Source organism: Pseudomonas extremorientalis (assembly GCF_001870465.1).
GTDB classification, from domain to species: Bacteria; Pseudomonadota; Gammaproteobacteria; order Pseudomonadales; family Pseudomonadaceae; genus Aquipseudomonas; species Aquipseudomonas extremorientalis.
The window spans coordinates 1-103,503 of the sequence record NZ_MDGK01000013.1; the positions used below are offsets into that span (position 1 = coordinate 1).

The 103,503-nt window shown below is 60.4% G+C and carries 106 protein-coding genes and 2 pseudogenes; 52 read left to right on the top strand and 56 right to left on the bottom strand.

Translation table 11 applies throughout. The features are described 5' to 3' along the window. Nucleotides 1-52: 52 nt before the first annotated feature. Nucleotides 53-1,201, bottom strand: a complete 1,149-nt coding sequence (locus BFN10_RS03330; protein ID WP_071488463.1) for an integrase core domain-containing protein — start codon at nt 1,199-1,201, stop codon at nt 53-55. A 121-nt stretch (nt 1,202-1,322) separates the two neighbouring features. Beyond that, complete coding sequence (locus tag BFN10_RS03335; RefSeq protein WP_025857941.1) at nt 1,323-2,174, bottom strand: glycine betaine ABC transporter substrate-binding protein; 852 nt, start codon at nt 2,172-2,174, stop codon at nt 1,323-1,325. A gap of 331 nt (nt 2,175-2,505) precedes the next feature. On the opposite strand from BFN10_RS03335, the gene BFN10_RS03340 reads away from it, so the two are divergent. Continuing rightward, a complete protein-coding gene (locus tag BFN10_RS03340) occupies nt 2,506-4,059 on the top strand; it encodes a glycoside hydrolase family 17 protein (protein ID WP_071488464.1) in 1,554 nt (517 codons plus the stop codon). Nucleotides 4,060-4,140: 81 nt separating this feature from the next. Here BFN10_RS03340 and BFN10_RS03345 read toward each other — a convergent pair whose 3' ends face one another. Then, nucleotides 4,141-4,509, bottom strand: a complete 369-nt coding sequence (locus BFN10_RS03345) for a hypothetical protein (protein ID WP_071488465.1) — start codon at nt 4,507-4,509, stop codon at nt 4,141-4,143. Between the two features lie 236 nt (nt 4,510-4,745). On the opposite strand from BFN10_RS03345, the gene BFN10_RS03350 reads away from it, so the two are divergent. The 3 genes from BFN10_RS03350 to BFN10_RS29160 all read left to right on the top strand — a co-directional run bounded on the left by BFN10_RS03350 (nt 4,746) and on the right by BFN10_RS29160 (nt 7,544). Further along, nucleotides 4,746-6,044: a serine/threonine protein kinase gene (locus tag BFN10_RS03350; protein ID WP_071488466.1), complete on the top strand. Its 1,299-nt coding sequence runs from the start codon at nt 4,746-4,748 to the stop codon at nt 6,042-6,044. Then, complete coding sequence (locus tag BFN10_RS03355; RefSeq protein WP_071488467.1) at nt 6,037-6,825, top strand: MlaA family lipoprotein; 789 nt, start codon at nt 6,037-6,039, stop codon at nt 6,823-6,825. Before BFN10_RS03350 ends, BFN10_RS03355 begins: the two co-directional genes overlap by 8 nt. Before the next feature lie 215 nt (nt 6,826-7,040). Next, on the top strand, nt 7,041-7,544 hold the full coding sequence (locus BFN10_RS29160) for a hypothetical protein (RefSeq protein WP_130898163.1): 504 nt from the start codon (nt 7,041-7,043) through the stop codon (nt 7,542-7,544). 86 nt (nt 7,545-7,630) lie between these two features. On the opposite strand, the gene BFN10_RS03360 is transcribed toward BFN10_RS29160, so the two are convergent. After that, nucleotides 7,631-8,551, bottom strand: coding sequence for a DUF808 domain-containing protein (locus tag BFN10_RS03360; RefSeq protein ID WP_071488468.1), 921 nt, complete (start codon nt 8,549-8,551; stop codon nt 7,631-7,633). A 134-nt stretch (nt 8,552-8,685) separates the two neighbouring features. On the opposite strand from BFN10_RS03360, the gene BFN10_RS03365 reads away from it, so the two are divergent. After that, nucleotides 8,686-9,291: a TetR/AcrR family transcriptional regulator gene (locus BFN10_RS03365; protein ID WP_058427897.1), complete on the top strand. Its 606-nt coding sequence runs from the start codon at nt 8,686-8,688 to the stop codon at nt 9,289-9,291. 44 nt (nt 9,292-9,335) lie between these two features. Here the strand turns inward: BFN10_RS03365 and BFN10_RS03370 are convergent, their stop codons facing one another. After that, complete coding sequence (locus tag BFN10_RS03370; protein ID WP_071488469.1) at nt 9,336-9,776, bottom strand: GlcG/HbpS family heme-binding protein; 441 nt, start codon at nt 9,774-9,776, stop codon at nt 9,336-9,338. Nucleotides 9,777-10,032: 256 nt separating this feature from the next. Here BFN10_RS03370 and gcl point away from each other — a divergent pair, with 256 nt between their 5' ends. The 8 genes from gcl to BFN10_RS03410 all read left to right on the top strand — a co-directional run bounded on the left by gcl (nt 10,033) and on the right by BFN10_RS03410 (nt 19,364). Beyond that, entirely contained in the window at nt 10,033-11,808 is a 1,776-nt protein-coding gene (gene gcl, locus BFN10_RS03375; RefSeq protein ID WP_071488470.1) for a glyoxylate carboligase, read from the top strand. 10 nt (nt 11,809-11,818) lie between these two features. Next, nucleotides 11,819-12,601, top strand: a complete 783-nt coding sequence (hyi, locus tag BFN10_RS03380; RefSeq protein WP_071488471.1) for a hydroxypyruvate isomerase — start codon at nt 11,819-11,821, stop codon at nt 12,599-12,601. 18 nt (nt 12,602-12,619) lie between these two features. After that, complete coding sequence (locus tag BFN10_RS03385) at nt 12,620-13,510, top strand: 2-hydroxy-3-oxopropionate reductase (RefSeq protein ID WP_071488472.1); 891 nt, start codon at nt 12,620-12,622, stop codon at nt 13,508-13,510. Nucleotides 13,511-13,718: 208 nt separating this feature from the next. Further along, nucleotides 13,719-14,999 (top strand): glycerate kinase type-2 family protein, encoded by a 1,281-nt coding sequence (locus BFN10_RS03390; protein ID WP_071488473.1) that lies wholly within the window; start codon nt 13,719-13,721, stop codon nt 14,997-14,999. Continuing rightward, nucleotides 14,989-16,404, top strand: coding sequence for a pyruvate kinase (pyk, locus tag BFN10_RS03395; RefSeq protein WP_071488474.1), 1,416 nt, complete (start codon nt 14,989-14,991; stop codon nt 16,402-16,404). Before BFN10_RS03390 ends, pyk begins: the two co-directional genes overlap by 11 nt. A 118-nt stretch (nt 16,405-16,522) precedes the next feature. Then, nucleotides 16,523-17,398 (top strand): urea transporter, encoded by an 876-nt coding sequence (locus BFN10_RS03400; protein WP_071488475.1) that lies wholly within the window; start codon nt 16,523-16,525, stop codon nt 17,396-17,398. Nucleotides 17,399-17,429: 31 nt separating this feature from the next. Beyond that, a complete protein-coding gene (locus tag BFN10_RS03405; protein WP_071488476.1) occupies nt 17,430-18,254 on the top strand; it encodes an ion transporter in 825 nt (274 codons plus the stop codon). Between the two features lie 105 nt (nt 18,255-18,359). Next, entirely contained in the window at nt 18,360-19,364 is a 1,005-nt protein-coding gene (locus BFN10_RS03410) for a sulfate ABC transporter substrate-binding protein (protein ID WP_071488477.1), read from the top strand. A 55-nt stretch (nt 19,365-19,419) separates the two neighbouring features. Here BFN10_RS03410 and BFN10_RS03415 read toward each other — a convergent pair whose 3' ends face one another. Then, nucleotides 19,420-20,034, bottom strand: a complete 615-nt coding sequence (locus tag BFN10_RS03415; protein ID WP_071488478.1) for a DUF5666 domain-containing protein — start codon at nt 20,032-20,034, stop codon at nt 19,420-19,422. A 175-nt stretch (nt 20,035-20,209) separates the two neighbouring features. Between BFN10_RS03415 and BFN10_RS03420 the strand changes: the two genes are divergently transcribed. Continuing rightward, nucleotides 20,210-21,406, top strand: coding sequence for an MFS transporter (locus BFN10_RS03420; protein WP_083351562.1), 1,197 nt, complete (start codon nt 20,210-20,212; stop codon nt 21,404-21,406). Nucleotides 21,407-21,502: 96 nt separating this feature from the next. Here the strand turns inward: BFN10_RS03420 and BFN10_RS03425 are convergent, their stop codons facing one another. The 4 genes from BFN10_RS03425 to BFN10_RS03440 all read right to left on the bottom strand — a co-directional run bounded on the left by BFN10_RS03425 (nt 21,503) and on the right by BFN10_RS03440 (nt 25,952). Continuing rightward, the gene (locus BFN10_RS03425; RefSeq protein ID WP_083351561.1) at nt 21,503-23,212 is read right to left on the bottom strand and encodes a M10 family metallopeptidase C-terminal domain-containing protein; all 1,710 of its coding nucleotides are present in this window, start codon (nt 23,210-23,212) and stop codon (nt 21,503-21,505) included. Nucleotides 23,213-23,443: 231 nt separating this feature from the next. Next, the gene (locus tag BFN10_RS03430) at nt 23,444-24,973 is read right to left on the bottom strand and encodes a M57 family metalloprotease (RefSeq protein WP_231999485.1); all 1,530 of its coding nucleotides are present in this window, start codon (nt 24,971-24,973) and stop codon (nt 23,444-23,446) included. 374 nt (nt 24,974-25,347) lie between these two features. After that, the gene (locus BFN10_RS03435) at nt 25,348-25,752 is read right to left on the bottom strand and encodes a type II toxin-antitoxin system HicB family antitoxin (RefSeq protein WP_071488481.1); all 405 of its coding nucleotides are present in this window, start codon (nt 25,750-25,752) and stop codon (nt 25,348-25,350) included. An 11-nt stretch (nt 25,753-25,763) separates the two neighbouring features. Next, a complete protein-coding gene (locus BFN10_RS03440; protein WP_071488482.1) occupies nt 25,764-25,952 on the bottom strand; it encodes a type II toxin-antitoxin system HicA family toxin in 189 nt (62 codons plus the stop codon). A 190-nt stretch (nt 25,953-26,142) separates the two neighbouring features. Here BFN10_RS03440 and BFN10_RS03445 point away from each other — a divergent pair, with 190 nt between their 5' ends. Next, on the top strand, nt 26,143-27,021 hold the full coding sequence (locus tag BFN10_RS03445; RefSeq protein ID WP_071488483.1) for a LysR family transcriptional regulator: 879 nt from the start codon (nt 26,143-26,145) through the stop codon (nt 27,019-27,021). Nucleotides 27,022-27,050: 29 nt separating this feature from the next. Here the strand turns inward: BFN10_RS03445 and phnN are convergent, their stop codons facing one another. From phnN to ccmA, 12 genes and pseudogenes are all read right to left on the bottom strand, one after another. Continuing rightward, complete coding sequence (gene phnN / locus BFN10_RS03450; RefSeq protein ID WP_071488484.1) at nt 27,051-27,623, bottom strand: phosphonate metabolism protein/1,5-bisphosphokinase (PRPP-forming) PhnN; 573 nt, start codon at nt 27,621-27,623, stop codon at nt 27,051-27,053. Between the two features lie 123 nt (nt 27,624-27,746). Continuing rightward, nucleotides 27,747-27,836, bottom strand: a pseudogene (locus tag BFN10_RS30000) (hypothetical protein); the annotation flags it as partial. A gap of 167 nt (nt 27,837-28,003) precedes the next feature. Beyond that, nucleotides 28,004-28,396: a hypothetical protein gene (locus BFN10_RS03455; protein WP_071488485.1), complete on the bottom strand. Its 393-nt coding sequence runs from the start codon at nt 28,394-28,396 to the stop codon at nt 28,004-28,006. Between the two features lie 15 nt (nt 28,397-28,411). Further along, a complete protein-coding gene (gene ccmI / locus BFN10_RS03460; RefSeq protein WP_071488486.1) occupies nt 28,412-29,596 on the bottom strand; it encodes a c-type cytochrome biogenesis protein CcmI in 1,185 nt (394 codons plus the stop codon). Beyond that, nucleotides 29,589-30,062 carry a cytochrome c-type biogenesis protein gene (locus BFN10_RS03465; protein ID WP_071488487.1) on the bottom strand — a complete coding sequence of 158 codons (474 nt, stop codon included), beginning with the start codon at nt 30,060-30,062 and terminating at the stop codon, nt 29,589-29,591. The genes ccmI and BFN10_RS03465 overlap by 8 nt, the downstream gene beginning before the upstream one ends. Then, nucleotides 30,059-30,595 (bottom strand): DsbE family thiol:disulfide interchange protein, encoded by a 537-nt coding sequence (locus BFN10_RS03470; RefSeq protein WP_071488488.1) that lies wholly within the window; start codon nt 30,593-30,595, stop codon nt 30,059-30,061. Before BFN10_RS03470 ends, BFN10_RS03465 begins: the two co-directional genes overlap by 4 nt. Continuing rightward, on the bottom strand, nt 30,592-32,580 hold the full coding sequence (locus BFN10_RS03475) for a heme lyase CcmF/NrfE family subunit (protein ID WP_071488489.1): 1,989 nt from the start codon (nt 32,578-32,580) through the stop codon (nt 30,592-30,594). Before BFN10_RS03475 ends, BFN10_RS03470 begins: the two co-directional genes overlap by 4 nt. A gap of 3 nt (nt 32,581-32,583) precedes the next feature. Beyond that, nucleotides 32,584-33,039, bottom strand: a complete 456-nt coding sequence (gene ccmE, locus BFN10_RS03480; RefSeq protein ID WP_071488490.1) for a cytochrome c maturation protein CcmE — start codon at nt 33,037-33,039, stop codon at nt 32,584-32,586. After that, the gene (gene ccmD / locus BFN10_RS03485; RefSeq protein ID WP_061435869.1) at nt 33,036-33,212 is read right to left on the bottom strand and encodes a heme exporter protein CcmD; all 177 of its coding nucleotides are present in this window, start codon (nt 33,210-33,212) and stop codon (nt 33,036-33,038) included. Before ccmD ends, ccmE begins: the two co-directional genes overlap by 4 nt. After that, nucleotides 33,209-33,964, bottom strand: coding sequence for a heme ABC transporter permease (locus tag BFN10_RS03490; protein ID WP_071488491.1), 756 nt, complete (start codon nt 33,962-33,964; stop codon nt 33,209-33,211). The genes ccmD and BFN10_RS03490 overlap by 4 nt, the downstream gene beginning before the upstream one ends. A gap of 83 nt (nt 33,965-34,047) precedes the next feature. Continuing rightward, nucleotides 34,048-34,716 (bottom strand): heme exporter protein CcmB, encoded by a 669-nt coding sequence (gene ccmB, locus BFN10_RS03495; RefSeq protein ID WP_071488492.1) that lies wholly within the window; start codon nt 34,714-34,716, stop codon nt 34,048-34,050. Continuing rightward, the gene (gene ccmA / locus BFN10_RS03500) at nt 34,713-35,348 is read right to left on the bottom strand and encodes a cytochrome c biogenesis heme-transporting ATPase CcmA (RefSeq protein ID WP_071488493.1); all 636 of its coding nucleotides are present in this window, start codon (nt 35,346-35,348) and stop codon (nt 34,713-34,715) included. The genes ccmB and ccmA overlap by 4 nt, the downstream gene beginning before the upstream one ends. Nucleotides 35,349-35,548: 200 nt before the next feature. Between ccmA and fliK the strand changes: the two genes are divergently transcribed. Both fliK and BFN10_RS03510 read left to right on the top strand, forming a co-directional pair. Then, nucleotides 35,549-37,126, top strand: coding sequence for a flagellar hook-length control protein FliK (gene fliK / locus BFN10_RS03505; protein WP_071488494.1), 1,578 nt, complete (start codon nt 35,549-35,551; stop codon nt 37,124-37,126). After that, entirely contained in the window at nt 37,123-37,452 is a 330-nt protein-coding gene (locus BFN10_RS03510) for an EscU/YscU/HrcU family type III secretion system export apparatus switch protein (RefSeq protein ID WP_071488495.1), read from the top strand. The genes fliK and BFN10_RS03510 overlap by 4 nt, the downstream gene beginning before the upstream one ends. A 1-nt stretch (nt 37,453) precedes the next feature. Here BFN10_RS03510 and BFN10_RS03515 read toward each other — a convergent pair whose 3' ends face one another. The 3 genes from BFN10_RS03515 to moaB form a co-directional block, all read right to left on the bottom strand. Beyond that, nucleotides 37,454-38,710 carry a hypothetical protein gene (locus BFN10_RS03515; RefSeq protein ID WP_130898162.1) on the bottom strand — a complete coding sequence of 419 codons (1,257 nt, stop codon included), beginning with the start codon at nt 38,708-38,710 and terminating at the stop codon, nt 37,454-37,456. A 102-nt stretch (nt 38,711-38,812) separates the two neighbouring features. Beyond that, entirely contained in the window at nt 38,813-40,039 is a 1,227-nt protein-coding gene (locus BFN10_RS03520; RefSeq protein ID WP_071488497.1) for a molybdopterin molybdotransferase MoeA, read from the bottom strand. Next, nucleotides 40,023-40,562: a molybdenum cofactor biosynthesis protein B gene (moaB, locus tag BFN10_RS03525; RefSeq protein ID WP_056857153.1), complete on the bottom strand. Its 540-nt coding sequence runs from the start codon at nt 40,560-40,562 to the stop codon at nt 40,023-40,025. The genes BFN10_RS03520 and moaB overlap by 17 nt, the downstream gene beginning before the upstream one ends. Nucleotides 40,563-40,638: 76 nt before the next feature. Between moaB and mobA the strand changes: the two genes are divergently transcribed. Together mobA and BFN10_RS03535 are read left to right on the top strand one after the other, a co-directional pair. Next, complete coding sequence (gene mobA / locus BFN10_RS03530; RefSeq protein WP_071488498.1) at nt 40,639-41,241, top strand: molybdenum cofactor guanylyltransferase MobA; 603 nt, start codon at nt 40,639-40,641, stop codon at nt 41,239-41,241. 79 nt (nt 41,242-41,320) lie between these two features. Then, nucleotides 41,321-41,542 (top strand): YgdI/YgdR family lipoprotein, encoded by a 222-nt coding sequence (locus tag BFN10_RS03535; RefSeq protein ID WP_010211805.1) that lies wholly within the window; start codon nt 41,321-41,323, stop codon nt 41,540-41,542. Between the two features lie 55 nt (nt 41,543-41,597). On the opposite strand, the gene BFN10_RS03540 is transcribed toward BFN10_RS03535, so the two are convergent. The 3 genes from BFN10_RS03540 to BFN10_RS03550 all read right to left on the bottom strand — a co-directional run bounded on the left by BFN10_RS03540 (nt 41,598) and on the right by BFN10_RS03550 (nt 43,205). Next, entirely contained in the window at nt 41,598-42,488 is an 891-nt protein-coding gene (locus tag BFN10_RS03540; RefSeq protein WP_071488499.1) for a pseudouridine synthase, read from the bottom strand. A 71-nt stretch (nt 42,489-42,559) separates the two neighbouring features. After that, the gene (locus BFN10_RS03545) at nt 42,560-42,895 is read right to left on the bottom strand and encodes a hypothetical protein (protein ID WP_010565034.1); all 336 of its coding nucleotides are present in this window, start codon (nt 42,893-42,895) and stop codon (nt 42,560-42,562) included. Nucleotides 42,896-42,968: 73 nt separating this feature from the next. After that, nucleotides 42,969-43,205 (bottom strand): glutaredoxin family protein, encoded by a 237-nt coding sequence (locus BFN10_RS03550; protein WP_071488500.1) that lies wholly within the window; start codon nt 43,203-43,205, stop codon nt 42,969-42,971. A 155-nt stretch (nt 43,206-43,360) separates the two neighbouring features. Here BFN10_RS03550 and BFN10_RS03555 point away from each other — a divergent pair, with 155 nt between their 5' ends. Beyond that, nucleotides 43,361-45,085, top strand: coding sequence for a cation:proton antiporter (locus BFN10_RS03555; RefSeq protein WP_083351560.1), 1,725 nt, complete (start codon nt 43,361-43,363; stop codon nt 45,083-45,085). Here BFN10_RS03555 and BFN10_RS03560 read toward each other — a convergent pair. Further along, entirely contained in the window at nt 45,072-46,280 is a 1,209-nt protein-coding gene (locus BFN10_RS03560) for an ammonium transporter (RefSeq protein ID WP_071488501.1), read from the bottom strand. The genes BFN10_RS03555 and BFN10_RS03560 overlap by 14 nt on opposite strands. 346 nt (nt 46,281-46,626) lie before the next feature. Here BFN10_RS03560 and BFN10_RS03565 point away from each other — a divergent pair, with 346 nt between their 5' ends. The 8 genes from BFN10_RS03565 to BFN10_RS03600 all read left to right on the top strand — a co-directional run bounded on the left by BFN10_RS03565 (nt 46,627) and on the right by BFN10_RS03600 (nt 55,420). Beyond that, nucleotides 46,627-46,941: an ElaB/YgaM/YqjD family protein gene (locus BFN10_RS03565; RefSeq protein ID WP_012723021.1), complete on the top strand. Its 315-nt coding sequence runs from the start codon at nt 46,627-46,629 to the stop codon at nt 46,939-46,941. Nucleotides 46,942-46,943: 2 nt separating this feature from the next. Further along, on the top strand, nt 46,944-47,327 hold the full coding sequence (locus BFN10_RS03570) for a phage holin family protein (RefSeq protein WP_012723020.1): 384 nt from the start codon (nt 46,944-46,946) through the stop codon (nt 47,325-47,327). Further along, the gene (locus BFN10_RS03575; RefSeq protein WP_058427942.1) at nt 47,324-47,665 is read left to right on the top strand and encodes a hypothetical protein; all 342 of its coding nucleotides are present in this window, start codon (nt 47,324-47,326) and stop codon (nt 47,663-47,665) included. Before BFN10_RS03570 ends, BFN10_RS03575 begins: the two co-directional genes overlap by 4 nt. Before the next feature lie 93 nt (nt 47,666-47,758). Next, complete coding sequence (locus tag BFN10_RS03580; protein ID WP_071488502.1) at nt 47,759-48,922, top strand: EAL domain-containing protein; 1,164 nt, start codon at nt 47,759-47,761, stop codon at nt 48,920-48,922. A gap of 71 nt (nt 48,923-48,993) precedes the next feature. After that, nucleotides 48,994-50,325: a deoxyguanosinetriphosphate triphosphohydrolase gene (locus BFN10_RS03585; RefSeq protein WP_058427944.1), complete on the top strand. Its 1,332-nt coding sequence runs from the start codon at nt 48,994-48,996 to the stop codon at nt 50,323-50,325. Between the two features lie 173 nt (nt 50,326-50,498). Then, complete coding sequence (locus tag BFN10_RS03590; RefSeq protein WP_071488503.1) at nt 50,499-50,900, top strand: response regulator; 402 nt, start codon at nt 50,499-50,501, stop codon at nt 50,898-50,900. A gap of 249 nt (nt 50,901-51,149) precedes the next feature. Next, nucleotides 51,150-51,776 carry a response regulator transcription factor gene (locus BFN10_RS03595; protein ID WP_071488504.1) on the top strand — a complete coding sequence of 209 codons (627 nt, stop codon included), beginning with the start codon at nt 51,150-51,152 and terminating at the stop codon, nt 51,774-51,776. 8 nt (nt 51,777-51,784) lie between these two features. Beyond that, nucleotides 51,785-55,420, top strand: coding sequence for a transporter substrate-binding domain-containing protein (locus BFN10_RS03600; RefSeq protein ID WP_071488505.1), 3,636 nt, complete (start codon nt 51,785-51,787; stop codon nt 55,418-55,420). Nucleotides 55,421-55,444: 24 nt separating this feature from the next. On the opposite strand, the gene BFN10_RS03605 is transcribed toward BFN10_RS03600, so the two are convergent. Continuing rightward, entirely contained in the window at nt 55,445-55,927 is a 483-nt protein-coding gene (locus tag BFN10_RS03605; protein WP_071488506.1) for a GAF domain-containing protein, read from the bottom strand. Further along, nucleotides 55,924-56,814, bottom strand: coding sequence for an ATP-binding protein (locus tag BFN10_RS03610; RefSeq protein ID WP_071488507.1), 891 nt, complete (start codon nt 56,812-56,814; stop codon nt 55,924-55,926). Before BFN10_RS03610 ends, BFN10_RS03605 begins: the two co-directional genes overlap by 4 nt. Before the next feature lie 163 nt (nt 56,815-56,977). Here BFN10_RS03610 and BFN10_RS03615 point away from each other — a divergent pair, with 163 nt between their 5' ends. Then, entirely contained in the window at nt 56,978-59,287 is a 2,310-nt protein-coding gene (locus BFN10_RS03615) for a hybrid sensor histidine kinase/response regulator (RefSeq protein ID WP_071488508.1), read from the top strand. Here the strand turns inward: BFN10_RS03615 and BFN10_RS03620 are convergent. The 3 genes from BFN10_RS03620 to msrB form a co-directional block, all read right to left on the bottom strand. Next, entirely contained in the window at nt 59,241-59,720 is a 480-nt protein-coding gene (locus BFN10_RS03620; RefSeq protein WP_071488509.1) for a MarR family winged helix-turn-helix transcriptional regulator, read from the bottom strand. The genes BFN10_RS03615 and BFN10_RS03620 overlap by 47 nt on opposite strands. Continuing rightward, entirely contained in the window at nt 59,717-60,202 is a 486-nt protein-coding gene (locus BFN10_RS03625; RefSeq protein ID WP_071488510.1) for a glutathione peroxidase, read from the bottom strand. Before BFN10_RS03625 ends, BFN10_RS03620 begins: the two co-directional genes overlap by 4 nt. A gap of 151 nt (nt 60,203-60,353) precedes the next feature. After that, entirely contained in the window at nt 60,354-60,746 is a 393-nt protein-coding gene (msrB, locus tag BFN10_RS03630; RefSeq protein ID WP_071488511.1) for a peptide-methionine (R)-S-oxide reductase MsrB, read from the bottom strand. A 202-nt stretch (nt 60,747-60,948) separates the two neighbouring features. On the opposite strand from msrB, the gene BFN10_RS03635 reads away from it, so the two are divergent. Both BFN10_RS03635 and htpX read left to right on the top strand, forming a co-directional pair. Continuing rightward, nucleotides 60,949-62,160, top strand: coding sequence for a pyridoxal phosphate-dependent aminotransferase (locus tag BFN10_RS03635; protein ID WP_016978462.1), 1,212 nt, complete (start codon nt 60,949-60,951; stop codon nt 62,158-62,160). 303 nt (nt 62,161-62,463) lie between these two features. After that, nucleotides 62,464-63,351 (top strand): protease HtpX, encoded by an 888-nt coding sequence (gene htpX / locus BFN10_RS03640; RefSeq protein WP_058427954.1) that lies wholly within the window; start codon nt 62,464-62,466, stop codon nt 63,349-63,351. 141 nt (nt 63,352-63,492) lie between these two features. Here htpX and BFN10_RS03645 read toward each other — a convergent pair whose 3' ends face one another. Further along, the gene (locus tag BFN10_RS03645; RefSeq protein ID WP_071488512.1) at nt 63,493-64,149 is read right to left on the bottom strand and encodes a thiopurine S-methyltransferase; all 657 of its coding nucleotides are present in this window, start codon (nt 64,147-64,149) and stop codon (nt 63,493-63,495) included. A 103-nt stretch (nt 64,150-64,252) separates the two neighbouring features. On the opposite strand from BFN10_RS03645, the gene BFN10_RS03650 reads away from it, so the two are divergent. After that, nucleotides 64,253-65,020, top strand: a complete 768-nt coding sequence (locus BFN10_RS03650; RefSeq protein WP_071488513.1) for a DODA-type extradiol aromatic ring-opening family dioxygenase — start codon at nt 64,253-64,255, stop codon at nt 65,018-65,020. A 75-nt stretch (nt 65,021-65,095) separates the two neighbouring features. On the opposite strand, the gene BFN10_RS03655 is transcribed toward BFN10_RS03650, so the two are convergent. Continuing rightward, entirely contained in the window at nt 65,096-66,769 is a 1,674-nt protein-coding gene (locus BFN10_RS03655) for a DEAD/DEAH box helicase (RefSeq protein WP_058427958.1), read from the bottom strand. 423 nt (nt 66,770-67,192) lie between these two features. Between BFN10_RS03655 and BFN10_RS03660 the strand changes: the two genes are divergently transcribed. Then, nucleotides 67,193-67,984, top strand: a complete 792-nt coding sequence (locus BFN10_RS03660; protein WP_071488514.1) for a crotonase/enoyl-CoA hydratase family protein — start codon at nt 67,193-67,195, stop codon at nt 67,982-67,984. 120 nt (nt 67,985-68,104) lie between these two features. Here BFN10_RS03660 and BFN10_RS03665 read toward each other — a convergent pair whose 3' ends face one another. After that, the gene (locus BFN10_RS03665) at nt 68,105-68,860 is read right to left on the bottom strand and encodes a spermidine synthase (protein ID WP_071488515.1); all 756 of its coding nucleotides are present in this window, start codon (nt 68,858-68,860) and stop codon (nt 68,105-68,107) included. Nucleotides 68,861-68,984: 124 nt separating this feature from the next. On the opposite strand from BFN10_RS03665, the gene BFN10_RS03670 reads away from it, so the two are divergent. After that, nucleotides 68,985-70,331 (top strand): class II 3-deoxy-7-phosphoheptulonate synthase, encoded by a 1,347-nt coding sequence (locus BFN10_RS03670; protein ID WP_071488516.1) that lies wholly within the window; start codon nt 68,985-68,987, stop codon nt 70,329-70,331. Between the two features lie 102 nt (nt 70,332-70,433). On the opposite strand, the gene BFN10_RS03675 is transcribed toward BFN10_RS03670, so the two are convergent. After that, complete coding sequence (locus tag BFN10_RS03675; RefSeq protein ID WP_071488517.1) at nt 70,434-71,663, bottom strand: winged helix-turn-helix domain-containing protein; 1,230 nt, start codon at nt 71,661-71,663, stop codon at nt 70,434-70,436. Nucleotides 71,664-71,708: 45 nt separating this feature from the next. Beyond that, complete coding sequence (locus BFN10_RS03680) at nt 71,709-71,915, bottom strand: DUF1127 domain-containing protein (RefSeq protein ID WP_071488518.1); 207 nt, start codon at nt 71,913-71,915, stop codon at nt 71,709-71,711. A 70-nt stretch (nt 71,916-71,985) separates the two neighbouring features. On the opposite strand from BFN10_RS03680, the gene BFN10_RS03685 reads away from it, so the two are divergent. Continuing rightward, a complete protein-coding gene (locus BFN10_RS03685) occupies nt 71,986-72,867 on the top strand; it encodes a LysR substrate-binding domain-containing protein (RefSeq protein WP_071488519.1) in 882 nt (293 codons plus the stop codon). Here BFN10_RS03685 and BFN10_RS03690 read toward each other — a convergent pair. Continuing rightward, nucleotides 72,857-73,606: a sulfite exporter TauE/SafE family protein gene (locus BFN10_RS03690; protein ID WP_071488520.1), complete on the bottom strand. Its 750-nt coding sequence runs from the start codon at nt 73,604-73,606 to the stop codon at nt 72,857-72,859. The genes BFN10_RS03685 and BFN10_RS03690 overlap by 11 nt on opposite strands. 109 nt (nt 73,607-73,715) lie before the next feature. On the opposite strand from BFN10_RS03690, the gene BFN10_RS03695 reads away from it, so the two are divergent. The 4 genes from BFN10_RS03695 (at nt 73,716) to BFN10_RS03710 (ending at nt 76,805) form a co-directional block, all read left to right on the top strand. Next, nucleotides 73,716-74,666, top strand: a complete 951-nt coding sequence (locus BFN10_RS03695) for a LysR family transcriptional regulator (RefSeq protein ID WP_071488521.1) — start codon at nt 73,716-73,718, stop codon at nt 74,664-74,666. Between the two features lie 80 nt (nt 74,667-74,746). Continuing rightward, nucleotides 74,747-75,199, top strand: a complete 453-nt coding sequence (locus BFN10_RS03700; RefSeq protein ID WP_071488522.1) for a MarR family winged helix-turn-helix transcriptional regulator — start codon at nt 74,747-74,749, stop codon at nt 75,197-75,199. A 141-nt stretch (nt 75,200-75,340) separates the two neighbouring features. After that, complete coding sequence (locus BFN10_RS03705; RefSeq protein ID WP_071488523.1) at nt 75,341-75,760, top strand: organic hydroperoxide resistance protein; 420 nt, start codon at nt 75,341-75,343, stop codon at nt 75,758-75,760. A 28-nt stretch (nt 75,761-75,788) separates the two neighbouring features. After that, nucleotides 75,789-76,805 carry an alpha/beta hydrolase gene (locus BFN10_RS03710; RefSeq protein WP_071488524.1) on the top strand — a complete coding sequence of 339 codons (1,017 nt, stop codon included), beginning with the start codon at nt 75,789-75,791 and terminating at the stop codon, nt 76,803-76,805. Between the two features lie 65 nt (nt 76,806-76,870). Here BFN10_RS03710 and BFN10_RS03715 read toward each other — a convergent pair whose 3' ends face one another. Together BFN10_RS03715 and earP are read right to left on the bottom strand one after the other, a co-directional pair. After that, nucleotides 76,871-77,443 (bottom strand): elongation factor P, encoded by a 573-nt coding sequence (locus BFN10_RS03715; RefSeq protein ID WP_003172723.1) that lies wholly within the window; start codon nt 77,441-77,443, stop codon nt 76,871-76,873. Between the two features lie 49 nt (nt 77,444-77,492). Next, a complete protein-coding gene (gene earP / locus BFN10_RS03720; protein ID WP_071488525.1) occupies nt 77,493-78,626 on the bottom strand; it encodes an elongation factor P maturation arginine rhamnosyltransferase EarP in 1,134 nt (377 codons plus the stop codon). Nucleotides 78,627-78,758: 132 nt separating this feature from the next. Here earP and BFN10_RS03725 point away from each other — a divergent pair, with 132 nt between their 5' ends. Continuing rightward, nucleotides 78,759-79,127 carry a hypothetical protein gene (locus BFN10_RS03725; RefSeq protein ID WP_071488526.1) on the top strand — a complete coding sequence of 123 codons (369 nt, stop codon included), beginning with the start codon at nt 78,759-78,761 and terminating at the stop codon, nt 79,125-79,127. 5 nt (nt 79,128-79,132) lie between these two features. Further along, entirely contained in the window at nt 79,133-79,615 is a 483-nt protein-coding gene (locus BFN10_RS03730; protein WP_071488544.1) for a GreA/GreB family elongation factor, read from the top strand. A gap of 9 nt (nt 79,616-79,624) precedes the next feature. On the opposite strand, the gene cysB is transcribed toward BFN10_RS03730, so the two are convergent. From cysB to BFN10_RS03755, 5 genes are all read right to left on the bottom strand, one after another. Next, nucleotides 79,625-80,599: an HTH-type transcriptional regulator CysB gene (gene cysB, locus BFN10_RS03735; protein WP_012722988.1), complete on the bottom strand. Its 975-nt coding sequence runs from the start codon at nt 80,597-80,599 to the stop codon at nt 79,625-79,627. A 103-nt stretch (nt 80,600-80,702) separates the two neighbouring features. Next, nucleotides 80,703-81,203: a universal stress protein gene (locus BFN10_RS03740; RefSeq protein WP_071488527.1), complete on the bottom strand. Its 501-nt coding sequence runs from the start codon at nt 81,201-81,203 to the stop codon at nt 80,703-80,705. A gap of 52 nt (nt 81,204-81,255) precedes the next feature. Next, nucleotides 81,256-82,161 (bottom strand): 5'-nucleotidase, encoded by a 906-nt coding sequence (locus tag BFN10_RS03745; RefSeq protein WP_071488528.1) that lies wholly within the window; start codon nt 82,159-82,161, stop codon nt 81,256-81,258. Between the two features lie 15 nt (nt 82,162-82,176). Beyond that, on the bottom strand, nt 82,177-83,139 hold the full coding sequence (locus tag BFN10_RS03750; RefSeq protein WP_071488529.1) for a putative 2-dehydropantoate 2-reductase: 963 nt from the start codon (nt 83,137-83,139) through the stop codon (nt 82,177-82,179). Then, nucleotides 83,136-83,522, bottom strand: a complete 387-nt coding sequence (locus BFN10_RS03755) for a YbbN family protein (RefSeq protein ID WP_071488530.1) — start codon at nt 83,520-83,522, stop codon at nt 83,136-83,138. Before BFN10_RS03755 ends, BFN10_RS03750 begins: the two co-directional genes overlap by 4 nt. Here BFN10_RS03755 and BFN10_RS03760 point away from each other — a divergent pair. Further along, the gene (locus tag BFN10_RS03760; RefSeq protein WP_071488531.1) at nt 83,521-83,955 is read left to right on the top strand and encodes a PilZ domain-containing protein; all 435 of its coding nucleotides are present in this window, start codon (nt 83,521-83,523) and stop codon (nt 83,953-83,955) included. The genes BFN10_RS03755 and BFN10_RS03760 overlap by 2 nt on opposite strands. A gap of 131 nt (nt 83,956-84,086) precedes the next feature. Then, on the top strand, nt 84,087-85,163 hold the full coding sequence (locus tag BFN10_RS03765) for a 3-deoxy-7-phosphoheptulonate synthase (RefSeq protein ID WP_058427976.1): 1,077 nt from the start codon (nt 84,087-84,089) through the stop codon (nt 85,161-85,163). Nucleotides 85,164-85,232: 69 nt separating this feature from the next. On the opposite strand, the gene BFN10_RS03770 is transcribed toward BFN10_RS03765, so the two are convergent. After that, nucleotides 85,233-85,514 carry a GNAT family N-acetyltransferase gene (locus tag BFN10_RS03770; RefSeq protein WP_003189869.1) on the bottom strand — a complete coding sequence of 94 codons (282 nt, stop codon included), beginning with the start codon at nt 85,512-85,514 and terminating at the stop codon, nt 85,233-85,235. A 609-nt stretch (nt 85,515-86,123) separates the two neighbouring features. On the opposite strand from BFN10_RS03770, the gene oprI reads away from it, so the two are divergent. Further along, complete coding sequence (oprI, locus tag BFN10_RS03775; protein ID WP_003172710.1) at nt 86,124-86,375, top strand: outer membrane lipoprotei OprI; 252 nt, start codon at nt 86,124-86,126, stop codon at nt 86,373-86,375. A gap of 134 nt (nt 86,376-86,509) precedes the next feature. Here the strand turns inward: oprI and BFN10_RS03780 are convergent, their stop codons facing one another. The 3 genes from BFN10_RS03780 to BFN10_RS03790 form a co-directional block, all read right to left on the bottom strand. Further along, a complete protein-coding gene (locus BFN10_RS03780; protein ID WP_071488532.1) occupies nt 86,510-87,478 on the bottom strand; it encodes a L,D-transpeptidase family protein in 969 nt (322 codons plus the stop codon). A 72-nt stretch (nt 87,479-87,550) separates the two neighbouring features. Continuing rightward, a complete protein-coding gene (locus BFN10_RS03785; RefSeq protein WP_010211879.1) occupies nt 87,551-87,844 on the bottom strand; it encodes a hypothetical protein in 294 nt (97 codons plus the stop codon). A 58-nt stretch (nt 87,845-87,902) separates the two neighbouring features. After that, nucleotides 87,903-88,508 (bottom strand): arylesterase, encoded by a 606-nt coding sequence (locus BFN10_RS03790; protein WP_071488533.1) that lies wholly within the window; start codon nt 88,506-88,508, stop codon nt 87,903-87,905. Nucleotides 88,509-88,518: 10 nt separating this feature from the next. On the opposite strand from BFN10_RS03790, the gene BFN10_RS03795 reads away from it, so the two are divergent. Both BFN10_RS03795 and BFN10_RS03800 read left to right on the top strand, forming a co-directional pair. After that, on the top strand, nt 88,519-89,202 hold the full coding sequence (locus BFN10_RS03795) for an ABC transporter ATP-binding protein (RefSeq protein WP_005786391.1): 684 nt from the start codon (nt 88,519-88,521) through the stop codon (nt 89,200-89,202). Then, complete coding sequence (locus BFN10_RS03800; RefSeq protein ID WP_071488534.1) at nt 89,202-91,712, top strand: ABC transporter permease; 2,511 nt, start codon at nt 89,202-89,204, stop codon at nt 91,710-91,712. Before BFN10_RS03795 ends, BFN10_RS03800 begins: the two co-directional genes overlap by 1 nt. Nucleotides 91,713-91,757: 45 nt before the next feature. On the opposite strand, the gene greB is transcribed toward BFN10_RS03800, so the two are convergent. Next, a complete protein-coding gene (gene greB, locus BFN10_RS03805; protein ID WP_071488545.1) occupies nt 91,758-92,231 on the bottom strand; it encodes a transcription elongation factor GreB in 474 nt (157 codons plus the stop codon). A 113-nt stretch (nt 92,232-92,344) separates the two neighbouring features. Further along, nucleotides 92,345-93,331 carry a hypothetical protein gene (locus BFN10_RS03810; RefSeq protein WP_071488535.1) on the bottom strand — a complete coding sequence of 329 codons (987 nt, stop codon included), beginning with the start codon at nt 93,329-93,331 and terminating at the stop codon, nt 92,345-92,347. 217 nt (nt 93,332-93,548) lie between these two features. On the opposite strand from BFN10_RS03810, the gene BFN10_RS03815 reads away from it, so the two are divergent. From BFN10_RS03815 to BFN10_RS03825, 3 genes are read left to right on the top strand one after another with little or no spacing between them, the layout of a single operon-like run. Continuing rightward, on the top strand, nt 93,549-94,475 hold the full coding sequence (locus tag BFN10_RS03815; protein ID WP_071488536.1) for an ATP-binding cassette domain-containing protein: 927 nt from the start codon (nt 93,549-93,551) through the stop codon (nt 94,473-94,475). After that, nucleotides 94,472-95,197 carry an ABC transporter permease gene (locus BFN10_RS03820; RefSeq protein WP_071488537.1) on the top strand — a complete coding sequence of 242 codons (726 nt, stop codon included), beginning with the start codon at nt 94,472-94,474 and terminating at the stop codon, nt 95,195-95,197. Before BFN10_RS03815 ends, BFN10_RS03820 begins: the two co-directional genes overlap by 4 nt. Before the next feature lie 15 nt (nt 95,198-95,212). Next, nucleotides 95,213-96,940, top strand: coding sequence for a Gldg family protein (locus tag BFN10_RS03825; RefSeq protein WP_071488538.1), 1,728 nt, complete (start codon nt 95,213-95,215; stop codon nt 96,938-96,940). A gap of 4 nt (nt 96,941-96,944) precedes the next feature. On the opposite strand, the gene BFN10_RS03830 is transcribed toward BFN10_RS03825, so the two are convergent. From BFN10_RS03830 to BFN10_RS03840, 3 genes are all read right to left on the bottom strand, one after another. After that, nucleotides 96,945-97,253 carry a hypothetical protein gene (locus tag BFN10_RS03830; RefSeq protein ID WP_071488539.1) on the bottom strand — a complete coding sequence of 103 codons (309 nt, stop codon included), beginning with the start codon at nt 97,251-97,253 and terminating at the stop codon, nt 96,945-96,947. Nucleotides 97,254-97,503: 250 nt separating this feature from the next. Then, the gene (locus tag BFN10_RS03835; protein ID WP_071488540.1) at nt 97,504-97,938 is read right to left on the bottom strand and encodes a DoxX family protein; all 435 of its coding nucleotides are present in this window, start codon (nt 97,936-97,938) and stop codon (nt 97,504-97,506) included. A gap of 102 nt (nt 97,939-98,040) precedes the next feature. Further along, the gene (locus BFN10_RS03840) at nt 98,041-99,462 is read right to left on the bottom strand and encodes an MltF family protein (protein WP_058427986.1); all 1,422 of its coding nucleotides are present in this window, start codon (nt 99,460-99,462) and stop codon (nt 98,041-98,043) included. 236 nt (nt 99,463-99,698) lie between these two features. Between BFN10_RS03840 and BFN10_RS03845 the strand changes: the two genes are divergently transcribed. From BFN10_RS03845 to BFN10_RS03855, 3 genes and pseudogenes are all read left to right on the top strand, one after another. Further along, nucleotides 99,699-100,505, top strand: a complete 807-nt coding sequence (locus BFN10_RS03845) for a TatD family hydrolase (protein WP_071488541.1) — start codon at nt 99,699-99,701, stop codon at nt 100,503-100,505. Nucleotides 100,506-100,601: 96 nt separating this feature from the next. Beyond that, on the top strand, nt 100,602-102,083 hold the full coding sequence (locus BFN10_RS03850; protein WP_058427988.1) for a methyl-accepting chemotaxis protein: 1,482 nt from the start codon (nt 100,602-100,604) through the stop codon (nt 102,081-102,083). 198 nt (nt 102,084-102,281) lie between these two features. Beyond that, nucleotides 102,282-103,503, top strand: a pseudogene (locus tag BFN10_RS03855) (type IV secretion protein Rhs); the annotation flags it as partial.

The following is a 103,503-nucleotide window of genomic DNA, read 5'->3' on the forward strand; positions in this document are numbered from 1 at the left end:
ATCGGGGTGTAGAACCGTAGACATCGTTTACATCTGAAACCGGGGACATCGTTTACACATTTGAGGCTTGGACGCGGGTCATACCTCGTCCAAGCCTCCCCAAGGGATAATCACACAGGTACAAATCCCAGACATCATCCTCAGCTTCTTTAAGACCTATCCTTTCTCCGGATAGGGCCTCGCTGACAAATACCAACTTGCCGTTCCACTTGATCGATCCATCCTGCCTGACGCTTCGCACCCGCATTTCTGCCGGATACTCCACATCGGGCAAGCACCCTGGGTACCGTCGGGTAGATGGCACGTACACATCTCCCGGACGTTTCATACCAAGCGCTTCATGAGGGCGTACGTAATTGAACTCATGCCGGAAATGCTCCAGCAAAAGCTGCTGCTCGACCAAGTTGCTCCCTAGCGGTAGCTCAAGTTTCAGGCTGCGATGCATTCGTTCGTGTCGACCATTCTGGGCAGGTCTTCCCGGCATGGTTCGCTCGGGATAGATACCTAAACGGATCCACCAAACGGCCAGTGTGGATATCCTCGCCAGGCCAGGAGAGGCGAAAGGGACTCCGTTGTCTGAGCGAATGACTTCCGGCATGCCGTAATCCTGAAAAAGCCGCTCAAAGGTTTGTTTTACAGGCTGGGTCATGATTTTAGGATGAGCCCTGCACGCCAGAATCAAACGGGATGCATGGTCTGTAACCGTCAGCGGGAAGCAAAGCTGGGCGTTGAGCATCTTGAATTGCCCTTTGTAGTCCACGCACCAGGTTTTGTTGGGGTCATTGGCCTCTCGCATTTCAATATGCGAGGTACCGTGCCGACGCTTGAACCGCCGTTTGCTGACCAGCCCAAGTCGGTCAAGCCATTGGCCGGCTGTACTGGGAGACGGCCAATCGATAGAGGGATCTTCAATTCGCAATAGCTCAATGAGCTTCTTTGGCCCCCATTTATCGTGGGCTTCCTTCATGGCCACTACGCGAGCCAGGATCTTATCGTCGGTCTTGTTGGGGCTGTTATGAGGTCGCCGAGAAACCTCGGCTAACGACTTCAAATCGCCGTTATGCCGAGAAATCCATTTGTCTACGGTAGGTCGACTGACACCGAAGCGGCGGGCCAGCTGGCTTTTCGTGAAGTTACCCGAAAGCCAGTCAGCAACCAGCTTGATTCGTTGGTTCATGGGGGACTCTTGGTTCCAGGGCATGATCAGTTACCTCCTGATCATGCGTATTAACCTGTAAACCATGTCCCCGGTTAGAAATGTAAACGATGTCCCCGGTTTGTACCGGGGCAAGCCCCCTCCCACAAGGGTATATCAGGGGCCGTTACTTACCGGTCCACTCGGCTACGCGCTCAGGGTGCTTGGCGACCCAATCCTTGGCCGCTGCATCAGGCTTGGCGCCTTCCTGGATAGCCAGCATGACTTCGCCGATTTCGTCCTTGGAGGCCCACTGGAATTTCTTCAGGAAGGCCGCGACTTCCGGCGCTTTCTTTTCCAGGCCCTTGCTGCCGATGCTGTTGACGGTTTCAGCAGCACCATAAATCCCTTTTGGATCGTCCAGGAAACGCAGTTTCCACTTGGCGAACATCCAGTGTGGCACCCAACCGGTGACCGCAATGGATTCCTGTTTGTCTTCGGCGCGGGTCAGCTCGGCGATCATCGCCGCACCCGAGCTGGCTTGCAGTTTGTAGTCGAGGCCGTACTGCTTGATCGCTTCGTCGGTCTTGAGCATCACGCCCGAGCCGGCGTCGATACCGACGATCTTGTTCTTGAAGGTGGTGTCGGTCTTGAGGTCTTCGATGGACTTGGCCTTGACGTACTCCGGCACGATCAGGCCGATCTTCGCATCCTTGAAGTTGGGGCCGTAGTCGACCACCTTGTCCTTGTTCTTGGCCCAATACTCACCGTGGGTCACCGGCAACCAGGCGGACAGCATGGCGTCGAGCTTGCCGGTGGCCACGCCCTGCCACATGATCCCGGTGGCTACCGCTTGCAGTTTCACGTCATAACCGAGCTTGGCCTTGATCACCTCTGCCGCCACGTGCGTGGTGGCAACGCTGTCGGACCAGCCGTCCACATAGCCGATGCTCAGGGTTTTGCTGTCGGCGCTGGCCAGTGTGGAGCTCATCGCAACTACCAGAGTGGCAGCTGCGCCCAAGAGTCGTCGCATCTTCATCGTACTTCCCCGAAAGTGCTGCGCCCGACGGATGCCGAGCGACGTCAACCTGTTGTTATGTGGTGCACCGCGCCCCCGTCACGCGCATCGATCCGGTGTCTGCGGCATCAGTGGAGTGCTGACAGTTCGATCATCAACCTGCCGCGCCCTTCGACCTGCTCTGTCAGCGACCTCATACAAGCAAGAAACGACATCACATAGCCAGCAGGGCGTTTTGTAGGACTTGACGCCAAAATCCCGCCCGAACTTTGCATGTCAAAATTATGCGGCCCCACTGGGACGGCCTAAATCCGGGTAAGATGCGCGCCTTTGCTCTCCAGATAAGCCGACCATGCCTGCGACTGCCCGCTTCCCTGCCCTGCCCTATTTCTGCGCCCTGCTCCTCGGCCTGCTGGCCCTGATCGGCTATTGGTATGGCCTCGGCCGCTCCGTAGTGCTGCCCGATGTCGCCAGCGCCACACACAAGATGCAGTGCGCGTCCTACACGCCGTTCGATAAAGACCAATCTCCGTTTGATCAGCCGTTCAAACTGCGGCCGGACCGCATGGACGCCGACCTGGCCCTGCTGGCCACCCGCTTTGAGTGCGTGCGCACCTACACAATGGTCGGCCTGGAAGCGTTGCCAAGCATGGCACGCGAACATGGGCTGAAGGTAATGGCAGGCGCCTGGGTCAGCAGCGACCCAGTGGCGACCGAGAAAGAAATCGAAACATTGATCACGGCAGCAAACGCCAACCCTGACGTAGTGACCTCGGTGATCGTCGGCAACGAAGCGCTGCTGCGTAAAGAAGTCACCGCCAAACAGTTGGTGACGCTGATCCAGACCGTCAAAAGCCGGATCAAGCAGCCGGTGACCTATGCGGATGTGTGGGAATTCTGGCTGCAACACCCGGAAATCGCGCCGGCGGTGGACTTCCTGACGATACACCTGCTGCCCTACTGGGAAGATGACCCTTCCGGCATCGACCAGGCGCTCAAGCACGTGGGCGATGTGCGCCAGACCTTCGGCAACAAATTCGCGCCCAAGGACATCCTGATCGGTGAAACCGGCTGGCCCAGCGAAGGTCGCCAGCGCGAAACCGCCGTGCCGAGCCGGGTCAACGAAGCCAGGTTCATGCGGGGTTTCGTGGCCATGGCCGAGGCGAATGGCTGGCGCTACAACCTGATCGAGGCCTTTGACCAGCCGTGGAAGCGTGGGAGTGAAGGTGCCGTCGGTGGTTATTGGGGCCTGTTCGATGCCAATCGGCAGGACAAGGGTATCCTCGCCGGGCCGGTTACCAATGTGCCGTACTGGCCGCTATGGCTCGGCGTGGGCGGGATCATCCTGCTGGGCACCCTGGTTCTGGGTGGCCGTGTGCGCAGCACGCGCACCGCGATCGCCCTGCCGTTGCTGGGCGCCGTGGCAGCCTGCTCCATCGGCACCTGGGCCGAGCTGACCCGCGTCACCGCGCGGTTCAACGATGAATGGGTGTGGGCAGGCTTGCTGGTGGTGATGAACCTGCTGGTGCTGGCCCATGCCGCCCTGGCCTTGAGCGCACGGCAAGATTGGCGCGCACGCGCATTCAACTGGCTGGAGCAGCGCGCGGGCTGGCTGGTGGCGACTGCCGGTTTTGCGGGGGCGGTGATGATGCTGGCGTTGGTGTTTGACCCGCGCTACCGCAGCTTCCCGAGCGCAGCGCTGGTGTTGCCAGCCCTGGTGTACCTGGTGCGTCCGGTGACCGGACCGCGCCGGGAGATTGCCTTGCTGGCCTTCATCATCGGTGCGGGTATTGCGCCGCAGTTGTACCGTGAAGGGTTGTTGAACCAGCAGGCTTGGGGTTGGGCGGTAGTGAGCCTGCTCATGACGGCAGCCTTGTGGCGCTGCTTGCGGGTGCGCAAGGTCTAAAACCGTTATCGGGGGCAAGCCCCCTGCCACAGGTCAATACACTACCAATGTGGGAGGGGGCTTGCCCCCGATGAGGCCCTATCAGGCAACGCGGGGCTTCCTGACCAACCGCAACCCCGCAATCACCACCGCAAACACCGCAAACGTGGTGTTGTACAACGCCAATGCCGGCAACCCGAACGCCACCCCCAGCACCGCTAACCCCCAACCCACGCGGCCAGGCACAAAAAACGCCAGCACCGACGTGATCAACGCGGTCCAGCCCAGCACCTTGAAGTGGATCATCAGGCCCAGGTTCGAACGCAATTGGCATTCCCAGCGGCTGGCTTCATCCGCGCAGATGCCCACCCACTGGCCGTCCTCCATAAAGCCATAGCGCGCACCGTAACTGGCAGCCAACCATAGCGGCAGGGCAATAAGCAGCAAAATCAACGGTAAACGACGGGACATGGGCCACTCCGATAGGCAAAAACGGCGCTCAGCTTAATGCTCCGACAGCCGTTAGCAAGGCGCATACACACAATTAGTATTCATCAAAGCGCGGCAAAGTGTATCTTCTCGCTACTATTACCCCGATTCCGACGTTATTTACCGACTTTTCGTGCCGAGTGCTGGCACTTCGGCGACGACGCGGTGGTCATAGCCTGCGAACTTCATTAAGCACGTTTCCTCCTAGGGATTAAGTCATGCTCCGTTCCTTGCGCTGTGCTGCCCTGCTGGGCAGCCTATTTCTGAGTGCGTCAGCACTGGCCGTCGATATTGACCAGGCCAGCTATGGCTACCCTTTGACCAACCCGTTTGAAGCGACCATCGCCACCACGCCGCCCGATCTTCGGCCAAAGTTGCCGAGCGATGACGAGATCAACCAATCCGACTACACCCTGAACATGCGCCCCGAGCGCGAGTTCAGCCTGCCGGACAACTTCTGGGCGGTGAAGAAACTCACCTACCGCATCGCCAAGCAGGACCGAGCGGCGCCGCTGATCTTCCTGATCGCCGGCACCGGCGCGCGGTTTGACAGCAGCCTCAACGAATACCTGAAAAAACTGTATTACCAGGCCGGCTACCATGTGGTGCAACTGTCGTCGCCCACCAGCTTCGACTTCATCAGCGCCGCCTCGCGCTTCGCCACCCCGGGGATCACCCAGGAAGACGCGGAAGATATGTACCGCGTGATGCAAGCCGTGCGCGCGCAGAACGCCTCATTGCCGGTCACCGACTTCTACCTCACCGGCTACAGCCTGGGCGGCCTGGATGCGGCGTTTGTGGCCAAGCTCGACGAGACCCGTCGCAGCTTCAACTTCAAGAAAGTCTTGCTGTTGAACCCGCCGGTCAACCTCTACACCTCGATCACCAACCTCGACAAGCTGGTACAGACCGAGGTCAAGGGCATCAACAACACCACCACCTTCTATGAGCTGGTGCTGAACAAGCTGACCCGTTACTTTCAGCAAAAGGGCTACATCGACCTTAACGACGCCCTGCTGTACGACTTCCAGCAGTCCAAGCAGCACTTGACCAACGAACAGATGGCCATGCTGATCGGCACCTCGTTCCGTTTTTCAGCGGCCGACATCGCCTTTACTTCGGACCTGATCAACCGCCGTGGCCTGATCATCCCGCCGAAGTACCCGATCACCGAAGGCACCAGCCTTACGCCGTTTCTCAAGCGTGCGTTGCAATGCGACTTCGATTGCTACCTCACCGAACAAGTGATCCCGATGTGGCGCGCGCGCTCCGATGGCGGCAGCCTGTTGCAACTGGTCGACCAGGTCAGCCTGTACGCCCTCAAGGACTACCTGCACAACAGCCCGAAAATCGCCGTCATGCATAACGCGGACGATGTGATCCTCGGCCCTGGCGACCTCGGTTTCCTGCGTAAAACCTTCGGCGATCGCTTGACCGTCTACCCGCTGGGCGGCCACTGCGGCAACCTCAATTACCGCGTCAACGCCGACGCCATGCTGGAGTTCTTCCGTGGCTAAATATCTTCTGCTGCTTGCCGCCTTGATGTGCGCAGGCGTGGCCAATGCCGACAACAGCAAGGCCCATGAGCCGGTCAATATGGATGCCGACGGCTTCAAGGAACCGCTGAGCAAGCTCAAGTTCAACCCAGGCCTGGACCAGAGGGAGTTCGAGCGCTCGTCGCTCACCGCACTCAACGTGTATGACCCGCTGGAGTCGTGGAACCGCCGCGTGTACCACTTCAACTACCGCTTCGACCAATGGGTGTTCCTGCCGGTGGTCAACGGCTACACCTATGTGACCCCCAGCTTCCTGCGCACCGGCGTGAGTAACTTCTTCAATAACCTGGGCGACGTGCCCAACCTGTTGAACAGCCTGTTGCAACTCAAAGGCCACCGCTCCCTGGAAACCACCGGGCGCCTGCTGGTCAACACCACCCTCGGTATCGCCGGCCTGTGGGACCCGGCCACCGCCATGGGCCTGCCGCGCCAGAGCGAAGACTTCGGCCAGACCCTGGGCTTCTACGGCGTGCCTGGCGGTGCGTACCTGGTGCTGCCGATCTTCGGTCCATCCAACCTGCGCGACACCACTGGCCTGATTGTCGACTACGGCGCGGAAACCCAGATCAACTTCCTCAACGTGTCGGAAGTCAGCTCCAATCACCCGGAAATCTGGGCGTTGCGTGCGGTGGACAAGCGCTATCAGACCAGCTTCCGGTACGGGCAGATGAACTCGCCGTTTGAATATGAGAAAGTGCGGTATATCTATACTGAGTCTCGAAAGTTACAAATAGCCGAATAATATAAATTCAGCAAATACAGGGCTACCCGGTTATTCGGGCAGCCCTTTTTTATTGCCAAAGATTTTCAACATAACCAGTAAAAACCTCGCCTCGCGCCGTACCGTTTTCATGGAACCGCCCAGCCATACGACGCACTAAGACTGCGCAACCGATACATTTTCCTGCCTCGCCAGAAAAACAGAAACTATACTTAATCAAATGGAGTTGTTTACTTATGATCCCTATTAAAAATGGCTACAGTACACCCTATTTCACCTCCCTGCCTGCAGCAACGCCTTCAACAACCTCAGTTCATCCCGCCCCTGTTTCCGGTCATGACCGAGACATACGTTATTCTCGCATCCTTAAACAGGTCCTTGAAGACCCTCTCTTTTCAACTCTAGACAAAAGGGGAAAACCAGACGGGGCTCAATTCCTGGACCTTAATAAATTTTATAAACAACTGGGTGGCCATTGGAACGACAAATCTTTAAGTCCGCTTCAGCAACTAAACTTTGCGATCAAGGCATTGAACGTGCTTGAACGTATCGACAGGCTGGGCGGCGCTTACTCGCCGGAAAACAACAATACAATCGATGGCGTTATGCGCGATCGCCCAACGTTAGAAGCTCGTCACATTTCCAACACCGTACACGCAGATTCGGAATTCATGCGTTTATTGGATTATTGCGAAAGGGGAGAAGAAGCATTGTCGGGCGATATCGTTAACCGGCGATAACACTTCGCGAAGCATAACTTACAGACGGTAGAGCAAACACTTCTTAGAAGGCCATTCGATTGAATGGCCTTTTTATTGCCAACGGATCAAGCCCTCGCGGCGTTCCAGAGCTTGCCCACTGCGCTGACCACCGCCAGCACCACCGCCCCCGCAACAATCCCCACAATGCCGTTCAGCACCACCGGCACCAACCACGCCACCCCGCCCACGCCCACGCCCTGGCTGAACGTTTCGATCCAGTGATGCACCACCGGCACGCCATGGGTAAGGATTCCACCGCCGACCAGGAACATCGCCGCCGTACCGATCACCGACAGGCTCTTCATCATGTACGGTGCTGCCCGCAGGATGCCGCCGCCGATACTGCGCGCCACCTGGCCGGGCTTCTGGGTGAGCCACAGGCCCAGGTCATCCAGCTTGACGATACCGGCCACCAGTCCGTAGACGCCCACCGTCATGACAATGGCGATGCCGGACAGCACGATGACCTGCTGCATCAGTGGCGCATCGGCCACAGTGCCGAGGGTGATGGCGATGATTTCGGCGGAAAGGATGAAGTCGGTACGAATGGCGCCCTTGATCTTGTCCTTTTCGAAGGCCACCAGGTCGGTTGCCGGATCGACCACAGCCTCGACCAACTGCGCATGTTCAGCCTGGTCCTGGTCCTTGCTGTGGAGAAACTTGTGCGCGAGTTTCTCGAAACCTTCGAAACACAGGTAGGCACCGCCGAGCATCAATAAGGGCGTCACCGCCCACGGCGCGAACGCACTGATCAACAGCGCTGCGGGCACCAGGATCAACTTGTTGACGAAGGAGCCCTTGGCCACCGCCCACACCACGGGAATTTCCCGTTCGGCGCGCACGCCGGAGACCTGTTGGGCATTGAGCGCGAGGTCATCGCCCAGCACCCCGGCGGTCTTCTTCGCCGCCATCTTGGTCATCAGGGCAACGTCATCGAGTACCGCGGCGATATCGTCGATCAACACCAACAAGCTGCTTCCTGCCATGAATCGGGCTTCCGTAAGAGTGAGATGGCGCGAGCATAACGCGGCAAAAGGCCCAACGGGCAGATTGTTGAGGCGCGCGGATAGCCGGTGCTACCATGCGCAACCGCCAGTCTTGGCAAGGAAACTCCAGGTTTATGAGCACCATTCGCGAGCGCAACAAAGAAAAGATCCTGCGGGCGGCGAGCGAGGAGTTCGCCGACAAGGGCTTCGCCGCGACCAAAACCAGCGACATCGCCGCCAAGGCCGGGCTGCCCAAGCCCAACGTCTACTACTACTTCAAGTCCAAGGACAACCTCTACCGCGAGGTGCTCGAAAGCATCATCGAGCCGATCCTGGCCGCCTCCACGCCGTTCAATCCGCAGGGCGACCCCAAGGAAGTCTTGAGCAACTACATCCGCTCGAAAATCCGCATTTCCCGTGACCTGCCGTTTGCCTCCAAGGTGTTCGCCAGCGAAATCATGCACGGCGCGCCGCACCTGAGCGCTGATCAGGTCGAGCAGTTGAACGCCCAGGCCAAGCACAACATTACATGCATCCAGGATTGGGTGGATCGTGGCCTGATCGCGGCGATTGACCCCAATCACTTGATGTTCAGCATCTGGGCGGCCACACAGACCTACGCGGATTTCGACTGGCAGATCTCGGCAGTGACCGGCAAGGCCAAGTTGGATGAAGCGGATTACGAGGCGGCGGCGCAGACCATTATCCGGTTGGTGCTCAAGGGCTGTGAGCCGGACTGACACACCGTGGTGTGTGTGCCAATCGGGGGCAAGTCAACACAAAATCAAGCTGACACCCCGGCATCCGCCATCAACCCCACCCCCTCGATCGCCGTGATCGCACACTGCTCATCAATATCCGACGTATCCCCGCTGATCCCGATCGCGCCCAGCACCACACCTTCCTGACTTCGAATCAACACCCCACCCGGCGCTGGCACCACACTGCCCTGCCCCAGGCTGTTCAATGCGGCGATAAAGGCCGGGCGTTGCTGCGCGTCCAGTGCCAGCAGGCGTGACCCCTTGCCCAGGGCAATCGCACCCCAGGCCTTGCCAATGGCGATCTGCGGGCGCAGCAAGCTCGCGCCGTCCTCCCGTTGCAGCACGACCAGATGACCGCCGCTGTCGAGCACCGCGATGGTCAGCGGCGCAGCAGAAATCGTGCGCCCTGCGGTGAGGGCCTGACTGGCCAGCTGGGTGGCAATTTTCAAGGTTAAAGCGCTCATGGTGCCGTCCTTCTTTTGTTATTGGGAAAGCGGTGCAGGTCTGAATGATCAGATGCTCCATTCAACAAATAGAACACAATGACTTTTATTTTTGTATACAATATTTTCACAAAAAGGCTCCATACGTCGAAAAAAGCCGTTCAGATGAGCGCAAAGGCCAGTTTATAAAATGCATTGACCTGCGCAGCTCGCCGTGAATACACTTTGTACAGAAACCACTTGTATACAATTACAAAACGCAAGAGGCACCAAAATCATGAGCAAAATGAGAGCAATCGAAGCCGCCGTCCTTGTCATGCGCCGTGAAGGCGTAGACACCGCCTTCGGTATCCCAGGCGCCGCGATCAACCCGCTGTATTCGGCCTTGCAGAAGGTGGGTGGCATCGATCACGTCCTTGCTCGCCACGTTGAAGGCGCCTCCCACATGGCCGAGGGCTACACCCGCACCAAGGCCGGCAACATCGGCGTGTGCATCGGCACGTCGGGCCCGGCGGGCACCGACATGGTCACTGGTCTTTACAGCGCCTCGGCCGATTCCATCCCGATCCTGTGCATCACCGGGCAAGCGCCCCGCGCCCGCATGCATAAGGAAGATTTCCAGGCCGTGGACATCACCAGCATCGTCAAGCCGGTGACCAAGTGGGCAACCACTGTCCTGGAGCCCGGCCAAGTGCCGTATGCCTTCCAGAAAGCCTTCTATGAAATGCGCTCTGGCCGCCCCGGCCCGGTGCTGATCGACCTGCCCTTCGACGTGCAGATGGCCGAGATCGAATTCGACATCGACGCCTACCAGCCGCTGCCCCTGGCCAAGCCTTTGGCCACCCGCGTGCAGGTGGAAAAAGCCCTGGCCCTGCTGGACCAGGCCGAGCGCCCGCTGCTGGTGAGTGGTGGTGGCGTGATCAACGCCGACGCCAGCGAGCTGCTGGTGGAATTCGCTGAGTTGACCGGCATCCCAGTGATCCCGACCCTGATGGGCTGGGGCACCATCCCTGACGATCATCCGCAGATGGTCGGCATGGTCGGCCTGCAAACCTCCCACCGCTATGGCAACGCGACGATGCTCAAGTCAGACGTGGTGCTGGGCATCGGTAACCGCTGGGCCAACCGTCACACCGGTTCGGTCGAGGTGTACACCGAGGGCCGCACCTTCATTCACGTCGACATCGAGCCCACGCAGATTGGCCGCGTCTTCACCCCGGACCTGGGCATCGTCTCCGACGCGGGCTCCGCCCTGACGATGTTCATTGAAGTGGCCCGCGAGTGGAAAGCTGCCGGCAAACTCAAGGATCGCAGTGCCTGGCTGCACGACTGCCAGCAGCGCAAGGCCACCCTGCACCGCAAGACGCACTTCGACAACGTACCGGTCAAGCCACAGCGTGTGTATGAAGAAATGAACCAGGTGTTCGGCAAAGACACTTGCTACGTCAGCACCATCGGCCTGTCGCAGATTGCCGGCGCGCAGTTCCTGCACGTGTACAAGCCACGCCACTGGATCAACTGCGGCCAGGCCGGCCCACTGGGCTGGACCATCCCCGCCGCCCTCGGTGTGGTCAAGGCCGACCCGAGCCGCAAGGTGGTGGCGCTGTCCGGCGACTACGACTTCCAGTTCATGATCGAAGAACTGGCCGTGGGCGCGCAGTTCAAGCTGCCGTATATCCACGTGGTGGTGAACAACTCCTACCTGGGCTTGATCCGCCAGGCCCAGCGCGGGTTTGAAATGGACTACTGCGTGCAGCTGTCCTTCGACAACCTCAACGCCCCGGAACTCAACGGTTATGGCGTAGACCACGTGGCCGTCGCCGAAGGCCTGGGTTGCAAGGCCCTGCGCGTGTTCGAGCCAGGCCAGATCGCGCCGGCACTGCGCCGCGCCGAGGCAATGATCGAAGAATTCAAGGTGCCGGTGATCGTTGAGATTATTCTGGAGCGCGTGACCAATATTTCCATGGGCACCGAGATCAACGCCGTCAATGAATTCGAAGATCTGGCGCTGGTCGGCAATGATGCGCCGACTGCCATTTCCCTGCTCGATTAAGGAGAACCCTATGCCGCGTTTCGCCGCCAACCTGTCCATGCTGTTTACCGAACAGGACTTCCTTGCCCGCTTCAAAGCGGCTGCCGATGCCGGTTTCCAAGGGGTCGAATACCTGTTCCCGTATGAATTCAGTTCCGCTGAAATCAAGGCGCAGCTCGACGCCAACGGCCTGACCCAGGTGCTGTTCAACCTGCCGGCCGGTGACTGGGCCAAGGGTGAACGCGGCCTGGCGTGTCACCCGGACCGCGTCGAAGAGTTCCGCGCCGGGGTCAAGCTGGCCATCGCCTACGCCCAGGTGCTGGGCAACACCCAGATCAACTGCCTGGCGGGCATCCGCCCACACGGCGTTGATGACGAAACCCTGGAAAAAACCTTCGTCGCCAACCTCAAGTACGCCGCTGAAAAACTGCAAGCGGTGGGCATCAAGCTGGTGATGGAAGCGATCAATACCCGCGACATCCCTGGCTTCTACCTGAACAACACGGCGCAGGCCCTGTCGATTCGCGAACAGGTCGGCAGCGACAACCTGTTCCTGCAGTACGACATCTACCACATGCAAATCATGGAAGGCGACCTGGCCCGCACCATGGCCGCGCACCTGGGCGAGATCAACCATATCCAGTTGGCGGACAACCCGGGGCGTAACGAGCCGGGCACCGGTGAGATCAACTACCGCTTCCTGTTCGAGCATCTGGACCGCATCGGCTACACGGGTTGGGTCGGCTGTGAATACAAGCCGTTGACCACCACCGAAGCGGGTTTGGGTTGGTTGAAGACCCATAACGCCATCTAATAAAAAGAGGATTCTTTCATGGCTAAAATCGGATTCATCGGCACCGGCATCATGGGCCAACCCATGGCCGCGAACCTGCAGAAAGCAGGCCACCAACTGTTCCTCTCCGAGCACCACGGCAAGGCCCCGCAAGCGCTGATCGACGCTGGCGCCGTGGCCCTGGCCAACCCGCAGCAGGTGGCGCAGGAAGCCGAGTTCATCATCGTGATGGTGCCGGATACACCCCAGGTGGATGACGTGCTGTTCCGCAAGGACGGCGTCGCCGCAGGCCTGTCGCCGAACAAGGTGGTGATCGACATGAGTTCGATCTCCCCCACTGCCACCAAGGCATTCGCCGCGAAGATCAACGAGACCGGCGCGCAGTACCTGGACGCGCCCGTGTCCGGTGGCGAAGTCGGCGCCAAGGCCGGCACCCTGAGCATCATGATCGGTGGCGAGCCGCAGACCTTCGAACGCGCACTGCCGCTGTTCCAGGCCATGGGCAAGAACATCACGTTGGTGGGCGGCAATGGCGATGGCCAGACCGCCAAGGTCGCCAACCAGATCATCGTGGCGCTGAATATCCAGGCGGTGGCCGAAGCATTGTTATTCGCGTCCAGGAACGGTGCCGACCCGGCCAAGGTGCGTGAAGCCCTGATGGGCGGCTTTGCCTCGTCGAAAATCCTCGAAGTGCATGGCGAACGCATGATCAAGGGCACCTTTGATCCGGGCTTCCGTATCAACCTGCACCAGAAAGACCTCAACCTGGCACTGGCCGGGGCCAAGGAGCTGGGCATCAACCTGCCGAACACCGCCGGTACGCAACAGGTGTTCAGCACTTGCGCCGCGATTGGCGGCGGCAACTGGGACCATTCGGCGCTGATCAAGGGCCTGGAGCATATGGCGAACTTCTCGATTCGCGATAAATAACCCCTGATGAGCTGCAGTCAAATGTGGGAGGGGCGGTGCGACGATTCGACTTGCCCCCGATAGCGGTGTATCAACCGACAAAAATGTTGAATGAAAGCATGCCATCGGGGGCAAGTCGAATCGTCGCACCGCCCCTCCCACCATTTGACCCCATTCCAAGCCTGAAATTGACGCACCTCTAATAACAAAAATCCCCGGGAGCCCGCTTATGTCGGTCGATCCGCAACACCTGCTTCGCGCGCTGTTTGCCACAGCCATCGACGCCGCCCACCCCCGGCAAGTCCTTGAACCCTGCCTGCCCGCCGACCGCAGCGGCCGTGTGATCGTGATCGGCGCCGGCAAGGCGGCCGCCGCCATGGCGCTGGTCGTGGAGAACTGCTGGCAGGGCGACGTCAGCGGCCTGGTGGTCACCCGTTACGGCCACGGCGCACCCTGCAAAAAAATCGAAGTGGTCGAAGCCGCGCACCCGGTGCCCGATGCGGCGGGCCTCGCGGTGGCCAAGCGCGTTCTGGCATTGATCGGTAACCTCGGTGAAGACGACCGCGTGATCTTCCTGCTGTCCGGTGGCGGTTCCGCCTTGCTGGCACTGCCCGCCGAAGGCATCACCCTGGCCGACAAACAGGCCATCAACAAAGCCCTGCTCAAATCCGGCGCGACCATCGGCGAGATGAATTGCGTGCGCAAGCACCTCTCCGCAATCAAGGGCGGCCGCCTGGCGAAAGCCGCATGGCCGGCGACGGTCTACACCTATGCGATTTCCGACGTACCCGGTGATCAGGCCACGGTGATTGCCTCCGGGCCCACGGTGGGCGACCCGAGCACCTCGCAACAGGCCCTGGCGATCCTCAAGCGCTACCACATCGACGTTCCCGCCTCGGTGCGCAATTGGTTGCAAGATCCGGCCTCGGAAACCGTCAAGCCCGGCGACCCGGTGCTCTCGCGCAGCCACTTCCAATTGGTCGCCCGCCCGCAGCAATCTCTCGAAGCCGTGGCGGTGAAAGTGCGCCAGGCCGGGTTCAGCCCATTGATCCTCGGCGACCTGGAAGGCGAAGCGCGGGACGTGGCCAAGGTACACGCCGGCATTGCCCGGCAAATCGTGCAACACGGCCAGCCGCTGGCGGCGCCATGCGTGATCCTCTCCGGTGGCGAAACCACCGTCACCGTGCGCGGCACTGGCCGTGGCGGGCGCAACGCAGAGTTCCTGCTGAGCCTCACCGATAGCCTCAAGGGCCTGCCCGGCGTATACGCCCTGGCCGGTGACACCGACGGTATCGACGGCTCGGAAGACAACGCCGGCGCCATCATGACCCCCTGCAGTTACCGCCGCGCCGAAGCACTCGGCCTGTCGGCCAGCGACGAGTTGGACAACAACAACGGCTACGGCTATTTCGCCGCCCTCGACGGGTTGATCGTCACCGAGCCGACGCGCACCAACGTCAACGACTTCCGCGCCATCCTGATCCTTGAGGCTGCCCAACATGACGCCTGACAAGAAGGTCAAAATCCTCGCCACCCTGGGCCCGGCCACCGACGGTATCGATGACATCCGCGAACTGGTGGAAGCCGGGGTGAATATCTTCCGGCTCAATTTCAGCCACGGCGATCATGCCGACCACGCCCAGCGCTACCAATGGATCCGCCAGGTCGAGCGCCAGCTGAATTACCCGTTGGGCATCCTCATGGATTTACAGGGGCCGAAGCTGCGCGTCGGGCGTTTTGCCGAGGGCAAAGTGCAACTGGTGCGCGGCCAGGCCCTGCGCCTTGACCTGGATCCGACGCCGGGCGACCAGCGCCGGGTCAACCTGCCCCACCCGGAAATCATCGCGGCGCTGGAGCCGGGCATGGACCTGCTGCTGGATGACGGCAAGCTGCGTCTGCGGGTCATCACCAAACAGACTGACGCCATCGACACCACCGTGCTCAATGGCGGCGAACTGTCGGACCGCAAAGGCGTGAACGTCCCACAAGCCCTGTTGGAACTCAGCCCTCTGACCGCCAAGGATCGGCGCGACCTGAGCTTCGGCCTGGAACTGGGCGTGGACTGGGTGGCGCTGTCGTTTGTGCAGCGCCCGGAGGATATCCGCGAAGCCCGCGAGCTGATCGGCGACAAGGCCTTCCTGATGGCCAAGATCGAAAAGCCCTCGGCCGTGCTGCGCCTGCGGGAAATCGCCGAACTGAGCGACGCCATCATGGTGGCCCGGGGCGACCTGGGCGTGGAAGTGCCGGCCGAGAGCGTGCCGCAGATCCAGAAAGACATCATCCGTACCTGCCGCCAACTGGGCAAACCGGTGGTGGTGGCCACGCAGATGCTGGAGTCGATGCGCTTCTCGCCGGCGCCGACCCGTGCCGAAGTCACCGATGTCGCCAACGCCGTGGCCGAAGGCGCGGACGCGGTGATGCTGTCGGCGGAAACGGCGTCCGGCGAGTACCCGCGGGAAGCCGTGCAGATGATGAGCAAGATCATCCGTCAGGTGGAAAACGGACCGGACTACCAGACCCAGCTCGACGTCAACCGGCCCAAGGCGGATGCCACGGTGTCGGACGCCATCAGCTGTGCGATCCGCCGCATCAGCAGCATCCTGCCGGTGGCGGTGCTGGTGAACTACAGCGAGTCGGGCAGTTCCAGCCTGCGCGCGGCCAGGGAGCGGCCAGTGGCGCCGATCCTCAACCTTACGCCGAACCTGTCCACGGCGCGGCGCTTGAGCGTGGCGTGGGGCGTGCACTCGGTGGTCAATGACCGCCTGCGCCAAGTGGATGAGGTGTGCTCCACAGCACTGGAGATAGCCCAGGCACAGGGCATGGCGGAGCGTGGGGATACGTTGGTGATTACGGCGGGGGTGCCGTTCGGGCAGCCGGGGTCGACCAATTCGCTGCGTATCGAGACGTTGATTTAGCGTCTGTAAGGGCCTCATCGGGGGCAAGCCCCTCCCACATTTGAATCTGTGAACCCAATCAAGTGTGGGAGGGAGCTTGCCCCCGATGGGAACAACTCGGTCCCACTGATTAATCACCATGCACAACCCATCCTGCCCCGACTGGGCCGAAGCGCTGCTCAACGGCTTCAGCCAGATTTTCCTGCAGCGCCAGCCGCTGTGCGGCCTGCTGTGCCTGCTGGCGATCCTGATCGGCGCCCCGGCCTTGTTCGGCGGGGCGCTGCTGGGTGGCGTGGCGGGGTTGCTCACGGCCCAGCGTCGCGGTTATCCCAAGGCCGAACGCCAGGCCGGCCTTTACAGCTACAACGGCGTGCTGCTGGGTTTATTGATCAGCCAGCACTTTGCCTGGTCGGCGTTGTTGCCGCCGCTGATCCTGGCATGCGGCGGACTGGCGGCGATGTTGACACGGCAATGGTTGAAACATGCCGACCAGCCCAATGACTTGCCCGCTTACACGGCGCCTTTTGTCGGCCTGGGCTGGTTGTTGCTGGGCACGGTGCCGCAGAACACGTTTGCCCTGGGCGAACCCGACACCTTGGCTATCCTCACGGCGCCTTTTACCGGGCTTGCGCAGATCATGCTGCTGGACCAGCCGATGGCGGGCGCGCTGATTGCACTGGGTCTGTGGCTGGCCAACCGCCGCGCCGCTGGATGGGCGCTGATCGGTGCCAGCGTCGGTGTGCTGCTTGCGCTGTGGCTGGACGAACCTGCGGGCGCCCTCCTCGGCCTGCACAGCTACAACCCGGCATTGGCGGCCATGGCATTGAGCCAGATGCGTCGCCAACCCTGGTTGCCGCTGCTCGGCATCCTGCTGGCGATCCTCCTCACACCGGGCTTTGCGGCCCTGCACCTGCCCGCGTTGACCGCGCCATTCATACTCGCCTGCTGGCTGGTACGCGCAGGTGTTCGAGTGCTTCAGAAACCCCGCATGGACAGCCCCTTCGAATCCCCCTAGGCTTGCTCGATATTCGATTCAGGCGGGCTTTATGGACAGCAACAACGACTGGCGCCAACGGCTCTACGTCATGGTTTTTCAAAGTGACACGGTCGCCGGGCGGCGCTTCGATGGCATCCTGCTGCTGATCATCCTCGCCAGCCTGGTGATCGTGATGCTCGACAGCATCGACCAGATCCACCAGAACTACGCCGACGTGCTGGCGTACATCGAGTGGGGGTTCACCCTCATTTTCCTGATCGAGTACGGGCTGCGGCTGTACTGTTCGCCCAAACCCTTGCGCTACGCCTTCAGCTTTTATGGGTTGGTGGATTTGCTGGCCATCGTGCCCGGTATCCTTGCGTTGTATTACAGCGACGCGCAGTACCTGCTGATCGTCCGCATCATCCGCATGTTGCGGATCTTCCGCGTGCTCAAGCTCAGCCCCTACCTCAAGCAGGCCAACTACCTGATGGCGGCGCTGCGCGGCAGCAAGCAGAAGATCGTGGTGTTCCTGGTCAGCGTGTGCACCCTGGTGACGGTGTTCGGCACCCTGATGTACGTGATCGAAGGCCCGGAGCACGGGTTTACCAGTATTCCCAAGGGCATCTACTGGGCCATCGTGACCCTGACCACCGTAGGCTTTGGCGACATCGTGCCCAAGACGCCGCTGGGCCAGGTGATTTCGTCCCTGGTGATGATTACCGGTTACTCGATCATCGCCGTGCCCACCGGGATTTTCACCGCCGAACTGGCCACTGCCATGCGCGGTGAACAATTGCAGCATGACTGCCCGGTGTGCAAGAAAGACAGCCATGAGCCAAACGCAGCGTTCTGCTCACGCTGTGGCAATCATCTTTTCAAGAAAGTGGAATAAGCAAAGTTCGTTTTAATCTTTAAACGTCTATGCGACGCCAGCTATAGTCGCTGGCAAATTGCCCCTACTCAATCAGCAACCTTCTCGAACAACAAGGAATGAGCAGTGAAAAAACTCCTTAGCGCCTCCCTTCTGGCCGCCGGCCTTGCCCTGGCGGGCGCCGTCCAGGCTGCCCCGGTCACACTGCTCAACGTCTCCTACGACGTGATGCGCGACTTCTACAAGGACTACAACGCTGCCTTCCAGAAGCACTGGGAAGCCGAGCACCCGAACGACAAGCTGACGCTGCAGATGTCCTTCGGTGGCTCCAGCAAGCAAGCACGCTCGGTCATCGACGGCCTGCCGGCCGATGTGATCACCATGAACATGGCCACCGACATCAACGCCCTGGTGGACAACGGCAAATTGGTGCCGGACAACTGGGTCACCCGCCTGCCGAACAACAGCGCGCCGTTCACCTCGGCCACCGTTTTCATCGTGCGCAAAGGCAACCCCAAAGCCCTGAAAGACTGGCCGGACCTGTTGAAAGATGGCGTTCAAGTGATCGTGCCCAACCCGAAAACCTCGGGTAACGGCCGCTACACCTACCTGTCGGCCTGGGGTTATGTGCTGAAGAACGGCGGTGACGAAAACAAGGCCAAGGCCTTTGTCGGCAAGCTGTTCAAGCAAGCCCCGGTACTGGACACCGGTGGCCGTGCCGCCACCACCACCTTCATGACCAACCAGATCGGCGACGTGCTGGTGACCTTCGAGAACGAAGCGGAAATGATCGCCCGCGAATTCGGCCGTGATCAGTTCGAAGTGATTTACCCAAGCGTCTCCGCCGAAGCCGAGCCGCCGGTGTCGGTGGTCGACAAAGTGGTCGAGAAGAAAGGCACCCGCGTGGCGGCCGAAGACTACCTGAAGTACCTGTGGTCGCCGGAAGGCCAGGAAATCGCGGCCAACAACTACCTGCGTCCGCGTGATCCGAAGGTACTGGCCAAGTACACCGACCGGTTCCCGAAAGTCGACTTCCTGTCGGTGGAGAAGACCTTTGGTGACTGGCGCACGGTGCAGAAGACCCACTTCAATGATGGTGGAGTGTTCGACCAGATCTACAGCGGCCAGTAATTGATAAATGTGGGAGGGGCAAGCCCCCTCCCACATTTGGCTCTGTGTCTGGCCGTTACATCGGTGGTGTCACGCCATCCTTACCGGCGGAGATCGCCTGGGCCGTGATCGTCCCATCCGCGCCCTGCGCGGCAAACAGCACCACCTTCACGCCCGGCTTGAGCAGGCTGCGGTCACCCGGTTCCAGGTTGACGATCGGCACATCTTCCGGCACCACGATCTTCTGCTCGCCGCCTTTGTATTTCACCGTCAGCGTGCGCCCGTTGCTCACTACCAGGTCGCCGACGGTGCCGTTGGTCATGCTGCTGCCTTCCTTCAAATCAAATGCGCGATGCCCGTCGCCGGTGCCGGCCATGGCTGGCGGGAACACGTGCACTTCCAGCGCGGTAAGGCTGCCATCGTCGTTGGGCATCGCGGCCGAGCCGATGTAGCTGCCCGGCTTGATCTCATCGATTTTGGCCAGGGTGACCGCGCGCACCTGGGTGTCTTTGGTCAAGTGCACGACCACCTCTTCGCCGCTGTTGACCTTGACGTGCATCGCATCGCCGTCCATCGCCGTAATGGCGCCGCGTACGCCCACGCGAGGCGTCTCGGCAGCATGGGCCAGGCCCACGGCCATGGCGGCGGCCAGCGTGGAAGCCAGGAGCATCTTGTTCAACGTGATCTTCATTGCAATGGATTTCCTGTTTCAGCAGTGGTGCCTGAATGTATCATCAGCCTTCGCGCAGAAAGTTAACGATTCACTCATCATTACCGGGCATGAGTGTTATCACTGCCAGCGGCCTACCCGGGCTACGGTGTTGTCTTTAGGCTCGCCCCACTTCCTTCGCTTTTATGAGAACACCATGAACGCTACTTCCCACGCTACAAGCACCATGACCCGGAGCATGGTGATGCTGTTTGCGTTTTGCTGCGGCGCCATCGTTGCCAACATCTACTACGCGCAACCCATCATCGAGCTGATCGCGCCGGACATCGGCCTTACGCCGGCCATGGCCAGCCTGATCGTTTCACTGACGCAAATCGGCTACGCCCTGGGGCTGTTTTTCCTGGTGCCCCTGGGCGACCTGCTGGAAAACCGCAAGCTGATGATCGCCACTACCGTGATCGCTATCGCCAGCCTGCTGGGCGCAGCGGTCACCGAGCAGCCGAACCTGTTCCTGCTGGTGTCGCTGCTGATCGGCTTCAGTTCGGTGTCGGTGCAGATCCTGATTCCGCTGGCCGCGCACCTGGCGCCCGCCGAATCCCGGGGCCGTGTGGTCGGCAGCATCATGGGTGGCCTGTTGCTGGGCATCCTGCTGGCGCGGCCGGTGTCCAGCGTGGTCGCGGACCACTTCGGCTGGCGGGCGATGTTCATGGCGGCGGCGGCGCTGATGGCGTTTATCAGTGTGGTGTTGATGCTGACCATTCCCAAGCGTCAGCCGGATCACTCTGCCAGCTATGGTCAACTGCTGCGCTCCCTCGGCACCTTGCTGCGTGAGCAACCGGTGCTGCGTCAACGGGCGTTCTACCAGGGCTGCATGTTTGCTACCTTCAGCCTGTTCTGGACCGCCGCCCCACTGGAACTGGCGCGTAACCATGGCCTGAGCCAGAGCGAGATCGCCCTGTTCGCCCTGGTCGGCGCACTGGGTGCCATAGCCGCACCCATCGCTGGTCGCCTGGCCGATGCCGGTCACACACATCGCGCTTCGCTGCTGGCCATGTTGTTCGCCGCGTTGAGCTTCCTGCCGGCCTTCGTGCACCCGCTGTACAGCGTGATCGGCCTGGCCGTGACTGGCGTGGTCCTGGACTTCTGCGTGCAGATGAACATGGTGCTCGGCCAACGTGCCATCTACGCCCTCGACGCCAACAGCCGCAGCCGCCTGAACGCGCTGTACATGACCAGCATCTTCATCGGCGGCGCGTTCGGTTCGGCGATTGCCAGCGGCGTGTATGAACACGGCGGCTGGTTGGGCGTGATGCTGGTGGGCAGTGCGTTCCCCTTGATCGCATTATTACGGTTCCTGAGCGTTTCCCGTGAGGCCTCGGTGGCCACTGCCTGAGGCGCTTGTCTCGCTATGCCAAAGCCGTCCGCCAGCAATGACGGACGGCTTTGACTGGATGCCGTTTCAAACGGCGACGCGCCTTTTGCAACACCATCAGTTACGTCGGGATAACTGCCGATCGTAGGCCTGGTTCACCTTCATACCTACCACGTCTGCGGCGCTTATCACGTTAGGGCTATTGACGACAAAATCACTGCATCTGTCCCCGTCCAGGTCAACGGCTACCCAGTACAGACCATCACTGTCTGATTTCATGATGAATGCCTCACCGGCCCTTCCCGTGAACCTGTCTACCTGTGTCAGCGAAACACCCGCCTTTTCAAGCATCCTGGATAAATCAATTTTATCCTTACCACTGGTGAAATCCTTCAAAGTGTCGACCTTGCGACAGTTCGATTCGGAAGCCGAACCGTACGTGTACGTTTTACCGCCCCTCTGCTCGTTTGCTGTGTTCGCTCTTTTAGTCCTCGGCGGGGTGGGCTCTGGTTCCGGAGCTGTCGTCAAATCGGGCTCTGGTTCAATTGAGGTGGGAGGTTCAGGGTTGACCATCAAATCCTTGTAGTGGATTTTCCCGTTACAGTTCACCAGAAAATCAGGCTTCCCATTACCTGTCAGGTCAAGCGCCAGGCGTCCCTGCCCGTTGCTGGCGTTGTGGCTCAATACCGCCTCGCCCGCACGCCCACTGAATCGGTCAACAATGTAGAGGACCTTCACAGCAGCGCGCTTCAATAGCGTGGAGATGTCGACTCTGTCAGTACCGCTGGCAAAATCCACGATCAAATCAGGGGACTCAGGCGTGGAGTCTGCGATGCTGTCATAGACAAACGTATCCGCACCGCCGCCGCCCTCGAGCTTGTCCGCCCCGCCACCGCCCTTGAGGCGGTTGCCGACCTGATTACCGATCAGGCTGTCATCACTGGAACCACCCACCGCATTTTCCAGCGTGACGCCCTTGGCAATGGAGACGTTGTTTTTCAGGCCGCCAACATCCGAAAAGGACTCAGCATTAAGATTGATTTTCTGTTTCTGGCGAAAACCGGAAAAGTCCAGGGTATCCGTTCCACCTGCGTCCCAGACGCAAAAAACAGGTTTGTCCTCGGCGGTCTTCAGGCTGTAGAAATCTCGACCGGTGTTGGAATTGAAGCCGTAGACCGTGTTGGTTTTTCGGGTTTGGGTGTTCGCCCCGTACAACCTCTGCGCCGCAGCGATATCGTGCATCATGGGGGCCGCGATTTTTTTGCCGTTGTAAGGATCATCGCCAAAGGATGAATCGTGGTAGCTCATGGCGGTGTAGGCGGTTGAGTCCTCCCGGTACCCCGGGCCTTCTCCGTGGGGATGCCGAAGACCGATGGAATGGCCAAGTTCATGGACTGCTACCTTATCAAACAAAGTCCCGTGTTCCAGCTTTCCATCAGCCCCCTCAATGCCGATGTCGACCGTACCGATCGACCAGTCATTGGGCAGGCTCGCTACTCCGCCGGCATATCCCGGTATGGCTGAGATACGGAGGGAGGCATCAGTCCCCTTGGCATTTTCCTTGAACAAGAGGTTGGTCACCTCCGCCCAAGACCGAAGCGCCTCCCTGATGCGCAATTTCTGGTGAGGGGTGAATCGAGAGTCCAAGGTATACGACAGGTCTATTTTTTTGTCGTCATTACGATCTCGCCATTTGAAATCTCCTCGCACGAGATGTTTCGCAGCTTGATCGGTCGTGTATGAATTGGGGTGGCCACCTGTTGTTAAAGTGTCACCATTAACAATCCTGCCACTGTGCGCAACAGGCGGAACGCTTGATAGTTTCATGAGCAACTCGCTAGGCTTTTAAAAAATGAAACAACAATTAATATCCACATAAATTATTTGCAAACAAGCAAACCATGAATACACGAATAAATTCGCATAGGAAAATACGCCAAACAAGCACTTGAACCATACCAATTGAAACACCGAACATTCGTTATAAACAAACTGATAAAAACTCACACATCACCTGACGTTCGAAAATACTTGCAACTGACAACGGCCCCCAAGCGTTCACCTGAACCATCCAAATATCCAGTTCGCGACGTGAGAGATCCCTGAAACTATCTGTTTGCCCACCCGCGATCCAAACCAGGGTGCAGGCCTAGGCGTTGGCAGCGGATCAGGCTCTGAAGTTGAGTCAGACACGGGATCCGAGTCCGGTTCCGGCGTGGGGTCAGCCGTTTGATCGGGCGTAACGGGTGCGGCCTCCCCCTTTCCGCTCCAGATCACATCCTCCTGTTTGATTTGGCCATGGCCGCTGATCAACAGGTCTGCCGTGCCATCCCCCTGGGTATCCACGGCCAGTGTGGAGCGCCCGGTTGTGGTGTCGTGACTGAGCACCGCGTCGCCGGCACGCCCGCTGAAGCTATCCGTGAAGTTCAGCGACGTGAGCCCCGCCTCGCGCAGAACACCGGCGACGTCGATTTTGTCGCTGCCGCTGGTGAAATCCTGAATAACATCGGGGGCCTGCGGTGTTGAGTCGCTGGCGCGGTCGTATACAAACGTGTCGGCGCCCGCGCCACCACGGAGCGTGTCGCTGCCGCCAGCCCCCTTCAAGCGGTTATTGGCGCTGTTACCCGTCAACACATCACTGTTGGAGCCCCCAATAGCGTTCTCAACGACTACCCCCTTGGCGATCGACACATTCCCCCGCAGCCCTCCCACATCGGAAAACGCCTCGGCATTGAGGTTGATGTTTTGTTTATTGGCAAAGCCGGAAAAATCCAGGGTGTCCTCGCCTCCGCCATCCCAGACGCAGAAGACGGGTTTGTCGCGGTCGCGACTGAGGCTGTAGTGCGCACGATTGGCATTGGAGTTGAACCCATACACGGTGTCGGTGGCACGGGTGCGCTTATTCGCCCCGTACGAGCGCTGGAGCGCCGCGATATCGTCCATCATGGGTGCTGCGGGTTGTCGTTCGTTGAAGTCATGCCCCGGCTGTTTGCGCTCCGACCAATAGCTCATGACACTGCGGGCCTTCGTATCCTGCGCATAATCGGCATTGGCCTCGTAAGTGCCACCGCCGTCGTAAGCGCCCGGATGTTGCAGGCCCAAGGTGTGCCCCAACTCATGGGCCAACAAGGACAGAAAATGACTGCCCACTTCAGGATTGGCGCCCGCGCCTGCCGTTCCCACATTCGCCGTTACGCTCGATTGGTATTGGTTGGGAAAACCTGCGCTGCCCGACCAGGAGCCTGGCACGCCTCGGATGACAATAGAGCCATCTACCTGGGCACTGTTTTCAACAAAGGAAATGTTGGCGACATCGGCATAAGCCTTCAATGCCCGCCTGGCGTGCTCTTTCTGGGCCGCAGTAAAGGCGCCGGAAAAACTAAAGCCCACCACGACTTTATTGTCTCGATCTCGATCATGAAACTTGAAGTTACCTCGAGTGATATGTTTGGCCGCCTGCGCGGTGCTAAACGATCTCTTGTTGCTTGTCCAGTGCAAGGCGTCGTTATCAAACACTGACAAAAGGGAATGCGACGGGTGAACAGGGGGTTGCAGTGAAGTTTGTCGGACAGGAAAGTGCATAACCATGAATACTCTGAACAGTGAACAGCCATTCGTCCATGCATGAGAAATACCAACGCTGACCAGTCCATTGGCAGGCGATTAAATTCTCAAATTAACGACACCTTCACCAGCGCGAGTTATTTTCAACGATACTTAATAAACACCCCTGCAAAGAAAACACAAAAAATCACTTAACAACCGATCTTCTCCGAAATACCAACAACACTATGAAGTTGATTTTTCAAGGAAAAAATCTTGTAAAACACCCCCTTAACTTAATCAAAATCTTAATTTCAAACATGAGGAAACTCACTCAAACATGCCTGAAAAAAGGCGGGCAGAAAAACCGTGCTCATCCGACAACGCACGCGCCCCCTCCCTGACACCGCCTGATCGCCCTAGGATCGCACCAATTTTTCCAACGCTGCGTCCGCCAGGAATGACGAGCGGCTTTTGACCTTGTGCTCCCGCACATAGCGGTCGATGCGCTGGATGACATAACCGGGCAGGGTCACATTGACCTTCTCGGTCTTACCCAGGTAGGGCGTGACGTCCAACTCCAACATGCCCCAGCCCATCCCGGCGTAGTCCTCATGGGCATGATAACGGGCGACCGACGTTGGCATCGGAATCGTCCCACCTTCTGCGGCGATCTCTTGCAGCATGATGTGCGCAACTTCCACGGCCGCGTTGTAGGCCTCTTCAAAACTGTCCCCGGCGGTGACTGCACCGGGGATATCGGGGATCTGGATACCGGTGGCGGTGAAGTCATCGCCCCATTCGATACAGATTGGGTATTGCATGAATGCTCTCCTTAAAAATCAAACAGCCCGGCGCGTTTCCTGATGCTTCTGAGGGTGCCCAGTGGCAGGTCCTTCTTGGGGTGGGGTACCAGGATTGTGTACAGGCTATAACGATGGATAAAAATGTGATGACTGCCCGTTACCCGATCCAATACCCAACCCGCGTCTTGCAGTTCCTTGATCAATAGCCTGCTTTGCACCCCAGCCTCCTTGGCTTGGCCCGAATAAAAGTAACTCTAGAGTTATCTTTACTCAAGCACAAAATGCGCATGTCTGACTGACGGCTGTTTTACCGAATATTGAAAACTCAACGGCTCACCACGGGAAACGCATGACACCGCTAGCCCAGCGCCTTAGGCTTGAGCGCCGCCCAGTCAACAGGAACATCCGATGGACCGTCTCACTGCCATGGAAACCTTCGTTCACGTCGTCGAGACCGGCTCCTTCTCGGCCGCCGCCAAACGACTGGGCGTAGGCCAGCCCGCCGTCTCCAAAAGCATCGCGCAGTTGGAGGGCCGCCTGGCCGTGCGGTTGTTACTGCGCTCGACCAGGGGCCTGACCCCTACCGAGGCAGGCCTGGCATTTTTCGAGAAAGCCAAGAGCGCCATTTTCGAAGCCGACGAAGCTGACGAGGCCGCCCGTGGCGCAGGCGCTGGCTTGACGGGCAACCTGCGGGTCAGCGCCGGCGTGACGTTCTCCCGTATGCGGATCATTCCTAACCTGGGACCGTTCCTGGACCAACACCCCGGCCTGAACATCGACGTGTTGCTTGACGACCGCCTCCTCAACCTGGTTGAAGACGGCATCGACGTTGCCCTGCGTATCGGCAACCTGAGCGATTCCGGCCTCACTGCTCGCCGGCTTGGCCAAAGCCCGAGCCGGGTGTTCGGTACACCGGCCTACTTCGAACGTTTCGGCGAGCCACAAAGCCCGGCGGATATCCTCAACCACCAGGCCGTGATCTACAGCCTCGGAGAAAGCCCGCTCTGGTCGTTCAAACAAGGCCCGCACGAACAGGCGATAGCCGCCCGTGGGCGCTTGCGCGTCACTTCGTCGGAAGGCTTGCGCGCAGGCGTACTCGCCCACCACGGCCTGGCGATGACGTCTGAATGGATGTTCTCGCCGGAATTGGCCAGGGGGGAGGTGAAAGCTGTGTTGACCGATTGGGAACTGCCTCCCAAGGATCTCTGGGCGGTATTGCCGACGGGTCGGATGCCGAGTGCCAAGGCCAAGGCGTTTATCAACTATGTTGAAGGGTTAATGACCTAGCGCCATCCGTGGGCCGGTGCCGCGCGAGGTCAAGCGCATGCCGAATGCCCGTGGTCGAGGCAACACAGCAGGCGCTCGACCGTGTGGTCCAGCGGCCCGGAGTTATCCAGCACGAACAACCCCGCGCCATTACCGGCGATCAGCTCGGCGGTGAACCGCGCATTGCGTGCCAGGCGCGCTTCGATATCCGCCAACGCCTCACGGCCCCGTGCGATCAAGCGTTGGCGCAACACGGCCTGGTCCACCGTCAACAGCAACACCAGCGACGTCGGATAGCGCTCGCGGGTCTGCGCCAGGTGTGCACGGGAGCCGTTGACCAGTACGTCGTCCCCCGCTGCCAGCCAGTCGTCAATCACCCTGGGAATGCCGTAGGACAAGCCATTCGCCTGCCAACTGAGGGCAAACGCACCCTCGGCCTGCATCTGCGCAAACCGCTCCGGGCTCACCCCTTGCGCCGCTTCGCCCACCGACTCCGGCGAGCGAGTGATCACGCGGCGTACAATGCGGCAGCCGCGCTCGGCCAAACGTGGGCGTGCGGCATCCAGCAGGCTGTCCTTGCCCGAGCCCGAAGGCCCGATGAGATAGATCAACCTGCCTGCCATCAGAACCCCCTCTTCGCTTGTCGTCATACGTATTGCGCTACAGGCGCCCCTTCGCGGCGGCGGGCCTGGACCCGGTCTTCGCGCGGGCCGAGGGCAGTCTCGCCACGGTCCTCCAGCCCTGCCGCTAAGTATATCCAGCAAGCCCCCGGCCGCCAGGCCGGCGGCGGTCACATTACCGGAGTGCGACGCGTCGCGCACCACGTTCGGCGCCCCCCCTCGACACTTTCATGTTCAGCGTCTGGCAGCCCTTCGCCGCCTGAATCTGAAAGCACACTCCCATCGGGGGCAAGCCCCTCCCACCTTTCTTTGATCTCCAGTGTTTGAAAGAGCGGATTTCAAAGCGCAAAAAAAAGGCGACCTGTGTAATAGGTCGCCTTTTGTCATTGCGCGTACTGCTTGCTCAACCCCGGCGGCACACCCTGCACGTCGGTGTCTTCCCACGGCCCGTTCGGGCTGATCGAGCGGCTCCAGCCGTTGCTCCAGCGGTAATACGTGCGCTGGCGATAGAAGGTGTCGGGCTGGTCGTCCAGTACATACACCTGCATCTTGCCGTCCCAGTGGCTGGCGGCGCCCGGAGGTGGCGCAAACGTCGGCGACTTGGTCGGCACGGGCTTCGGCGGCGGGGTCACCGGGCCGGACGGTTTGGTGCTCGGTTGGGTCGACGGGGACGGTGGAATGGTCGGGCCGGTAGGTGCCGGAGGTGGGCGGTGGACCGCACAAGCGCTCAGGCCCAATACCAGGCTGAGCAGGGTGATGCGTGCAAATGCGGTCATGGGCGTTTCCTCGGTTTACTGGTCCGGACTGTCGATGGTCAGCTGCTGCAAGGCAGTGGTACTGCTGGCCAAGGGTTGGCTGCGGCCGATCCACTCGCCAGTGGTCGGCTGACCGGCCCGGGATATGCGCGCAACCAGTTGGACTTCGGGGAAGTTGGACAGTTTCAATTGCGGCATCATCGCGTCGGCATCGCCCAGTTCAACGGTGATCGGCAGTTCGGCGACAGTGACGCGCTTGGCCGCCAAGGGAGCCGGCGGGCCACTGACGGCGCGGGCGAAGATGAACACGCTGTCGGTGGGCAGGGCTTTGGCCTTCGCCTCGGCGGACAGGTCCACGCGGACTTTCATCACGGCCTTCTGCGCAACCGTGCCGCCGCTTTCCTTGAGCTTCTCGGCCGCGCGGTCGATACCGCCTTGCAGGGCGGCGCGGGAGTTGTCTTGCGGTGGCAGTTGGGCCAGCAATCGATTCCAGTAGTCGATCGCCTCTTGATAACGCTGACCTTCAAAGGCAGCGATACCCAGCAGGCCGAGGCTGGTGACTTCCTTCGGATCGAGCTTCAAGGCTTCGTCGGTCAGGGCCTGGACCTTGGGCGACCATTGTTTGTTGTCGGCAAAGTACTGCGCCTGGGCCCACTGGCCGAGCAACTCCGGTTGACGCCCGGCCAGGGCCACGGTGCGCTCGAAGACTTTCGCGGCATCGGCGGAGCGGTCCTGGGCCATGTAGGCGCGACCGAGGAAGTACAGGCCTTCCGCCGAATCCGGCTGGGCAGCGGCGGCCCGTTCCAGGCGCTGGGTCATGTCCTCCATGGACACCGGCGGCTGGGAGAATTCGCGGGTCAGTTCGACCTTGTCGCTGGCCCCATAGTGCAAGTACAGGGCAACGCCGAGGACCGGCACCAGAAACGCCGCCAACAAGGGCAGCGGCTTGCCCAGGCGCGACTCACGGGGCTTTTCCACGCCTTCGGTATCGGCCAGCAATTCGCGGGCAGCTTCGGCGCGGCCGGTGTCGAGTTGCGCAGGATTCAACACGCCTTCCTCCTGCTGCACTTGCAGCTCGGCGACGCGTTCCTGGTACAGCGCCACGTTCAGCGCGGTGCGGTCCTCTTCACGCTGGGCACGGCGGCCGCGCAGGACAGGGATCAACAGGAAACTCAGGGCAATCAGAAGCAGCAGGCCGGCTGCGAGCCAGAAATCAATCATCAGTCTTGGTGTCCAGCAATTGGTCGAGGCGTTTACGCTCATCCAGGGACAGCGCGTCGGAACCATCGGTCGGCGCGGCGCGGCGGCGGCGCACGATCACCGCCATTACCACAACGCCGGCCAGCAACAGCCCGGCAGGGCCGAACCAGAGCAGCGCGGTCTTGCCGGTGAGGGCCGGTTTGTAGCGCACGAAATCACCGTAGCGGTCGACCATGAAATCGATGATCTGCTGGTTGTCCTTGCCCTCCCCCAGCATGCGGAAAATCTCTTTGCGCAGGTCGGCGGCAATCGGCGCGTTGGAGTCGGCGATGTCCTGGTTCTGGCACTTGGGGCAGCGCAGTTCCTTGGTCAGGTCGCGGAAACGCTCGCGCTCGGCGTCGTTGGCGAATTCGTAGGTGTCGATGGCGGCGTGGGCCACACCGGCCAATCCGAGCGCCAGGACCGCAGCAGCTAACAGACGCTTCATGGCTTGGCCTCATCGACCAGGGCCTGGTACTTGGCGGCCAGTTGCTCGCGCCAGACCACCTCGTCGATCACGCCGACGTACTTGTCGCGGATCACGCCCTTGGCATCGATAAAGAAGGTTTCCGGAGCGCCGTAAACACCGAGGTTCAGACCGAGGTTGCCGTCTTCATCGCGGATATCCAACTGGTACGGGTTATGGAACTCCGCCAGCCATTTCAAGGCGGCGGCATTGTCGTCCTTGTAGTTGATGCCGTAGATCACCACGCCCTTCTCGGCCAGCTTGTTCAGCACCGGGTGTTCGACGCGGCAGGAGATGCACCAGGTGCCCCACACGTTGACCAGCGCCGGCTTGCCCAACAGGTCGGCCTGGGTCAGGGTCTTGTCGCCCTGCACGGTCGGCAGGCTGAACGCCGGGAACTGTTTGCCGATCATCGCCGAAGGCAGCTCGGCAGGGTCCAGGTACAGCCCGCGATACAGGAATACCGCCACCACCAGAAACATCGCCAGCGGTACCACCATCAACCAACGCTTCATGCCGCCGCTCCTTGCAGGCCGAGGGCTTCACGCACCCGGCTTTTCACTTTGACCCGATAACGCCGGTCCAGCGCGGCGAGCAAACCACCAAAGCCCGTGAGCAAGCCGCCGAACCAGATCCAGCGCACAAACGGCTTCACATGCACCCGCACGGCCCAGGCGCCGTCGCCCAGCGGCTCACCCAATGCGACGTAGAGGTCACGGGTGAAACCGGCGTCGATCCCGGCTTCGGTCATCATCGAGCTCTGCACGGTGTACAGGCGTTTTTCCGGGTGCAGCACCGCCACCTCCTTGCCGTTGCGCACGACGCGCACGGTGCCTTTGTCGGAGGTGAAGTTCGGCCCTTCGAAGTGCCTGGCGCCTTCGAAGATGAAGTGGTAACCGGCCAGGTCCATGGACTCGCCCGGCGCCAGGCGCAGGTCGCGTTCAGCACTGTTCTGGCTGGACAGCACCACACCGAGGGCGCACACGGCGATGCCGATGTGGGCGACCTGCATGCCCCAGTAGCTGCGGGTCAGGGTTGGCAGGCCCTGGATCAGGCCTTTGTGGCGGGTTTTGTCGAAGATATCGCGCACGCCGGCCAGCAACACCCAGGCGGCGAGCAGGAAGGTGGCGAGCACCGCCCAGTTGAAGTCGCCGTAGGCAAACCCGGCGATCACCGCCAGGGCCACACTGCCCAGCAGCACCGGCATCAGCATGCCGGCCAGCCATTTGACCGGGGTGTCTTTCCAGCGCACCAGCACGCCGACCGCCATTACCACCATCAACAGGCCCATCAACGGGATGAACAATGCGTTGAAGTACGGCGGGCCGACCGACAATTTGGCGCCACTCAGGGCATCCAGCACCAGCGGATACAAGGTGCCGAGCAGGATCATCGACGCGGCCACCACCAGCACCAGGTTATTGCCCAGCAGCAGGGTTTCCCGCGACCACAGGTTGAAGCCGACCTGGCTCTTGACCACCGGGGCACGCAGGGCGAACAGGGTCAGGGAGCCGCCGACCACAAACAGCAGGAAGATCAGGATGAACACGCCGCGCTCCGGGTCGGACGCAAACGCATGCACCGACGTCAGCACCCCCGAACGCACGAGGAAGGTGCCGAGCAGGCTGAGGGAAAACGCGGCGATGGCCAACAACACGGTCCAGCTCTTGAACACGCCACGCTTCTCGGTGACGGCCAGCGAGTGAATCAGCGCCGTACCCACCAGCCAGGGCATGAAGGAGGCGTTTTCCACCGGGTCCCAGAACCACCAACCGCCCCAGCCGAGTTCGTAGTAAGCCCACCACGAACCCAGGGTGATGCCGATCCCGAGGAACGCCCAGGCGACGATGGTCCAGGGCCGAGACCAGCGCGCCCAGGCCGCATCGAGGCGCCCACCCAGCAACGCGGCAATGGCGAAGGCAAAAGCCACGGAGAAACCCACGTAGCCCATGTAGAGCATCGGCGGGTGCACGATCAGGCCGATGTCTTGCAGCAAGGGGTTGAGGTCATGCCCGTCCGCCGGGATCTGCGGCAGGATGCGGCTGAACGGGTTGGAGGTCATGATCAGGAACAACAGGAAGCCGATGCTGATCATGCCCATCACCGCCAGCACCCGGGCCAGCATCACTTGCGGCAGTTGGCGCGAGAACACCGACACGGCAAAGGTCCAGCCGCCGAGGATCAGCGCCCACAGCAGCAGCGAGCCTTCGTGGGCACCCCACACGGCGCTGAACTTGAAGTACCAGGGCAACGCGCTGTTGGAGTTGTTGGCCACATAGGCGACGGAAAAGTCGTCGGTCATGAAGGCATAGGTCAGGCAGCCAAACGCGAACAGCAGGAAAGCAAACTGGCCCCAGGCCGCCGGTTGCGCCAGGCTCATCCACAAACGGTCGCCACGCCAGGCACCGAGCAACGGCACCACGGCCTGGACGATGGCAAAGCACAGGGCGAGGATCATCGCCAACTGGCCCAGCTCCGGAATAAACAGTGCGGACGTCATGGCTTAGCCCTCCTTGGCAGGTGTTGGAGCCGACTGGCCGCTGTCTTTCAACGCCTTGGTGACTTCCGGCGGCATGTATTTCTCATCGTGCTTGGCCAGCACTTCATCGGCCACGACCACGCCGTCAGCGTTGAGTTTGCCCAGGGCGACAATGCCCTGGCCTTCACGGAACAGGTCCGGGAGGATGCCGCGGTAGGTGATGGTCACGGCTTTGTTGAAGTCGGTGACCACGAAGGTGACGTAGAGGGAGTCGGCAGAGCGTTTCAGCGAGCCCTTCTCCACCATGCCGCCGGCGCGAATCCGCGTGTCCACCGGCGCTTCGCCGTTGGCGATCTGAGTCGGGGTGTAGAACAGGTTGATGTTCTGTTGCAAGGCGCTCAAGGCAAGGCCCACGGCAATGCCGACGCCCACCAGGATGGCAAGGATGATCAACAGACGCTTTCTACGCAGCGGATTCACTTTTCGGTCTCCCGGCGCAAACGACGCGCCTCTTGTTGCAGGTAACGCTTGCGGGCCAGGATCGGCGCGGCGACGTTGAGGGCCAGCACCGCCAGGCAGATGCCATAGGCGGTCCAGACGTACAGGCCGTGATGGCCCATGGCGAGAAACTCGCTGAAAGAAGCAAAACTCATCCACGCGCTCCCAGGCTGCTTTGCACTTCGGCCTTGACCCAACTGGTACGGGCTTCACGCTTGAGCACTTCGAGGCGCATGCGCAGCAGCAGCACGGCGCCGAAGAAGCAGTAGAACCCCAGCACCATCAGCAGCAGCGGCGCCCACATTTCCACGGGCATCGCCGGTTTTTCGGTGAGGGTGAAGGTGGCGCCCTGGTGCAGGGTGTTCCACCACTCCACCGAGTATTTGATGATCGGGATGTTGATCACGCCGACAATCGCCAGCACCGCGCAAGCCTTGGCGGCGCTGTCACGATTGCTGATCGCGTTGCCCAGGGCAATCAGACCGAAGTACAGGAACAGCAGGATCAACATGGACGTTAGTCGCGCATCCCACACCCACCACGAGCCCCAGGTGGGCTTGCCCCAGATCGCGCCGGTGACCAGCGCCACGGCGGTCATCCAGGCGCCGATGGGCGCGGCGCATTGCAGGGCCACATCCGCCAGTTTCATCTTCCACACCAGGCCGACAATGCCGCACACCGCCAGCATCACGTAGCAGGACTGGGCCAGCATCGCGGCAGGTACGTGGATATAAATGATGCGAAAGCTGTTGCCTTGCTGGTAGTCCGGCGGCGCGAAGGCCAGACCCCAGACCAGGCCGATGCCGATCAGCAACACGGCAGCTACGCTCAACCACGGCAACAGCTTGCCGCTGATGCCATAGAACCATTTGGGCGAGCCGAGCTTGTGAAACCAGGTCCAGTTCATTGCTGTTTCCATCACGGTTGCTTTTCGTCGTTGCGAAAAGCTTAGGGTCTTTACTGGTTAAGACAACGCTTAACCAGACCTCATTATTCGCCGACGCTGATCTTCAGGCCGGCCGCTATAGCAAAGGGTGTCAGGGTGACCGCCAGGGCGGTCAGGCTACCCAGCCACAACAGGTAACCGGTCGCTGGGATGCCCATGAGCGCGGCTTGCAAGGCACCGCTGCCCAGGATCAATACCGGGATGTACAAAGGCAGAATCAACAGGGCCAGCAGCAGGCCGCCCCGCTTCAAACCCACGGTCAATGCCGCGCCTACCGCGCCCAACAGGCTGAGCACCGGCGTACCGAGCAACAGGCTCAGCAGCAGGATCGGCAGGCATTCGGTGGGCAACCCGAGCATCATCGCCAGCAGCGGCGAGAGCAAGACTAGCGCGAGGCCGGAAAAAGCCCAGTGTGCCAGTACCTTGGCCAGAACCAGAAGTGGCAGGGGGTGCGACGAAAGGACCCACTGTTCCAGGGAACCGTCTTCGAAATCACTGCGAAACAGCCCGTCCAGCGAGAGCAGGACCGATAAAAGCGCGGCCACCCACACCAGTCCTGGGGACAAGGTTTGCAACAGTTTAGTCTCGGGGCCAACCGCCAGCGGGAACAGCGCGATGACAATCGCAAAGAACACCAGCGGGTTGGCCAGTTCGGCCGGGCGACGGCAGAGCAAGCGTGCTTCGCGGGCAACCAACAGGCCGAATACGCTCATAGCGACCACCGCCCCAGGTCCAAGTCACGATAACCGGCGGGCACGCGATTGAGCGTGTGATGAGTGGTGAGAACGACCAGACCGCCCTGCTCGCAATGCCGGGCCAGGTGCTCTTCCAACTGGGCGACGCCCTGTTTATCGAGGGCGGTGAAGGGTTCGTCGAGAATCCACAGCGGCGGGCCGGGCAGATACAAACGCGCCAGGGCCACGCGGCGCTGCTGGCCGGCGGACAAGGTGTGACAGGGAATGTCCTCGAAACCCTTCAGGCCGACAGCGGCCAGGGCCTGCCAGATGGCATCGCGGGAAGCGGGATGATGCAGGGCGCTGAGCCAACTGAGGTTTTCCTCGGCGGTCAGTACGTCCTTGATGCCGGCGGCGTGGCCGATCCACACCAGGTTGCGGGCAAGTTCGCTGCGTTGTTCGCTGAGGGGCTTGCCGTTGAGTCGAACCTCACCGGCGGTCGGCTGCATCAGCCCGGCCAGCAGGCGCAGCAAACTGGTCTTGCCGCTGCCGTTGGGGCCGCTGATCTGCACCATGTCGCCGCCCTTGAGCCGCAGTTCGAGGTGCTCGAACAGCAGGCGCAGGTCGCGTTCACAGGCAAGCGCTACGGCTTCAAGAAGAGGGCTGGTCAAAAGATCGCGGGCCTTTACGGTTCAAGTCGGCGGTGCAGCGGCCGTTAAAGAGAAATGCACAATAACGGCTTTGGCGACCGATTTTAGAGAGCTGGATCAAATAGTTGTGAGGTTTTTACCGCTCTCGTTGCAGACGGGCGGCATTATACATGTGATGCCCTACTCTAAAGAGGGCAATTTCCCCAGAGACGACGCGCGCGATGACCGGTGAGATCAACCTTCCTACGCTTGCACCCGCCCCGACAGCCGGGCCTGGCCCCGCACCCGCGGCCGGCGAGTTGCTGAAACTGCTGGAGCCGCAGATCGGCCTGATCGACCCTGGCAAAACCGCGAACGCTGAAGTCATCGCCCTGAAACAAGGCGGGGAAGTCTTCCAGTTGCTGCTCAAATTGACCCTGGAAGGCGGCCGCCAGACCCTGGTACAGGCCAGCAGTCCCCAACCACTGCCGCTGGGCAGCAATGTGGCAGTGAGCCAGACGACTGCGGGCAACCTGACCCTCAGCCTGCAGCAGGCCTTGAGCGCCAATGTCGCCGCCCTCACCCGCATTGACACAAACCAGATGCCGGTAGGCACGCTGTTGCAGGCCAAGGTGCTGACCACCCAGATGCTGCCCCAGGGCACGGCGCAGCCGGCGATCTACCGCTCGCTGGTCACTGTGCTCAACAACGCCCTGGCGGGCGCGACCCTGACCGTGGAAAGCCCTCAGCCCCTGCGCGTCGGCAGCCTGCTCAGCGCCGTGGTGCAGAACGCGCAGGCCCTGAGCTTTGTGCCGCTGAGCGGGCTCAAGGATCAACTGGCCGTCAGCCAGCAACTGTCGACCCAACAGAGTCGCCAGGGCTCGCTGGATGCAGTCCTCACCGCCCTGCAAAACCTGCCACGCGGCGACAGTACTTCCGCCGACCTGCGCGCCGCCGCCGACCGCCTGCTGGCCGCACTGCCGGACCTGGCGCAGGTCAGTAACCCCAAGGTACTGGCGCAAGTCATCCAGAACAGCGGCGCCTTCCTTGAAGCCAAGCTGCTCGCCGGGCAGAACCCGCAAATTCCGCCGTTGGACATGAAGGGAGCGTTGCTGCGCCTGGTCGCGGACCTGTTGCCCGCCCTGCCCGCCAGCACCAACATGACAGCGATCCTCGCCGCCAACACCCTGGCCCAGGCACTGCCCAACTTCGTGCGCAGCCCTTTGAATACCCTCGGCCAAGTCAGCGCCCGCCAGATACCTGCCAGCTTCCCGCTGCCCGAACGGTTGATGGCGAAACTGGAAGGCGAAGGCGACCTGGAAAACCTGCTGCGCCTGGCCGCCGGAGCCATCTCACGCCTGCAAAGCCATCAGCTGTCGAGCCTGGAACAGACCGGCACGACTGCCGACGGCCGCTTGCAAACCACCTGGCAACTGGAAATCCCCATGCGCACGTTGCAGGACATCGTGCCGTTGCAGGTCAAGTTCCAGCGCGAAGAACCGGCACCGGACAAGGACCAGCCCGAACGCAAGGAGAAGAAGGACGCCAAGCAGATGCTCTGGCGCGTCGAACTGGCTTTCGACATGGAGCCGCTCGGGCCATTGCAGGTCCAGGCACAATTGAGCCAGGGCAAACTCTCCAGCCAGCTGTGGGCCTCCCGCCCCTTCACCGCCAGCCTGATCGAAAGCCACCTGGGTACCCTGCGCGAACGCCTGGTGACCTCGGGCATCAACGTCGGCGACCTCGACTGCCACCTCGGCACCCCACCGCGCGGGCCGAAAACCGGACTGGAACAACGCTGGGTGGATGAAACCGCATGAAGAACCCAACACCGCCGCGCCAGGCGATTGCCCTCAAATACGACGGCCAGCAGGCACCTACGCTGACGGCCAAGGGCGATGACGCCCTGGCCGAAGCCATCCTGAAGCTGGCGCGGGAAAATGAAGTACCGATCTACGAAAACGCCGAACTGGTCAAGCTGCTGGCACGGATGGAGCTGGGCGACAGTATTCCCGAGGAGCTGTACCGCACGATTGCCGAGATCATTGCGTTTGCCTGGACGTTGAAGGGCAAGTTCCCGATGGGGTATGACCCGCACACCGCACCGGTAGAGCGCGACGTGACCGAACGCGGGGATGACTACTGAATCAGCCCGGCACCACACCGGCCAACATGCGGGCCGCTACCGAGGTGGCAACCGGCTTGCGCTGAGCGTGTTGTTTCAACGCCTGCTCAAACGTCAGCCCCTCATACCGCCGCAATGCCGCACCAAACGCACTCGCCTGCGCAGGCGGAAGTGGCGCGGTGAAGGCCTCGATGAACGGCGCGTCAATCACGGTGTTGCGAACACTCTCTACCTCTGCCTGTATGGAACGGCTATCCCGGGCAGTGACCTTATCGAACAGGGCTTGATCCTTGATCACAAAATCCTTGGCACCGGGTGCGCGTTGAGCAACGAGCACATTCTGCTGACCGTTCCAGGCCGACAGTGAATACTCCTTAAGCCTGTCCTGACTGTTCTTGACCGACTCGATACTCGGGCCACGATGCTCCAGACCCGCACTGAAAAACTGGCTCAGGACATTGAAGTCCATCACCGCCTCATCGGTGCCGCGCTTGAGAATCCGACAGCACAAAGTCGCGAGGTCCACCTGGATATCGTGGAAATGCAACTTGGATTCCTGGCTCAAGCGTGCGATATCGGCTATTTTCTGGTTGAAATCGTTTGGCCACAGGTACAACGCATCCCGCGTCAGTGGCTGCCCCAGGCGCTTTTCCATGGAGCTAATGAACTGCTGAACCAACGCCGCGCCCTGGTCATGCACCTGCAACATGCTCGTGCCGGGCATACGGTTTTGGATCATGTTCTTGACAATATCGGTGTTGAGCGCGAACTGGCCGGTGAGAAAGGTGGTTTTACCCGCTGATGGCGCACCCCGAACTATCGAGACATCCTGCGACAAGGCAGGTGCCGGGTCTTGAAGAATGGACTGGAATTGCGTCAGGTATTTTTCTGCCACCTGTGCGGTCAGGTTCTTAAGGATGTTGGCATTGAGGCTGTCCACCTCAGGCAGCCAGACATTTTTCTTGCCCAGAGCCTGTGCCAGTGTCGGCAAGGTTTCGTCAGCCGCAGCCGGGTCGGCCCACCGCAGCCGTTCATTGTCCTGCAATCGTTGCAACTGCCCAGGATCACGCGTCAGCGCCTGCCAGGAGGTAATACTCGGATCGGCGATCATGCAGGCAAGCCGCTCCCGATAAGTATTTTCGGAAAGCGGCCTGCCGATCAGTTGATTCAAAACCCCACGTGCAGTGCTTGAATTGATTGACGCTGCAGCGGGCAAGCCGGGTTCGGCGCGAGCAGGTGCCGCCACGCCAGGAACGGAAGTAGCAGGTTGAATAGTCATCGTCAGGCCTCCAGTAACCAAGACTCAGAAAATTAACCTGCCCGTTCTGGATGGCTCATAGGACTTATCTTGAGTGTGCCCCCGCCACCGGTGAATTGTGTGTCAGCCAAATACCTCACTCAACGGAATGAAGTTGGCCCGATCGCCGATAGCCAGCGTCGTGCCTTCCAACACCTCGACAAACCCCTCCGCCCACGCCGCGCTGCGCAGTACACCGGAGCTCTGGTTGCGGTAGATGATCGCCTTGCCCTGTTCGATGCGACCACGCAGGTACTCGCGGCGGTTGCCAGGTTTAGGCCAGGTGAAGCCCACCGGCACTTCGAAACGCAACGGTTCGACATCCTGCACACCTTGGCGGCGCAGCAGATAAGGCCGGGCCAACAGCGCAAAGGTCACCAGCGTCGACGCCGGATTGCCTGGCAGGCCGATCACCGGCACGCCACGAAAATGCCCGAACGTCAGCGGCTTGCCCGGCTTGATCGCCAGTTTCCACAGGGCCAGTTCGCCCTCTTCGCGCAGGGCAATGCCGAGGAAATCCGCCTCGCCCACCGACACGCCGCCGGTCGACAGGATCAGGTCGACACTGCCCAGGTCGCCCAGGCGCGTACGGGTTTGCTCAAGGTCGTCGGGCAGGATGCCGGCGTCGATCACTTCACAGCCAATACGAGTCAACCACGAGCACAGCACCCGCCGATTGCTGTTGTAGATCTGGCCCGGCCCCAGTGGCAAGCCCGGCTCGATCAGCTCATCACCGGTGGACAGCACCGCCACACGCGGGCGGCACACCAGGTCCAGGCGGTCACGACCCAGGGAGGCGGCAAGTCCGAGTTCAATCGGACCCAGGCGCGTACCTGCCGACAAAACCAGCTCGCCTGCAGTGGTTTCCTGGCCTTGTGGACGGATGTTCTGGTCGAGGTGCAGGGGTTCGGTGAAGCTCACGCGCTCGTCGGCATGGACCACGGCGTTTTCCTGCATCTCCACGCAGTCGGCGCCTTCGGGTACCGGGGCGCCGGTAAAGATGCGCGCGCAGGTGCCCGCAGCCAAGGGTTGCGGCGCCTGGCCTGCGAAGATGCGCTGACTGACCACCAGGGGCTCGCCAGTCCAGTCCGACAGACGCACGGCATAGCCGTCCATGGCGCTGTTCGGCCAGGGTGGCAGGTCGAGAGTGGAGACCAGGTCCAGGGCCAATACACGCCCGTCGCAGTGCGCAAGGGGCAAGGTTTCCTGCTCGCGGATCGGTGCGGCTTCGGCCATGGCCAGCAGTTGCGCCAAGGCGTCTTCCACCGGCATCAGGGCGCCGGTCTTGCCCGGCTTACCCACGGGATTCACAAGGCTCGGCCTGTTTCAGGTGCGGGACGAAGTTGCACGGACGGTGACGGTTGTCCAATTGCTCGGCGAGGATACCGTCCCAGCCGGTGCGCACCGCATTGGTGGAACCTGGCAGGCAGCACACCAGGGTGCCATTGGCCAGCCCCGCCAGGGCGCGGGACTGCACCGTAGAGGTGCCGATGTCCGCCACGGAGATCTGGCGGAACAGTTCGCCAAAACCATCGACCTGCTTGTCCAGCAGGCAGCTCACGGCTTCGGGGGTGCTGTCACGGCCGGTAAAGCCGGTGCCGCCGGTGATCAGCACGACTTGCACCACGTCTTCGGCGATCCAGTGGGCAACCTGGGCGCGGATCTTGTAGAGGTCGTCCTTGAGCAGCACGCGTTCGGCCAGGTTATGCCCGGCAGCGGTGAGGCGGTCGACAAAGACTTGGCCGGAGGTATCGGTGTCGAGGGTGCGGGTGTCGCTGACGGTCAATACAGCGATATTCAGGGGTACGAAGGGCGCATCTGCCTTGGCTTTCATGGCACGGTCCGGTTGTCGAAGGAACAGCCCGATGTTATATCACAGCCCCCCCTTTTACTGCCGCTGCGGAACCGCCATGCCTATCGATTCATCATCACTGCCCTGTTCGGTCTTGCTGCTGTCCGGTGGGCGTGGCCAGCGCATGGGCGGCCAGGACAAAGGCTTGCTGGAATGGCATGGCCAACCCTTGATCGCCCATCTGCAGCGCCTGGTGCGGCCGCTGACGGATGACCTGATCATCTCGTGCAACCGCAACCTGGAGCACTACGCCGCGTACGCCGACCAACTGGTGAACGACGACAGCCCGGACTTTCCCGGCCCGCTTGCCGGTATCCGCGCGGGACTCGCCGCCGCGCGCCACACACACCTGTTAATACTGCCGTGCGATGTGCCGCACGTCGACGCAGGGTTGCTCGCCGGCCTGTGTGACACTGCACGGCGCAACCCGCGGCTGCCGGTGATGGTACGCCATGGTGAGTTCTGGGAGCCGCTGATCTGCATCCTCCCCACCGCCCTGCTGGACGCGGTGGAGAGCGCCTGGCAAGCCGGTGAGCGCAGCCCGCGCAAGCTCTTCCTGCAACTGGGCGGCGTGGGCCTGGAGTGCCCGGCGGATGACCCGCGCCTGGCCAACCTTAATACGCCGGAGCTGTTACAGACGCGCCCGGGCGTGTCAGAATGAACCTCGCACCCGGAACTTTGTCGACGCCGTGAGCGTCACAAGGTCAGCTATTCAAAAGAATTATCTCGGAGACAAACTCATGACTCAACGGACCATCGCCGCTCTCATGCTTGCACTGGGCCTCGCCACCCTCGCCGGTTGTGCCTCGCCGACAGTGATCACCCTGAATGACGGCCGCGAAATCCAGGCCGTCGACACCCCTAAATACAACGAAGATTCGGGTTTCTACGAATTCGAACAACTTGACGGCAAGCGTACCCGCATCAACAAAGATCAGGTTCGCACCGTCAAAGACTTGTAAGCCTTAGCGTTTGCCATCAAGGCCCGCCTCGCGCGGGCCTTGTCGTTTCTGGCGGTTACCAGTCGAGGGTGATCTGGCTGCGGAAATTGCGCTCGACACCTGTGACCGGGTCGCTAAACCGCACACCCTGGGCCAGCAGTTTAAGCGGGTTGGCGTAGTCGTCTACGGCGTCCTTGATCACGTTCGGGTAGAACGGATCGTTGCAGATACTCGCGCCGAGTGCGGTCATGTGTACGCGTAGCTGGTGCTTCTTGCCGGTTACGGGAAACAGGCCATAGCGCCATAGATCGCCGTTTTTTTCGCGCACTTCCACCGCCGTTTCGGTGTTAATCGCGCCAGGCCCTTCCTGCATGCGAAAGAACGGCTCGCCATCGACCAGGCGGCTTTTATGCACCAGGGGGAACGTCAGGTTCGGCAGGGCCGGAGCGATGGCTTCGTAGAACTTGTCGATCTGGCGTGTGGGAAACAGTTGCTGATACGCCGAGCGGCTGGCCGGGTTGGCCGAGAACAGCACCAGCCCCGCCGTATGCCGGTCGATGCGGTGCAGGGGCACCAGCGATGGGTTATCCAACTGGCGAATCAAGCGCCGCAGCAGCGTTTGCTCGACGTATTCACCGGCGGGGGTCACGGGCAGGAAGTGCGGTTTGTCGGCGACCACCAGGTGTTCGTCGGCGTACAGGATGGTTTCCTGCACCGGGATGACTTTCTCGTTGGGCACTTCGCGAAAGTAATAGATGCACAGGCCTTCCTTGTAGGCCAGGGCCAGGCTGATGGGGCTGCCGTTGATGTCCAGCACTCGGCCCCGGGCAATGCGGTCGATCCAGTGTTCACGGCCGATCGCCGGGAAGTGCTCGCACAGGCACTCGAGCACTGTCGCCCAAGGCCCGGGCGGCAAATACAGGGTACTGGCTTGGTGCTCGGATGGGATAAAAACGGAAGTGGACATGAAATGCTCGAAGCCTGGGAAAACCGGCGGGCATTATCCCGCATGGAGCGGGACTGAGCCTAGGGCGGATCTCAAGCCTTGGCCAACTCCGCCCGCAGAATCGGCGAGGCACTGGCGGCCTCGGTGAATTCCTTTAGCCAGCGCAGCACGTCCACGGCTTCCCAGCGACCCGGATCATACAACGCGTATAACAAGCCCTGGTAACCCACCACATCCAGCTGCTTGTGGTAACCGGCGCGCTGGAACAGCGCCTCGATCTCGGCAAAGCAGGTATTGAAATGCACTTTGTTGAACGGCGTCTTGCCTTCCGTGACCAGGCCATCGAGGCGCAGCTCGTTCACCGCGTCGCGCACGACATCGGCGGACATGCGATTGACGCTGCTTTTCAGTTGTTCGACATTCACCACGGGCGTTCCCTCTATTCAATCGCTGTACAAACATACAGTAACGTAATATTTGGAAACCTGCCATCGCATAAACTCAACGAAGGAAGGTCACGACCTGTTGTGAGTCAAATGGCCAATCCAGTTCCGCCCCGGTGTCCACCCTGCGAAGTACCGGAATCCGCAGGCCGTAGGCTTCGGTCAGGTCGTCGGGGTCGGCGATATCCACCAGTTCCACCAACAACCCGTGTTCGACGAGCGGCATGATTTCGGCTTCGGCGATTTCACACAGATGGCAACCCAGGGTGCCGAATAGCTGGCATTCAGGAAGCATGACGAATGGACCTGATCAGAAAGTAGGCCAACATTCTAAGCCTGACGAAAATCTGTGGCGAGAAACCAGCCCCCAAAAACCCTGACCCAGGTCACCATGGCCTATAACTGTTTCAGCGATTCTCGCGGCTTTTTGCCTGCCCCCTTGCAACGGAGATGCGTGTGTTTGCCAACCTGCTGATCATTCTGGCCTCATCCCTGGTGGTGATTGCGCTGTTTCGCCGGCTACAATTGCCGCCGGTGCTGGGCTACCTCTGCGTCGGCCTGGCCGTAGGACCCACCGCGCTGGACTGGGTGAATGACAGCGAAGAGCTGCCCGACCTCGCCGAACTGGGCGTGGTGTTCCTGCTGTTCTCCCTGGGCCTGGAGTTCTCCCTGACCAAGATGCTCGCCCTGCGCCGCGTGGTGTTTGGCCTGGGCAGTTTGCAGGTATTGGGCTGCGGGGCGCTGCTGGGCATCTTGTTGATGATCCTGGGTGTGGCGCCAGGCGTCGCGTTGTTACTGGGCGCAGGGCTGGCGCTGTCATCCACGGCCATCGTCAGCAAGGAGTTGACCAGCCTCGGTGAAATCTTCAGCAGCCATGGCCAGAACGCGATTGGCGTGTTGCTGTTCCAGGATGTGGTAGCGGTGCTGTTACTGACCCTGGTGCCGGTGTTTGCTGGCACCGGTGAACAAGCCTGGTACTGGGCGCTGCCACTGACCCTGGGCAAGACCGTGGTGTTGTTTGTCGGCTTGCTGCTCGCCAGTCGCTGGTTGTTGCCGCGCTTGTTTCATGAAGTCGCCGCCTCCCATTCGGCCGAGTTGTTTGTACTGCTAGCGCTGGTGATTGTGTTGCTGACCGCCTGGCTCACCCACCTGCTGGGGCTCTCCCCTGCCCTCGGCGCGTTCCTGGCCGGCATGCTGCTGGGAGAAAGCCACTACCGCCATCAGATCGAGGCAGATATCCGTCCGTTTCGCGATATCCTGCTGGGGCTGTTTTTCGTCAGCATCGGCATGCTGATCGACCTGCAACTGTTCGTCAGCCACAGCCTGTTGATCCTCGCCCTGACCCTCACCTTGATGCTGGTCAAAGGCTGTGTGGTCGCCGCGCTGGTCAAGCTGCGCGGCAGCGACAGCGAAACCGCCTGGCGCAGCGGCCTGGCGCTGGCCCAAGGCGGCGAGTTCTGCTTTGCGTTGATGGCACAGATGCAACAGAGCCGGTTGATCCCGGATGAATTCAACGGCTTGCTGCTCGCCGCCACCTTCTGCTCGATGCTACTGACGCCGCTGCTGCTGCGTGCCGCGCCGGGCATTGCCCTGCGCCTGCACCGCAAGCCCAACCAGCAAGTACAACTGGAAGCCATCACCGCGCTCAACGCCGAGCTGCACGGTCACGCGGTGATCTGCGGCTATGGTCGCGTCGGCCAATCCATCGGGCGCTTTCTACGCCAGGAACAACAGGCATTCATCGCTCTGGATGACGACCCGGAACGGGTACAGGAAGCCGCCACCGAAGACAGCAGCGTGCACTACGGTGATTGCCGGCGTGGCGCCTTGCTCAGTGCGGTCGGCCTGGAACGCGCGCGGTTGGTGGTGATTGCGGTGGACAACACCGACGTCGCGCTGGTGGTGTTGAAAGAAGCACGCCGGATCAACACCGAAGTGCCGATCCTGGTGCGCACCCGCGATGACAGCCAACTGGCTGAACTGAAGGCCGCAGGCGCCAGCGAAGTGGTGCCCGAACTGCTGGAGTCAAGCCTGATGCTCGCCTCCCACGCCCTGATCCTGCTGGGCCTGCCGGACCAACAGGTGCAGGCGCGGGTTGACGATGTGCGACACAACCGCTACCGCCTGCTGCACGGTTTTTATCGCCAGGCAGACGAGCCGATCAATCCTGACTGACCGCGCCGATCTTGTGGATCGACAGGTCCGCGCCGTAATACTCCTCTTCCTGGCTCAGGCGCAGTCCGTGCACGCGCTTGATCACGCCGTACACCAGCAGGCCACCGACCAGCGCGACCAGCACACCAAGGGCAGTGCCGATCAACTGGCTGACCAGGCTGACACCGCCCAGGCCACCCAATGCCGTCTGGCCGAAGATGCCGCAGGCAATGCCACCCCACACGCCGCACAGGCCATGCAGCGGCCACACGCCCAACACGTCGTCGATCTTCCAGCGATCCTGGGCGGCGATAAAGAACCACACGAACAAACCACCAGCGACTGCGCCGGTGACCAGTGCGCCCACCGGATGCATCAGGTCGGAACCCGCACAGATGGCCACCAGCCCGGCCAGCGGACCGTTATGCAGGAAACCCGGATCGTTGCGGCCGATGATCAAAGCCGCGACGGTGCCGCCAACCATGGCCATCAGCGAGTTGACCGCCACCAGGCCACTGACGCCATTCAACGTTTGCGCACTCATCACGTTGAAGCCAAACCAGCCGACAATCAGGATCCACGACCCCAATGCCAGGAACGGAATGCTCGACGGCGCGAACGCCACCAGGCGCCCTTCGCGGTAGCGCCCGTTGCGCGGGCCAAGCAGCAACACCGCCGCCAGCGCCAGCCAGCCGCCCATGGCGTGGACCACCACCGAGCCGGCGAAATCATGGAAGCTGGCGCCGAAGGTCGCGAGCAGCCAGGCCTGCAGACCGAAATTGCCGTTCCACACCACGCCTTCGAAAAACGGGTAGATAAACGCCACGATCAACGCGGTTGCGCAGAGTTGCGGCGCAAACCGTGCACGCTCGGCAATCCCCCCGGAAATGATCGCCGGGATTGCTGCCGCGAAGGTCAGCAAGAAGAAGAACTTCACCAGGCCGTAGCCATGGTCGGCGCTGATCACCGCCGCCGGTTGCATGAAGCTCACCCCGTAGGAGATCCAATAGCCTATAAAGAAATAGGCCAGGGTGGAGATGGCGAAGTCGCTGAGGATCTTCGACAGGGCGTTGACCTGGTTCTTCTGGCGCACCGTGCCGACTTCGAGGAACGCGAAGCCAGCGTGCATGGCCAGGACCATGACCGCACCGATCAGGATAAACAGGGTGTTGGAGCTGTGGACAAGCGTGTCCACTGCACTTTGCACATTTTCCATGGAAGTTGGCAGGCCTGCAGTAAGGCAAAAAGCACCAAAGCGGTTCAAGCCCGGGTTGCGCGCACTAAATTGGCACCGCCGGTCCCGCCCCTCTGCAGAGGGCATGAACCGATTTAGCGCAGCGATCAACACAACAGGCCGTTGCCGACAGGGTTTTTCCGCGAGTTTCAGTTATTTAGGGTAAGGTTTTTCAAGGCTTCCTGCCCGACCGCCCGGATTCAGCGCAGGCCCCGGGGCCTGCGCACCAAGGCAAAGCAAAAGCTGTACCACACAATTGCACTGAACCTTCACCGACGCCGGTGACTCGAAACCACTAAGTACAAAACAGCCCATCACGGAGATAACCATGGCCAGAAGAACTGCAAAGACTGCTCAAGAAATATTGATGGCGGATTTTCAAACCCTGGTGACTGATACCGAAAGGTTGCTGGACGACACCAAGGTGCTCGCCGGTGACCAGGCTGATGAGCTACGGGCCAAGATCCACGATACCCTGCTCCAGGCCCGCGAAACCCTCAAGCAGACTGAAGACTCGCTGCGCGAACGCGGCCAGGCGGCGGTCACCGCGACTGAAGATTACGTGCAAGCCAACCCTTGGCAGTCGGTGGGCATTGCCGCCGGCGTGGGCTTTCTGATCGGCCTGCTGGCCACAAGGCGCTAATCATGTCTATCGGCGAAACCGGCTCGTCCACGGGGACGACTTCAAGGCGCCTGGGCGCAGCCGTGCTGGGCTTGCTGCACAGCCACGTCGAGTTGTTCGGCATCGAATTGCAGGAACAGAAAGCCCGCACCGTCAGCCTTCTGCTGTTTGCCGGCCTGGCGCTGGTGTTTGCACTGCTGTTGCTGGTGGGGTTGTCGACACTGGTGATGATCCTGGTCTGGGACACCGGCTACCGCCTGACCGGAATCATCTGCCTCTGCGTGTTCTACAGTCTTGCCGCAGCCTTTTGCGGGGTGCGCTTGAAAGCGGCGGTGTTCGATGAATCCACGCCATTCCACGCCACCCTCGAAGAGCTGGCCAATGACCGGGAGCGTCTGCTGCCATGAGCCTGACTGAAATGCCAAAAAACACGTCACGGCGGGAAATGCGCAAAGCGCTGATCCGGCTGCGCATGGAAATGCACCGTCAGGAAATCCGCCACGAGTCCCAGCAACTGATGCTGCCGTTGAACAAGGTGCGCAACCTGGGCAGTCACTGGCAGGACAGCCTGGGCATCAAGCACGCGCCGCTGTGGGGCGTTGCTGCGGTGACGCTGATGGGCTTTTTCACCGGCAAAGGCGCCAAGGGCGGCGGTATCAGCAGCCTGACACGCCTGGTGCGTCTCGGTGCCGGGTTGATCCCGCTGATCAAATTGGCCATGCAGGGCACTTCGCGCAAAAGTTGAGCCTGGCTGGCTGCATTCTTGCTAACAGAATCGGCCCGGCCCTCGTTTTCGAGGGCCGGGCCTTTTTTCAGCCACCTCGCTTAAGGAGGCCCCGTGATCGACGGGCAACCGCTCGCCTGCTTCCAGCCGTTTATCGATACCGCCACCGGCCGCATCGCCGGTGTCGAGGCCCTCGGCCGCCTGCGCCAGGCCGACGGGCGCCTGCAATCGGTGGGGCCGCTGTTCGCCGACCCGCGCACCCCAGGCGTGACCTTGCGCCGTCTCGACCGGCAGATTCGCGACAATGCCCTGAGCCGCTTGCATGAAGCACCCGCCGACTGGTTCCTGAGCCTGAACATCTCGCCGCGCTGGATCAACCGCCTGCGTCCGGGCCAAGCCCTGCCGAGCCTGAAACAGATTCACAGCCATGGTGTCGACCCGCGACGGATCGTGTTCGAGATCACCGAACTGGGTGGCGACATCCAGCGCCTGGCTGACGTGGTCGCGCGTTACCGCGAGGCCGGTGCGCGTATCGCTATCGATGACTTCGGCGCCGGCTATTCCCAGCTCGACCGGGTGCTGGCATTGCAACCAGACATTCTCAAGCTGGACATGCGCCTGTTTCAGGAAGCGGCCCGCGGCGGGCCGAGCAGCGAAGTGGTGCGGGCGCTGGCACAGATGGCCGAGAAAACCGGCTGCTGGATCATTGCCGAAGGCGTGGAAACCGAAGCACAGTTGAGCTTCGCCCTGGAGTGCGGCTCGCGTTATGTGCAGGGCTATCTGTTTGCCCAGGCACAGTTGGACTGGTTTGCCGCCGACGCCTTCGTGCCGCGTTTTGCAGAGTTGCGCACCGCCTACGTTCAGCAAAAACTGGCGGAACGCGGGCGCATCATGCAATTGCGCCAGCAATTGGCCGAGCTGATGAAAATCCTGCAAACCTGGGCCCAGGCACAGGCGCCGCTGAGCCAATTGCCCCAACTGCCGGCGTTCCCCTGGCTGCTGCGCTTCTACCAATGCGACCGACACGGCACTCAGCTGACGCCCAATTTCGAATGGCGCCAGGACGCCTGGCAGGCCGACAGCCTTTATCTGGGCCATAACTGGTCGTGGCGCCCGTATTTCTATCACCTGTTGGCCGAAGGGTGGGACGAGCGTCGTCTGACCCTCTCCTCGACCTACCGCGACGCGACCACCAACCAGTATTGCCTCACCGCCGGACAGTTCTTTGATAACGGTCAGCGTTTGCTGTTAATCGATATCGACGCGGCCGGGCTGTAGATTTTCGCTTGCCCAGCCCGCGCTGAACCGGGAAGCTGGGAGGGTCATTCACCGCACGGAGAGTACCCGCCTTGGATTGGCCCACCCTGCTGACTCGCGAACGTCTAGGCAAACCGCTGCACAGCCCGGAAGAACTGGGCCGTAGCCCGTTCCACAAAGACCATGACCGTATTATCTTCTCTGGCGCATTTCGCCGCCTGGGCCGCAAGACCCAAGTGCACCCGGTCTCGAGCAACGACCACATTCACACCCGCCTGACCCATTCCCTGGAAGTGAGCTGCGTAGGCCGCTCCCTGGGCATGCGCGTCGGCGAAACGTTGCGCAGCGCCCTGCCCGACTGGTGCGACCCGAGCGACCTTGGCATGGTGGTGCAATCGGCCTGCCTGGCCCATGACATCGGCAACCCGCCGTTCGGGCACTCCGGCGAAGACGCCATCCGCCATTGGTTCCAGCAGGCCGCAGGCCGCGGCTGGCTGGATGACATGAGCAGCGCCGAGCGTAATGACTTCCTCAATTTCGAAGGCAACGCCCAAGGTTTCCGCGTGCTCACCCAGCTTGAATATCACCAGTTCGACGGCGGCACGCGGTTGACCTACGCCACCCTGGGCACTTACCTGAAATACCCTTGGACCGCCCGCCACGCCGACTCCCTGGGCTATAAAAAACACAAGTTCGGCTGTTACCAGAGCGAATTGCCGATCCTCGAGCAGATCGCCCACAAGCTCGGCCTGCCGCAACTCGAAGAACAGCGCTGGGCCCGGCATCCGCTGGTGTATCTGATGGAGGCCGCAGATGACATCTGCTACGCCTTGATCGACCTGGAAGACGGCCTGGAAATGGAGTTGCTGGAGTACACCGAGGTCGAGTCGCTGCTGCTAGACCTGGTAGGCGATGACCTGCCGCAGACCTATCGCCAACTCGGCGCGCAGGACTCCCGGCGGCGCAAGTTGGCGATCCTGCGGGGCAAGGCTATCGAACACCTGACCAACGCGGCCGCGCGGGCCTTTGTCGAACAACAGGATGCCTTGCTCGCCGGTACCCTGCCCGGCGACCTGGTGGAGCACATGCACGGCCCGGCCAAGCGTTGCGTGCTGGACGCCAAGGACATGGCGCGCAAGAAGATCTTCCAGGACAAGCGCAAGACATTGCATGAAATCGGCGCCTACACCACCTTGGAAATTCTGCTGAACGCCTTTTGCGGTGCAGCCCTGGAGCAGCATGGCGGGCGTACGCCGTCGTTCAAGAATCGGCGCATTCTCGACCTGCTGGGTAACAACGCGCCAAACCCCCAATGGCCTTTGCACGCCTCGTTCCTGCGCATGATCGACTTCATCGCCGGCATGACCGACAGCTATGCCACCGAAATGGCCCGGGAAATGACCGGGCGCTCCAGCCCCCAATGACGAGTACGATCAAGCCGCCTGTTACCCGAGAGGAATCGACCTACGAAGGGAACAGAGCGGCCTGATCGAATTCGCACAAGCACCTGCTGAATAATCACGCACGCTCCGGGCGACCCAGGCGAACAGTTCCTACGCGCCCTCCCTCGACGCTTGACTCATCGTGTGCCCCCCCAATGCCCAGTTATCCGCTTCGTATCCTGCTGGTGGAGGATCATCCGTTTCAACTCCTCGCCACCCAGTGCCTGCTCAGAAGCTTCGGCTTCGCACGGGTGACCCCCGCCGAAAGCGCCGAACAGGCAATCTGTTTGATGTCGCAGGCCGAGGTGCCTTTCGACATCATCCTGTGCGACCAGTGCCTGCCCGACCTGCCGGGGCTCGAACTGATTGAAATTGCCAGTCGCCGACGCTTTACCACAACCGCCATCCTTCTGAGCGGATTGCCCACGACAGAACTCGCCACCCTGATAGCCCAAGCGGTGGACCGTGGCCTGCCATTGCTCGGCTATTTGTCAAAGCCGCTGAACAAAGATGAGTTGGCACGTTTGATCTGCCCATTACTTCGGTTACACATGTAGGATTTTAAACATCAGTCTCAAAGAAAAAGCACTGCACCGGGCCAGTTAACTCCATAGCGGCGACATTTAATTCATTTATCTCCCAAGCGCTGGCACATCACTTCACATAGCCCGAGCAGCTGGTAGGCTTTTACCTTTTTTAATGTAGGAATTTTCCTGTTTTATATCTACACCCCTCTGTGCTCATGCTCCCGCCTCCGCTTCTGAGCTAATGTGCCCGCTTTATTTGCTCTTGCACGGAATGTGATCATGAACTCAGTTTTTATTATCGATGACCACCCGGTTATACGGCTTGCAATCCGAATGTTGTTGGAACATGAGGGCTACAAAGTGGTGGGAGAAACGGACAACGGATGCGACGCCATACAAATGGTCCGCGAATGCCTGCCCGACCTCATCATCCTCGACATCAGCATTCCCAAACTGGACGGGCTCGAGGTGCTCTGCCGATTCAACGCAATGAACACACCGATGAAAACCCTGATCCTGACGGCCCAGTCCCCCACCCTGTTCGCCACCCGCTGCATGCGCTCGGGCGCCGACGGCTACGTGTGCAAGGAAGGCGACCTGAGTGAATTGCTGAGCGCCATCCGCGCGGTGTTGTCCGGCTACAACTACTTCCCCAGCCAGGCACTGAACGCCAATGGTGCAGACGGCGTCGAGTCCCAGGAGCTTGAACTGTTCAAAAACGTCAACGACCGCGAACTTATGGTATTGCAACTTTTTGCACAAGGCCGCACCAATAAGGAAATTGCAAAAGGTATGTTCCTGAGCAACAAAACAGTAAGCACTTACAAAAAGAGGCTGATGCAAAAACTTCAAGCCAAATCCTTGGTAGAACTTATCGAGATGGCAAAACGAAACGCGCTAGTGTGAGAAAGCGGATGCCCAGGCGTATAAAGGACTATCTGATTATATTGAGTGCCGGTTTGTGCTTCAGTACCGCCGTGCTCGCGAACCATCAACCGGGCCCGGAACATTTCACCTTGTTGAGCCGTGCAGGCTCTGTTCAACTGGAAACCAACCTTAACAAGACCCAACGCCAATGGCTGCAAAACAAGCGCGAACTGGTGCTGGGCACTGCGGCCCCTGACTATCCTCCGTTCGACCTCACGTCCAGTGGTCGCGACTACGAAGGACTGACCGCTGATTACGCCGGCCTATTGGCCAAGGCGCTGGCCTTGCCAGTGAAGGTATTGCGTTACCCTTCCCGTGAGGCGGCCATCCGTGCGCTTGAAACCGGGGATATCGATTTACTGGGCTCCTCCAACGGCTTCGAGGCGGCGAACCCCAACCTCACGCTGTCCGAACCCTATGCCGTCGACCAACCGGTGCTGGTCACCCGCGAAGGTGAAACCCGCAGCCTGAACGATGGCCTGGCCGGCATGCGTCTGGCCCTGGTCTACCACTACCTGCCCTTGGCGGAAGTGGAAAAGCTGTACCCCCAGGCGATCATCCGCGCCTACCCCTCTTATCAAAATGCCCTGAATGCAGTGGCGTTCGACCAGGCTGACGTGTTCCTCGGCGATACCATTTCCACCCATTACATGATCAACAAGGGCTACCTGAAGAACATCCGCATGGCCAACTTCGGTAAACACGAAGCCTACGGGTTCAGCTTTGCCATGCCCCAACATCAGCGCACCCTCTTGAGTATTGTTGACGCGGTTCTGGCCACCGTGCCCATGAACGAACGGGAAATGATCGCCAAGCGCTGGAGCGCCGGCAGCGACATCTTGCTGTCCGATCAGAAGCTGCAACTGACCCAACGCGAGGAGCGCTGGTTGAAAGACCATCCGGTGGTCAAGGTGGTGGTGAATGAAACCTTCGCACCACTGACCTTTTTCGATGCCGATGGCAACTTCCGCGGCATCACCGCCGACCTGCTGGAATTGGTCCGCCTGCGTACCGGGCTGCGCTTCGAGATCCGGCGCGAACGCGACGTCAACGAAATGATTGAACAGGTAGATGCCGGCAAGGCCGATATCATTGGTGCCATCGTGCCCAGCGCCGAGCGGGAGGCGCAACTGAACTTCAGCCGGCCCTACCTGGAAAACTCCTATGTCCTGCTGACACGCAAAGAACCCAATGCACCCTTGAACCTGGAGCAGATGGCCGGCAAACGCCTGGCAATCACGCCAGGCAACCCTCTGGAGGCTATCCTTCGTCGCGACTTTCCCCAGGTCCAACTGGTCAAAGCCAGCGACACCTTCAAGGCTTCGGAACTGTTGGCCCAGGGTCACGTGGAAGGCGCGGTGAACTCCCTGGTAGTCGCCAACTACTTCCTGTCGTCCCAGGTGTTCCAGGACAAGCTGCAGATGAGTACGAGCATCGGCACCTTCCCAGCCATGTTTGCCCTGGCCACATCGCGCAGTGCCACCGAACTCAGCTCGATTCTCGACAAGGCCTTGTTGAGCATCGCTCCGGATGAACTGGGGGTGATCAACAGCCGCTGGCGGGGCTACACTGCCGCCTCCGACAGCTATTGGCGCAACTACCACCAGCTGATAGCCCGTATCATCATCGGCACCGGGCTGCTGCTGTTGATCTCCCTGGCCTGGAACGCCTACATGCGCCGTCAGATCAAGCACCGCAAGATGGCTGAGCGCGCCCTCAACGATCAGTTCGAATTCATGCGCGCGCTGGTCAACGAAACCCCGCACCCGATCTACGTGCGTGACCGTAAAGGCCTGCTACAGACATGCAACGACAGCTACCTGCAAGTGTTCGAGGTCAAGCGTGAGGACGTGATCGGCAAAAGTGCCCTGCAGATGAGCAAAGCCCTCGAGACGGACGCGGAGCAGTACCATGCCGACTACCAGCGGGTAATGGCCGAAGGCAACCCGCTGATCCTGGACCGCACCCTGCATATTCGCGGGAAGAAACTGACGATCTATCACTGGATCCTGCCCTACCGCGACTCTACCGGGGAGGTGCAGGGAATCATCGGTGGCTGGATTGACATCAGCGAGCGCCGCCAATTGTTCGATGAGATCCGCGCGGCCAAAGAGCGCGCCGACGAAGCCAATCGGGCCAAGAGCACGTTCCTCGCTACCATGAGCCATGAAATACGCACGCCGATGAACGCGGTGATCGGCATGCTGGAGCTGACCCTCAAACGCGCCGACCATGGCCACCTGGATCGCCCGGCCATCGAAGTTGCCTATAACTCGGCCAAGGACCTGCTGGAGCTGATCGGCGATATCCTGGACATCGCACGTATCGAATCCGGCCGCCTGAGCCTGGCGCCGGAACGGGTCAACCTGCGCGAGGTGATCGAGTCGGTGGTGCGTGTCTTCGACGGGCTGGCGCGCCAGAAAACCCTCAGCCTGTCCCTAGAGTTCAAGCCCGACCAGGACGACACCGAAGTCCTGATCGACCCGCTGCGCTTCAAGCAGGTGCTGTCGAACCTGATCAGCAATGCCATCAAGTTCACCGAACGTGGCCAGGTAAAAATCCGCGTTGAAGTATTGCCCACCAAGCTGGTGCAACAGGTCGAGATGAAGCTGGTGGTGGAAGATACCGGGATAGGTATCAGCCGCGATGATCAGAAACGCCTGTTCGAACCCTTTGCCCAGGCCGACAATTCCGGGCAGCTCGCCAGGAGCGGCGCGGGCCTGGGGTTGGTGATCTGCCGCAGCCTGTGCGCAATGATGGGTGGAGAACTGAGCCTGAGCAGCGTGCCCATGGTGGGCACCCAGGTGCATGTCAACCTGCGAATGCCGCGACTGCTGCCGGAACAGGCAGCCGATGAACAGAAACCCGAGAAGCCCGCAACCACGCCGGTACTCAATGTGCTGGTGGTGGACGACCATCCCGCCAACCGCTTGCTGATGTGCCAGCAACTGGGCTACCTGGGCCACCAGTTCACGGCAGCCCAGAATGGCGCAGCCGGTTTCCAGGCCTGGCGCCAGGAACGCTTCGACCTGGTCATCGCCGACTGCAACATGCCCATCATGAATGGCTACGAGTTGAGTCGTTCGATCCGCGAATACGAACAGCGCGAGCAACTGCCACCGTGCGTGGTGCTTGGGTTTACCGCCAATGCACAGCCTGAAGAGAAACAACGCTGTGCTCAGGCCGGTATGAACGATTGCCTGTTCAAACCCATCAGCCTCACGACTCTGGAGCGGCAACTGGCGCAGATCGCCCCTCAAACAGTGGAGTTGCACCTGGACCTTGGCAACTTCGAGGCCTTGACCGGCGGCGACCCACAGTTGAATGGGCGACTGCTGGAGGAGCTGTTGAGCAGCAGCCGGAACGATCGCCAGGCACTGACCGCACTGATAACCGCACACGCCCCACTCCAGGAGATCATCGAGCAGGCCCACAAGATCAAGGGTGCCGCCCGTATTGTTCAGGCGGCCTCATTGGCCGGGCAGTGTGAAGCCCTCGAACAGGCGTGTGCCCGTGGCGATGACTGGACGTTAATCGAGGCGGGTGCGAAAACCCTGGAAAAATCCATGCTGGAACTGGAGAGGTTGCTGCAGGTGCAGCTCCACAGCCCAGAGAGTCAATAAGGGGCATTGCTGCCCCTTGCGTGATCAGCAGTCGGTCAGACGCAGGAAAATCGCCGCCAGCTGTTCAATGCCCGCCTGGTCCTGGAGCGTAAAGCGTGCAAGCGACGGGCTGTCGAGGTCAAGAACGCCAACCAGCTTGCCGTCCTTGACCAAAGGCACCACCAGCTCACTGTTCGATGCGCTGTCGCAGGCAATGTGCCCGGGAAACGCATGCACATCCTCCACCCGCTGGGTTTGCCGCGTTACGGCCGCCGTCCCGCAGACCCCGCGACCGAAGGGAATGCGCACACAGGCAATCTGGCCCTGGAACGGTCCGAGCACCAGTTCTTCGTTGCGGTTGAGATAGAAGCCGGCCCAGTTCAAGTCGTCCAGCTGATTGAACAGAAACGCAGAAAACTGCGCACTGTTGGCGATGAAGTCGCGCTCATCGGCCAGCAGCGACTCCAGTTGCGCGCAGAGCATCGCATAGCCATCCAGGCCGGTGCCAGCGCTGTGTAGATTGATCATGGTTGAAGCTCCAACAATTTAAGGCCTACCCAGTAACGGGCAAATTGGTACGCGCAACGGCCATTGCGGTTGCCGCGTCCGGTCGCCCAGCGCACGGCGAGGATGTCGAGGGCTTCATCGCGCTGCCATTGCAAACCGGCCTTGCTCGCCAGCTCGCCGATCCAGTGCTCCACCACATCCAGGAAATGCTCCTGGGTAAACGGATAGAACGACAGCCACAGGCCAAAACGGTCGGACAAGGCAATTTTGTCTTCCACCGCTTCGCTGGGGTGCAGCTCGCCATCCACGCGTTTCCAGTTGTCATTGTCGCTTTGGTTCTCCGGGACCAGGTGACGGCGGTTGGAGGTCGCGTACAGCAGTACGTTTTCCGGAGCCTGTTCGAGGGAGCCGTCCAGCACGCTTTTCAGCACGCGGTAATCGCCTTCGCCGGCCTCGAACGACAGGTCATCACAGAACAGGATAAAGCGCTGCGGCAACTTGATCAGTTGCTCGACCACGCGCGGCAGATCAGCGAGATGATCACGCTCGATTTCGATCAGGCGCAGGCCCGCCTTGGCATGCTGGGCCAGCAACGCGCGCACCATGGACGATTTACCCGTGCCGCGCGAACCCCACAGCAGTGCATGGTTGGCGGGCAGGCCATCGATGAATTGCTGGGTATTGCGCGCCAGTGTTTCACGTTGCTTGTCCACGCCAATCAGGTCGGACAGGCGCATGTCCAGGCTCACGTCCAGCGGCAACAGGAAACCACTGCGGCCTTCACGCTGCCAGCGTGCCGCCAGGCACTGGTTCCAATCGATGGCCTGGCGCGGCGCGGGCAACAATGGCTCCAGGCGGGCGAGCACGGTTTCAGCCCGTTCAAGAAAGGCATTCAATCGAGAGTCCACGATTATTCCTCTGGCAAGTTCTTGCAAAAGATGGCGTATTGGCAACCCTGCGGCAGACCGCACGAAGCTGCGTAAAAAACGATTCATGCCGGGTAAGCCAGAGCTTGTGGATGTTCAGCTATGCTTGCCGGGCGAAGGGAAACGTGAAGTGGTTCAACACTCGATGGATATCAAGTTCGCCCACCGCTTGTCTTATAAACAAGCCAGATTGACTGTGCTGGTCGGTTTCGTCTTGGGAACCTTGCTCAGCCTGATCCAGATCGGTATTGATTATGCCAGCGAAGACGCATCCATCAACCGTGAAATTCGCTCGTTGATCGAAATCAGTCACAACCCCGCGTCACGCATCGCCTACAACATCGACGCCGAACTGGCCCAGGAACTGACCCTGGGCCTTTTGCACTCCCCCGCCATCGTTCACGCCCAGTTGATCGACAACAACGGCGTGGTGCTGGCCGATGTCGACCGACCGCGCAAAGAAAGCACCTACCGCCCTATCAGCGACTTCCTGTTCGGTGCCAACCGTCAGTTTGAGGACCGCCTGTTCCTCAGCCACATGCCCAACGAATCCCTTGGGGTGCTGCGCCTGGATGTGGATACCTACGCCTTTGGCAGCCGCTTTCTGCGCCGTGCCGAGATCACGCTACTCAACGGCTTCGCCCGCAGCCTGTTGCTGACCGGCATCCTGCTGGGCTTGTTCTACGTGATGTTGACCCAGCCTCTGGTGCGCATTATCCGCGAGCTGAGCAATCGCCGGCAGGCCCGCCTGGACTGCCCACCGGGCCACGAGCACGACGAAATCGGCGTGCTGGTGAATGTCGCCAACCAGCAGTTCGAAAACATGGAGACAGAGATCCAGCAACGCCGTCACGCTGAAGATCGGCTGACCGAATACCTGGGGCAACTGGAAGATATCGTCTCCGCCCGCACCCTGGAGCTCAAGGCCAGCAACCAGCGACTGAGCCAGTCCAACGATGAACTGGAAGCCGCAAAGATGCATGCACTGGGCATGGCCCAGGCGCGGGCGGCCTTCCTGGCCAACATGAGCCATGAGATTCGCACCCCGCTCAATGGCCTGCTGGGGATGATCGCGCTATCGCTGGACAGCCCACTCAACGCCGAGCAACGCCAGCAACTGTCCATTGCCCATGACTCTGGCAAAGTGCTGGTGGAGCTGCTCAACGATATCCTCGACCTGTCCAAGTTCGACGCTGGCCAGTTGGAGCTGGAGCGCATCCCGTTCGATTTGGGCTCACTGGTGGAAGACACCGCCAACCTGTTGTCGCAGAACGCGGCGCCGAGCGTCGAACTGACCTGCCTGATCGACCCGCAGTTTCCCGCCCAGGTCTTGGGCGACCCGACCCGCGTGCGGCAAATCGTCAGTAACCTGCTGTCCAACGCCTTGAAATTCACCCGCTTCGGCCGTGTGGATGTTCGCCTCAGCGCGCAGGAGGGCCGGGTACGCATCGAGGTGTGTGATACCGGCATCGGCATTGCGCAGGAAGCTCAGGTGAAGATCTTCCAACCCTTCACCCAGGCCGGCGCCGGCATCACCCGTCAGTTTGGCGGCACGGGCCTGGGCCTGGCGTTGACGCACAACCTGTGTGAAGCGATGCAGGGCCGCTTGAGCATCAGCTCGGAGGTGGGCTTCGGCAGCCAGTTCTGCGCCGACCTGCCATTGCCGACCCATTTGCCTGCGGTGCAACCGACACCGCTCAAGGGGGAAGTCATCGCCATTACCAGTGCCGGCAGTGGCCTCACAGAGCTGCTCACCACCCTGCTGCCCCACTGGGGGCTGACACCGCACTGCTACACGCAAGACGATGACTTGAGCGGACAAGCCCCGGACCTGCTGATCACCGACTGCCCCGAATGCCTGTTCCGCCTGCGCCCCGCCATTAGCGCGCCGATCCTGCTGGTGACCGCCTATGGCAATTTCATGCCCAGCGAAGAAGTCGCGGCACTGGCGCCGTTGCAGCAACAGGCGCGCCCATTGAGCCGCAACGCGCTGTATCAGATCCTGCAACGCAACCTGCGCAGCGAAGCGCAACTGATCCTCGACCCGATCCAGATGGACGCCGCGCCCCTGATGCACCGGGCGCGCATCCTGCTGGTGGAGGACAACCCGGTCAACCAACTGGTGGCCAAGGGCATGCTCAGCAAACTGGGGTGTGAGGTGATCGTGGCCGCCCACGGTGGCGAAGCACTCAGGTTTCTTGAGGAACAACCCTTCGACATGGTGCTGATGGACTGCAATATGCCAGTGATGGATGGTTACGAGGCCAGCCGACAGATCCGTCGCAGCGGGCGCTGGCCGGACCTGCCGATCGTCGCACTGACCGCCAACGCCCTGTCGGAAGAACGCGAGCGTTGCCGGGCTGCAGGCATGAATGACTACCTGGCCAAGCCATTTCGCCGCGAGGAGCTCAGCGGCTTGCTGGATCTATGGGTGCCGAAGGCGACAAGTCTTTGATCTGCCGGAGCAACTGGTCCAGGCCATCGCGCAACGTGTCGGCCTGGTTCAGGTCGATGCCGCTGTCGCACAGCAGCCGTGTTTTCAGGCCATGGGCCTGGTCGCGCAATTGCACACCGCTTTCGCTCAGGCTCAGGTGCACTTCGCGCTCATCCCTGGCGCTGCGTTGACGCCTGACCCAGCCGAGCTGCTCGAGGCGCTTGAGCAGCGGCGTGAGCGTGCCAGAGTCGAGCATCAGGCGCTCGCCCAAGGCCTTGACCGTGGGTAGCGCCGGCGTCGTGGCATGCCACTCCCATAGCACCAGCATCACCAGGTACTGCGGGTAGGTCAGGCCCAGTTGATCCAGCATCGGCTTGTAGGCTCGGGTCACCGCCCGGGAAGCTGCGTAGAGCTTGAAACACAGTTGATGGTCGAGCGCCAGGGAGACAGTCATTTGAGCAGGGCTTCGATCTCTTGGGTGAGGTCCTGGGGCTTGGTGGTCGGGGCAAAACGCTTGACCACCTGGCCGTCACGACCGATCAGGAACTTGGTGAAGTTCCACTTGATCCCCTTGGAACCCAGCAGACCCGGTGCCTGCTTTTTCAGCTGTACGAACAAAGGGTGGGCGTCGCTGCCATTCACGTCGATCTTTTTGAACAGCGGGAAGCTGACACCAAAATTCAGCTCGCAGAATTCGGAAATCGCGCCTTCGTCACCGGGCTCTTGCTTGCCGAACTGGTTGCAAGGAAAACCCAATACCACCAAACCCTGGTCCTTGTACTGCTGCCAGAGTTGCTCCAGGCCTTTGTACTGCGGGGTGAAGCCGCACTTGCTGGCGGTGTTGACCACGAGGATGGCCTTGCCGGCGAAATCGGCCAAGGTCTTTTGCTCACCCTTGATGGTGGTGCAAGGAATACTCAGCAGGTTGTTGCTCATGGCAGTGCCTCGAATAGCGGGGAAAAAAGGAAAAAGATAGTCGCCAATTAAATTGCGTGCAATTTAATTGGCGAAATTGATACCTCGCTATTACCCCTCCCTTGCAGGAGCCCGTCTTGCCGGGCTCCTGCAGGGTGCCGCGCCGTTCAATTCAACGCGGAACGAGGTCCAGGCACACCGAGTTGATGCAGTAACGCAAGCCGGTCGGCGGCGGGCCGTCCGGGAACACATGCCCCAGGTGCGCATCGCATTTGGCGCAGGTGACTTCGGTGCGGATCATGCCGTGGCTGACGTCGCGGATCTCGATCATCGCGCTCTCGGCAATCGGCTCGTAGAAGCTAGGCCAGCCACAGCCCGCATCGAACTTGGTGCTGGAATCGAACAGCGGTTCGTTGCAGCAAATGCAGTGGTACACGCCATCCGTGGTGGTGGCGTTGTACTTGCCGGAGAACGGGCGCTCAGTGCCCTTCAGTCGACAGACCTGATATTGCGCGGGGTCGAGCATCTCCCGCCATTCCTCCAGCGTTTTATCCAACTTTTCCATCGGTACACCTCGGCAACTGAAAAAGCCTGATCTGTGTCTTTTCCATGGATCAGGCGGCACGTATGATTGCGCCTCTTCAAAACGCCAGTCTGGCACCCGCGCTACCGGCATTCAAACGTATTTATGGGTGCGGCCTTCGCAGGATTCACAGTACGGTAGTGCCCACACCGTCTGGATCGTTCATTTTCAGGATCACATCGCCATGCAGGTCAGCAAATCGAACAAGCTCGCCAACGTCTGCTACGACATTCGCGGCCCAGTGCTCAAGCACGCCAAACGCCTGGAAGAGGAAGGCCATCGCATCCTCAAGCTGAACATTGGCAACCCGGCGCCCTTTGGTTTCGAAGCGCCGGACGAAATCCTCCAGGACGTGATCCGCAACCTGCCCACCGCCCAGGGCTACAGCGACTCCAAAGGCCTGTTCAGTGCGCGCAAGGCCGTGATGCAGTACTACCAGCAGAAGCAGGTCGAAGGTGTCGGCATCGAAGACATCTACCTGGGCAATGGCGTGTCCGAGCTGATCGTGATGTCCATGCAGGCCCTGCTCAACAATGGCGACGAAGTACTGGTACCGGCGCCGGACTACCCATTGTGGACCGCCGCCGTGACCCTGGCCGGTGGCCACCCGGTGCACTACCTGTGTGACGAAGGCGCCGACTGGTTCCCGGACCTGGCCGACATCAAGGCCAAGATCACCCCGAACACCAAGGCCCTGGTGATCATCAACCCGAACAACCCGACCGGCGCCGTGTATTCCAAGGAAGTGCTGCTGGGCATGCTCGAACTGGCACGCCAGCACAACCTGGTGGTGTTCTCCGACGAGATCTACGACAAGATCCTCTACGATGACGCCGTGCACGTGTGCACCGCCTCCCTGGCGCCAGACCTGCTGTGCCTGACCTTCAACGGCCTGTCCAAGTCTTACCGCGTGGCGGGTTTCCGTTCCGGCTGGATCGCCATCTCCGGTCCCAAGCACAACGCCCAGAGTTATATCGAAGGCATCGATATGCTGGCCAATATGCGCCTGTGTGCCAACGTGCCGAGCCAGCACGCCATCCAGACCGCCCTGGGCGGCTACCAGAGCATCAATGATCTGGTATTGCCCCAAGGCCGCCTGCTGGAGCAGCGCAACCGTACCTGGGAGCTGCTCAATGCAATCCCGGGCGTCAGTTGCGTGAAACCCATGGGGGCGTTGTACGCGTTCCCGCGGATCGACCCGAAGGTATGCCCGATCCTCAACGACGAAAAGTTCGTGCTCGACCTGTTGCTGTCGGAAAAACTGCTGGTGGTGCAAGGCACCGCGTTCAACTGGCCGTGGCCGGATCACTTCCGCGTGGTGACGTTGCCGCGTGTGGATGACCTGGACATGGCCATCGGTCGTATCGGCAACTTCCTCAAGTCCTATCGCCAGTAAGGGAAACGGCGCCGTACGACCGACAATCGGTCGTACGGCGAGTATCTGGCAACACTTCTCTTCCTCTCCCCTGCCCTGCCATTTCACCGACGCCGCAAAAACCACTCGCCCCCTAAATCAAAGGGCTTCAAGGCAACGATGAACCGATCAAACGACCTTTTCCGCATCGGAAATTCCCTTCAAACCTCTACATTCCGGCTGTAGGACACAGTTTGAAATAGTCGCTCGGTTGAATCACCCTATGCGGCACCTTATATACCCCGCAGTACGCGACATATTAAGCATGAGGAGAACTCTACAACCATGATGCGCATCCTGCTGTTCTTGGCCACTAACCTTGCGGTCGTGCTGATTGCCAGCATCACCTTGAGCCTTTTCGGCTTCAACGGGTTCATGGCGGCCAACGGGGTTGACCTGAACCTCAATCAGCTGCTGGTTTTCTGTGCGGTCTTTGGTTTTGCCGGCTCGCTGTTCTCGCTGTTCATCTCCAAGTGGATGGCGAAGATGAGCACCAGCACCCAGGTCATCACCCAGCCACGTACCCGGCATGAGCAATGGTTGCTGCAGACCGTCGAGGAGTTGTCCCGCGAGGCCGGCATCAAGATGCCTGAAGTCGGGATCTTCCCGGCCTATGAAGCCAACGCCTTTGCCACCGGCTGGAACAAGAACGACGCACTCGTTGCAGTCAGCCAGGGCATGCTGGAACGCTTCTCCTACGACGAAGTGAAAGCCGTGCTGGCCCACGAAATCGGCCACGTAGCCAATGGCGACATGGTCACCCTGGCGCTGGTCCAGGGTGTGGTGAACACCTTCGTGATGTTCTTCGCGCGGATCATCGGCAACTTTGTCGACAAGGTGATCTTCAAGAACGAAGGCGGCCGCGGCATTGCCTACTTCGTGGCGACCATCTTTGCCGAGCTGGTGCTGGGTTTCCTGGCCAGTGCAATCACCATGTGGTTTTCGCGCAAACGGGAGTTCCGTGCAGACGAAGCCGGTGCACGCCTGGCCGGTACCGGGGCAATGATCGCAGCGCTGCAACACCTGCGTTCCGAACAAGGCCTGCCGGTGCATATGCCGGACAGCCTGACCGCCTTCGGCATCAACGGCGGTATCAAGCAAGGCATGGCTCGCCTGTTCATGAGCCACCCGCCGCTGGAAGAGCGGATCGACGCGTTGCGTCGTCGGGGCTGACAGGCAACACAAAAAAGGGCGATCTGATCGCCCTTTTTTGCAGGTCTGAAGGCCTCATCGGGGGCAAGCCCCCTCCCACACTTAAAGGTTTTCACAGATCAAAATGTGGGAGGGGGCTTGCCCCCGATAGCGATGGAAAATTCAGCGCCTGGTCAACTGATACACCCGTTCATCCAGCCGCGTGACGCCGTCCTGCACGAACTTCCAGCTCTCGCCCAGGATGTCTTGTTCTTCCAGCACCTCCAAGGCCCAGTGCGCACCCAGCAACACCTTCACCTCGTCATCCGTTACTGCAAATGGTGGTCCGGCTTTTTGCGTCTGGTCGTAATCGAGGGTGATCAACAGCCCCTCGCAACCTGGACGCAACAGACTGTTCAGATGCTCGGCATACCGCACACGCATCAGCGGCGGCAAGGCGATGAGGGCGGCGCGGTCATAAAGCGCAGCGCAATCGGCCAGCGCCTCAGCATCAAGGGCAAAGAAGTCGCCACACCACACCTCGATCAAGCCCGCCTGATACACCGCAAAGGTGCCCCGTTGCGTGATACGGGGCACAAGGTCCTGTTCGTCGAAAAACGCCTCGACCGCCTGCTCCGACAGCTCCACACCGAATACTCGCAGCCCCTGGCTGGCCAGCCACATCAAGTCCAGGCTTTTGCCACACAAGGGCACCAACACCTGCGCACCCTCGGCCAGGCCCAGTTGCGGCCAATGTCGTTGTAGATACGGATTGACCTTGGGTTGGTGAAAGCCGATCTGGTTGCTTGCCCAGCGGTCTTGCCAAAATTTAGGCTCCATACATCACCCTGAAAATTCGATCAAAAGGCACTAAAACTTATATTAGATTTAGATTAATGACCTGGTTGAAGATGGGCCCATACTAACGCTCAGGACCCTACTTATGTTGCCCAGCCTGTTTATCTCCCACGGTTCGCCCATGCTCGCCCTGCAACCCGGCGCCAGCGGCCCGGCGCTGCAACAGCTAGCGGCCGAGCTGCCCCGACCGAAGGCGATCGTGATGGTGTCGGCGCACTGGGAAAGCCCTGAACTTCTGGTCAGCGGCAGCGCCGCGCCGGAAACCTGGCATGACTTCGGCGGCTTCCCCCGCGAGCTGTTTGCCGTGCAGTACCCGGCCCCGGGCGACCCGCAACTGGCCAGCAAGATTGTCGAGCTGCTGCACGCCGATGGCCTGAATGCGCGCATCGATGACCGTCGCCCCTTTGACCACGGCACCTGGGTCCCGCTGTCGCTGATGTACCCGGCGGCGGATATCCCGGTGGTGCAGGTGTCTTTGCCGAGTCGCATGGGTCCAGCCCTGCAGACCCGTGTCGGACATGCACTTGCGGGCCTGCGTGAGCAAGGTGTGTTGTTGATCGGCTCTGGCAGCATCACCCACAACCTGGGCGAGTTGGACTGGCATGCAGGCCCGGAGAGCATCGAGCCATGGGCGCGGAATTTCCGGGACTGGATGGTGGACAAGCTGGCAGCCAACGATGAAACCGCGCTGCACGACTATCGCCGCCAGGCACCGAATGCCGTGCGTAGCCACCCCAGTGATGAACACTTGCTGCCCCTGTACTTTGCCCGTGGCGCCGGTGGCGAATTCAGCGTGGCGCACCAGGGATTCACCATGGGCGCGCTGGGGATGGACATCTACCGCTTCGGCTAAAGTAAATTTCAGGCAAAAAAAATCCCCGAACCAGTCGGGGATTTTTTATGTGCGATCAATCAGCCCAAGGGCGGATCAATCTTCGCGGTAGCGACGCAGTTTGAGCTGCTTACCGGCAACGCGAGTGTCTTTGAGCTTGGTCAGCAGTTTTTCCAGACCGTCTTCCGGCAGCTCCACCAGGGAGAAGCTGTCACGGACCTGGATGCGACCGATGGCTTCACGTGCCAGGCCACCCTCATTGAGGATAGCGCCCAGCAGGTTCTTGGCAGCGATGCCATCACGCGCGCCCAGCGCGGTACGGCAACGCGCACGGCCTTCAGCCAATGGAACCGGAGCGCGACGCTCACGATCACCACGGTCTGGACGGTCGCCGGAACGCTCCGGGCGATCACCGCGGGGTGCGCTGTTCGGCACCAGTGGACGTTCTTTCTCGATGGCCGCCAGGGTCAGGGCTTGACCGTTGGTTGCCTTGCGCAGCAGGGCTGCGGCCAGGGCACGCGGGGTGCAACCGATGTCGGCGGTCAGGCGGTCCAGCAGGTCGCCGTGGGTCGATTCAGCGTCAGCCACCAGTGGTGCCAGGCTGTTGGTCAGTTTCTTGATGCGGGCATCCAGGACTGCCTGGGCATCCGGCAGGCGCACTTCAGCGACTTTCTGACCGGTCACACGCTCGATCACTTGCAGCATGCGGCGCTCACGCGGCGTCACCAGCAGCAGTGCACGACCTTCGCGACCGGCACGGCCGGTACGGCCGATACGGTGCACGTAGGACTCCGGGTCGTACGGCATGTCAACGTTGAACACGTGGGTGATACGTGGAACGTCGAGGCCACGCGCAGCAACGTCGGTCGCTACAACGATGTCCAGGCGGCCATCCTTGAGGGAGTCGATCACACGCTCACGCTGGTTCTGGGCGATGTCACCGTTCAGCGCAGCGGCTTTGTAGCCTTTGGCTTCCAGGGCACTGGCCAGGTCCAGGGTCGCTTGCTTGGTGCGCACGAACATGATCAGGGCGTCGAAGTCTTCGACTTCCAGCAGGCTCAATACAGCCGAGGTCTTCTGGTCAGCGTGAACCAACAGGTGAGCCTGTTCGATCGCGGTAACGGTCTGGGTCTTGGTCTGGATCTTCACGTGTTGCGGATCGCGCAGGTGGCGTTCGGCAATGGCACGGATCGACTGTGGCAGGGTGGCCGAGAACAGTACGGTCTGACGGGTTGGTGGCAGTGCCTTGAAGATGACTTCCAGGTCATCCATGAAGCCCAGCTTCAACATTTCGTCAGCTTCGTCCAGAACCAGGTGGTTCACGGTCGACAGGACTTTCTCGTCACGACGCAGGTGGTCACACAGGCGGCCCGGGGTGGCGACAACGATCTGTGCGCCATTGCGGATTGCCTTGAGTTGCGGGCCCATAGGCGCGCCGCCGTAAACGGCCACAACGGTTACGCCTGGCATTTGCTTGGCGTAGGTTTCAAAAGCGGTTGCTACTTGCAGCGCCAACTCACGAGTTGGCGCCAGGATCAGGGCTTGCGGTTCGCGCTTGGCAGGATCGATGCAGTGCAGGATAGGCAGGGCGAACGCGGCGGTTTTACCGGTACCGGTTTGCGCCTGGCCAATCATGTCCTGGCCGGCCATGATGATCGGGATCGATTGCTGCTGAATCGCCGAAGGCTCTTCGTAGCCGGTCGCTGCGACGGCTGCAAGAATATTCGGGTTAAGATTAAAAGCGGCGAAGCCGCCGGTTTCCTGGGTCATGGGTCTGCCTCTAAGTGCATCCGCAAAGACCCATGCTCCAAAGCTGCGCATGCCGTGTTGAGACTCAAGAGTCGCCCTGGCTGCTTTGTCGGCGGGGATTTGCGAAAACGAATGAATGAAAAAGATTCGTCAAGGGAGAGTCCGCTGTGCGGACGTGCAGCCGAAGCTGACTTCGGGGAATTGCGCTACCTAAACGCGGCCCGGTTAAAGGCCGGCGCGCACTATACCGGAAATAGCTGAAAAAGGGAGCTTTTTTTATCGCCATGTGCCGATAAACCGCGCTATGTCACAGTCTTTGCAGATAACGCCGGCAGGGTCTATTTTCCAGAGGCCCGGCCCTGCTGGTCATAACGCTTAAACGGTTCACCTGAGCGTTGCGGCCCTTTGGTCCGAAACCTTTCCCCGCGCCCGAGGGCACACCCGATGAATCAAGCCAGCAGCAGCCGCGTCAGCCGTGAACTCCAGGGTCATGTCTTGCTTTTGGGTCTGGACCGGGTGGCCAAACGCAACGCGTTCGACCTCGACCTGCTCAATGAGCTGAGCCTGGCGTATGGCGAATTTGATCGAAATGATGACGCTCGGGTGGCGGTGGTGTTTGCCCATGGCGACCACTTTACCGCCGGGCTGGACCTGGCCAATGTCAGCGGCGTAATGGCCGGCGGCTGGCAGCCGCCTCTGGGCGGTTGTGATCCGTGGGGCGTATTTGCCGGCCCGCGCGTGAGCAAACCGGTGATCGTCGCAGCCCAGGGCTACTGTCTGACCATCGGTATCGAATTGATGCTGGCCGCCGATATCAACTTGTGCGCGAGCAACACGCGCTTTGCGCAGATGGAAGTGCAGCGTGGGATCTTTCCGTTCGGCGGCGCGACGCTGCGCCTTCATCAGATCGCCGGCTGGGGCAACGCGATGCGCTGGCTGCTCACCGGCGACGAATTCGATGCCCATGAAGCCCTGCGCCTGGGCCTGGTGCAGGAAGTGATGGCCAGCGAGGACTTGCTGCCCCGCGCCGTCGAACTGGCCAACCGCATTGCGCGCCAGGCACCGCTGGGCGTGCAGGCCACGTTGATGTCGGCACGGCTGGCGCGCATGGAAGGCGAAGCCGTGGCGGCTGAGGCGTTGCCGCCGATGGTGGACAAATTGCTCAACAGTGAGGATGCCAAGGAAGGTGTGCTGGCGATGGTGGAGAAGCGGCCAGGGGTGTTCAAAGGTATTTAGTCGTCGTCAGTGATGGCCTCTTCGCGGGCAAGCCCGCTCCCACAGGGGAATGCATTTCAACAGGGGAATGCAGTCCAAATGTGGGAGCGGGCTTGCCCGCGAAAGGGCCAGTTCAGGCAATCAAGTAGCCGGCCGGATCGCCTTGATCAACGCCTGCAACGAATACCCCAGGCGTGGCACCAATGCCTCGGCACGCGCCGTCAACGCTTGCATATCCAGCTCCTGATCCAACTCCGAAGGCACCAGCAAGATCACATTGCCCTCCTTCACCGGCAGTTCCCAGTAATGCCGGTGATACAACCCGCGCAACAATGCCGCGCCCAAGGGTTTGCCGTCATCGGTGGCCCATTGGTTGATCACCAGCCAGCCGCCGGGGTTGAGTTTCTTCTGGCAGTTTTCCAGGAAGGTCCAGGCCAGGTGCCCGACGCCGGGACCGACGTCCGTATAGAGGTCCACGAAGATCAAGTCTGCCGATTCGGCGCTTTCCAGCAATTGCAGGGCATCACCAATGCGGATATACAACCGCGGGTCGTCATCCAGCCCAAGGTATTCGATGGCCAGGCGCGGCACGTCGGGGCGCAACTCGATGGCTTCCACATCTTCCAGCGGCAGGAACCTGAGGCACGCCTGGGTCAACGTCCCGGCCCCCAGGCCAAGGAACAGCGCGCTCTCCGGCTGTTCATGACACAACGCACCGATCAGCATCGCACGGGTGTAGTCATACTCCAGCCAGCTCGGGTCAGCGGTGAACACGCAGCTCTGCTCGATGGCATCGCCAAACTCGAGAAAACGGTAATCGGCCACTTCGAGCACACGGATCATGCCGAATTCATCATGGACTTCGGCGAGCAGGCGCTCGACACGCTCCTCGGTCATCACAACTCCTAACGGGTTTGCTGCACGGCAAAAGCGCGATTGTCGGCCAACCGGCGGCAACAGGTCACGCACTAATTGCTGATAACATTGGCGCCCCACCGTCAATCAGCCAATCGAGTTCATGATGAGCCAACCCTGGAGCCCCGACAGCTGGCGCGCCCTGCCGATCCAGCAACAACCCCGGTACCCGGACGCTGCACACTTGCTGCAAGTGGAGCAAAACCTGGCCAGCTACCCGCCACTGGTGTTTGCCGGTGAAGCCCGCGAGTTACGCCGCCAGTTTGCCGAGGTGACCCAGGGCCGCGCGTTCCTGCTGCAAGGCGGCGATTGCGCCGAGAGTTTTGCCGAGTTCTCCGCCGCGAAAATCCGCGACACGTTCAAAGTGCTGCTGCAAATGGCTATCGTGATGACCTTTGCCGCCGGCTGCCCGGTGGTCAAGGTCGGGCGCATGGCCGGCCAGTTCGCCAAGCCGCGTTCGGCCAATGATGAAACCATCGACGGTGTCACCCTGCCCGCCTACCGTGGCGACATCGTCAATGGCATCGGTTTCGACGAGAAAAGCCGCGTGCCGGACCCGGACCGCCTGCTGCAGTCCTACCACCAGTCCACCGCTACCCTGAACCTGCTGCGCGCCTTTGCCCAGGGCGGTTTTGCCGACCTGCACCAGGTGCACAAGTGGAACCTGGACTTTATCGCCAACTCTGCGCTGGCTGAAAAATACAGCCAACTGGCCGACCGTATCGACGAAACCCTGGCCTTCATGCGCGCCTGCGGCATGGACAGCTCGCCGCAACTGCGCGAGACCAGCTTCTTCACCGCCCACGAAGCGCTGCTGCTCAACTACGAACAAGCCTTCGTACGCCGTGACAGCCTGACCAACGACTACTACGACTGCTCGGCCCATATGCTGTGGATCGGCGATCGCACTCGTCAACTGGACGGCGCTCACGTCGAGTTCCTGCGCGGGGTGAACAACCCGATCGGGGTCAAGGTCGGACCGAGCATGAACCCGGATGACCTGATCCGCCTGATCGATATCCTCAACCCGGACAACGACCCCGGCCGCCTCAACCTGATCGCGCGCATGGGCGCGGGCAAGGTCGGCGATCACCTGCCCCACCTGATTCGTGCCGTGCAGCGCGAGGGCAAGCAGGTGCTGTGGAGCTCGGACCCGATGCATGGCAACACCATCAAGGCCAGCAGCGGCTACAAAACCCGCGACTTTGCGCAGATCCTCGGCGAGGTGAAGGAGTTCTTCCAGGTGCACCAGGCCGAAGGCAGCTATGCCGGCGGGATTCACATCGAGATGACCGGGCAGAACGTCACCGAGTGCATCGGCGGCGCGCGGCCGATCACCGAGGATGGCTTGTCGGACCGCTACCACACCCACTGCGACCCACGGATGAATGCCGATCAGTCACTGGAGTTGGCGTTTCTGATTGCCGAGACATTGAAGCAGGTCAAACGCTGAGTTTTCAGTTGCCTTCAGGGCCTCATCGGGGACAAGCCCCCTCCCACACTTGAATGTATTCACAGATCAAAATGTGGGAGGGGGCTTGTCCCCGATGAGGCCCTAAAGACCAACCCCCATGCTGATCATCGCCGCCCGCAACCGCTCGGCACTCGGCCTTTGGCAATTGAGTTGCACCTGCTCCAGCCCCAGCCAGTCGGCCATTTGCCGCAGGTTCCGCGCCAACGCCAGCATTCCTTCTTCATCCAACCCCGGCTCTTCTTCGTGCACCGCATGCACCGCCAGGCGCCCATTGGCGCGTTCGGCGCGCAGGTCGACGCGCGCGGCGATCCGCTCGTTGTGCAGGAACGGCAGCACGTAGTAGCCGTACACCCGCTTGTCCTGCGGGGTATAGATCTCCAGCCGGTAACGGAAGTCGAACAGCCGCTCGGTGCGACTGCGCTCCCAGACCAGCGAATCAAACGGCGACAACAAGGCGCTGGCCGGCACTTTGCGCGGCACTTTGGGATCGGGCAGGCAGTACGCCGCGTGTTTCCAGCCTTGTACCTGGCACGTCACCAGTTGACCGTCCTCCACCAGTTCAGCGAGGCGATCGCGGCTGTCGGCCGGGTCGAGACGGAAGTAATCGCGCAGGTCTTTTTCAGTACCGACACCCAACGCGGTGGCGCTGTGCAGCAACAAACCTCGCTGGGCCTCGGCTTCGGTCACCGTGGTTTGAAGGATATCGCCGGGAATGACCCGCTCCGGCAAATCATAGAGCCGCTCAAACCCGCGCCGACCGGCGACTGTGACCAAACCAGCAGCAAACAGCCATTCCAACGCGTGCTTTTCGTCGCTCCAGTCCCACCATGGGCCGGCGCGTTCCTCGCGGGTCGACAAGCTGCCGGCACCCAGCGCGCCCTGCTGCTCAACCGTGTGCAGTACACGTTGAATCGTGGCCTGTTGCTCACGCCCAAAACGCGCCATCTGCGAATAAATGCCCTGCCCTTGCCTGGCCCGCTTCATGCGCCAGCGCATCAACGGGAACAATGCCATCGGCAGGAGCGACGCCTCATGCCCCCAGTATTCGAACAGAGAGCGCCGCCGCCCCTGGCTCCAGGCAGCCTGCTCGAGCAACAACGGGGAATAGTGACCCAGACGGGAAAACAGCGGCAGGTAATGGGAGCGCACCACCGCATTGACCGAATCGATCTGCAACACGCCCAGGCGCTCGATCATACGGTTGAGGTGCGCAGCCTTGATCAGTGCAGGCGCCTGGCGCCCGGAAAAACCCTGGGCCGCCAGCGCCATGCGTCGAGCTTGCTTGAGTGAAAACGACTGGTCGGCGGGCATGGGTTTCTCCGTGGGGGCTCGCCGACTACCCTACTGTATCCGCGATCATTTTCGCAGCGGATCTTGCCAGAAATGCAGGTGGAGCTCCTGCTCCACGTCGCCGCGATTGAGGCCGATGTCCTTGAGCGCATCATCGCTCAAGGTCGCCAGCATCTGGCGCTCCTCATGCAGCGTCTGCCAACGGAAAATCTTGTGAAGCAGCCCGGTAAACGGACGTTTCGCCAGTAATACAAAACCTCTTTGACCTTTCATCTTCTCGCCCTCCAGTGGGGATGGCGCAAGTGTGTGCGTGGGCTTAAGATCAATCCAACGAATGTTTCTTATGCAATACATCTCGGAGATTGATCAATTGTCCGGCTACCCAAGCATCGACACTGAGGTGCTGCGCACCTTCGTCGCCATCGCCGACCAGGGTGGTTTTACCCGCGCCGGCGAGCTGGTCAACCGCACTCAATCGGCGGTGAGCATGCAGATGAAACGCCTGGAAGAGGACGTATTGCAGCGCAAGCTGTTCGAGCGCGATGGCCGGCAGGTGCGGCTGACGCCTGAGGGCCAGGTATTGCTGGGCTATGCGCGGCGTATCCTGAAACTGCACAGCGAGGTGTTCAACACCCTGCGCGAGCCGCACATGGTCGGGTTGGTGCGCATCGGCACGCCGGACGACTACGTGATGCGGTTCCTGCCGGGCATTCTCAAGCAGTTCTCCAAGGCGTACCCGCTGATCCAGATCGAGATGCACTGCGAGGCGTCGACGGTATTGATGCAGCGTCGGGATTTGGCACTGACCGTTGTCAGTCGTGAGCCGGGCAATGAGATCGGTGAACTGTTGCGCACGGAGCGCATGGTGTGGGCAGCGGCGCCGTGCTTCTGCGCCGACGAGCACGACGCCCTGCCGCTGGCGATGTCCGGCGCCGATTGCCTTTATACCCAGTGGGCACGCTCGGCACTGGACGCGGCCGGGCGCGATTATCGCCTGGCCTACCACAGCTCCAACGTGTCGGCGATCCAGGCGGTCGTCAATGCAGGCCTGGCGGTGATGGTCAGCATGGAGAGCCTGGTGACCGAAGACCTGCGCGTACTCGGCCGCGACGAGGGTTTCCCGCCGCTGCCGTCAATGAATCTGCATTTGCTGCGTAACCCGCAGATGAATTCGCCCATCACCGACTGCCTGGCGGAATACATCCTCGAAGGTTTCAGACTTTAAAGGTCAACATCACCGCGCACACCACCAGGAAGCCGCAGAACAGACCGCGCAGCACACGTTCCGGCAGTGCATGGGCCACCTTCACGCCCCAACTGATGCTGAGCAAACCGCCAACGGCCAACGGCACACCGATCATCCAGTCCACTTCCTGATGCCAGGCGTAAGTGACCAATGTCACCCCCGTGCTCGGCAAGGCCAAGGCCAGGGACAACCCTTGGGCAACCACCTGGCTCGTGCCGAACACACTGGTCAGCACCGGCGTAGCGACCACGGCGCCGCCGACGCCAAACAAACCGCCCATGGACCCGGAAGCGGCACCGAGCACTCCAAGCCACGGCCAGGAATAGCGCATCTGCGCCGTAGGCGGTGCGTTGCGGGTGAACATGCGCAACAGGTTGTAGGCAGACAGTGCCAGCAAAAAAGCGATAAAACCGATGCGCATCGCACCCGCGTCCAGCCCCACCGCCCAGATCGAACCCAGCCAGGCAAACGTGAACCCCATGACGCCGAGCGGCAGCGCATGGCGCAACTCGATACGGTTGCGCTGGTGATAGCGCCACAGCGCCAGCATCACGTTGGGCACCACCATCACCAAGGCGGTGCCTTGGGCCAATTGCTGGTCCAGGCCGAACAACACGCCCAGCACCGGGATGGCAATCAACCCACCGCCAATGCCAAACAGGCCGCCCACCGTGCCGAGGGCCGCGCCCAAGATCAGGTACATCACTAAATCCAACACCGCTTGTTACTCCGCAATCCCAGGCCTTGCATGCTACGCAGTCGGCTCTGGCGCGGAAACGCACAGCAACGCACAATGGCTATGCCAATCTCGCATAAGCGAAGTTACGATGAACCCCAATCCTCTGACCGATCAACTGAGCCTGTTTCTCGATGTACTGGAGACCGGCAGTTTCTCCGCCGCCGCACGCCGCCATCCGCTGACGCCGTCGGCGGTAGCACGGCGGATCGACAGCCTGGAAAGCTCGGTGGGCAGCCGCTTGTTCCAGCGCAGCACCCATGCCGTGGTGCCGACCCCGGCCGGCCTGGCCTTCGCCGAGCGGGCACGGCGGATCGTCAGCGAGCTGCAACTGGCGCGTGCCGAAGCGGTGTCCCTCAGCCACGCGCCGGAAGGCCTGATCCGGGTAGATGCGCCGGCAGCGTTTGGGCGACGGCATCTGGCGCCGGTGATTGCGGACTTTCTGAATGTCTACCCCGGGCTGGATGTGCACCTGCATTTGATCGACAGCTTTGTAGATATGCAGGGCGCACACCTGGGCAAAGTGGACCTGGTGCTGCGCGCCGGGCATCTCGTCGACACGCGGTTGATCGCCACGCCCTTGGCGAGCATCGTGCGCATCGCGTGCGCCAGCCCGGCCTACCTGAAAAGCCGCGGCACGCCGATCCACCCTCGGGAACTGAGCGAACACGATGGGTTGGACTGGGATGGCCTGGCGCCCACGTTCGCCTGGCGCTTCGAGCTGGATGGGCGCCGCGCTACCTATCGCCCGCAACGCATCCGCATGAGTGCCAATAACGCTGAAGCCTTGTTGTCTGGTGCTTTGGCAGGACTGGGTATCGCTCACCTGCCCACGTGGCTGGCCAGCGAATACCTGGTGCGCGGCGAACTGCTGCCCTTGTTCTGCGAAGACGGCCTGCCCAGCCCCGAGACCACCGGAATCTACGCGCTGCGCCTGGAACAGCAACCCAATGCCCGCAGCCGATTGCTGCTGGAATATCTGAAGTCCCGCTTCAGCCCGGTGCCGCCTTGGGATCTGGCGCTACAGAGTGGCCTGGTCTAACCATTCGGTCAGAATTATCTGGCGCATTAAAGATTTGCCCGCTAGATTCCAGCCAAGACATGCTTTTTCGAGGTACCGCCATGAGCAAGAACCCTGATCCGTGCGAATCCCTGATGCTGGACAACCAGCTGTGCTTCGCCTTGCACTCCACTTCGCTGCTGATGACCAAGGTCTACAAGCCATTGCTGCAAGCACTTGGCCTGACCTACCCGCAGTACCTGGCCATGATGGTGTTGTGGGAAGAGGATGGTTTGACCGTCGGCGAAATCAGCAGCCGCCTGCTGACCGATCCGGGCTCGCTTACCCCACTGCTCAAGCGCCTGGAAGCCGAAGGTGTGCTCAGCCGTACCCGCAGCCGCGAGGATGAACGCGTCGTGGTTGTAGAACTGACCGAGGCCGGGCGGGCATTGCAGGACAAGGCCCTGGGGATCCCGCAGTGCATCCTGGGCGCCAGCGGCCTGGAGTTGGACCAACTACGCAAGCTACAAGCTGATTTGATTGCACTGCGCAGCAACTTGCAGAACGCAATTTAGAACGCCCCTCCCAGATCGGTTTTGGCTACACGAAAATATTTTATAAATTTATCTTGCGCACTAAACATTAGCGCTATACATTCACCTCACCAACTACTTAGCGCGCAAACATTTAGCGCTAAAAACCAAGAGGAAAACACCATGCAAACGCTCTACACCGCAGTAGCTACCGCCACCGGCGGCCGTGATGGTCGTGCTGTTTCCAGCGACAACATCCTCGACGTCAAACTCTCCACCCCCAAAGAACTGGGCGGTGCCGGCGGCCAGGCCACCAACCCTGAACAACTGTTCGCTGCCGGCTACTCGGCCTGCTTCATCGGTGCCCTGAAATTCGTCGCCAGCCAGACCAAACGCAAAATCCCGGATGACGCCTCGATCACCGCCCACGTTGGCATCGGCCAGATCCCCGGCGGTTTCGGCCTGGACATCGACCTGCACATCAGCCTGCCCGGCCTGGCCCAGGACGACGCGCAAAGCCTGGTCGACGCCGCCCACCAAGTCTGCCCTTACTCCAACGCCACCCGTGGCAACGTCGATGTACGCCTGCACGTGATCGTCTAAATGAAACCGGCCGCCCCTGGAGAACGAAATGAACACAATTGGTAAAGCGCTCACCGGCACCCTGCTCGCCTTGTCCATCACCCACGCCTTTGCGGCGACCGGTGAAGTCGAGCACAACACCCAGGCCTTCCTGGATGTGTTGAACGCAGGCAACGGCAAACCGATGGAACAACTGACGCCCAAGGACGCCCGTGCCGTACTGACCGGCGCCCAGGCCGGTGTGAAGCTGACCTTGCCCAAGGCGGATGTGAGCCAGAAGACCATTCAGGTCGACGGCAAGCCGCTGGACCTGACCATCGTGCGGCCAGCCGGGGTCAAGGGCACATTGCCTGTGTTCATGTTCTTCCACGGTGGCGGCTGGGTGCTGGGGGATTACCCGACCCATGAGCGCCTGGTGCGGGATCTGGTGGTGGGTTCGGGGGCGGTGGCGGTATTCGTCAACTACACGCCTTCACCGGAAGCGCATTACCCGGTGGCGATCAACCAGGCCTACGGCGCCACAAAATGGGTGGCCGAGCACGGTACAGAGATCAATGTCGATGGCAAGCGCCTGGCGGTCGCGGGCAACAGCGTCGGCGGCAACATGGCGGCAGTGGTCAGCCTGATGGCCAAGGATAAGGGCACGCCGGCGATCAAGTTCCAATTGTTGCTATGGCCGGTGACCGACGCCAATTTCGACACCGCGTCCTACAACCAGTACGCCGAAGGGCACTTCCTGACCCGCAACATGATGAAGTGGTTCTGGGACAACTACACCACCGACGCCAACCAGCGCGCCGAGATCTACGCCTCGCCGCTGCGGGCCACCACCGACCAGCTCAAAGGCTTGCCGCCTGCGCTGATCCAGACCGCCAGCGCCGATGTGCTGCGGGATGAGGGTGAAGCCTACGCCCGCAAGCTGGACGCAGCCGGTGTACCGGTGACTGCCGTGCGCTACAACGGCATGATTCACGACTACGGTTTGCTCAACGTGGTCAGCCAAGTCCCGGCAGTCCGCTCCGCATTACTCCAGGCCTCGGATGAGCTGAAGCAACACTTGAAGTAAAAAACAGCGCCCACGAAAAAGCCCGACTCAAGGTCGGGCTTTTTTTCGTATCGGCGGGGCCAGAATTACTTCTTGGCGCGACCTTTGTACGAACCGCCTTCGCGGGTATCGATCTCGATCAGGTCGTCGATTTCGATGAAATCGGCCACTTGCAGTTCGGTACCGTTGCTCAGCTTGGCAGGCTTCATCACCTTGCCCGACGTGTCGCCGCGAGCGGAACCTTCGGTGTAGGCCACTTTACGCACGATGGTGGTCGGCAGCTCTACGGAAACCAGGCGCTCTTCGAAGAAAATAGCTTCGCAGACGTCTTCCATACCTTCTTCGATGAACGGCAGAACAGCTTCGATATCTTCAGCGTTCAGCTCGTACATGGTGTAGTCGGTGGTGTCCATGAACGTGTAGGTGTCGCCGCTGATGAAGGACAGGGTCGCTTCTTTGCGGTCGAGGATTACGTCGTCCAGTTTGTCATCGGCGCTGTAGACGATCTCGGTCTTGTAACCGGTCAGCAGGTTCTTCAGCTTGGTCTTCATGATGGCGCTGTTACGACCAGACTTGGTGAACTCAGCTTTCTGAACCAGCCAAGGGTCGTTTTCGAGACGGATCACTGTACCGGGTTTCAGTTCTTTACCAGTTTTCATTGCATATATCCGAAATTTGGATGGGATTTACAAAATTCAAGGTGGCGTATCATATCCAACTTTCATAAAACTTCACCAGCGCCGTCGCAAGATCGGCCCGCAAGCCCTGTTCCAGACACCACGTTTCGGCGTGCTGGCTGACCTCCGGCCAATGTTCCAGCAGCATTTTCCAAGGCTGGACCATATCGCCCTCCGTGTTCCAGGCTTGCCAGAGCCCGATCAGCGCCGCCCTTGCCGAGGGTGATAAGCCTGCGGTGTACAGCTCCAGGAAGGCATCGAGTTTGTCGAGGTGAATATCTTCGTCCTGTCGATAGATATGCCACAGCAGCGGTCGCCCGGCCCACTGGGCGCGCACGAACGAGTCTTCACCGCGTACGGCATTGAAGTCACAGCACCACAGCAGGCGGTCGTATTGCTCCTGGCGCACGAACGCAATCACCTGCACCGTCAGCGATCCCCGCTGCTGGATATCCCCCGCCACCAGCCGCTCCAAGCCCAACCAACGCTGCACATCGCCAAGAATGCGCCCCTCCGGCACCAATAGATGAGTGGCACGCCCGTCCGTCGATAACACGTCCAGCCAACTGGCGAGCCCGGCATTCTCATAGGCAAACAGTGAGATCAGCCGCGCACCGGCTGTGGGAAACACACCCAAGGTTTGCAGGAAGTCTTGTTGCACGTTCACATCCTGCTGAAAAGCCCGACGCTGTTCCAGCAACCCGGCCTCACGCAAAAGGCCGCCGGTGCCGGGCCGGAATCCGGGGAAGAAGAAGTACTTCTGCACGCCCTTGAACTTCACCGATGGCAGCCGGTGACAACCGACGACCCATTCCTCGGCGCTGAGGTAATCCAGGTTCATCCACACCGGCGTGCGTTCGCGCTCGGCCATGGCCTCCATATACTCAGGTGGCAACTGGCAGGCAAACGCGGCGATCACGACATCCGCTGCAGGCGCGCCCACCCACTCCGTCGGCCAATGACGCACTTCGACGCCTTCCTGCCATTGTTGATCGAGCTGTACGTCAATCTCAGGACACATGCGTTCGAATGCGCGCAGGTCGTCGACCCACAAGCGCACATCACAGGCGTGTTCCGCCACCAATTGCCGGGCCAGGCGCCAGGTCACGCCGATGTCGCCGAAGTTGTCGACGACGCTGCAAAAAATATCCCAGCGGGCTTTCATTCCGGGCTCCAACGCTCAAAGGTTCGATTGTCCGCATAAATGCGCGGATGCAGAAGGCTTGATCGCGATTATTCTGCACTGTGGCTGTGCGACAATCGCAGCCACGCCATCAATGCCTGCCAGGAGGGCATCATGTCTGATCGTCCGTTGTCGCTGTTCAAGCTCAGTGCCGCTATTGCGTCTGGCGTATGGCTGGGGTTTATCGCCATCGTGCTGACCACCTGGCTGGCGTCGCGCTACCTGTTCCCCCAGAGCCTGGCGCCAGTGGCCCAGGCCGTACAGCAATTGGGCAAACCTGCTGTGGCGGAGCCTGAACCGCCGAATCGCATGTTCGAGCAATATCAGCAGAACCTGCAGAAGCAGGAACAGCAACAGAGCCTGGAGCAGGCTCGCAGCAACGCGCGCAACCTGTCCAACCCCAAATGCCAGTTCTGGCTGCAACAGGACCAGAACGCCCCCAACGAAAAGACCCGGGCCAATGTCCTGCAATTCTGCGATTGATGACCATGAATAAACACGCCGTCCACCTGCTGATCCTGGAAAAGCTCGGCGTCGACCTCGACATCGCCCAGCGCGCCGCGCAGACCGCCTACGAAACCGCGACCCACGAAGAAAACATCGCTGAAAACAAATACGACACCCTGGGGCTGGAGGCGTCCTATCTGGCGGCCGGGCAAGCCAAGCGCGTCGAGGAGATCAAGCAGGCGTTGGCGCTGTGCCAGAACATGCCATTACGTGCCTTCGATGATCAGCGCGGCATAGAAGTCGGCGCCCTGCTGGGCCTGGAAGACGAGAACGGTCGCCAGCAATGGCTGTTCCTGGCACCGGATGCGGCCGGTTTAAAGGTGGACGTGGTTGGACAACCGGTGACCGTCATCACCCCGCGCTCACCACTGGGCAAAAGCCTGCTGGGCAAGTTCGAAGGCGATGAGGTGGAGATTCTGGTGGCAGGCGCCCGGCAACATTTTACGGTTACCGAGGCCAAATAAACCGCTGGCTTAATGGACGGGCAATTCAACGCCGTCGAACAGCTCTTCCAGCTCCTGCTTGTTGTGGCACTGGATCGCCTTGGCCATGACTTCGCGGGTCAGGTGCGGCGCAAACTTCTCGATGAAATCGCACATGAAGCCACGCAGGAAGGTGCCACGACGGAAGCCGATCTTGGTCACGCTGGACTCGAACAGCTCGCTGGCATCGAGCACCACCAGGTCTTTGTCGAGGGCCGTGTCGACCGCCATCTTGGCGACGATACCCACGCCCAGGCCCAGGCGTACATAAGTCTTGATCACGTCGGCGTCGGCGGCAGTGAACACCACTTTCGGCGTGAGGCCACGATGGCTGAAGGCTTCGTCGAGCTTGGAACGGCCGGTGAAACCGAACACGTAGGTCACGATCGGGTATTCGGCCAGGGCTTCCAGGGTCAGCTTCGGCAGCTTGGCCAATGGGTGGCCTTGCGGCACGACCACACAACGGTTCCAGCGGTAGCACGGCATCATCACCAGGTCGCCGAACAGCTCCAGGGCCTCGGTGGCAATGGCGAAATCGACAGTGCCGTCAGCGGCCATCTCGGCGATCTGCATCGGCGAACCCTGGTGCATGTGCAGGGCCACATCCGGGTACTGCTTGATGAAATCACGGATCACCGGCGGCAACGCATAACGCGCCTGGGTGTGGGTGGTGGCGATGGACAGGGTGCCTTTCTTCTCGTTGGAGAATTCCTGGGCGATCTGCTTGATGCTTTCGACTTTGCGCAGGATCTCGCCGGCGGTGGTGATGATGCGCTCACCGGCGGGGGTGACACGGGTGAGGTGCTTGCCACTGCGTGCGAACACTTCGACGCCCAACTCGTCTTCGAGCAGGCGGATCTGCTTGCTGATACCGGGTTGCGAGGTGTAGAGGCTTTGAGCGGTAGCGGAAACGTTGAGGTCGTGGTGCGCCACTTCCCAGATGTAGCGCAGTTGTTGAAGCTTCATATGTGTCCCTCAAAGCAGATAGACGCCACGGGTATCAGCGACGGTATATAACTATATTAAAGGTTTGATGGATAAATCTAGAACTTTTTATCGTTTTCATCCATCACACGTCATCACTGCGTCGACGTTGCAACGAAGGCACCAGGTAGACCGGCACCGTAGACAGCTGCAGCACCCGTGCAGCGGTGCGACCCAACGGGGTGGCCGCCGCGGTTGCATGGCTATGACTTCCTACGATCAACAGATCCACGGAAAGTTTGCGCAGTTGGTCGAGAATCACCTCGCAGGGGTCCCCCTGGATCACCCGTACCGAGCGAATCAACTTCAGGTCTTGCTCCCCGTCCTCCAACTCCTCGCGAAAACTGTCCAGCACCCGCTGTTCGATCGTCGCCATGACCGTGGTCAGCCCCTGGCTTTGCCATTCACTCAGGGCCTTCTCATCAAGGTAGCTCTGCAACACCGATTCGGCGAACAGGCCGATGGGCTCGACCACATGAATCACATACAGGTCCGCCTTGAACGTTCGGGCCAGCGCCAGCGCATGTTGCATCACATAAGGCGCGTACAGACCGAGGTCCGTGGCGTACAGCATCGAACGGATCATAGAACCTCCTGGACTGCCAGGATGGCGGAGATGAAATCAGCTTAGCAGCGCCCTAGATCTTCACCTCATTACTGATTCCATGGGGCACGTGCCCGGTGGCGACAAATTCCATGGCTTTCTCGCAATGCCCGGCCTGGTCATCGAAAAACACGTCGGCGGCAAACGCCTCCAGGAATGCGGACTTCTCCAGGCCGCCAAGGAACAACGACTCGTCCAGGCGGATATCCCATTCACGCAAGGTGCGAATCACCCGCTCGTGTGACGGCGCCGAACGGGCAGTGACCAAGGCGGTGCGGATCGGGCAGGCCTCATCGGGAAACTCACGCTGCAACAGGTTGAGTGCCGCCAGAAACCCCTTGAAAGGACCGCCGTGCAACGGTTGGCGCGCCGCCTCCCGCTCATTGGCCTGGAACGCGGCCAGGCCACCGGCCTGGTACACACGCTCGGACTCATCGGAAAACAGCACAGCGTCGCCGTCGAAGGCAATGCGCAGTTCTTCGCTGGAGGCGCGGTTCGGGCCGCCTGACAGAATCGTCGCCGCCGCGAACCCCGCATCGAGGGCACTGCGTACATCCTCGGCATGGGTCGAAAGAAACAGATGGCAGCCAAACGCCGCCAGATAAGGATAAGGACTACGCCCGCCTACGAAAGCGGCGCGGGAAATATCCAGGCCGTAATGCTGGATCGAATTGAACACGCGCAAGCCGGTGTCAGCGCTGTTACGCGACACCAGCACCACCTCAACCCGCGCACGGCCCAGGCTGGCGTTCAGGCTGAGCAGTTTCTTGACCAGCGGAAATGCATCGCCGGGTTCGAGGATTTCTTCTTCGTGCTCGATCTGGTACTTGCGGTACGCCTCGACGCCTTGGGCGAGGTAGATCTTGTGGCTGTCACTCAGGTCGAACAGTGCCCGCGACGAAATCGCCAGCACCAGTTTGTCGCCCAATCCCTTTGCCATGGTATGCCCCCCTGCTCAGCGGTTACGCCGATCAATAAAACTCAAGGCCTGATACAGCGCCTGCATCCGTGGCAGCTCACAGCCGGCAGCCCTGGCCGCAGCAAGTGGGCGGGCGTAGATCGCCGCCAGTTCCAGCGGGCGTTTGTGCACGTGGTCGTGGTACATGCTCGGCAGGTAATCGTCCATGGTTTCAGTCAGGGTAAACATCTGTTCGGCGTAGCTTCTGGGAATCTCATGACCACAGGCGTGGGCGCCCTGCACCACTTCGGCCATCAGCGCCTGGATCAGTTCGCGGCTGGATTGGTCCGCCATCATCGCCGTGGTCCCCGCGCCCAATAACACGGACAGGCCGTTATAGGGCACGTTCCACACCAGCTTGTGCCAGCGCGCCAGATGCACATTGGCCATGGCCTGGGACTCGATACCCGCCTGGTGAAACAACGCGGCGCCCGCTTCGACAATCGCTTTCTGGAGGGCGTCATCGTTGGCCGCCGTACCACTGTGATACCCCAGGTTGACCCGCCCCAACGCCTGGTGCTCGATAACGCCCGGACCCGAACGGTGCACGCCGATATAACACAGGCCACCCAGCAAGTGCAGCGATGCTGGCAAGTGTTCACGCAGGCTATCTTCCACATCGAGGCCGTTTTGCAGCAACACTACCTTGGCATCCGGCGCCGCCACCTGGGCGAGGGTCGGGGCCAATTCGACGTTACCGGTCGACTTGGTGCCCACCAGCAGCCAGTCGCACGGCGGCATATCGGCAGCGCGGGCATAAGCCTGCACGGGATGCAGATGCAATACGCCGTGCACGGTGCTGTTCAAGTGCAGCCCGTGCTCGCTGACCGCCGCGTATTCACTGCGCAACAGAAAGTGCACATCGAAACCGGCACGCGCCAGCATCAGTCCGTAGAAACCACCAATGGCACCGGTGCCGATAATGCCGATGCGGGGTGACTGGAGGTTAACTGCTGTCATGGCAAATCCTCAGGTGAACGGGTGAGTGCCTGTTTTACGGCATCGAAAACGTCATCACGCGTAAGACGTGTCTGTATCTGCCCGAGGAATTGACCCTCGCACACCACGAACAGCGCCGGCAAATGAAAGATCTGGTAGCGTTCGACCGCACCACCGTTATGCCCGGCGTCCACCCAGCACAGCCGGTCCACCGGTAACGGCCAGCCCGGCAGTTGCTGGCGTGCCCAGCGGCAACTGGAACACCCTGCGCTGGTAAAGATCACCAGAGAAATACCTGGCAATCCCAGCAATTGCTGGTCAATATCCAGGTCGGTCAATTCCAGTTCCTTCACTATACTGCTGCCACCGCCGTCAATTGGACGGTGCTCGGAGTCCGTGTACATGGGTCGTTTTTTACCTCACCCTGATGATGTCGCTGTCGAGTTAATCCAACGTCCCTCTCCCGCCATTCCCCGCCAACGCCTGCACACGATCGGCCTGGGCGGCATTGCCTGCCATTGGCCACGCGCCTGGCGCGAAGGCACGGCGGTTGATCTGCATATCCCGTCCCTGGGTGCCAGCGCGCGTTATCCGGGCTATGTGGCGTGGTGCCGCAAGGTGGAAAACGGCTACCGCGTCGCTGTCTCGTTCACCGATGAACATGCGTTGTTCGGTGCACGCATGGGTGAGCAAGCATGCCGGATAGAACGCTACTGCCGCCAGCACGAAGACGCCGAGCCGACACCCCAGCAACTCGAAGCCCTGGCCTGCGAGTGGGTATCGCGCCATGCCAGCGAGTTCTCCCATGAGGCATTTGTGGCGCCAGCACTGGATTAAAGCGGGCTTTGCCCATTGTCGCGGGCCGGTGTTACGCGCTAAGGTTCCTCCCCCCTGCATTCAAATCATGCTGTGCTCCGCCGCACGGGGATGGCTGGCGGCCGGCACCCGTGACCCTGACGAGTAACACGATGGCTGATTTACCGATCAATGACCTAAACGTTGAATCCAACGAGACCCTGATCACGCCCGATCAGCTCAAGCGCGAAATCCCTTTGAGCGACGCTGCCCTGCAGACCGTCACCAAAGGCCGCGAAGTCATCCGTGACATTCTCGATGGCACCGACCACCGCCTGTTCGTCGTCATCGGGCCTTGCTCGATCCACGATCTCAAGGCTGCCCACGAGTACGCCGAGCGCCTCAAGGTGCTGGCGGCGGAAGTGTCCGACACCCTGTACCTGGTGATGCGCGTCTATTTCGAAAAACCGCGCACCACGGTCGGCTGGAAAGGCTTGATCAACGACCCGTACCTGGACGACTCGTTCAAGATCCAGGACGGCCTGCACATTGGTCGCAAGTTACTGCTGGACTTGGCCGAGATGGGCCTACCCACCGCCACCGAAGCCCTGGACCCGATCTCCCCGCAGTACCTGCAGGACCTGATCAGTTGGTCGGCCATCGGCGCACGCACCACTGAATCCCAGACGCACCGCGAAATGGCGTCCGGCCTGTCCTCGGCCGTGGGTTTCAAGAACGGCACCGACGGCGGCCTGACTGTGGCGATCAACGCGCTGCAATCGGTTTCCAGCCCGCACCGTTTCCTGGGTATCAACCAGGAAGGTGGCGTGTCCATCGTCACCACCAAGGGCAACGCCTACGGTCACGTGGTACTGCGCGGCGGCAACGGCAAGCCCAACTATGATTCGGTCAGTGTTGCCCTGTGCGAGCAAGCGCTGAACAAGGCCAAGATCAAGCCGAACATCATGGTCGACTGCAGCCACGCCAACTCCAACAAGGACCCGGCCCTGCAGCCGTTGGTAATGGAAAACGTCGCCAACCAGATCCTGGAAGGCAACCAGTCGATCATCGGCCTGATGGTCGAGAGCCACCTGAACTGGGGTTGCCAGGCGATTCCAAAAGACCTGGCCGACTTGCAGTACGGTGTGTCGATCACCGATGCCTGCATCGACTGGGCCGCCACCGAAAACACCCTGCGCAGCATGCACGCCAAGCTCAAGGACGTGCTGCCTAAGCGCAAGCGCACCTGAGTCTGTATCGAGCGCACACAAAAACGCCGGGCTGAGCCCGGCGTTTTTTTCCATGCTGCTGTTTATGCCTTACAACTTCGCGGCATGACGCTGGTGGCGCTCCATGTAGCGTTCGACATAGGAGCAGGACGGGATCACCGTGTAGCCCGCCTCCTCGGCAAACTTCAAGGCTTCCTCGGTCAGTGCCGCCGCAATACCACGGCCCCGCAGTGCGTTGGGCACGAAGGTCCGATAGATATCCAGGGTCTGTTTGCCGAGGTCCATATAGGTCAGATAGGCACGATGACCGTCCACATTGGTCTCGAACTGATGACCAGCCTGGTCATGGTGGATGGACAACGCCTCGCTCATCACTACTCCTCGCGGGTCTTGGTTTCTGACCCCTACCTTACCGATGTTTTTCCGGCGAAGGAACATCTACGCCACCCCGTGCCGGTTTCGACAACGAGAAAACCTTGAGCGCTCACACCTGCACGTAGGGAATAGTAGGCACCAATCCTGCAATTGCTCAAGGCGCACTCGTCATCCCTGCCACGGGTGGATATAGAAAGGGCTTCGATCTACCGATGATCGAAAGCCTGAACATTGCCGGCAGTTGAACCTTGAGACGAACAGGCGCTCTTAAAGTCACCTCTACATGCGCAAAAGATACCGGGCAACGCGAAGCCATGCTGAACGTAAGTGTCAGCGTGGATATATAAAATTTCATCTGTTTACAGGGCTTAACACATGCGGGCCGGCCCTTTCAGCCTGGATCCGATTTGCGCCTGGTTAAAAAAATTGGACAGTTTTTATACAAACCTCCAAAAGATTAGCCAAAATAGATTCGGCACGAGAATTTTTTTTGCTTCTTGCGCTACGTCAGTTTACTTACTACAAGTAATGGGTAGTATGTACGCCGGCTATTGGCTCACTCTGAGATACTAGCCATCTAATAGAAAGTCCTTGAAGGGGAACACGATGAACAACGTTCTGAAATTCTCTGCTCTGGCTCTGGCCGCAGTTCTGGCTACCGGTTGCAGCAGCGTCTCCAAAGAAACCGAAGCTCGTCTGACTGCGACTGAAGACGCAGCAGCTCGCTCCCAGGCCCGTGCAGACGAAGCCTACCGTAAAGCTGATGAAGCGCTGGCTGCTGCTCAAAAGGCACAACAGACTGCTGACGAAGCTAACGAGCGCGCTCTGCGCATGCTTGAAAAAGCTAGCCGCAAGTAATAATCCCTCGGGGTTGTTATCAAGCCGATCCATTTATGGGTCGGCTTTTTTATTGCCTGGGATTTGTGCCTGGATCACGGGCAATAAAAAGCCCGCCGTGGCGCAAGGCCTTGGCGGGCGTTTGATGCCGTGCCTTATTGCTGCAGATCGATCGGCGCGCTGGTGGCGACCGCCGCTGCGCCGGGCACACCGATTTCCGTCGGCAAACCATCTTCCGCCGCGACCACGTCACGTACCTGATCCCAATTGACCCGCAAATTGTTGGCCAGGTCTTCACGCTTGAGCAAGGCGTTGATCACCGCAGTGTGCTTGTCGACCACCGACGGCGTACCGTCATCATTCAACGGCGTATGCGCTTCAAGGTACACCTTGCCGCCACTGCTGCCGAACTTGTAGGCGTCGTTGATGATGCGCACCGATGTCCCCACCGGCACCATGCCGGCCATCTCCAGCACATTATTGTTGAACATGCGGAAGCAGCCGTGGCTTGTACGCGTGCCGATACCAAATTTCATGTTGGAACCGTGGATCAGGTAACCCGGTGTGCCCAGGGTGAACTTGAACGGACCCAGCGGGTTGTCCGGGCCGGCCGGCACCACGTTGGGCAGCGGGTCGCCGTTGGCGGCGTGCTCGGCCTTGATCGAGGCGGGCGGGGTCCAGGTCGGGTTGGGTGTCTTGGCAATGATGCTGGTATGGGCAATGGGTGAACCCCAGCCTTCACGACCAATTCCCAACGGGAACGTGTAGACCACGTTCTGACCCTTGGGGTAGTAATAGAGCCGGTATTCCGCCAGGTTGATCACGATGCCCTCGCGCGGCCCCGGCGGCAGGATGAAACGCGTCGGCAATACGATCTCGGTACCCGCACCCGGCAACCAGGCATCCACACCCGGGTTGGCCGCGACCATCTCCGAATAGCCCAGGTCATAGGTGGTGCCCAGGTCGGCAAAGGTATCTTCGTACTTGGCCTTGATCACCTGGACCTGGCCGACGATGTCTTCACCCGGTGGGGGCAATGGCAACTGCAAAGCTGACGCAGAACCGGCCGCACAAAGCGCAGCGAGAGACAGGCAGCAGGTGACGACGGAAAGGCGCGACAACATCCGGTAAATCCTTCGCAGACGACGGGTAGGTAAACATCGATTGTATACGTGAAGCGCGCTTCTAGCTGCCCCCTACAACTCGAAACGCAGCTCCGGCCAGATCGGCGGCGTGCCGCGCTTCTGGGACTCCAGGATGGCACGGCACAGCGGGCACAAGCGCTGGTCCTGGAAAATCGAACGATCGACTCGCGACCAACGCGGTTGCGCCGGCAACAGGGTGCCGCACAGCGTGCGATCGATGGAGCCACCCAGTTCCAGTTGACGTGCCACCAGATGCACCCGCACTTCCTGGCAGGCGAACAGATCCAGCTGCTCGTCCGGCTCGATCAGTTGGTAGTTAAACAGGGACCAGGCAGGACGCGACATCAGGGGCTCCAAATCGGGGGGGCGCCACCTTAGCCGAAAGCCTGCCGGTAGAAAAGCGTCATAGCAGCGGTTTTAACGTCGGCCAGACATTTTCCAGCAACTTGCCCTGGGCACCGACCGCCGGGTGAAGTTGATCGGCCTGCATCAGCTCCGGGTGACCGCCCACACCATCGAGGAAAAACGGCACCAGCGGGACATTCTTTTGCTTGGCCAGCTCGCCATAGACTTCGGCAAACGCGGTGGTGTATCGCGGGCCATAATTGGGGGGCAATTGCATTCCCAACAACAACACCCTGGCGCCACCGGCCCTGGACTGGTCAATCATCGATGCAAGATTTTGTTGCAATTGCGCAGGCGGTTGCCCGCGCAGGCCATCATTGCCCCCCAACTCAATAACCACCACATCCGGCTTGTGCTCTGCAAGCGCCGCCGGCAGCCGCGCCAGGCCTCCGGCACTGGTGTCGCCACTGATGGAGGCATTGACCACCTTATCGTCGAAACCTTCCTGCTTGAGCCGTTGCTGCAGCAGGGCTACCCACCCTTTGCTGGTATCCAGGCCGAAACCGGCACTGATACTATCGCCAACGATCAGGACTGTACCCGCCGCTGCGTTCTGGGCCATGCACATCAAGGCCAGGCCAGCACTCAAAAACCACATTCGCATCGGATTCTCCATGGGCGCAAGCATTCTCACCGCGCGGAACCTTAGCAAAGTGGTTCCCAGCGCGGAAGGTGAACTGACTATCCTGCACGAACTGAGCCTGGAACTGAACAAGGGCGATAGCCTGGCTATCGTCGGCAGTTCCGGTTCCGGCAAATCCACCCTTCTCGGCCTGCTGGCCGGCCTCGACCTGCCCAGCAGCGGCGAAGTCACCCTCGCCGGACAAGCCCTCAGTACCCTCGACGAAGACCAGCGCGCGCGCATCCGTGCCGAGCATGTGGGCTTCGTATTCCAATCCTTCCAATTGCTCGACAGCCTCAACGCCCTGGAAAACGTCATGCTGCCGCTGGAACTGGACGGCCGCAAAGACGCTCGCGAACGGGCCAGGCACCTGCTGGAGCGCGTAGGCCTGGGCCAACGCCTGACGCACTCGCCACGCCAACTTTCCGGTGGCGAACAGCAACGGGTAGCGATTGCCCGCGCCTTTGCCGCCGAACCGGACGTGCTGTTTGCCGATGAACCCACCGGTAACCTCGACAGCCACACCGGCGAGCGCATCAGCGACCTGCTGTTCGAACTCAACAAGGAGAGCGGCACGACCCTGGTGTTGGTCACCCACGATGAGCGCCTGGCCCACCGCTGCCGGCGCCTGATCCGCCTTGAAGCCGGCCTGATGGTCGCGCCCCTGGAGCCTTGATGGCACGTTTGCCGCTGTTACGCCTGTTCAGCCTGGCCATGCGCCAATTACTGCGCGATGCCCGCGCCGGTGAATTGCGCGTGTTGTTCTTCGCCCTGTTGGTGGCCGTGGCCGCCAGCACCGCCATCGGTTACTTCGGTGCGCGCCTCAACGGCGCCATGCTGTTGCGCGCCACCGAATTCCTCGGCGCCGACCTGGTGCTTGAAGGCAGTTCGCCGGCCCGGCCCGAACAAATCCAGTCCGGCACCGAGCTGGGCCTGGATCACGCTCGCATCGTGGAGTTCTCCAGCGTCATCGCTACCGATAACGGCATCCAGCTCTCCAGCATCAAGGCGGTCAACGAGCAGTACCCGTTGCGCGGTGAACTGAAAAGCGCTGCCGTGCCCTTCGGCGATGAAACCCCAGGCGGTGGCCCGAAACCCGGTGAAGCCTGGGTGGAAGCGCGGCTGCTGACCGCGCTCGACCTCAAGGTCGGTGACAGCATCGATGTCGGCATGAAGACGCTGCGCCTGGCTCGCGTACTCACCTATGAGCCGGACCGCGCCGGCAACTTCTACAGCCTCACGCCCAGGGTGATGATCAACCTGGCGGACCTGGACGCCACCGGTGTGGTGCAACCCGGCAGCCGCGTCAGCTACCGCGAACTGTGGCGCGGGCCACAGGGCAGCACCGTGCTGCAAACCTATCGCGATCTGGTCAAGCCGGGGCTCGCCGCCAACCAGCGCCTGCAGGATTCACGGGACGGCAACCAGCAGATCGGCGGCGCCCTGGGCAAGGCAGAACGCTACCTGAACATGGCCAGCCTGGTCGCCGTATTGCTGGCGGGTGTGGCGGTGGCGCTGTCGGCCAATCGCTTTGCCACGCGACGTTTCGACGCCAGTGCATTGCTGCGCTGCCTGGGCTTGTCACGACGTGAAGCCATGTTGCTGTTCAGCCTGCAACTGAGCGTCCTGGGGCTTTTCGCCAGCCTGGTCGGCGCCCTGCTTGGCTGGCTGGCGCAGTTTGGCCTGTTCTACTTTCTCCACGACCTGTTACCCGCGGACGTTCCACCCGGCGGGCTGCTACCGGCGGTTGCCGGGATCGGCACCGGGTTGGTCGCCCTCGCCGGCTTCGCCCTGCCCCCGCTGGCCGCATTGGGTCGAGTGCCACCGCTGCGGGTATTGCGCCGTGACCTGCTGCCGATCCCTTCCAGCACCTGGATGGTCTATGGCGCAGCGTTGTTCGCCTTGGGCCTGATCATGTGGCGCCTGAGCCTCGACCTGGTGCTGACCTTCGCCCTGCTCGGTGGCGGGGTGGTTGCGGCACTGGTACTCGGTGGCTTGCTTCTGCTCTTGCTGCAAAGCCTGCGGCGACTGCTGGCCCGCGCCTCCCTGCCGTGGCGCCTGGGTCTGGGCCAACTCCTGCGTCACCCACTGGCAGCGGCCGGTCAATCCCTGGCATTCGGCTTGATCCTGCTGTCCATGGGCTTGATCGCCCTGTTGCGTGGCGAACTGCTCGACACCTGGCAAAACCAGCTGCCCAAGGACGCACCGAACTATTTCGCCTTGAACATCCTGCCGGCCGACAAGGATGCCTTTGGCGCCCGTCTGCTGGAACTGCAGGCGCAATCCGCGCCACTGTACCCGGTGGTGCCGGGGCGCCTGATCAGTATCAATGGCGAACCGGTACAGGAAATCGTCAGCAAGGACTCCAGCGGCGACCGTGCGGTGCAACGCGACCTGAGCCTGACCTGGGCCGCCGACCTGCCACCAGGCAACGCCCTGACGGCGGGCTCGTGGTGGTCGGCGCAACCTACCGATGAAATCCCGGGTGTCTCGGTCGAAGCCAAGGTAGCGGAAAGTCTCAAACTCAAGCTCGACGACCACCTGGTCTTCACCGTGGGCGGAGAGAATCGAGAAGCGCGGGTCGCCAGCCTGCGCACCATCAACTGGGATAACTTCCAGCCCAACTTCTTCATGATTTTCCAACCGGGCACCTTGAAAGATCTGCCGGCCACCTACCTGACCAGCTTCTATCTGGCGCCCGGGCATGACCAGCAGATCGTCGACCTGTCCCGAGCGTTCCCGGCGGTAACCATCCTGCAAGTCGAGGCGTTGCTGGAGCAATTGCGCAGCATCCTCGCCCAGGTGACCCTGGCGGTGGAGTACGTGTTGCTGTTTGTACTGGCGGCAGGGATGGCGGTGTTGTTCTCCGGCCTGCAAGCCACCCTGGATGAACGCATTCGCCAAGGCGCGCTGCTGCGTGCGTTGGGCGCCGAACGCAAGCTGCTGGTCAAGGCCAGGCGTATCGAGTTCGGTTTGCTGGGTGCCGTCAGTGGGTTGCTGGCGGCGCTGGGCACGGAGCTGGTGACGTTCGTGCTGTACCGCTACGCATTTGACCTGGCCTGGCACCCTCACCCGTGGCTGTTGCTGCTACCGGTGATCGGTGCCGTGCTGATCGGCGGTGCCGGTGTGTTTGGCACCCGCCGCGCGCTGAATGCCAGCCCGTTGACGGTGTTGCGCGAAGGTTGAAATGCGATGGGCCCGGACTCTTTACAGAATACGGGCCCATTTTGCTCACTTCACATATTCGATCCCGGTGATCCACCAGCACACCTCACCGCTTGGGGTCTGCACGATAGCCTCGTCATCCACCTCCTTGCGCAACAGCGCACGGGCCATGGGCGAATCGATGGAGATGTAGTCCATCCGGTCATAAATCTCGTCATAACCGACAATACGAAAACGCTTGGTTTCACCCTGCTCGTTTTCAATATCCACCCAGGCGCCGAAAAACACCTTGCCCTCCTGCTCAGGCATGTACTGCACCACGCGCATGTCTTCCAGGCGTTTGCGCAGGTAGCGCACGCGACGATCAATCTCACGCAACAGTTTCTTGTTGTACTGGTAGTCGGCGTTTTCGCTGCGATCCCCCAGCGAAGCCGCCCACGTCACTTTGCGCGTGGTGTCCGGGCGCTTTTCGCGCCACAGGTAATCCAGCTCCTTTTTCAGCGCTTCATGGCCTTCTTTGGTAATCATCTTGGTACTCAAACGCTTGCATCCCCAGGCAATGTCCATAGGTGCCGATACGCCTGGGTTTCATGCCCTGGGTTCGGCTGGCTGGCGTTGATGATAAATGAACCGGTGAAAGTAGCCAGGCCGGTCTAGCTGTCCAGCGTCCGATCCAGCTCCAGCAACATGCCCCGCAGGCTTTGCCGCAAGCCCGACACCTGTGACGTCATCACCTTCAAGGCTTCGGTCCTCTGGCTGACGGCAAGCGACTGATCATGCAGTTGAGTGGTGCGCTGTTCCAGCTCTCGAACCTTCTCATCCAGTTGGTTTTGTTCCTGTTGCAATCGCGCCTGCCACTGCTCAAGTGCAGTCTCCCGCTCGATTGCAGCGAGTTTTTGCTGGGTCAACTCTTGAGCGACACGGGCAAGGTTGGTCAGCGTGCTATCGACTTCGAACAATGTACTGTGGTCGCCTGAAGACATGGACTTCGTTGGCACCGGCGCATCAGGCTCACGTGGAATGGCAGGTGCGGCCTGCGCCACGTCCACTGGCGTGCTCAAGGGTGCCTGCCGGGGCTCCTCAACCGGTTGTTCATGCAGCGGAGGGCGGACCGACTCGGGTGGGCTCGCGCTCTTGGGAGGAGAGATCATTTGTGACGAAAACCGAATGGACGGCACAATCACTGAAGCACTTTCGATCGCTGGCAACGTCGGCGCAGACATGCCCAGGGTGATCACTTTCATCACCAGCGCTTTCTTGATGATCACCGAATGATGATCCTCAGGCCTGGCCGGTGGCAACTTGCAACCTTTCAAATCGACAAAATGATAAGGCACTTGGGTTTCGGTAACACCACCGGATTTAACACCCGAAGCGGCCAATGTCAGTATTTGCTTGAAAACATGCAATGCCACCTGCAGGTCTTCCTTGGATTCAACGCTTCCCAGAAAATACCGATCAAGTTTCTTACGCAAGGCCGCGATATAGACCCTGGAACTTCCAGGCTCTATCTCTTCATCCAGGCTATACACAAGGAAGTTTGAGGCCGTCTGACCGACAGCAAACCCACAGAGCAGTGCACCGTTAACCGGAGCATCTTGACCATTGCGTTCAAGAACAAGGGTACGTAGCAGCATCATGCAATCAGGCCTCAATATTCGGACAGAAAGTTTATATAAACAACCAATAAACATTCAAAAATTAGACACTCCAAAACACGACACATTGTTTCAGTGGTCTGCCCGCCCTGCACGTAGGACTTGTCTTATTAATGCTGACCGACGTTCCCAAAACCGCGAGCAACCCGTACCCTTTTTTCAACCTCCCTACGTCATACCAAACTTATTCGGTAAAACAATGATCGAAATAAGCAATCTGACAAAACACATGGGTAACAATACTATTGTCAGCGACTTTTCATTCAGTGCCGGTCAACAGGAATGCCTCGGGTTGTTCGGACAGGATCACACAGCCAAAACAGTCCTGTTCGATGTCATTGCCGGTTCAACACAGCCGTCCAGCGGTCATATAAATATTCAGGGCTTCGACACACAAACCCACCCGCTCGAAGCAAGGCAACTGGTCGGCTATCAACTGTCCAACGACCTCGGCCATCCAACGATGTCCGTCAAAGCGTTCCTGGATTTCATTGCTGCCATTCGTGGCTTTCGCGGTACCGAAAAACGTGACCGCCTGGAACAGTCCATCGCACGACTGGAGTTGTTTCCGGTGCTCGATGCCCCCCTCGACCTCCTTTCTATCGCCTGGAAACGCAAAGTCGCAATTGCCCAGGCCATCCTGCATGGCCCTGCCCTGTTACTGCTGGACGAACCCACCGAAGGACTCGCACAGGATCAGAAGCACGCATTCAAGGCGCTTATCCAATCATTGACGCAAGAAATGGCGGTCATCATTGCCTCGCGTCACTGCGAAGAGTTGTCCGAACTGTGCACACGCGCCCTGGTCATTGCCAACGGTCGTCTGGTGGCCGATACGCCACTGCCCGATCTACAGCGCGACTCGCGTCACTTCCAGGCAGTCACCCTTACCGCCGAGACGCCACTGGACCTGTTGGCACTGGCTGTCCTTCCAGGTGTGGCAGGCATCGAAGAGCATCGAAACGCGCCCGGCACAGTGACCGTTCTCGCCATGCCCGGACACACCATCTATCCCCATATCAACACGCTGATTGCCAGCCGGCGCTGGAAAATCAACTCACTGAACCTGGAGCCAGGTCGCCTGAATGATGTGGTCCACCATCTGACCAAAGAGGCGTCCCATTGAGACTATTGCCCATCATTCTGAGGCGTCAACTCACCAGCTATGCGCGCTCCCCCAGCACTTACCTCAACATTGCCATTTTCCTTATACTGTCAGTGACATTAGGGTTGTACGTAAGTCCGTGGCGGGAACAAAACGGCAGTGACTTACAGGTATTTTTCCGGTTCCACCCTTCGCTTTATTTATTGCTGATTCCCGCCCTGACCACTCAACTTTGGTCCGATGAAACCAACGCAGGTTTTTTCAGCCTGATGAAAACCCTGCCCATCACAACGCTCGAATGGATTGTCGGAAAATTCCTCGCCGCCTGGCTGGTGGCCAGCACCGCCCTGTTTCTGATGTTCCCCCTGGTGATCATTGCGAACTATCTGGGCAACGCCGACAACGGTGTCATTGCCTCGCAATTTCTGGCGAGTTGGCTGCTGGCAGGCAGTTACTTATCCGCAGGCTGTTTTATTTGCGCACTGGTCCATCACCGCACTGTTATTTTCGTATTGACACTGGGCTTGTTACTGACAACCAGTGGCCTTTCCTATGTATTGGACTCACTTGAACACCAAACCCCTATATGGCTGATCGACAGCCTGGCATCCCTCAGCCCTACCTGGCGATTCAGCAGTATCGATGATGGAAAACTCACACTGCGCGACATACTTTATTTTATTAGCATGATCCTCGCCTTTCTCACCGCAACGACAGTCACACTCAACTACAAACACAGATGAGAAGGGAACCTCTTAATGCGGTCCACTCTGCGCACCGGTATGACGCTTTGCGTCACCTTTTTGCTTTTCCTGGCTTTCAACCTGGTGTGGATAGGTAAACTTCCTGATATACGCTGGGATCTTTCTCAACAAAAAATCCACACTTTATCGCCCCCCGTATACCCACTGCTCGCAACGCTGGAAAGCCCGGTGGACATGTATTACTTCAATTCAAATAACGACCCGAAGCGAAGCTACGCCGTGAAACGCTATGGCAAACGTATTGAGGACCTGCTCAAGGAGTACGAAAAGAAGGCTCGGGGCATGATCAACCTGCACGTGATTGAACCCGCTCCCTATTCGGAAGACGCCTATAAGGCACGGCTGTCAGGGCTCGACGAGAACACAGGTTTTCTCGGTCTCATCAGCACGAGCCCCGGTCATGGCGTGCGACGTATCGGTTCTTTCAGCCTCGAGCGCGAGCCCTTGCTCGAATATGAAATAAGCCACCTGCTCTACAAGTTGCAGCACCCGGAGCGACCGGTTGTTGGGCTGCTGTCGGGGCTGTCGATGGACGAATCCGCAGGTCGGCTCCTGCAGGCCGTACGGCGAGAATTCGAACTGGTCGCTCTGGAGCCGAATGCCGCTCTAATTCCCGAACACATCAAAACGCTGATGGTTGTACAGCCACGGATGCTGCCGGAACGGACCTTGTATGGGATTGAGCAATTTGTCTTGAGGGGCGGTAGATTGATGATGTTCATCGACCCGTTGAGCGAACAACGTTCAACCGCATTCCCAGCCAATAGCCGACTGGACGAGGTGCTTGCCGCCTGGGGTATCCAGATGCCGACGGACAAGCTGGTGGTCGACTCTCTCTACACGCCCTGGGAGACGCCAGATATGCCCAATCGAGTCAGGCTGAACTTGCCACGACAGGCAATGAACCTGAACGACATCAGCACCTGGAACCTCAACAGGGTGACAGTATCGAGCAGTGGGGCGCTGGTGCAGTTGAACAAAAGCCGCACAACCTTCACCCCGATCCTGCAAAGTTCCGAGCAATCCGTGCTGTTGGAGGCCAACCAATCCCCTCGCGCAACAAAGTCCGATTCCTTGATTGAAGAGGCTTCGAGCCGAGAACGGCGCCATGTCATTGCTGCACGCATCGAAGGGCCGAGCTACTCAGTCTTTTCCGATGGTATCAAGGGCCTGCCGCCCGGGTTGCAAACAGCCGCGCAGATTCATGTTGTGGTCATCGCTGACACCGACATGCTTACCGATAAGGTCAGCGACGCGGCGCCCGATGGCAACGCGCTGTTTGTTCTGAATACACTGGATAACCTGTCCGCCCCCGACATGCTCGTCGCGATTCGCCCAAGGGCAACGCAGGACATGCCGACGGTGCTGGAGGGTATGCGCGAGGTCGCAAGACAGGCCTATCGTTCGAAAGCCAGCGAACTGGAGCGACGCTTGCAACGAACAGAGCAGGAATGGCAACGGCTGAGCCCATGGACAACCACCCTCGGCACTCAGGCAGTGGAGACCAATACCCAGCTGCAAGCACTCAACAAGGAACGACTGCGCCTACCCATGGAGCTGAATACCCTGCAGCGCGAAGCCTACGCCCAAGTGCGTCGTCTGGAGTTGGCGATAACGCTGGTGGCGGTCTTCGCCATGCCGCTGACGTTATGCCTGATCGCCTGGGTGGTCTTTCTTGGAGAGCGCCGACGCCGGTTGCAAGCCGGCGGCATTATTCACTGAATGTTCAGCGACGGGCTATCAGCCCCTGTCGTGCGATACGGGTCAATTGGCGGATGACTTCGGTGGCATTGTTGGCACTCGGGGCCTGGATAACCGCTAGGTCAAAGCTGTCACTGGCAAAACGCGCAAGTGAATCGCCATCTTCAACAAACTGGATCAGGAACGCCGAAGGTCGGCCAGTGCGACGCGGCCAACCATCCAGGTAACGCAATAGCGTGGGCTGGTGTTTGCCGCCAAGAAGAATTTTCGGGTTGCGTTGAGTGAGGTCCGCAGTAATCGGGGCCAAGCGTATCAGGGGGCGTAATGCATTCATCGTGTCGTGTCTCTGCCTCAAAAGTCTGCGGGCAGGTGAGAGGCAACACCGAACCAGCGCTTTAGCGGAATTTCGAAGCATGAAACACGCTTCTGTCGGGACCGATGACGATCACCCATGGCGCCCCGCAATTAGCTGTTTAAATCGGCGCATGAGCGGCATCCTAGAGAAGCCGGTGGGGCGGTGTCAAGAATCCCGAGCAACGAAAAGGCCCGCACAGGGCGGGCCGATTCAAGGTGTTGCAGCCCAATCAGTGGGCGATGGCGCGGTCTGCGGACAGTTTGCCAGCACCCTCCAGCAGTACCGCCAGTGAGCCGCCGAGCAGGGCCAGGGCGAACTCATAACCGTTGTTGGCCATGAACAGGCCGTTATGGATGTGCACCGAGAAGATCGCCACCAGCGACAGGAAAGTCAGGCCCAATGCCGCAGGGCGAACCAGCAGACCGATGATCAACGCCAGGCCGGCAAAGAACTCGGTACCGCCCGACAGCAGCGCCATCAGCGTTCCCGGCGCCAGGCCGATGCTTTCCATCCACTGGGCGGTGCCCGCCAGACCGTAGCCGCCAAACCAGCCAAAAAGCTTTTGCGAACCGTGGGCGGCGAAGATGATGCCTACCACAATGCGCAGAATAGTCAGGCCGTAACCGGCGCGAGTGGAGAGAATGCGGTTGATCAGTGGGCTCATGGTGCAGATCCTTTTCAAAGTAGGGTTGGTTGGCCGCTATATTAATCAGTTAAAGCAATGATAAAAGCCGAAAAAATGCCTGATTAATATCGATAAAATCGATTACTTCCGTGAAGCGATTTTCGGCGCTGGCGGTTCCAGGGACTCCCGCTCCCGATCGAACGCCAAGAAATACTTGTTGACGCTATTAACATAGCTGACGCCGCCCATCCCTACCTGCTCCATGGCAATGCGTTCAACCTGGAAAAACCACTGGTTGGGGTTGAGCCCCCGCCGCTTGGCTTCAGTACGCATGCCCTGCACCCGCTCCGGCCCCATGTTGTAAGCCGCCAGCACAAAGGCCATGCGCTCGCGCTCGTTGAGCTTGGGGCTGGCGAAGAACTTGCGACGGATCATTGCCAGGTACCGCGCGCCGGCCTGCACGTTGCTGTCGAGACTTTCGATGTTGTTGACCCCCACGCGTTGCGCCGCCGATGGCGTGATCTGCATCAAGCCGGTAGGGCCGCCGCTGTTGCGCGCGCCAGGGTCAAGCGCCGATTCCTTGAAGGCCAGTGCGGCGAGGTTCAACCAGTCCATGCCCTGCTCGCGGGCGTGTTTCTGCAAGACCGGGCGCAGTTTTTCCAGGCGCTGTCGGTCGACGCGGGCCAATGGGTTGCGCACTTGGTAAAGGCGACGGTAGATACGCTGGAATGCCACATCCTGATCGGACGGGGTTCGATAGGTCTTGAGGAATCGATCAATGCTGGCCCGCAGCATCGAGGCATCCTGGCGCACGAACCAGTATTCGTCGCCCGGCTCGCTGATCGCCACCTGCTTATCGAAACGCAACTTGGGCAGGATCTTCGACCAGCGCTCGGCAATCGGCTTTTCGACAATGGTCAGGTGGAAAATACCGGCCTGGACCATCTCCAGCACATCTTCCACGGCCAGGGTCGGGTCCACCCACTCCACTTTCACCGGCGGCTGCTTGTGCAGCGCGAGTTTTTGATTGACCTGGTTGATGGCATCCGCCGCGGCGCTACCGGTGGTCAACGCCAGGGTGCGGCCGGACAATTGTTCCAACTTGGTAAACCGCCGCTCGCCCTTAACCCCCACCAGCCACAACGGCACATCGCTGGCAATCGGGTCGCTGGTGCTGATCTTGTGCGCCGCTTTTACATCGAGCAGTTCACCGGGCGCCACCAAATCACCTTCGCCACGGGCCAGTGCGCCAAGCAACTGGTCCTTGGCCTTGGGAATGATCTTGAGGTTGATCTCCTGGCCATCACGGGCATGGCCATTGAGGTACTGCTCGAAGGCGCGCAGGCGATGGTATTCAACACCGATGGCCTGGCCTTGCACCTCACCGGAGCTGTTACGGCTCTGGTTGACCAATACGCGCAACGTGCGGCTTGAACGAATCTCCGCCAAATCACGCACCTTGCCGGGCTTGGTCACTTCCAGCGGCCCGTCCAGACGCGCAACCGCCGCCATGGGCAGCAGCATCGTCAGGCACAACATAAGCAACGCCGAGGGTCGGATCATCCGCTCTCCGGAAAGAATACTGGCCAACGCCCTCGCGAAAAACGAGGCGGTGGGGGTCAGAAACAGAGCGCTTTATGCGCTGGCAAGGTACGCAACGGCGGCATGATGAAAGGCGGCGGGCCAACCACAATGTCGCTTGCGACGTTCAAAGACAGCTATAACTCGTTGTAGTTCTTCGTTTTTCTTATAAATCTACAGCTCTGATATGCTTTCCGGCCGCAGGCGGAGATAGCACCATGCAACTCATTGATATCGGCGTCAACCTGACCAACCCCAGTTTCGACGAGAAGCACCAGGCCGTGCTCGAGCGTGCCTATGCTGCCGGCGTGCAACAATTAGTACTCACCGGCACCAGCATCGAGGGCAGCGAACAGGCCCTGGCGCTGTGCGAAAAACTCGATGAAAGCAGCCAACGCCTGTTCAGCACGGCGGGTATCCACCCCCACTCCGCCAGTGACTGGAACGGCGATAGCGCATCACGTTTGCGCGGGTTGCTGAAAGAAAACCGCGTACGCGCAGTCGGAGAATGCGGGCTGGATTTCAACCGGGATTTTTCACCGCGTCCGCAGCAGGAAAAAGTCCTCGAAGAACACCTGGTGCTGGCCATCGAGCTGAAACTGCCGGTATTCCTCCACGAACGTGATGCCAACCAGCGCCTGTTGGATATCCTCAAGGACTACCGCGACCACCTCACCGCCGCCGTGGTGCACTGCTTCACGGGCGAACAACAGGCGCTGTTCAGCTACCTCGACCTCGACTTGCACATCGGCATCACCGGCTGGATCTGTGACGAACGCCGTGGGACACACCTGCACCCCCTGGTCAGGGAAATTCCCCGTGGCCGCCTGATGCTGGAAAGCGACGCGCCCTACCTGCTACCGCGCACCTTGCGTCCGAAGCCGAAAAACGGTCGCAACGAGCCCGCGTATCTACCCGAAGTGCTGCGCGAAGTCGCCCTGCACCGCAACGAGAGCGTGGAAGACCTGGCACGCCACAGCACGGCCTGCGCCCGTCGCTTTTTTGGGCTGCCTGCCGTGGATTGATGCGGCGCATTGACCCATGTCAAAACCGTTTTCCTGGATAGCGGCACAATAATGGCACCTTGCCAATGCTGTTTCCGCTATCAGAGAAAACCTTCCATGGGTGCCTGGCTTAGCAATATCTCGCTGAAGTACAAATTCTGGGCCGTCAATGCGGTCGCCTTCATTACCACCCTGCTGCTGGTGCTCTATGCCGTGCAGCTTGAACAACAGTCCCGCAGCGATGCATCCCGGGCTTCGGCGCAAGCCCAGGCACACTTGTTCAATGCGTGGCCGACTGGCGAAGCATTGCCCAAGGGCGAGCACTGGCTGACGTTCAAGCGCGGCCAGGTCCCACAACTGGCGGAGCAGGATCTGTCAGCCCTTGGCAGCAACCTGGGCTGGGTCGAACTCAATCACATGCCGTGGTTCGGCGAAAACCCGCTGATGGGTGCCGAAGTCATCGCCCGCCCTGACGGTCAATACGTCGCCGTGCTTGCCTACGCGCCAAGCCTGAGCCAGGTGTTCGAAGAACGCTTCGCCAACTATGCAGTGGCGGTCCTGATCCTGATGCTGGCGATGCTCGGCGCCTCGCAACTGCTGATCCGCTTCCTGCTCAGCCAACTCAACACCCTGAAAGACGTGATGCTGCACGTAGAGAAAACCGGCGACCTATCGGCCCGCGTGCCGTTGGCCTGCAAGGATGAAGTTGGCCAGATGGCCAGCGCCTTCAACGCCATGCAAGCGGGCTACCAGCGCGTCGTCAACACCGTGGCACGCACCGCCCAGCAACTCGACGATGGCGCCGCACGGTTGGCCAGCAGCATGAACGACGTGCAGCACGGCATGCTCGGCCAGCAAAGCGAAACCGACCAGGCCGCCACTGCCATCAACGAAATGACCGCCACCGTCTACCACATCGCCCAGCACGCCGGCGCCACCCGCGACCTGTCCCAGACCGCCGACACCCTGGCGGGCAGCGGCCAGGAAGTGGTCACCCGCGTACAACGCTCGATTGCCGGCCTCTCCACGGGCGTGCAGCAGACCGCCGAGATGATCCAGAAGCTCGCCGAGGACAGTCAGAAAATCAATGGCGTGGTCAGCGTGATCCATAGCATCGCCGAGCAAACCAACCTGCTCGCCCTCAACGCCGCCATCGAAGCCGCCCGCGCCGGGGAAATGGGCCGGGGTTTTGCCGTGGTTGCCGACGAAGTGCGCAACCTGGCCAAACGCGTACAAAGCTCCACCGACGAAATCACCCGCATGGTCTCGGCGCTGCAGGCCGGCACCCGCGACGCGGTGGACTTCATGCAGGAAAGCTCGTTCAAGGCTGACGACTGCGTGCAGCAAGCCCAGGAAGCCGGCGCGGCCCTCGCCGAAATCACCAGTGCCGTGGCGCAGATGCGTGAAAGCAACACCCAGATCGCCGTCGCTGCCGAGCAGCAAAGCCACGTCGCCGAAGAGATGAACCGTGCGGTGGTGAGCATTCGGGATGTGACCGAGAACACCGTGCAGCAAACCGTGGATTCGGCGACGACCAGTAATGAACTGGCAACCTTGGCCGGTGAACTGAGCAAGGCGATTGGGCAGTTGAAGCTGTAGGACTGTTCAACCCGTAATCCCATACCTACAACAAAGCCTCGGTTTGCCCGAGGTTTTGGCGAAACGTCCTAACCCTCCCGGCGAATAACGCCGACTTCTTTTCCCTGGCAACCTCTTCAAAGTCTCTCGCCTGTTCAATCAGCGCGAGGGACCGCCGATGCACTTCTCCAGCCGTGCCCCACTCAATGGGGCTGCCTCATGACTCCAGTTATTGCCCGGTTCATCCTGGCGCCCATGGATGCCAAGGCGCCGGACGTTGAAGGCGTCCTGCGTGACTTGCGTGAATGCCTCAACACGTTTGACGAGTGGGCCGAAAGCTTCTGGAGCGGCTCGGCGCTGGAAGTCGAGCAGGTGTTCAAGGTCGGCGACGAGGTTTCCCTCGTCGCTCCGGCGTCCTCCAAGAAACCGAATCGCACGGTTGCCACCTGTAAGGCCCAGGGTGCGTTGACCCTGGTGCATATGTTCGAGAGCACGCGGTTTGTGCCTATCGGCAATACGCCGGTGATGCTGCAAGCGATTGCGCCTGACGGCAGCCCAATGGGTGCGCCGATCCATCACACCATCGGCCCCAGCGGCATGCTTGAAGTCAGCGACTGCACCCGCGATCAGCGCTACCAGATCACCCTCTATCCCAACGTTTCCAAGGATCACATCAAGGCGCTGTATGCGTCTTATCAGTCGGTGATCGCAGAGCTGGAAATGGGCCTGCGTGATGAGTGGGCGAAGACCTTCAAGCCGCAATGGAGCGACTTTGCCAACGCCATATCCTTGGAACGCAGTGCGATGCAGGGCATGGCGTTTTCCAGCGGCATGGCCAAGGCGCTCTACAACCTGTGGGACAACTTCACACAACTGTACGACCTGCTGGCGGACCTCAAGAGCAATAGCCAGAAACTGCTGCAGTACGTCTCCCAGGCCGAACTGGATGAACTGTTGAAACTGGGCAAGGACACCATTGCCCAGGGCTTGCTTGTGCTCAGCGATGAGCCGCTGATGTTTATCTATCTGTCGGCCCTGGTTGCCTGGGTACGCATGCTGCCGCCGCCGCAGATGTACGAGCTGCTGGGCGAGATGACCGGCGAGGTGCTGATCAATCTGTTTCTGATCTGGGCCACGCGAGGCATGGGGGTTCAGCTTCGTTTGGGTATGCAGGTGCTGGGGCACATCAAATCCGAGCGCGTGCGTAAATGGCTGCAAATGCTGGCGGACCAGATGGTTGGACCTCGTCTAGAGGGCCATGTCGAAGCGGCCAGGCCGTTGTTGCTGGGCAGCGCAGAGACGCCGATAAGGGTGATTCCGGATGCGCCGTTGAAGGCTGCGGATCAGGTGGTCTCCAACGCGGTGCCGGTGGTGCGCAACAAGTCCCAGCGAACCGCGTTGGTGCGGCAGGAGACCGTGGATGATGTGCCGGTTTCTGCTC

Coding starts and splice junctions, on each gene's coding strand:
- BFN10_RS03330 (WP_071488463.1), bottom strand. CDS start 1,201: ATGCCCTGGAACCAAGAGTCCCCCATGAACCAACGAATCAAGCTGGTT.
- BFN10_RS03335 (WP_025857941.1), bottom strand. CDS start 2,174: ATGAAGATGCGACGACTCTTGGGCGCAGCTGCCACTCTGGTAGTTGCG.
- BFN10_RS03340 (WP_071488464.1), top strand. CDS start 2,506: ATGCCTGCGACTGCCCGCTTCCCTGCCCTGCCCTATTTCTGCGCCCTG.
- BFN10_RS03345 (WP_071488465.1), bottom strand. CDS start 4,509: ATGTCCCGTCGTTTACCGTTGATTTTGCTGCTTATTGCCCTGCCGCTA.
- BFN10_RS03350 (WP_071488466.1), top strand. CDS start 4,746: ATGCTCCGTTCCTTGCGCTGTGCTGCCCTGCTGGGCAGCCTATTTCTG.
- BFN10_RS29160 (WP_130898163.1), top strand. CDS start 7,041: ATGATCCCTATTAAAAATGGCTACAGTACACCCTATTTCACCTCCCTG.
- BFN10_RS03360 (WP_071488468.1), bottom strand. CDS start 8,551: ATGGCAGGAAGCAGCTTGTTGGTGTTGATCGACGATATCGCCGCGGTA.
- BFN10_RS03365 (WP_058427897.1), top strand. CDS start 8,686: ATGAGCACCATTCGCGAGCGCAACAAAGAAAAGATCCTGCGGGCGGCG.
- BFN10_RS03370 (WP_071488469.1), bottom strand. CDS start 9,776: ATGAGCGCTTTAACCTTGAAAATTGCCACCCAGCTGGCCAGTCAGGCC.
- gcl (WP_071488470.1), top strand. CDS start 10,033: ATGAGCAAAATGAGAGCAATCGAAGCCGCCGTCCTTGTCATGCGCCGT.
- hyi (WP_071488471.1), top strand. CDS start 11,819: ATGCCGCGTTTCGCCGCCAACCTGTCCATGCTGTTTACCGAACAGGAC.
- BFN10_RS03385 (WP_071488472.1), top strand. CDS start 12,620: ATGGCTAAAATCGGATTCATCGGCACCGGCATCATGGGCCAACCCATG.
- BFN10_RS03390 (WP_071488473.1), top strand. CDS start 13,719: ATGTCGGTCGATCCGCAACACCTGCTTCGCGCGCTGTTTGCCACAGCC.
- pyk (WP_071488474.1), top strand. CDS start 14,989: ATGACGCCTGACAAGAAGGTCAAAATCCTCGCCACCCTGGGCCCGGCC.
- BFN10_RS03400 (WP_071488475.1), top strand. CDS start 16,523: ATGCACAACCCATCCTGCCCCGACTGGGCCGAAGCGCTGCTCAACGGC.
- BFN10_RS03405 (WP_071488476.1), top strand. CDS start 17,430: ATGGACAGCAACAACGACTGGCGCCAACGGCTCTACGTCATGGTTTTT.
- BFN10_RS03415 (WP_071488478.1), bottom strand. CDS start 20,034: ATGAAGATCACGTTGAACAAGATGCTCCTGGCTTCCACGCTGGCCGCC.
- BFN10_RS03420 (WP_083351562.1), top strand. CDS start 20,210: ATGAACGCTACTTCCCACGCTACAAGCACCATGACCCGGAGCATGGTG.
- BFN10_RS03425 (WP_083351561.1), bottom strand. CDS start 23,212: ATGAAACTATCAAGCGTTCCGCCTGTTGCGCACAGTGGCAGGATTGTT.
- BFN10_RS03430 (WP_231999485.1), bottom strand. CDS start 24,973: ATGGTTATGCACTTTCCTGTCCGACAAACTTCACTGCAACCCCCTGTT.
- BFN10_RS03435 (WP_071488481.1), bottom strand. CDS start 25,752: ATGCAATACCCAATCTGTATCGAATGGGGCGATGACTTCACCGCCACC.
- BFN10_RS03445 (WP_071488483.1), top strand. CDS start 26,143: ATGGACCGTCTCACTGCCATGGAAACCTTCGTTCACGTCGTCGAGACC.
- phnN (WP_071488484.1), bottom strand. CDS start 27,623: ATGGCAGGCAGGTTGATCTATCTCATCGGGCCTTCGGGCTCGGGCAAG.
- BFN10_RS03455 (WP_071488485.1), bottom strand. CDS start 28,396: ATGACCGCATTTGCACGCATCACCCTGCTCAGCCTGGTATTGGGCCTG.
- ccmI (WP_071488486.1), bottom strand. CDS start 29,596: ATGATTGATTTCTGGCTCGCAGCCGGCCTGCTGCTTCTGATTGCCCTG.
- BFN10_RS03465 (WP_071488487.1), bottom strand. CDS start 30,062: ATGAAGCGTCTGTTAGCTGCTGCGGTCCTGGCGCTCGGATTGGCCGGT.
- BFN10_RS03470 (WP_071488488.1), bottom strand. CDS start 30,595: ATGAAGCGTTGGTTGATGGTGGTACCGCTGGCGATGTTTCTGGTGGTG.
- BFN10_RS03475 (WP_071488489.1), bottom strand. CDS start 32,580: ATGACGTCCGCACTGTTTATTCCGGAGCTGGGCCAGTTGGCGATGATC.
- ccmD (WP_061435869.1), bottom strand. CDS start 33,212: ATGAGTTTTGCTTCTTTCAGCGAGTTTCTCGCCATGGGCCATCACGGC.
- BFN10_RS03490 (WP_071488491.1), bottom strand. CDS start 33,964: ATGAACTGGACCTGGTTTCACAAGCTCGGCTCGCCCAAATGGTTCTAT.
- ccmB (WP_071488492.1), bottom strand. CDS start 34,716: ATGAGCGTATTCGGCCTGTTGGTTGCCCGCGAAGCACGCTTGCTCTGC.
- fliK (WP_071488494.1), top strand. CDS start 35,549: ATGACCGGTGAGATCAACCTTCCTACGCTTGCACCCGCCCCGACAGCC.
- BFN10_RS03510 (WP_071488495.1), top strand. CDS start 37,123: ATGAAGAACCCAACACCGCCGCGCCAGGCGATTGCCCTCAAATACGAC.
- BFN10_RS03515 (WP_130898162.1), bottom strand. CDS start 38,710: ATGACTATTCAACCTGCTACTTCCGTTCCTGGCGTGGCGGCACCTGCT.
- moaB (WP_056857153.1), bottom strand. CDS start 40,562: ATGAAAGCCAAGGCAGATGCGCCCTTCGTACCCCTGAATATCGCTGTA.
- mobA (WP_071488498.1), top strand. CDS start 40,639: ATGCCTATCGATTCATCATCACTGCCCTGTTCGGTCTTGCTGCTGTCC.
- BFN10_RS03535 (WP_010211805.1), top strand. CDS start 41,321: ATGACTCAACGGACCATCGCCGCTCTCATGCTTGCACTGGGCCTCGCC.
- BFN10_RS03540 (WP_071488499.1), bottom strand. CDS start 42,488: ATGTCCACTTCCGTTTTTATCCCATCCGAGCACCAAGCCAGTACCCTG.
- BFN10_RS03550 (WP_071488500.1), bottom strand. CDS start 43,205: ATGCTTCCTGAATGCCAGCTATTCGGCACCCTGGGTTGCCATCTGTGT.
- BFN10_RS03555 (WP_083351560.1), top strand. CDS start 43,361: ATGCGTGTGTTTGCCAACCTGCTGATCATTCTGGCCTCATCCCTGGTG.
- BFN10_RS03560 (WP_071488501.1), bottom strand. CDS start 46,280: ATGGAAAATGTGCAAAGTGCAGTGGACACGCTTGTCCACAGCTCCAAC.
- BFN10_RS03565 (WP_012723021.1), top strand. CDS start 46,627: ATGGCCAGAAGAACTGCAAAGACTGCTCAAGAAATATTGATGGCGGAT.
- BFN10_RS03570 (WP_012723020.1), top strand. CDS start 46,944: ATGTCTATCGGCGAAACCGGCTCGTCCACGGGGACGACTTCAAGGCGC.
- BFN10_RS03575 (WP_058427942.1), top strand. CDS start 47,324: ATGAGCCTGACTGAAATGCCAAAAAACACGTCACGGCGGGAAATGCGC.
- BFN10_RS03590 (WP_071488503.1), top strand. CDS start 50,499: ATGCCCAGTTATCCGCTTCGTATCCTGCTGGTGGAGGATCATCCGTTT.
- BFN10_RS03595 (WP_071488504.1), top strand. CDS start 51,150: ATGAACTCAGTTTTTATTATCGATGACCACCCGGTTATACGGCTTGCA.
- BFN10_RS03600 (WP_071488505.1), top strand. CDS start 51,785: ATGCCCAGGCGTATAAAGGACTATCTGATTATATTGAGTGCCGGTTTG.
- BFN10_RS03605 (WP_071488506.1), bottom strand. CDS start 55,927: ATGATCAATCTACACAGCGCTGGCACCGGCCTGGATGGCTATGCGATG.
- BFN10_RS03615 (WP_071488508.1), top strand. CDS start 56,978: ATGGATATCAAGTTCGCCCACCGCTTGTCTTATAAACAAGCCAGATTG.
- BFN10_RS03620 (WP_071488509.1), bottom strand. CDS start 59,720: ATGACTGTCTCCCTGGCGCTCGACCATCAACTGTGTTTCAAGCTCTAC.
- BFN10_RS03625 (WP_071488510.1), bottom strand. CDS start 60,202: ATGAGCAACAACCTGCTGAGTATTCCTTGCACCACCATCAAGGGTGAG.
- msrB (WP_071488511.1), bottom strand. CDS start 60,746: ATGGAAAAGTTGGATAAAACGCTGGAGGAATGGCGGGAGATGCTCGAC.
- BFN10_RS03635 (WP_016978462.1), top strand. CDS start 60,949: ATGCAGGTCAGCAAATCGAACAAGCTCGCCAACGTCTGCTACGACATT.
- htpX (WP_058427954.1), top strand. CDS start 62,464: ATGATGCGCATCCTGCTGTTCTTGGCCACTAACCTTGCGGTCGTGCTG.
- BFN10_RS03645 (WP_071488512.1), bottom strand. CDS start 64,149: ATGGAGCCTAAATTTTGGCAAGACCGCTGGGCAAGCAACCAGATCGGC.
- BFN10_RS03650 (WP_071488513.1), top strand. CDS start 64,253: ATGTTGCCCAGCCTGTTTATCTCCCACGGTTCGCCCATGCTCGCCCTG.
- BFN10_RS03655 (WP_058427958.1), bottom strand. CDS start 66,769: ATGACCCAGGAAACCGGCGGCTTCGCCGCTTTTAATCTTAACCCGAAT.
- BFN10_RS03660 (WP_071488514.1), top strand. CDS start 67,193: ATGAATCAAGCCAGCAGCAGCCGCGTCAGCCGTGAACTCCAGGGTCAT.
- BFN10_RS03665 (WP_071488515.1), bottom strand. CDS start 68,860: ATGACCGAGGAGCGTGTCGAGCGCCTGCTCGCCGAAGTCCATGATGAA.
- BFN10_RS03670 (WP_071488516.1), top strand. CDS start 68,985: ATGAGCCAACCCTGGAGCCCCGACAGCTGGCGCGCCCTGCCGATCCAG.
- BFN10_RS03675 (WP_071488517.1), bottom strand. CDS start 71,663: ATGCCCGCCGACCAGTCGTTTTCACTCAAGCAAGCTCGACGCATGGCG.
- BFN10_RS03680 (WP_071488518.1), bottom strand. CDS start 71,915: ATGAAAGGTCAAAGAGGTTTTGTATTACTGGCGAAACGTCCGTTTACC.
- BFN10_RS03685 (WP_071488519.1), top strand. CDS start 71,986: ATGCAATACATCTCGGAGATTGATCAATTGTCCGGCTACCCAAGCATC.
- BFN10_RS03695 (WP_071488521.1), top strand. CDS start 73,716: ATGAACCCCAATCCTCTGACCGATCAACTGAGCCTGTTTCTCGATGTA.
- BFN10_RS03700 (WP_071488522.1), top strand. CDS start 74,747: ATGAGCAAGAACCCTGATCCGTGCGAATCCCTGATGCTGGACAACCAG.
- BFN10_RS03705 (WP_071488523.1), top strand. CDS start 75,341: ATGCAAACGCTCTACACCGCAGTAGCTACCGCCACCGGCGGCCGTGAT.
- BFN10_RS03710 (WP_071488524.1), top strand. CDS start 75,789: ATGAACACAATTGGTAAAGCGCTCACCGGCACCCTGCTCGCCTTGTCC.
- BFN10_RS03715 (WP_003172723.1), bottom strand. CDS start 77,443: ATGAAAACTGGTAAAGAACTGAAACCCGGTACAGTGATCCGTCTCGAA.
- earP (WP_071488525.1), bottom strand. CDS start 78,626: ATGAAAGCCCGCTGGGATATTTTTTGCAGCGTCGTCGACAACTTCGGC.
- BFN10_RS03725 (WP_071488526.1), top strand. CDS start 78,759: ATGTCTGATCGTCCGTTGTCGCTGTTCAAGCTCAGTGCCGCTATTGCG.
- BFN10_RS03730 (WP_071488544.1), top strand. CDS start 79,133: ATGAATAAACACGCCGTCCACCTGCTGATCCTGGAAAAGCTCGGCGTC.
- cysB (WP_012722988.1), bottom strand. CDS start 80,599: ATGAAGCTTCAACAACTGCGCTACATCTGGGAAGTGGCGCACCACGAC.
- BFN10_RS03740 (WP_071488527.1), bottom strand. CDS start 81,203: ATGATCCGTTCGATGCTGTACGCCACGGACCTCGGTCTGTACGCGCCT.
- BFN10_RS03745 (WP_071488528.1), bottom strand. CDS start 82,161: ATGGCAAAGGGATTGGGCGACAAACTGGTGCTGGCGATTTCGTCGCGG.
- BFN10_RS03750 (WP_071488529.1), bottom strand. CDS start 83,139: ATGACAGCAGTTAACCTCCAGTCACCCCGCATCGGCATTATCGGCACC.
- BFN10_RS03760 (WP_071488531.1), top strand. CDS start 83,521: ATGGGTCGTTTTTTACCTCACCCTGATGATGTCGCTGTCGAGTTAATC.
- BFN10_RS03755 (WP_071488530.1), bottom strand. CDS start 83,522: ATGTACACGGACTCCGAGCACCGTCCAATTGACGGCGGTGGCAGCAGT.
- BFN10_RS03765 (WP_058427976.1), top strand. CDS start 84,087: ATGGCTGATTTACCGATCAATGACCTAAACGTTGAATCCAACGAGACC.
- BFN10_RS03770 (WP_003189869.1), bottom strand. CDS start 85,514: ATGAGCGAGGCGTTGTCCATCCACCATGACCAGGCTGGTCATCAGTTC.
- oprI (WP_003172710.1), top strand. CDS start 86,124: ATGAACAACGTTCTGAAATTCTCTGCTCTGGCTCTGGCCGCAGTTCTG.
- BFN10_RS03780 (WP_071488532.1), bottom strand. CDS start 87,478: ATGTTGTCGCGCCTTTCCGTCGTCACCTGCTGCCTGTCTCTCGCTGCG.
- BFN10_RS03785 (WP_010211879.1), bottom strand. CDS start 87,844: ATGTCGCGTCCTGCCTGGTCCCTGTTTAACTACCAACTGATCGAGCCG.
- BFN10_RS03790 (WP_071488533.1), bottom strand. CDS start 88,508: ATGCGAATGTGGTTTTTGAGTGCTGGCCTGGCCTTGATGTGCATGGCC.
- BFN10_RS03795 (WP_005786391.1), top strand. CDS start 88,519: ATGGGCGCAAGCATTCTCACCGCGCGGAACCTTAGCAAAGTGGTTCCC.
- BFN10_RS03800 (WP_071488534.1), top strand. CDS start 89,202: ATGGCACGTTTGCCGCTGTTACGCCTGTTCAGCCTGGCCATGCGCCAA.
- BFN10_RS03810 (WP_071488535.1), bottom strand. CDS start 93,331: ATGATGCTGCTACGTACCCTTGTTCTTGAACGCAATGGTCAAGATGCT.
- BFN10_RS03815 (WP_071488536.1), top strand. CDS start 93,549: ATGATCGAAATAAGCAATCTGACAAAACACATGGGTAACAATACTATT.
- BFN10_RS03825 (WP_071488538.1), top strand. CDS start 95,213: ATGCGGTCCACTCTGCGCACCGGTATGACGCTTTGCGTCACCTTTTTG.
- BFN10_RS03830 (WP_071488539.1), bottom strand. CDS start 97,253: ATGAATGCATTACGCCCCCTGATACGCTTGGCCCCGATTACTGCGGAC.
- BFN10_RS03835 (WP_071488540.1), bottom strand. CDS start 97,938: ATGAGCCCACTGATCAACCGCATTCTCTCCACTCGCGCCGGTTACGGC.
- BFN10_RS03840 (WP_058427986.1), bottom strand. CDS start 99,462: ATGATCCGACCCTCGGCGTTGCTTATGTTGTGCCTGACGATGCTGCTG.
- BFN10_RS03845 (WP_071488541.1), top strand. CDS start 99,699: ATGCAACTCATTGATATCGGCGTCAACCTGACCAACCCCAGTTTCGAC.
- BFN10_RS03850 (WP_058427988.1), top strand. CDS start 100,602: ATGGGTGCCTGGCTTAGCAATATCTCGCTGAAGTACAAATTCTGGGCC.